Origin of the sequence: Streptomyces sp. NPDC096323 (assembly GCF_040302845.1) — a bacterium.
Lineage (GTDB): Bacteria > Actinomycetota > Actinomycetes > Streptomycetales > Streptomycetaceae > Streptomyces.
The window spans coordinates 56,161-165,015 of the sequence record NZ_JBEOSI010000011.1 but is presented as its reverse complement, the minus strand read 5'-3'; the positions used below and the strand labels follow the sequence as shown (position 1 = coordinate 165,015).

118 protein-coding genes and 1 tRNA gene (2 of these 119 cut by a window edge) are annotated in these 108,855 nt (G+C 71.2%); 52 read left to right on the top strand and 67 right to left on the bottom strand.

What is annotated here, in order from left to right:
* Positions 1-453, top strand: the 3' portion of a protein-coding gene (locus tag ABTX18_RS28995) for an ABC-2 transporter permease family protein (protein WP_352125729.1). The gene continues 375 nt to the left of window position 1, outside the view; the window shows 453 of its 828 coding nt (coding positions 376-828); its start codon lies beyond the left edge, outside the window; its stop codon occupies positions 451-453.
* A gap of 131 nt (positions 454-584) precedes the next feature.
* Here ABTX18_RS28995 and ABTX18_RS28990 read toward each other — a convergent pair whose 3' ends face one another.
* The 8 genes from ABTX18_RS28990 to ABTX18_RS28955 form a co-directional block, all read right to left on the bottom strand.
* Positions 585-815 (bottom strand): hypothetical protein, encoded by a 231-nt coding sequence (locus tag ABTX18_RS28990; protein WP_352125728.1) that lies wholly within the window; start codon positions 813-815, stop codon positions 585-587.
* 200 nt (positions 816-1,015) lie between these two features.
* On the bottom strand, positions 1,016-2,095 hold the full coding sequence (trpD, locus tag ABTX18_RS28985; protein ID WP_352125727.1) for an anthranilate phosphoribosyltransferase: 1,080 nt from the start codon (positions 2,093-2,095) through the stop codon (positions 1,016-1,018).
* Positions 2,096-2,136: 41 nt separating this feature from the next.
* Entirely contained in the window at positions 2,137-2,331 is a 195-nt protein-coding gene (locus tag ABTX18_RS28980; protein WP_352125726.1) for a hypothetical protein, read from the bottom strand.
* A 146-nt stretch (positions 2,332-2,477) separates the two neighbouring features.
* Positions 2,478-5,522, bottom strand: coding sequence for an AfsR/SARP family transcriptional regulator (locus ABTX18_RS28975; protein ID WP_352125725.1), 3,045 nt, complete (start codon positions 5,520-5,522; stop codon positions 2,478-2,480).
* A gap of 62 nt (positions 5,523-5,584) precedes the next feature.
* Positions 5,585-6,349: a 4'-phosphopantetheinyl transferase family protein gene (locus tag ABTX18_RS28970; protein ID WP_352125724.1), complete on the bottom strand. Its 765-nt coding sequence runs from the start codon at positions 6,347-6,349 to the stop codon at positions 5,585-5,587.
* 98 nt (positions 6,350-6,447) lie between these two features.
* Entirely contained in the window at positions 6,448-7,461 is a 1,014-nt protein-coding gene (locus tag ABTX18_RS28965; RefSeq protein WP_352125723.1) for a trypsin-like serine peptidase, read from the bottom strand.
* A 162-nt stretch (positions 7,462-7,623) separates the two neighbouring features.
* The gene (locus ABTX18_RS28960; protein WP_352125722.1) at positions 7,624-7,893 is read right to left on the bottom strand and encodes a DUF3263 domain-containing protein; all 270 of its coding nucleotides are present in this window, start codon (positions 7,891-7,893) and stop codon (positions 7,624-7,626) included.
* 75 nt (positions 7,894-7,968) lie between these two features.
* Positions 7,969-9,213: an extracellular solute-binding protein gene (locus ABTX18_RS28955; protein ID WP_352125721.1), complete on the bottom strand. Its 1,245-nt coding sequence runs from the start codon at positions 9,211-9,213 to the stop codon at positions 7,969-7,971.
* Between the two features lie 367 nt (positions 9,214-9,580).
* On the opposite strand from ABTX18_RS28955, the gene ABTX18_RS28950 reads away from it, so the two are divergent.
* From ABTX18_RS28950 to ABTX18_RS28935, 4 genes are all read left to right on the top strand, one after another.
* Entirely contained in the window at positions 9,581-10,513 is a 933-nt protein-coding gene (locus ABTX18_RS28950; protein ID WP_352125720.1) for an ROK family protein, read from the top strand.
* Positions 10,513-11,670 (top strand): N-acetylglucosamine-6-phosphate deacetylase, encoded by a 1,158-nt coding sequence (nagA, locus tag ABTX18_RS28945; RefSeq protein WP_352125719.1) that lies wholly within the window; start codon positions 10,513-10,515, stop codon positions 11,668-11,670. The genes ABTX18_RS28950 and nagA overlap by 1 nt, the downstream gene beginning before the upstream one ends.
* A 182-nt stretch (positions 11,671-11,852) precedes the next feature.
* Positions 11,853-12,794, top strand: a complete 942-nt coding sequence (locus ABTX18_RS28940) for a 1-phosphofructokinase family hexose kinase (protein ID WP_352125718.1) — start codon at positions 11,853-11,855, stop codon at positions 12,792-12,794.
* A gap of 56 nt (positions 12,795-12,850) precedes the next feature.
* On the top strand, positions 12,851-13,702 hold the full coding sequence (locus ABTX18_RS28935; protein ID WP_352125717.1) for a class II fructose-bisphosphate aldolase: 852 nt from the start codon (positions 12,851-12,853) through the stop codon (positions 13,700-13,702).
* Between the two features lie 110 nt (positions 13,703-13,812).
* Here the strand turns inward: ABTX18_RS28935 and ABTX18_RS28930 are convergent, their stop codons facing one another.
* Both ABTX18_RS28930 and cdgB read right to left on the bottom strand, forming a co-directional pair.
* Positions 13,813-14,799 (bottom strand): carbohydrate-binding protein, encoded by a 987-nt coding sequence (locus tag ABTX18_RS28930; protein WP_352125716.1) that lies wholly within the window; start codon positions 14,797-14,799, stop codon positions 13,813-13,815.
* Between the two features lie 153 nt (positions 14,800-14,952).
* Positions 14,953-16,602 carry a diguanylate cyclase CdgB gene (gene cdgB / locus ABTX18_RS28925; RefSeq protein ID WP_352125715.1) on the bottom strand — a complete coding sequence of 550 codons (1,650 nt, stop codon included), beginning with the start codon at positions 16,600-16,602 and terminating at the stop codon, positions 14,953-14,955.
* 316 nt (positions 16,603-16,918) lie between these two features.
* Here cdgB and ABTX18_RS28920 point away from each other — a divergent pair, with 316 nt between their 5' ends.
* A complete protein-coding gene (locus ABTX18_RS28920) occupies positions 16,919-17,497 on the top strand; it encodes a flavin reductase family protein (protein ID WP_352125714.1) in 579 nt (192 codons plus the stop codon).
* 51 nt (positions 17,498-17,548) lie between these two features.
* On the opposite strand, the gene arfB is transcribed toward ABTX18_RS28920, so the two are convergent.
* Complete coding sequence (arfB, locus tag ABTX18_RS28915) at positions 17,549-17,983, bottom strand: alternative ribosome rescue aminoacyl-tRNA hydrolase ArfB (protein WP_136329760.1); 435 nt, start codon at positions 17,981-17,983, stop codon at positions 17,549-17,551.
* A gap of 193 nt (positions 17,984-18,176) precedes the next feature.
* Between arfB and ABTX18_RS28910 the strand changes: the two genes are divergently transcribed.
* Entirely contained in the window at positions 18,177-18,752 is a 576-nt protein-coding gene (locus ABTX18_RS28910; RefSeq protein ID WP_350994479.1) for a TerD family protein, read from the top strand.
* A 314-nt stretch (positions 18,753-19,066) separates the two neighbouring features.
* Positions 19,067-20,578, top strand: a complete 1,512-nt coding sequence (locus ABTX18_RS28905) for a M4 family metallopeptidase (protein WP_352125862.1) — start codon at positions 19,067-19,069, stop codon at positions 20,576-20,578.
* 136 nt (positions 20,579-20,714) lie between these two features.
* On the opposite strand, the gene ABTX18_RS28900 is transcribed toward ABTX18_RS28905, so the two are convergent.
* Together ABTX18_RS28900 and ABTX18_RS28895 are read right to left on the bottom strand one after the other, a co-directional pair.
* Positions 20,715-22,181 carry a M1 family metallopeptidase gene (locus tag ABTX18_RS28900; protein WP_503061226.1) on the bottom strand — a complete coding sequence of 489 codons (1,467 nt, stop codon included), beginning with the start codon at positions 22,179-22,181 and terminating at the stop codon, positions 20,715-20,717.
* Positions 22,182-22,270: 89 nt separating this feature from the next.
* Positions 22,271-22,828 (bottom strand): GlcG/HbpS family heme-binding protein, encoded by a 558-nt coding sequence (locus ABTX18_RS28895; RefSeq protein WP_352125713.1) that lies wholly within the window; start codon positions 22,826-22,828, stop codon positions 22,271-22,273.
* 247 nt (positions 22,829-23,075) lie between these two features.
* Here ABTX18_RS28895 and ABTX18_RS28890 point away from each other — a divergent pair, with 247 nt between their 5' ends.
* From ABTX18_RS28890 to ABTX18_RS28880, 3 genes are all read left to right on the top strand, one after another.
* Positions 23,076-24,410 carry a sensor histidine kinase gene (locus ABTX18_RS28890; RefSeq protein ID WP_503061225.1) on the top strand — a complete coding sequence of 445 codons (1,335 nt, stop codon included), beginning with the start codon at positions 23,076-23,078 and terminating at the stop codon, positions 24,408-24,410.
* Complete coding sequence (locus tag ABTX18_RS28885) at positions 24,407-25,045, top strand: response regulator (RefSeq protein WP_352125712.1); 639 nt, start codon at positions 24,407-24,409, stop codon at positions 25,043-25,045. The genes ABTX18_RS28890 and ABTX18_RS28885 overlap by 4 nt, the downstream gene beginning before the upstream one ends.
* Positions 25,046-25,145: 100 nt before the next feature.
* Positions 25,146-25,643 carry a hypothetical protein gene (locus ABTX18_RS28880; protein ID WP_352125711.1) on the top strand — a complete coding sequence of 166 codons (498 nt, stop codon included), beginning with the start codon at positions 25,146-25,148 and terminating at the stop codon, positions 25,641-25,643.
* 112 nt (positions 25,644-25,755) lie between these two features.
* On the opposite strand, the gene ABTX18_RS28875 is transcribed toward ABTX18_RS28880, so the two are convergent.
* The 4 genes from ABTX18_RS28875 to ABTX18_RS28860 all read right to left on the bottom strand — a co-directional run bounded on the left by ABTX18_RS28875 (position 25,756) and on the right by ABTX18_RS28860 (position 28,519).
* On the bottom strand, positions 25,756-26,457 hold the full coding sequence (locus tag ABTX18_RS28875; RefSeq protein ID WP_352125710.1) for a pentapeptide repeat-containing protein: 702 nt from the start codon (positions 26,455-26,457) through the stop codon (positions 25,756-25,758).
* Between the two features lie 64 nt (positions 26,458-26,521).
* Positions 26,522-26,875, bottom strand: a complete 354-nt coding sequence (locus ABTX18_RS28870; RefSeq protein WP_352125709.1) for a hypothetical protein — start codon at positions 26,873-26,875, stop codon at positions 26,522-26,524.
* A gap of 178 nt (positions 26,876-27,053) precedes the next feature.
* On the bottom strand, positions 27,054-27,524 hold the full coding sequence (locus ABTX18_RS28865) for a GNAT family N-acetyltransferase (RefSeq protein WP_352125708.1): 471 nt from the start codon (positions 27,522-27,524) through the stop codon (positions 27,054-27,056).
* Positions 27,525-27,556: 32 nt separating this feature from the next.
* Positions 27,557-28,519, bottom strand: a complete 963-nt coding sequence (locus ABTX18_RS28860; RefSeq protein ID WP_352125707.1) for an aminoglycoside phosphotransferase family protein — start codon at positions 28,517-28,519, stop codon at positions 27,557-27,559.
* Between ABTX18_RS28860 and ABTX18_RS28855 the strand changes: the two genes are divergently transcribed.
* Positions 28,505-29,179, top strand: coding sequence for a rhomboid-like protein (locus ABTX18_RS28855; RefSeq protein WP_352125859.1), 675 nt, complete (start codon positions 28,505-28,507; stop codon positions 29,177-29,179). The two genes, ABTX18_RS28860 and ABTX18_RS28855, sit on opposite strands and share 15 nt — an antisense overlap.
* Positions 29,180-29,226: 47 nt before the next feature.
* Positions 29,227-30,627, top strand: coding sequence for an NAD(P)/FAD-dependent oxidoreductase (locus ABTX18_RS28850; protein WP_352125706.1), 1,401 nt, complete (start codon positions 29,227-29,229; stop codon positions 30,625-30,627).
* Between the two features lie 54 nt (positions 30,628-30,681).
* On the opposite strand, the gene ABTX18_RS28845 is transcribed toward ABTX18_RS28850, so the two are convergent.
* Positions 30,682-30,754: transfer RNA gene (locus ABTX18_RS28845), tRNA-Thr, on the bottom strand.
* A 115-nt stretch (positions 30,755-30,869) separates the two neighbouring features.
* Here ABTX18_RS28845 and ABTX18_RS28840 point away from each other — a divergent pair.
* The 4 genes from ABTX18_RS28840 to ABTX18_RS28825 all read left to right on the top strand — a co-directional run bounded on the left by ABTX18_RS28840 (position 30,870) and on the right by ABTX18_RS28825 (position 33,906).
* A complete protein-coding gene (locus ABTX18_RS28840) occupies positions 30,870-31,019 on the top strand; it encodes a hypothetical protein (protein WP_352125705.1) in 150 nt (49 codons plus the stop codon).
* A gap of 384 nt (positions 31,020-31,403) precedes the next feature.
* The gene (locus ABTX18_RS28835; protein ID WP_352125704.1) at positions 31,404-32,540 is read left to right on the top strand and encodes an ABC transporter ATP-binding protein; all 1,137 of its coding nucleotides are present in this window, start codon (positions 31,404-31,406) and stop codon (positions 32,538-32,540) included.
* Positions 32,541-32,747: 207 nt separating this feature from the next.
* Positions 32,748-33,161 carry a hypothetical protein gene (locus tag ABTX18_RS28830; RefSeq protein ID WP_352125703.1) on the top strand — a complete coding sequence of 138 codons (414 nt, stop codon included), beginning with the start codon at positions 32,748-32,750 and terminating at the stop codon, positions 33,159-33,161.
* Between the two features lie 34 nt (positions 33,162-33,195).
* Positions 33,196-33,906: a nucleotidyltransferase family protein gene (locus tag ABTX18_RS28825; RefSeq protein ID WP_352125702.1), complete on the top strand. Its 711-nt coding sequence runs from the start codon at positions 33,196-33,198 to the stop codon at positions 33,904-33,906.
* An 81-nt stretch (positions 33,907-33,987) separates the two neighbouring features.
* On the opposite strand, the gene ABTX18_RS28820 is transcribed toward ABTX18_RS28825, so the two are convergent.
* From ABTX18_RS28820 to ABTX18_RS28790, 7 genes are all read right to left on the bottom strand, one after another.
* Positions 33,988-35,628, bottom strand: coding sequence for a DoxX family membrane protein (locus ABTX18_RS28820; RefSeq protein ID WP_352125701.1), 1,641 nt, complete (start codon positions 35,626-35,628; stop codon positions 33,988-33,990).
* A gap of 195 nt (positions 35,629-35,823) precedes the next feature.
* Entirely contained in the window at positions 35,824-36,780 is a 957-nt protein-coding gene (gene rlmB, locus ABTX18_RS28815) for a 23S rRNA (guanosine(2251)-2'-O)-methyltransferase RlmB (protein ID WP_352125700.1), read from the bottom strand.
* An 83-nt stretch (positions 36,781-36,863) separates the two neighbouring features.
* The gene (gene cysS / locus ABTX18_RS28810; protein WP_352125699.1) at positions 36,864-38,267 is read right to left on the bottom strand and encodes a cysteine--tRNA ligase; all 1,404 of its coding nucleotides are present in this window, start codon (positions 38,265-38,267) and stop codon (positions 36,864-36,866) included.
* 103 nt (positions 38,268-38,370) lie between these two features.
* On the bottom strand, positions 38,371-38,775 hold the full coding sequence (locus tag ABTX18_RS28805) for a PPOX class F420-dependent oxidoreductase (RefSeq protein ID WP_352125698.1): 405 nt from the start codon (positions 38,773-38,775) through the stop codon (positions 38,371-38,373).
* Positions 38,776-38,926: 151 nt separating this feature from the next.
* A complete protein-coding gene (ispF, locus tag ABTX18_RS28800) occupies positions 38,927-39,451 on the bottom strand; it encodes a 2-C-methyl-D-erythritol 2,4-cyclodiphosphate synthase (RefSeq protein ID WP_352125697.1) in 525 nt (174 codons plus the stop codon).
* Positions 39,441-40,187 carry a 2-C-methyl-D-erythritol 4-phosphate cytidylyltransferase gene (gene ispD, locus ABTX18_RS28795; protein ID WP_352125696.1) on the bottom strand — a complete coding sequence of 249 codons (747 nt, stop codon included), beginning with the start codon at positions 40,185-40,187 and terminating at the stop codon, positions 39,441-39,443. Before ispD ends, ispF begins: the two co-directional genes overlap by 11 nt.
* A gap of 415 nt (positions 40,188-40,602) precedes the next feature.
* Entirely contained in the window at positions 40,603-41,085 is a 483-nt protein-coding gene (locus ABTX18_RS28790) for a CarD family transcriptional regulator (RefSeq protein ID WP_006380568.1), read from the bottom strand.
* Between the two features lie 713 nt (positions 41,086-41,798).
* Between ABTX18_RS28790 and ABTX18_RS28785 the strand changes: the two genes are divergently transcribed.
* Positions 41,799-42,482 carry a DUF461 domain-containing protein gene (locus ABTX18_RS28785; RefSeq protein ID WP_352125695.1) on the top strand — a complete coding sequence of 228 codons (684 nt, stop codon included), beginning with the start codon at positions 41,799-41,801 and terminating at the stop codon, positions 42,480-42,482.
* A 95-nt stretch (positions 42,483-42,577) separates the two neighbouring features.
* Here ABTX18_RS28785 and phoP read toward each other — a convergent pair whose 3' ends face one another.
* Both phoP and phoR read right to left on the bottom strand, forming a co-directional pair.
* The gene (gene phoP / locus ABTX18_RS28780; protein ID WP_469544019.1) at positions 42,578-43,249 is read right to left on the bottom strand and encodes a two-component system response regulator PhoP; all 672 of its coding nucleotides are present in this window, start codon (positions 43,247-43,249) and stop codon (positions 42,578-42,580) included.
* A 5-nt stretch (positions 43,250-43,254) separates the two neighbouring features.
* Positions 43,255-44,529, bottom strand: a complete 1,275-nt coding sequence (phoR, locus tag ABTX18_RS28775) for a two-component system sensor histidine kinase PhoR (protein WP_352125694.1) — start codon at positions 44,527-44,529, stop codon at positions 43,255-43,257.
* A gap of 198 nt (positions 44,530-44,727) precedes the next feature.
* Between phoR and phoU the strand changes: the two genes are divergently transcribed.
* The gene (gene phoU / locus ABTX18_RS28770; protein WP_352125693.1) at positions 44,728-45,405 is read left to right on the top strand and encodes a phosphate signaling complex protein PhoU; all 678 of its coding nucleotides are present in this window, start codon (positions 44,728-44,730) and stop codon (positions 45,403-45,405) included.
* 188 nt (positions 45,406-45,593) lie between these two features.
* Positions 45,594-45,743 (top strand): hypothetical protein, encoded by a 150-nt coding sequence (locus tag ABTX18_RS28765; protein ID WP_351003609.1) that lies wholly within the window; start codon positions 45,594-45,596, stop codon positions 45,741-45,743.
* A gap of 54 nt (positions 45,744-45,797) precedes the next feature.
* Here ABTX18_RS28765 and ABTX18_RS28760 read toward each other — a convergent pair whose 3' ends face one another.
* Positions 45,798-47,090, bottom strand: coding sequence for an MDR family MFS transporter (locus tag ABTX18_RS28760; protein WP_352125692.1), 1,293 nt, complete (start codon positions 47,088-47,090; stop codon positions 45,798-45,800).
* A gap of 212 nt (positions 47,091-47,302) precedes the next feature.
* Here ABTX18_RS28760 and ABTX18_RS28755 point away from each other — a divergent pair, with 212 nt between their 5' ends.
* Entirely contained in the window at positions 47,303-48,064 is a 762-nt protein-coding gene (locus ABTX18_RS28755) for a phosphoglyceromutase (RefSeq protein WP_352125691.1), read from the top strand.
* A gap of 89 nt (positions 48,065-48,153) precedes the next feature.
* On the opposite strand, the gene ABTX18_RS28750 is transcribed toward ABTX18_RS28755, so the two are convergent.
* Entirely contained in the window at positions 48,154-48,840 is a 687-nt protein-coding gene (locus ABTX18_RS28750) for a hypothetical protein (protein WP_352125690.1), read from the bottom strand.
* Positions 48,841-48,955: 115 nt separating this feature from the next.
* Positions 48,956-49,567: a TetR/AcrR family transcriptional regulator gene (locus ABTX18_RS28745; RefSeq protein WP_352125689.1), complete on the bottom strand. Its 612-nt coding sequence runs from the start codon at positions 49,565-49,567 to the stop codon at positions 48,956-48,958.
* Between the two features lie 225 nt (positions 49,568-49,792).
* On the opposite strand from ABTX18_RS28745, the gene ABTX18_RS28740 reads away from it, so the two are divergent.
* The 3 genes from ABTX18_RS28740 to ABTX18_RS28730 all read left to right on the top strand — a co-directional run bounded on the left by ABTX18_RS28740 (position 49,793) and on the right by ABTX18_RS28730 (position 51,536).
* A complete protein-coding gene (locus tag ABTX18_RS28740) occupies positions 49,793-50,920 on the top strand; it encodes an FAD-dependent oxidoreductase (protein WP_352125688.1) in 1,128 nt (375 codons plus the stop codon).
* Positions 50,921-51,048: 128 nt separating this feature from the next.
* Positions 51,049-51,297, top strand: a complete 249-nt coding sequence (locus tag ABTX18_RS28735; RefSeq protein ID WP_352125687.1) for a hypothetical protein — start codon at positions 51,049-51,051, stop codon at positions 51,295-51,297.
* Entirely contained in the window at positions 51,294-51,536 is a 243-nt protein-coding gene (locus ABTX18_RS28730) for a hypothetical protein (protein WP_352125686.1), read from the top strand. Before ABTX18_RS28735 ends, ABTX18_RS28730 begins: the two co-directional genes overlap by 4 nt.
* Positions 51,537-51,620: 84 nt before the next feature.
* Here ABTX18_RS28730 and ABTX18_RS28725 read toward each other — a convergent pair whose 3' ends face one another.
* On the bottom strand, positions 51,621-52,418 hold the full coding sequence (locus ABTX18_RS28725) for a hypothetical protein (RefSeq protein ID WP_352125685.1): 798 nt from the start codon (positions 52,416-52,418) through the stop codon (positions 51,621-51,623).
* A gap of 244 nt (positions 52,419-52,662) precedes the next feature.
* Between ABTX18_RS28725 and ABTX18_RS28720 the strand changes: the two genes are divergently transcribed.
* Positions 52,663-53,676, top strand: a complete 1,014-nt coding sequence (locus ABTX18_RS28720; protein WP_352125684.1) for a phosphotransferase family protein — start codon at positions 52,663-52,665, stop codon at positions 53,674-53,676.
* Positions 53,677-53,775: 99 nt separating this feature from the next.
* Here the strand turns inward: ABTX18_RS28720 and ABTX18_RS28715 are convergent, their stop codons facing one another.
* The gene (locus ABTX18_RS28715) at positions 53,776-54,303 is read right to left on the bottom strand and encodes a type III secretion system chaperone family protein (protein ID WP_352125683.1); all 528 of its coding nucleotides are present in this window, start codon (positions 54,301-54,303) and stop codon (positions 53,776-53,778) included.
* A 47-nt stretch (positions 54,304-54,350) separates the two neighbouring features.
* Entirely contained in the window at positions 54,351-55,715 is a 1,365-nt protein-coding gene (gene mshA, locus ABTX18_RS28710; RefSeq protein WP_352125682.1) for a D-inositol-3-phosphate glycosyltransferase, read from the bottom strand.
* Positions 55,716-55,922: 207 nt separating this feature from the next.
* Between mshA and ABTX18_RS28705 the strand changes: the two genes are divergently transcribed.
* From ABTX18_RS28705 to ABTX18_RS28695, 3 genes are all read left to right on the top strand, one after another.
* Positions 55,923-56,723 (top strand): class I SAM-dependent methyltransferase, encoded by an 801-nt coding sequence (locus ABTX18_RS28705; protein ID WP_352125681.1) that lies wholly within the window; start codon positions 55,923-55,925, stop codon positions 56,721-56,723.
* A 283-nt stretch (positions 56,724-57,006) separates the two neighbouring features.
* Positions 57,007-58,074: a C40 family peptidase gene (locus ABTX18_RS28700; protein ID WP_352125680.1), complete on the top strand. Its 1,068-nt coding sequence runs from the start codon at positions 57,007-57,009 to the stop codon at positions 58,072-58,074.
* Positions 58,075-58,460: 386 nt separating this feature from the next.
* Positions 58,461-59,819, top strand: a complete 1,359-nt coding sequence (locus ABTX18_RS28695; protein ID WP_352125679.1) for a PP2C family protein-serine/threonine phosphatase — start codon at positions 58,461-58,463, stop codon at positions 59,817-59,819.
* On the opposite strand, the gene ABTX18_RS28690 is transcribed toward ABTX18_RS28695, so the two are convergent.
* The 3 genes from ABTX18_RS28690 to ABTX18_RS28680 all read right to left on the bottom strand — a co-directional run bounded on the left by ABTX18_RS28690 (position 59,801) and on the right by ABTX18_RS28680 (position 61,388).
* Positions 59,801-60,136 (bottom strand): DUF2516 family protein, encoded by a 336-nt coding sequence (locus tag ABTX18_RS28690; RefSeq protein ID WP_352125678.1) that lies wholly within the window; start codon positions 60,134-60,136, stop codon positions 59,801-59,803. The two genes, ABTX18_RS28695 and ABTX18_RS28690, sit on opposite strands and share 19 nt — an antisense overlap.
* A gap of 118 nt (positions 60,137-60,254) precedes the next feature.
* Positions 60,255-60,884 carry a hypothetical protein gene (locus ABTX18_RS28685; protein WP_352125677.1) on the bottom strand — a complete coding sequence of 210 codons (630 nt, stop codon included), beginning with the start codon at positions 60,882-60,884 and terminating at the stop codon, positions 60,255-60,257.
* A 27-nt stretch (positions 60,885-60,911) separates the two neighbouring features.
* Entirely contained in the window at positions 60,912-61,388 is a 477-nt protein-coding gene (locus ABTX18_RS28680) for a helix-turn-helix domain-containing protein (protein ID WP_352125676.1), read from the bottom strand.
* Between the two features lie 153 nt (positions 61,389-61,541).
* On the opposite strand from ABTX18_RS28680, the gene ABTX18_RS28675 reads away from it, so the two are divergent.
* From ABTX18_RS28675 to ABTX18_RS28665, 3 genes are all read left to right on the top strand, one after another.
* Positions 61,542-62,042 carry an NUDIX domain-containing protein gene (locus ABTX18_RS28675; protein WP_352125675.1) on the top strand — a complete coding sequence of 167 codons (501 nt, stop codon included), beginning with the start codon at positions 61,542-61,544 and terminating at the stop codon, positions 62,040-62,042.
* Positions 62,043-62,114: 72 nt separating this feature from the next.
* On the top strand, positions 62,115-62,960 hold the full coding sequence (locus tag ABTX18_RS28670) for a DUF1963 domain-containing protein (protein ID WP_352125674.1): 846 nt from the start codon (positions 62,115-62,117) through the stop codon (positions 62,958-62,960).
* Between the two features lie 286 nt (positions 62,961-63,246).
* Positions 63,247-64,155, top strand: a complete 909-nt coding sequence (locus tag ABTX18_RS28665) for an aminoglycoside phosphotransferase family protein (RefSeq protein WP_352125858.1) — start codon at positions 63,247-63,249, stop codon at positions 64,153-64,155.
* 23 nt (positions 64,156-64,178) lie between these two features.
* Here the strand turns inward: ABTX18_RS28665 and ABTX18_RS28660 are convergent, their stop codons facing one another.
* Complete coding sequence (locus ABTX18_RS28660) at positions 64,179-64,619, bottom strand: VOC family protein (RefSeq protein ID WP_352125673.1); 441 nt, start codon at positions 64,617-64,619, stop codon at positions 64,179-64,181.
* A gap of 328 nt (positions 64,620-64,947) precedes the next feature.
* Complete coding sequence (locus ABTX18_RS28655; protein WP_352125672.1) at positions 64,948-65,895, bottom strand: GlxA family transcriptional regulator; 948 nt, start codon at positions 65,893-65,895, stop codon at positions 64,948-64,950.
* Positions 65,896-66,016: 121 nt separating this feature from the next.
* Between ABTX18_RS28655 and ABTX18_RS28650 the strand changes: the two genes are divergently transcribed.
* Both ABTX18_RS28650 and ABTX18_RS28645 read left to right on the top strand, forming a co-directional pair.
* Entirely contained in the window at positions 66,017-67,051 is a 1,035-nt protein-coding gene (locus ABTX18_RS28650) for a saccharopine dehydrogenase family protein (RefSeq protein WP_352125671.1), read from the top strand.
* A 54-nt stretch (positions 67,052-67,105) separates the two neighbouring features.
* Complete coding sequence (locus ABTX18_RS28645; RefSeq protein WP_352125670.1) at positions 67,106-67,924, top strand: phosphotransferase family protein; 819 nt, start codon at positions 67,106-67,108, stop codon at positions 67,922-67,924.
* Positions 67,925-67,951: 27 nt separating this feature from the next.
* On the opposite strand, the gene ABTX18_RS28640 is transcribed toward ABTX18_RS28645, so the two are convergent.
* Positions 67,952-68,779, bottom strand: coding sequence for an alpha/beta fold hydrolase (locus ABTX18_RS28640; protein WP_352125857.1), 828 nt, complete (start codon positions 68,777-68,779; stop codon positions 67,952-67,954).
* A 75-nt stretch (positions 68,780-68,854) separates the two neighbouring features.
* On the opposite strand from ABTX18_RS28640, the gene ABTX18_RS28635 reads away from it, so the two are divergent.
* From ABTX18_RS28635 to ABTX18_RS28610, 6 genes are all read left to right on the top strand, one after another.
* Positions 68,855-69,484, top strand: coding sequence for a sigma-70 family RNA polymerase sigma factor (locus ABTX18_RS28635; protein WP_352125669.1), 630 nt, complete (start codon positions 68,855-68,857; stop codon positions 69,482-69,484).
* 39 nt (positions 69,485-69,523) lie between these two features.
* A complete protein-coding gene (locus tag ABTX18_RS28630) occupies positions 69,524-69,856 on the top strand; it encodes a hypothetical protein (RefSeq protein ID WP_352125668.1) in 333 nt (110 codons plus the stop codon).
* 71 nt (positions 69,857-69,927) lie between these two features.
* Entirely contained in the window at positions 69,928-70,410 is a 483-nt protein-coding gene (locus ABTX18_RS28625) for a MarR family winged helix-turn-helix transcriptional regulator (RefSeq protein WP_352125667.1), read from the top strand.
* Positions 70,411-70,872: 462 nt separating this feature from the next.
* Entirely contained in the window at positions 70,873-72,330 is a 1,458-nt protein-coding gene (locus ABTX18_RS28620) for a DHA2 family efflux MFS transporter permease subunit (protein WP_352125666.1), read from the top strand.
* Positions 72,331-72,383: 53 nt separating this feature from the next.
* Entirely contained in the window at positions 72,384-72,890 is a 507-nt protein-coding gene (locus ABTX18_RS28615) for a pyridoxamine 5'-phosphate oxidase family protein (RefSeq protein WP_352125665.1), read from the top strand.
* 123 nt (positions 72,891-73,013) lie between these two features.
* Positions 73,014-73,472 (top strand): DUF2199 domain-containing protein, encoded by a 459-nt coding sequence (locus tag ABTX18_RS28610; protein ID WP_352125856.1) that lies wholly within the window; start codon positions 73,014-73,016, stop codon positions 73,470-73,472.
* A 9-nt stretch (positions 73,473-73,481) separates the two neighbouring features.
* Here ABTX18_RS28610 and ABTX18_RS28605 read toward each other — a convergent pair whose 3' ends face one another.
* The 5 genes from ABTX18_RS28605 to ABTX18_RS28585 form a co-directional block, all read right to left on the bottom strand.
* The gene (locus ABTX18_RS28605; RefSeq protein WP_352125664.1) at positions 73,482-74,165 is read right to left on the bottom strand and encodes a TetR/AcrR family transcriptional regulator; all 684 of its coding nucleotides are present in this window, start codon (positions 74,163-74,165) and stop codon (positions 73,482-73,484) included.
* Positions 74,166-74,201: 36 nt separating this feature from the next.
* Entirely contained in the window at positions 74,202-75,020 is an 819-nt protein-coding gene (locus ABTX18_RS28600; protein WP_352125663.1) for a TetR/AcrR family transcriptional regulator, read from the bottom strand.
* A 138-nt stretch (positions 75,021-75,158) separates the two neighbouring features.
* Positions 75,159-76,316 (bottom strand): phosphotransferase, encoded by a 1,158-nt coding sequence (locus tag ABTX18_RS28595; protein ID WP_352125662.1) that lies wholly within the window; start codon positions 76,314-76,316, stop codon positions 75,159-75,161.
* A gap of 125 nt (positions 76,317-76,441) precedes the next feature.
* Positions 76,442-77,230 (bottom strand): HAD family hydrolase, encoded by a 789-nt coding sequence (locus ABTX18_RS28590; RefSeq protein ID WP_352125661.1) that lies wholly within the window; start codon positions 77,228-77,230, stop codon positions 76,442-76,444.
* Positions 77,231-77,232: 2 nt separating this feature from the next.
* Positions 77,233-78,180 (bottom strand): winged helix-turn-helix domain-containing protein, encoded by a 948-nt coding sequence (locus ABTX18_RS28585; protein WP_352125660.1) that lies wholly within the window; start codon positions 78,178-78,180, stop codon positions 77,233-77,235.
* Positions 78,181-78,439: 259 nt separating this feature from the next.
* On the opposite strand from ABTX18_RS28585, the gene ABTX18_RS28580 reads away from it, so the two are divergent.
* Positions 78,440-78,607 carry a hypothetical protein gene (locus ABTX18_RS28580; protein WP_352125659.1) on the top strand — a complete coding sequence of 56 codons (168 nt, stop codon included), beginning with the start codon at positions 78,440-78,442 and terminating at the stop codon, positions 78,605-78,607.
* Between the two features lie 89 nt (positions 78,608-78,696).
* Here ABTX18_RS28580 and ABTX18_RS28575 read toward each other — a convergent pair whose 3' ends face one another.
* Positions 78,697-79,263, bottom strand: coding sequence for a GNAT family N-acetyltransferase (locus ABTX18_RS28575; protein WP_352125658.1), 567 nt, complete (start codon positions 79,261-79,263; stop codon positions 78,697-78,699).
* Positions 79,264-79,556: 293 nt separating this feature from the next.
* On the opposite strand from ABTX18_RS28575, the gene ABTX18_RS28570 reads away from it, so the two are divergent.
* Together ABTX18_RS28570 and ABTX18_RS28565 are read left to right on the top strand one after the other, a co-directional pair.
* On the top strand, positions 79,557-80,447 hold the full coding sequence (locus tag ABTX18_RS28570; protein ID WP_352125657.1) for an aminoglycoside phosphotransferase family protein: 891 nt from the start codon (positions 79,557-79,559) through the stop codon (positions 80,445-80,447).
* Between the two features lie 207 nt (positions 80,448-80,654).
* Positions 80,655-81,164 carry a DinB family protein gene (locus ABTX18_RS28565; RefSeq protein ID WP_352125656.1) on the top strand — a complete coding sequence of 170 codons (510 nt, stop codon included), beginning with the start codon at positions 80,655-80,657 and terminating at the stop codon, positions 81,162-81,164.
* Between the two features lie 48 nt (positions 81,165-81,212).
* Here ABTX18_RS28565 and ABTX18_RS28560 read toward each other — a convergent pair whose 3' ends face one another.
* The 4 genes from ABTX18_RS28560 to ABTX18_RS28545 form a co-directional block, all read right to left on the bottom strand.
* Positions 81,213-82,994, bottom strand: coding sequence for an FG-GAP repeat domain-containing protein (locus ABTX18_RS28560; protein WP_352125655.1), 1,782 nt, complete (start codon positions 82,992-82,994; stop codon positions 81,213-81,215).
* A 368-nt stretch (positions 82,995-83,362) separates the two neighbouring features.
* On the bottom strand, positions 83,363-84,616 hold the full coding sequence (locus tag ABTX18_RS28555; protein ID WP_352125654.1) for a GNAT family N-acetyltransferase: 1,254 nt from the start codon (positions 84,614-84,616) through the stop codon (positions 83,363-83,365).
* A gap of 79 nt (positions 84,617-84,695) precedes the next feature.
* Positions 84,696-85,679: an asparaginase gene (locus tag ABTX18_RS28550; RefSeq protein ID WP_352125653.1), complete on the bottom strand. Its 984-nt coding sequence runs from the start codon at positions 85,677-85,679 to the stop codon at positions 84,696-84,698.
* A gap of 76 nt (positions 85,680-85,755) precedes the next feature.
* Positions 85,756-86,382 carry an RsiG family protein gene (locus ABTX18_RS28545; protein ID WP_352125652.1) on the bottom strand — a complete coding sequence of 209 codons (627 nt, stop codon included), beginning with the start codon at positions 86,380-86,382 and terminating at the stop codon, positions 85,756-85,758.
* Between the two features lie 116 nt (positions 86,383-86,498).
* Here ABTX18_RS28545 and dtd point away from each other — a divergent pair, with 116 nt between their 5' ends.
* Positions 86,499-86,948 (top strand): D-aminoacyl-tRNA deacylase, encoded by a 450-nt coding sequence (dtd, locus tag ABTX18_RS28540; RefSeq protein WP_352125651.1) that lies wholly within the window; start codon positions 86,499-86,501, stop codon positions 86,946-86,948.
* A 95-nt stretch (positions 86,949-87,043) separates the two neighbouring features.
* Here dtd and ygfZ read toward each other — a convergent pair whose 3' ends face one another.
* From ygfZ to ABTX18_RS28510, 6 genes are all read right to left on the bottom strand, one after another.
* Positions 87,044-88,009: a CAF17-like 4Fe-4S cluster assembly/insertion protein YgfZ gene (gene ygfZ, locus ABTX18_RS28535; RefSeq protein WP_352125650.1), complete on the bottom strand. Its 966-nt coding sequence runs from the start codon at positions 88,007-88,009 to the stop codon at positions 87,044-87,046.
* 27 nt (positions 88,010-88,036) lie between these two features.
* The gene (locus ABTX18_RS28530; RefSeq protein WP_352125649.1) at positions 88,037-88,501 is read right to left on the bottom strand and encodes a Fur family transcriptional regulator; all 465 of its coding nucleotides are present in this window, start codon (positions 88,499-88,501) and stop codon (positions 88,037-88,039) included.
* Positions 88,502-88,581: 80 nt separating this feature from the next.
* On the bottom strand, positions 88,582-89,154 hold the full coding sequence (locus ABTX18_RS28525; protein ID WP_352125648.1) for a heme-binding beta-barrel domain-containing protein: 573 nt from the start codon (positions 89,152-89,154) through the stop codon (positions 88,582-88,584).
* Between the two features lie 278 nt (positions 89,155-89,432).
* Complete coding sequence (locus ABTX18_RS28520) at positions 89,433-90,365, bottom strand: hypothetical protein (protein WP_352125647.1); 933 nt, start codon at positions 90,363-90,365, stop codon at positions 89,433-89,435.
* Positions 90,362-91,234: a hypothetical protein gene (locus tag ABTX18_RS28515; protein WP_352125646.1), complete on the bottom strand. Its 873-nt coding sequence runs from the start codon at positions 91,232-91,234 to the stop codon at positions 90,362-90,364. Before ABTX18_RS28515 ends, ABTX18_RS28520 begins: the two co-directional genes overlap by 4 nt.
* Positions 91,231-92,049 carry a hypothetical protein gene (locus ABTX18_RS28510; RefSeq protein ID WP_352125645.1) on the bottom strand — a complete coding sequence of 273 codons (819 nt, stop codon included), beginning with the start codon at positions 92,047-92,049 and terminating at the stop codon, positions 91,231-91,233. The genes ABTX18_RS28515 and ABTX18_RS28510 overlap by 4 nt, the downstream gene beginning before the upstream one ends.
* 217 nt (positions 92,050-92,266) lie before the next feature.
* Between ABTX18_RS28510 and ABTX18_RS28505 the strand changes: the two genes are divergently transcribed.
* Positions 92,267-92,629 (top strand): DsrE family protein, encoded by a 363-nt coding sequence (locus ABTX18_RS28505; RefSeq protein WP_352125644.1) that lies wholly within the window; start codon positions 92,267-92,269, stop codon positions 92,627-92,629.
* Positions 92,630-92,657: 28 nt separating this feature from the next.
* On the opposite strand, the gene ABTX18_RS28500 is transcribed toward ABTX18_RS28505, so the two are convergent.
* From ABTX18_RS28500 to ABTX18_RS28465, 8 genes are all read right to left on the bottom strand, one after another.
* On the bottom strand, positions 92,658-92,987 hold the full coding sequence (locus ABTX18_RS28500) for a DUF3099 domain-containing protein (protein WP_352125643.1): 330 nt from the start codon (positions 92,985-92,987) through the stop codon (positions 92,658-92,660).
* Positions 92,988-93,304: 317 nt separating this feature from the next.
* Positions 93,305-93,592: a DUF1416 domain-containing protein gene (locus tag ABTX18_RS28495; RefSeq protein ID WP_018490348.1), complete on the bottom strand. Its 288-nt coding sequence runs from the start codon at positions 93,590-93,592 to the stop codon at positions 93,305-93,307.
* A 50-nt stretch (positions 93,593-93,642) separates the two neighbouring features.
* Positions 93,643-94,488: a sulfurtransferase gene (locus ABTX18_RS28490; RefSeq protein WP_352125642.1), complete on the bottom strand. Its 846-nt coding sequence runs from the start codon at positions 94,486-94,488 to the stop codon at positions 93,643-93,645.
* A 157-nt stretch (positions 94,489-94,645) separates the two neighbouring features.
* On the bottom strand, positions 94,646-94,753 hold the full coding sequence (locus ABTX18_RS28485; protein WP_351392369.1) for a putative leader peptide: 108 nt from the start codon (positions 94,751-94,753) through the stop codon (positions 94,646-94,648).
* A gap of 233 nt (positions 94,754-94,986) precedes the next feature.
* The gene (locus ABTX18_RS28480) at positions 94,987-95,679 is read right to left on the bottom strand and encodes an LmeA family phospholipid-binding protein (RefSeq protein WP_352125641.1); all 693 of its coding nucleotides are present in this window, start codon (positions 95,677-95,679) and stop codon (positions 94,987-94,989) included.
* A 146-nt stretch (positions 95,680-95,825) separates the two neighbouring features.
* On the bottom strand, positions 95,826-97,100 hold the full coding sequence (locus tag ABTX18_RS28475) for a hypothetical protein (protein WP_352125640.1): 1,275 nt from the start codon (positions 97,098-97,100) through the stop codon (positions 95,826-95,828).
* A gap of 10 nt (positions 97,101-97,110) precedes the next feature.
* Positions 97,111-97,365 (bottom strand): MoaD/ThiS family protein, encoded by a 255-nt coding sequence (locus ABTX18_RS28470; RefSeq protein WP_352125639.1) that lies wholly within the window; start codon positions 97,363-97,365, stop codon positions 97,111-97,113.
* Between the two features lie 53 nt (positions 97,366-97,418).
* On the bottom strand, positions 97,419-98,294 hold the full coding sequence (locus tag ABTX18_RS28465) for an alpha/beta hydrolase (protein WP_352125638.1): 876 nt from the start codon (positions 98,292-98,294) through the stop codon (positions 97,419-97,421).
* A gap of 302 nt (positions 98,295-98,596) precedes the next feature.
* Between ABTX18_RS28465 and ABTX18_RS28460 the strand changes: the two genes are divergently transcribed.
* The 5 genes from ABTX18_RS28460 (at position 98,597) to ABTX18_RS28440 (ending at position 103,950) form a co-directional block, all read left to right on the top strand.
* Positions 98,597-99,400: a response regulator transcription factor gene (locus ABTX18_RS28460; RefSeq protein ID WP_352125637.1), complete on the top strand. Its 804-nt coding sequence runs from the start codon at positions 98,597-98,599 to the stop codon at positions 99,398-99,400.
* Positions 99,401-99,424: 24 nt separating this feature from the next.
* Positions 99,425-100,477, top strand: coding sequence for a LacI family DNA-binding transcriptional regulator (locus ABTX18_RS28455; protein WP_352125636.1), 1,053 nt, complete (start codon positions 99,425-99,427; stop codon positions 100,475-100,477).
* Between the two features lie 104 nt (positions 100,478-100,581).
* Positions 100,582-101,724: a S1C family serine protease gene (locus tag ABTX18_RS28450; RefSeq protein ID WP_352125635.1), complete on the top strand. Its 1,143-nt coding sequence runs from the start codon at positions 100,582-100,584 to the stop codon at positions 101,722-101,724.
* A gap of 70 nt (positions 101,725-101,794) precedes the next feature.
* On the top strand, positions 101,795-102,526 hold the full coding sequence (locus ABTX18_RS28445) for a response regulator transcription factor (protein ID WP_352125634.1): 732 nt from the start codon (positions 101,795-101,797) through the stop codon (positions 102,524-102,526).
* Positions 102,523-103,950: a sensor histidine kinase gene (locus ABTX18_RS28440; protein ID WP_352125633.1), complete on the top strand. Its 1,428-nt coding sequence runs from the start codon at positions 102,523-102,525 to the stop codon at positions 103,948-103,950. The genes ABTX18_RS28445 and ABTX18_RS28440 overlap by 4 nt, the downstream gene beginning before the upstream one ends.
* Before the next feature lie 7 nt (positions 103,951-103,957).
* Here the strand turns inward: ABTX18_RS28440 and ABTX18_RS28435 are convergent, their stop codons facing one another.
* Entirely contained in the window at positions 103,958-104,533 is a 576-nt protein-coding gene (locus ABTX18_RS28435) for a TetR/AcrR family transcriptional regulator (RefSeq protein ID WP_352125632.1), read from the bottom strand.
* Positions 104,534-104,620: 87 nt separating this feature from the next.
* On the opposite strand from ABTX18_RS28435, the gene ABTX18_RS28430 reads away from it, so the two are divergent.
* Entirely contained in the window at positions 104,621-105,418 is a 798-nt protein-coding gene (locus tag ABTX18_RS28430; RefSeq protein ID WP_352125631.1) for an alpha/beta fold hydrolase, read from the top strand.
* Between the two features lie 82 nt (positions 105,419-105,500).
* On the opposite strand, the gene ABTX18_RS28425 is transcribed toward ABTX18_RS28430, so the two are convergent.
* On the bottom strand, positions 105,501-105,695 hold the full coding sequence (locus ABTX18_RS28425; protein ID WP_352125630.1) for a DUF397 domain-containing protein: 195 nt from the start codon (positions 105,693-105,695) through the stop codon (positions 105,501-105,503).
* Positions 105,696-105,708: 13 nt separating this feature from the next.
* Positions 105,709-106,560 (bottom strand): helix-turn-helix domain-containing protein, encoded by an 852-nt coding sequence (locus tag ABTX18_RS28420; RefSeq protein WP_352125629.1) that lies wholly within the window; start codon positions 106,558-106,560, stop codon positions 105,709-105,711.
* A 200-nt stretch (positions 106,561-106,760) separates the two neighbouring features.
* Between ABTX18_RS28420 and ABTX18_RS28415 the strand changes: the two genes are divergently transcribed.
* Together ABTX18_RS28415 and ABTX18_RS28410 are read left to right on the top strand one after the other, a co-directional pair.
* Positions 106,761-107,234 carry an ATP-binding protein gene (locus tag ABTX18_RS28415; protein ID WP_352125628.1) on the top strand — a complete coding sequence of 158 codons (474 nt, stop codon included), beginning with the start codon at positions 106,761-106,763 and terminating at the stop codon, positions 107,232-107,234.
* A 202-nt stretch (positions 107,235-107,436) separates the two neighbouring features.
* Positions 107,437-108,507 (top strand): cell wall protein, encoded by a 1,071-nt coding sequence (locus tag ABTX18_RS28410; RefSeq protein WP_352125627.1) that lies wholly within the window; start codon positions 107,437-107,439, stop codon positions 108,505-108,507.
* A gap of 14 nt (positions 108,508-108,521) precedes the next feature.
* Here ABTX18_RS28410 and ABTX18_RS28405 read toward each other — a convergent pair whose 3' ends face one another.
* A protein-coding gene (locus ABTX18_RS28405; protein ID WP_352125626.1) for a phosphatidylinositol-specific phospholipase C crosses the window boundary here: on the bottom strand, positions 108,522-108,855 show its 3' portion. Its footprint extends 560 nt past the window's final position; only the last 334 of its 894 coding nucleotides appear in the window; its start codon lies beyond the right edge, outside the window; its stop codon occupies positions 108,522-108,524.

Below are 108,855 nucleotides of genomic sequence, written 5' to 3'. Positions count from 1 at the left end.
AAGGCGGTCGTCTTCGCGGCGCTGACCCTGGTGGTCGGCGAGATCGCCTCGTTCGCCTCCTTCTTCGCGGGCGCCGCGCTGCTGCAGTCGCACGCTCCGGTCTCGCTGGAGGACCCTGGAGTGCTGCGGGCCGTCGCCGGCACGGGGCTCTTCCTCGCCGCGATGAGCCTGGTCGCGCTCGGGGCGGGGGCACTCATCCGTCACACGGCGGGGGCGATCGCCGGCGTCATCGGCTTCGTGCTGGTGCTCTCGCCGCTCGCCTCCAGCCTGCCCGGGACGGCCGGCGAGCACATCTCCGCATACCTGCCGACCAACGCGGGCCAGCTGATCGTGTTCGCCCACCCGGACCCGGAGGCACTGCTCACCCCGTGGCAGGGCCTGGCGGTGTGCGCCCTGTGGGGCGTGGCGCTGCTCGCCGTCGCCTCCGTACGGCTGAAGCGGCGCGACGTCTGAGCCGGCCGCGGAAGGACGAGGAAAGCCCGGACCTCGGTCCGGGCTTTCCTCTGCGCCGCGCGTCCGCACGCACAGCGGGCGGGAGCGGCGCTGTGCGGGCGGGAGCGGCGCTGTGCGGGCGGACCGCTCCCTCAGGACGTCTCGTCCACGGCATCCTCCAGGAGCCGCTGAATGGCCACCACCCGCGCGGAGACCTCGGCCAGTTCGGCCCGCAGCCCGTCCCGCTCGGCCGCGGCCGCCCTGGCCGCCGCACCCCGGTCCCTGGCACGTTCCGTCGCGAACCAGAAGAGTCCGGCGAGTACCAGGATCGTGCTGCTCAGCATGATCGAGCTCGCAATGACGGCACTCGCGGCGGAATTCACGGTCTCGCCTCCTTGCGGGCACAGGGCCCAATTGTTGGCACGTTGTGGATGTGTTGTCGATGCTATCCATCGGGCCGGAGGCCGAACAGGTAGGAAATCCCTACACTTTCGGACAGGCAAATGGAACGGAAATGCAACTGAGCCGCCCTGCGAACAGGGCGGCTCGAATGACGAAAAGGAGGGGCGGGCAGGAAATCCGGTCAGGCGGCGGGTTCCGTCGCGTACCGGGCCGACGCCTCGACCCAGCGGTCCAGCGTGCCGGCCGCGGCCCCGGAGTCGATGGAATCGGCGGCCCGGACCACCGCGGGAGCGAGCCGCTGCGTCACGGTGCGGCCGCTGGCCGGTTCGGCCGCCGCCAGAGCCGCAGCGGCGGAGAGCAGCACCGCATCACGCACGGGACCCGGCTCCCCCGCCAGCACTCTGCGCGCGACCGCGGCGTTGAACCGCGCGTCCGCGCCACGCAGTGCCTGAACGGGGGCGTACGGAATGCCCACGCCGCGGGGGTCGAAGGTCTCCCGCCGGACGGTGCCCTCCTCGACGCTCAGCACGGTCGACGTGGTGGTGACGGTCAGTTCGTCGAGTCCGTCGTCGCCGCGGAAGACCAGCGCCGTGCAACCGCGCCGGGCCAGCACCCCGGCGATCAGGGGCAGCAGCCGGGCATCGGCGACACCCACGGCCTGGGCCGTCGGGGAGGCCGGGTTGGTCAGCGGGCCGAGGGCGTTGAAGACCGTGGGGATACCGAGTTCGCGGCGCGGACCGGCCGCGTGCCGCATCGCCGGATGAAAGTCCGGGGCGAAGCAGAACGTGATGCCGACCTCCGCGGCGAGTGCGGCCACCCGCTCCGGAGCGAGCCGCAGGGTCACTCCCAGCCGCTCCAGCACATCGGCGGAACCGCACGCGGAACTCGAGGCGCGGTTCCCGTGCTTGACCACGCGTACCCCGGCCCCTGCCACGACGAGCGCGGACATGGTCGAGATGTTGACGGTCCGGGCCCCGTCGCCGCCGGTGCCGACGACGTCGACACACCGCCCCGGCACCTCGATGCGCACCGCGTGGGCGAGCATGCCGCTGACGAGCCCTTCCAGCTCGTTGACGGTCTCCCCCTTGGCGCGCAGGGCGACCAGAAGGCCGGCGATCTGAACAGCGGATGCCTCGCCCCGCATGACTCGGTCCATCATCCAGGACGCGTCGTCGCCCGACAGGTCACGCCCGTTCATGGTGGCGTGGAGCAACTGCGGCCAGGTGGGGCGTCGGCTGGGCCGAGGGGTAGCGACGATCACCGTTTCTCCCTGTGGAATATCGGCGGGCCGGGCGCTGCGGGTCAGTTCCAGTCCTCGTTGCCCGGCGCGGAGGTCAGCGGGGTCGCGGGGGCCGGCTCCGTCGTCGCACCGGCGACCGAGGTCCTCGCGGAGCTGTCGGCCACATCCGTGCCGAGCTGTACGGCGGTCAGCAGGGCGGCCGCCCCGATGAGTGAGGCGGCGGTGCGCTTGATGCGGGAACCCCAGATGCGCTGCATGTCGTTTCCTCTCCCGTGAACTCCGCTGAGCTGCGGCTTTCTTCGACGGGATGAACGTTATGAAGGCACAGCTTCGGCTCGGTATTGTCCCGGCTTCGATGCCCGGGCCGGACGATAACCCCTATGTCAGACGGATGACCGCCCGCTCAGGGAGACTCCACCCGCCCCGCGTCGCCCTGGTCGAGGCGCTCCAGACTCCGGTGCGCGCGCTCCTGCCAGCGCGGCGCACCGACCTGACTGAACAACGCCTCGGCGGCCCTCAGACAGTCCCGGGCCTCCTGGGACCGGCCACCGCGCCGGGCCGCCTCGCCGAGAGCGAGACCGATCATGCCCTCCACGAGGGGGCTGTCGACGCGCTGGGCGATGTCCAGCGCGTCGAGCAGGGTGATCTCCGCGAGCTGGGACGAGCCGGCACCGAACCTGGTCTCGCCGAGGCCGAGCAGGGCGTAGGCCAGGCCGACCATGTCGGACTTCTCCTTGACGATCAGCACCACCCGCCCGAACGCCTCCTCCGCGGGGCCCCACTGCTCCAGAGCCAGATGCGCACGGGCCACCCGGTAGGTGGACTGGGCGAGGTTGCGCTCTCCGCCCTCTCCGATGCTCTCGGACACCCGTACCGCTTCCAGCCCCAGCTCCAGGGCGACGTCCGGCCGGTCGCGTTCGAGTTCCAACTGCGCCATGCCGCTGAAGCCGTACGCCTCCGACGAGAGGTCGCCGTGCGTCCGGAAGACGGGCAGTGCCTGCTCGAGGCGCTCCATGGCGGCTGTGACGTCACCGCGGATGCGGTCGATGACCGCCAGGCTCTGCAGCACCAGGGCCCGGCCGAGCTGCTGCCCCACCGCCGCGTACAGATCCAGTGCGGCCAGGAGGTGTTTCTCGGCGTCGTCCAGCTTGCGCAGCCGCAGTTCGGCCGCACCCAGGCTGTGGGACATGGTCGCCCGGCCCCGCACGTCTCCGGCGGTGCGGGCGGCTTCGAGGGCCTGCTCGGCACAGGTCCGCCAGTCGTCGATGTAGTTGCGCGTCTCGAAGAGCACCGTCATGGAGAGCGTCAGGTCCCAGGCCAGGTCCGTCATGCCCATCCGCGCCGCCTGGCCGATCGCCGCGACCAGTGGGAGGCGCTCGGCCTCGTACCACTCCAGGGGCAACGAGAGCAGCGACTCCAGCAGCGCCGGGTCGGTGGGTCTGCGCGGGACGTCGCTGTGCACGATGCTGAAGTGGCCGCCGTACTCCCGCCGGTGGGCCTCCTCGGCGATGGTGAGGCAGGTGCGGAAGACCCGCTCGCAGGCGGCCACCCGGTCAGCCTCCCGCTCCTCGTCCTGAGCACGCTCCCGTGCGTACAGGCGCAGCAGGCTCTGGAAGCGGTAGCGGAGCTGTCCGGTGGCATCGATGCCGATGACTTCGAGGAACTGGGCGTCGACGAGCTGCTCTATCAGCCGTTCCGCCTCCAGCACGTCGATGTCCAACAGCGCCGCGCCCACCCAGGCGGTGAAGTCCGGCGCGTCCAGCAGCCCGATCCTCCGGTACAGCCTGGCCGCCTCCGGGGACAGATACCGGTAGCTGAGGGCGAACCCGGCCCGCACCTGGGACTCCCCCTGACTCAGTTCGTCGAGTCGCCGGCGCTCGTCACTGAGCCGCGCCACCAGATGGCGGACGGTCCAGTGCGGCTTGGACGCGAGGCGTGCGGCGGCGATCCGCAGGGCGAGCGGCAGCCGGTCGCAGAGCTCGGTGAGACGTACGGCGTCGGTGTGCATCGCGGCGACCTTGCCGGTGCCCACGACATGACCGAGGAGCTGAAGCGCCTCCGCCTCGGACAGCGCTCCGAGATGCACCCGCGCCTGTTGCCGCGAGGTCACCAGCTGCTCCAGCTGCTCCCGGCTGGTGATGAGCACGCAGCACTTGCCGCTCCCGGGCAGCAGCGGCCGGATCTGCGCCAGTGTGCGTACGTTGTCGAGCACGATCAGGACGCTGCGGCTCGCCAGCACGCTGCGGTAGAGCGAGACCCGTTCCTCCAGGCCCGCCGGGACCTGCTGGCTGGGCACGCCCAGTGAGCGAAGGAGCCTGCCGAGCACTTCGGTCGCCGCGGTGGCTTCGTAGTGTTCGTCGTAGGCGCGCAGGTCGGCGAAGAGCCGGCCGTCGGGGAACCGGTCGGCGACCCGATGGGCCCAGCGCATCGCCAGACCTGTCTTGCCGACTCCGGCGACCCCGGTGATCAGTCCGACCGGGGTGACGTTCTCCTCCCCGGTGCCGGTCATCAATGTGTCCAGCGCCTGCAGTTCGGCCACACGGCCCGCGAACCCGGGGACGTCCGGGGGCAGTTCCGACGGGGTGATGACCACGTCCTCCGGCTCGGCCGGCCGCTCCCGCGGCAGAACGGACGGCTCGGCGGCCACGGCCGCCAGGGACGGGTCGTCGGCCAGGATCGCGTCGTGCAGCTCCTGGAGGTCGGGCCCGGGTTCGAGGCCGAGCTCGTCGATGAAGTGCCGCCGGGCGTCGCGGAAGGTCTCCAGCGCCTCCGCACGACGTCCCGAGCGGTACCGCGCGAGCATCAGGTGGTGCCGGGTCCGTTCACGCAAGGGGTGTTCGCGTACGACGGCGGCCAGTTCCGGAACCAGTTCCTGATGGCGTCCGAGCTCCAGCTGCACCAGCGTGCTGTCGTCGAAGACGTTGAGCCGGAGCTCCTCCAGACGGCCGGCCTCGTCCTCGACGAGCTGGCCCGTCACCCCGGTGAGCGCGGGCCCGCGCCACAGTCCGAGCGCCTTCGCGTAGGCGTGCGCGGAGTCGGCGGTCCGCCCTTCTCCGGCGGCCCGTTCGGCCTCCTGTACAAGGCGGCCGAATTCCACCGCGTCGATGTCGTGTCCGGTGGTGTTCAGCTGGTAGCCGGGGTGCGCGGTGGCGATGATCTCCTCGTCGACGCCCTGGCCCCTGAACGTCTTGCGCAGCGCCGCGATACAGATCGCGATCTGCGTGCGCGCGGTCGCCGGTGGTCTGCCGTGCCAGACCACGTCCACCATCGTGTCGACGGATACGACGCGGTCCGGACTGAGAAGTAACAGCGCGAGAATGGTGCGCTGACGTGCTCCGCCGACCGGAACCCTGCTCCCCCCGTCCGTGACCGCCAGTGGCCCCAGGATCCCGAAATGCAGCCGTTCCCCCACAATTCCCCCTGCCGTATGTCCCGCCCCCGAGGACATGCGGAGATCACGTTACCCAACCAGGCGTTCGATGGGGGAGTGGGAAAGGCCTCGGACGGCTTTCACAGGATCGCGCCGGGCCTCTCCGGGCCACTGCTCGCGGGCACGCGGCGTACCACCACCACCTCGGCGGTGTGTCCGGGGGGAACGGCCACCTGGTCCACGGTCCGGGCCCCGGTGACCCCCGGGCCCGCCGCGCACCCGCCGCGGATCAGCGCGCGTCCGGCCGCCGTCCTGCGCGCCGTCCTGAGGGCGGCCGCCCTCGCGGCCCGGTCACCGTCCCCGGCGAGCGGGGCGGCACCCACGCCCACCGTCGTCGCGGACAGCGCGTAGACGACGAGATCGCCGGAACGGTCCCAGGAGAACCGAACCGGCCCGGCACCCTCACCCGCCGCCACGCAGTCGTGCGGACGCGCGCACAGCGGACAGGCGCCGTCCAGGACGGCGATCCCGCCCGGCCGGCAGCCCAGGTGGGCGGCGGCGAGCAACCGCAGCCCACCGCGGACGACGGCGAACCGGCGTCGTGCCGCGCCCGGTCCGAGCCCCCGGTACACCCCGTATTCCGCCGCTGCGAGCGCCGCGGCACCGGCGGCCTCGGCCGCCGGGCCCTGTTCCGAAAGCAGCAAGGTCCACACCCGCACCCCCTCGGCCGGGCGGCGGACGCACCCGGGGGGCGCGGCGAGGTCGAGCACGGACGCGGGAAGCCGGCCGTCGGCCCCCTCCCCTTCGGGCCATGGCGGCCTCATCGGGAGGGGCGACGGCCGGCTCGCCCTCATCCGCTCCGGCGTCCAGCGGTACGGAGGTCCGTCGGCGGGCTCGTCACCCATGGCCCGGTCCGTCCCGCATCGGTCTCCCTCCGTCCTTCCCCACCGTACGACTCCCCCTTCCCCATCCGGGCCTTCAGGGCTTCAGCGACGCCAGGACTTCAGGGCCGCGCCGCGGCTATCTGCTCCACCAGGTTCGCGAAGCCGGCGGTACGGTCGTCGAACTGCGGGGAGATCGCCGTACCGCCCGCGATGCCCTGACTGGTCAGCCCCGCGATGTATCCGGAGCCGGTGGCCGGGTCGTAGTCGAGCATCCACGGACCGCCGCTCGCTCCGCCCGTGATGTTCGGGCAGTCGGTGTGCCACAGGTTCTCGGGCGGTGGTACGGGCAGGATGAGGTCCTCGCAGAGCTCCTGGTGCTGCCCGTCGAAGGGCGTACCGGAGTATCCGATGAGGGTGATGGGCTCACCGGTGCGGACGTCGTCCTTGGTGACCAGGGTCTGGCCGCCGACCGCCGCTCCGAGCCGCTGGCCCCTGCTGTTGTTCTCGGTGATCACCATGCCGTAGTCGTGCTCGGGGTCGGACTCGGACCCGCTGGACCACAGGGAGTCGGTGGCGACGTTCCACGCCTCGAAGAGTCCGTAGCCCGCCGGGCCGTTGTGGTAGGCGGGCACGAAGACGACGTTCTTCATCCAGCCGCCGCCCGGGCCCTCGTGCAGACAGTGCGCCGCGGTCAGGACCAGTGTCTGCGACGCCGTGTCGACGGCCGTGCCGGTGCAGTGGGAGGGCGTCCCGTCCGGGTGGTTGAACAGCAGATAGCCGACGGTCTCGGACAGTGCCTCCTCCGCCACGGCCCGCGCCGCCGGCGTCTTCGCCGCGGTACGGGCCGCTGCCACGCCCCCGGGCTCGTTCCCGATCGCCTCCCGCATCCGCTCGGGCGTCCAGTAGGCCCGGAGGGCTGCCCGCTGCGCATCCCTGCCCGGGCCGGCTCCGGGGACGTCGATCCGCGCCCGGGTGAGCGCCATCAGGCCGTCGTCGGCTGCCTGTGCCTGCGGGACCGCCAGCAGGGAGGCGAGCACCGCGCCCAGGGCGACGAGCAGTCCCCCTCTCCTGCGTCGGTTCCTGGCCGGGTGCCTTCTCTCCTCGTGCGGCCCGTTACTGCTCCGTTCGGACATGGAAGAGTCCTTTTCCCTAGTAGGCCTGGCGCACGCAGAGCGCTGCGTGCGTCAAGCGACGCTAGGGAAGCGCGACTTCGGACTCCTATCGTCCGGGCTTCGGTCCGCGTCACGGCGATGACGGCGTCCGGGCCCGTCGGCGGCGCGGGCGGGAACTGGAAGTCACCGGCGCCCGCGCCTGGCCTCCCGCACCCGGCGCAGGCGGTTCACCGTCACCGGGTCCGCCTCCAGGGCGCGCCGGTCGTCCAGCAGGGCGTTCAGCAGCTGGTAGTAGCGGGTCGGGGAGATGCCGAGCTGCTCCCGGATCGCCCGCTCCTTCGCTCCCGGCCCCGCCCACGACTGCCGCTCGACCGCCAGGACCGCGCGGTCCCGGTCGGAGAGACCGGCGGGAGGGGCGGGCTCGTCGGGGCCGTTCGGGGGGAGGGCGGTCATATCAGCCAATATATTGCGCCGCCCACGCCCCGTGGGCCCCTGCTCGACGGTCCGCGGACCGCCGGCCGCAGGCCGCTACTCCGCGGTCTCCGCCGCCGTGGCCTCCTGCGCGATGTGCTGGAGCACGCTCTCCGGGTTGGCGCCCGGCTCGACCGCCTTGCCGATGTTCTCCTTGATCGACTCGCTGGCCTGGGCCCAGGACGTCTTGCCGACCGGGTAGAACTCCGCGCTGGACAGCGTTGCCAGGAACTTCCGCAGCGGCTTGAACTGCGGGTCGCTCTCCATCGACGCCGAGGCGGAGTCGGTGACCGGCAGAAGGTCGTACTTGTCGGCGAACTCGATCACGTTCTTGTCGCTGAACATGAAGTCGAAGAACTTGCCCATCTCGATCCGGTGGCCGTTCTGCTTGAACCCCATGATCCAGTCGGCGACGCCCATCGACCCCTCGGTGGGGCCCTCGGCGCCGGGCAGCGGCACCATGCCGACGTCCACGCCCTGCTTCTGGGCCTCCTCCATCAGGGTCGGGTGGCCGTTGAGCATGCCGACGTCACCCTTGGTGAACGCCTCGAAGGCCTTGGCCCGGTTGAGCTTGCCGGGGGCGACGGGTCCGACGAGCCCCTTGTCGACGAGATTCGACTTCAGCCAGTCGAAGGTGTGGACGTTGTCGACCGAGTCGATGTCGTACGAGCCGACGTCGTCGGTGTAGCCACCGCCGCCGCTGAGCAGCCACATCAGGGTCTCGGCCTGGGACTCCTCCTGGCCGAGCGGCAGTGCGAACGGGTACTTCACCCCGCGCTGCTTGAGCGCCGAGGCGTCGGAGGCTATGTCGTCCCAGGTCTTCGGGGCCTTGAGCCCGGCCCCGGAGAAGAGGTCCTTGTTGTAGAAGAGCAGCCGGGTGCTGGCCACGAACGGCAGCCCGTACTGGATGCGGCTGACCCGTCCGGCGTCCGCGAGCTTCGGCAGGAAGTTGGCCTGGGTCGGGATGCTGAGCATCTGGTCGGCGGAGTAGAGCTTGCCGGCCTTGGCGTAGTCCGCGTACGCGCCGATCTGCGCGATGTCCGGGGCGTTCCCGGCCTTCACCATCTCGGCGACCTTGCGGTCGACGTCCGTCCACGGGTAGACGGTCACGTCCACCTTGATCCCGGGGTGGGACGCCTCGAAGCTCCGGGCGACCTCGTCCCAGTACGTCTGGGACTTGTTGGCCTCGCCGGTGCCGTAATCGGCCGCGACCAGTTTGAGCGTGACGTCGCCCGAGCCGCCGGCACCGCCGCCGCAGCCCGCCAGTGTGGCCGTCATTCCCAGTGCGGCGACAGCCGCCATCAGTCCCAAGTAACGCCGCTGCACAGCTCAGTCCGTCCTCGTTGATTACGTCACCCGTGGCACCCATGTCCGCATGGGCCCTCCGGGTGAGCTGCGATTTTGCACCACTCGCGACAGGAGGTCTACACCACCCGCAGCACCGCAGCATCGCACGCGGCCCGGAGCGGCTGCCAAGGAGGTCTCGGCCAGGCAGGACTTGGCCCCTCCCCCATTGGTCCATACCTCCGTCTCCGCCCAGCCGGGCACGTCCGCACGCACCCCGGTGTCCCGTGTGCGGGCCGCGACCGGCTCCCGCTTTTGTATGGATGCGCAACAAACCGCGATAGTGGACTAGACCTTTTGCGTTCGCCGGGCGAAACTGTTTCCCGTGAAACACGTCATCGCCCTCGATGTGGGCGGCACCGGAATGAAGGCCGCACTGGTCGGGGCCGACGGCACCCTGCTGTACGAGGCGCGGCGCGCGACCGGCAGAGAGCGGGGCCCCGACGCCGTCGTGGAGTCGGTCCTCGACTTCGCGGCGGACCTGCGCGCGTACGGCCAGGAGCACTTCGGCGCGAGCGCCCTCGCGGCCGGCGTCGCGGTGCCCGGCATCGTCGACGCAGGGAACGGGATCGCCGTCTACGCGGCGAACCTGGGCTGGCGCGACGTACCGATGCGCCGACTGCTCGGCGAACGGCTCGGCGGCGTCCCCGTGGCCCTAGGCCACGACGTCAGAACCGGCGGGCTCGCCGAGGGCAGGATCGGCGCGGGCAAGGGCGCCGACCGCTTCCTCTTCGTACCGCTGGGCACCGGGATCGCCGGAGCCATCGGCATCGCCGGAGCCATCGAGGCGGGCGCCCACGGCTACGCGGGCGAGATCGGCCACATCGTGATCCGGCCGGACGGCCCGGACTGCCCCTGCGGCCAGCGCGGCTGCCTGGAGACGCTGGCCTCCGCGGGCGCCGTCGGCCGGGCGTGGGCCGCCGCCTCCGGCGACCCGAAGGCCGATGCCGCAGACTGCGCCAAGGCCGTCGAATCGGGCGACCCCCGGGCCGTCGAGGTCTGGCGCGACGCCGTCGACGCGCTCGCCGCGGGACTCGTCACCGCACTCACCCTGCTCGACCCCCGCACCCTCATCATCGGTGGCGGTCTCGCCGAGGCCGGGGAAACCTTGTTCACACCACTCCGTGCGGCCGTCGAGGAACGCGTCACGTTCCAGAAGCTGCCCCACATCGCCCCGGCGGCCCTCGGGGACACCGCCGGATGCCTGGGCGCAGGGCTGCTCGCCTGGGATCTTCTCTCCACGGAGGTATCCGCCTGATGGCCGGACGCGCAGACAGCACCGTTCTCTCAGGGGCCCGGGTGGTACTCCCCACCGGCACCGTCGAGAACGGCCGGGTGATCGTCGAAGGCACCCGCATCGCCGGAAGTACGGCGGAGGGCGCCCCGGCCATCGACCTGTCCGGCCACTGGATCGTTCCCGGCTTCGTGGACATGCACAACCACGGCGGCGGCGGCGCGTCCTTCACCTCCGGCACCGTGGACGAGGTCCTCACCGGCGTCCGCACGCACCGCGAGCACGGCACCACCACCCTGGTCGCCTCCACCGTCACCGGCGAGATGCACTTCCTCGCCGAACGCGCCGGCATCCTCTCCGAACTGGTCGAACAGGGCGACCTGGCCGGCATTCACTTCGAGGGCCCCTTCATCTCCCCCTGCCGCAAGGGCGCCCACAGCGAGGACCTGCTGCGCCATCCGGACCCGGCCGAGGTCCGCAAGCTGATGGACGCGGCGCGCGGCACCGCGAAGATGTTCACGCTCGCCACCGAACTGCCCGGCGGCATCGACTCCGTACGGCTGCTCGCCGAGCACGGCGTCATCGCCGCGATCGGGCACACGGACGCCACGTACGAGCAGACCGTCGAGGCGATCGACGCCGGCGCCACCGTCGCCACGCACCTGTACAACGCGATGCCGGCGCTCGGCCACCGCGCACCCGGCCCCATCGCCGCCCTCCTGGAGGACGAGCGGATCACCGTCGAGCTCATCAACGACGGCACACATCTGCACCCGGCCGCCCTGGAGCTCGCCTATCACCACGCGGGCGCGCACCGCGTCGCGCTGATCACCGACGCCATGGACGCGGCCGGTTTCGGCGACGGCCGCTACCAGCTCGGCCCGCTCGCCGTCGACGTCGAGGACGGTGTCGCCCGGCTCGTCGAGGGCGGCTCCATCGCGGGCTCCACCCTCACCCTGGACACCGCGTTCCACCGCGCCGTCACCATCGACCGGATCCCGGTCGGCGACGTGGTGCAGTCCATCTCCGCCAACCCGGCCCGGCTCCTCGGCGTGTACGACCGGGTCGGATCGCTGGAGCCCGGCAAGGACGCCGACCTCGTCGTCCTGGACGAGGACTTCCGGCTCACGGGCGTCATGCGCAAGGGCGAGTGGATCGTCCGGCCGCCGCAGACCCGCTGACATCCCTATGTCCCTCGCTCTCCGCTGTGCGCTCCGCCTCGCCCTCCGCGTAACGAAGAGACGGCGGTTGATCCCGACGTCTGGGCCGACCGCCGTCTCTTTGGCATGATCGCGAAGGAAACCAGCAGGGAAAGCGCGTTCTGAACAGAGATCCGCGCTCGACGGACCGGGAGGAGCCGAGGGTGATCCTCACGGTCACGCTGAACACGGCACTCGACCTGACGTACGACGTGCCGGCGCTCGTCCCGCACACCAGCCACCGCGTCACCGACCTTTCCGAGCGCCCCGGCGGCAAGGGCGTCAACGTCGCCCGGGTCCTCGCCGCCCTCGGCCACGACGCCGTCGTCACCGGCTTCGCCGGAGGCACCACCGGCGCCGTCCTGCGCGAACGGCTCGCCGCGCTGCCCTCCGGCCCCGCGACCGTCACCGACGCACTCGTCCCCGTGGCCGGCGAGACCCGCCGCACCCTGGCCGTCGTCGACCGCGCCACCGGGGACACCACCCAGTTCAACGAACCCGGACCCCACGTCACCGCCGACGAGTGGGCCGCCTTCCTCGGCTCGTACGGGGAACTGCTCGGCGCCGCCGACGCCGTCGCCCTGTGCGGCAGCCTGCCACCCGGCATCCACGTCGGCGCGTACGCCGAACTGGTCCGCCTCGCCCGCACCGCCGGCGTCCCCGCCCTCCTGGACACCAGCGGCGAACCGCTGCGCCGGGGCATCGCCGCCCGCCCCGACCTGATCAAGCCGAACGCCGACGAGCTCGCCCGGCTCACCGGCGCCCGCGAACCCCTGCGCGGCGCCCGGGACGCCCGCCGCCGCGGGGCCCACGGGGTCATCGCCTCGCTGGGGCCCGACGGCATGCTGGCGGTCACCCCCGAGGGCACCTGGCAGGCGTCCCCGCCCGCGCCCGTGAAGGGAAATCCGACCGGGGCCGGCGACTCCGCGGTGGCCGGGCTGCTGTCCGGACTCGTGGAGGGCCTGGACTGGCCGGACCGGCTGCGACGGGCGGTGGCCCTGTCGACGGCGACCGTGCTCTCGCCGACGGCCGGTGACTTCGACCGTGCGGCGTACGAGGAGCTGCTGCCGCGCGTCGCCATCGAGGAACACACAGACGCGGCCTGAACGCCGCGCCCCACCGCGGCCCGTGCGCCGGGCCCGAGGAAGCCACAGAGGTACGCATGCCGCTCGTCAGCACCGGTGAACTCGTTACCGCCGCCCAGGCCCGTGGACGCGGGATCGCTGCCTTCAACGTCATCACGCTGGAGCACGCCGAGGCGATCGCCGCCGGCGCCGAGCGCGCCGGGGCCCCCGCCATCCTCCAGATCTCCGAGAACGCCGTGAAGTTCCACGGCGGCCGGCTCGCCCCCGTCGCCGCCGCGGCGGCAGCCGTGGCCCGCACCTCCGGCGCCCCGCTCGCCCTGCACCTCGACCATGTCGAGTCCGTGGAACTGCTCCACCAGGCCCACGACGAGGGCTTCGGCTCGGTGATGTTCGACGCCTCGAAACTGGGTTACGAGGAGAACGTGCGGGCCACCGCAGCGGCGGTCGTCTGGGGGCACGAGCGCGGCATCTGGATCGAGGCCGAGCTCGGCAAGGTCGGCGGCAAGGAGGGCGAGGCACCCCTCGACGCCCACGCCCCCGGCGTCCGCACCGACCCGGCCGAGGCCGCCGCGTACGTCCGCGCCACCGGCGTCGACGCCCTGGCCGTCGCCGTCGGCTCCTCGCACGCCATGACCGAGCGCACCGCCGCCCTGGACCACGAGCTGATCGGCCGGCTGCGCGACGCCGTCCCCGTCCCGCTGGTGCTGCACGGCTCCAGCGGCGTCCCCGACGAGGAGATCCGCCGGGCCGTCGCGGCCTCCGGAATGGTCAAGATCAACGTCGGTACGGCGCTGAACACCGCGTTCACCGGAGCCGTGCGCGCGCACCTGACCGCGCACGCCACGGGGGTGGACCCGCGCAAGTACATCGCGCCCGGCCGCGAGGCGATGGCCGCGACGGTGGCCGGCTTCCTGAGCCTGATGGGCTGACGCCTGAGAGCTGACGGCCCGATGACTGACGTCCTGATGGCCTGATAAACGGATCGGCCCCCTCGCCACAAGAAGGGCGAAGGGGCCGGAACGCGTACGGGCGGGGCGGATCAGCGCCCCTGGTGACCGGCCTTCAGCGACAGCTGGTCCAGATTGGCGTCACACTGGTCGCCCTCGTTGCAGGAGATCATCAGGGTGTTCGGCCCCTTGGTGAGGTTGACGTAGGCGTACGTCGTCGTCCACCCCTTCTCCAGATCGCCCTCGGGGGCGTGGGCGAAGTTCGTCATGTTGATGGAGCGCGGGGCCTCGGCGTTCACCGTGAGGGACGTCTTGGCGTCCTTGCCGGGCACGCCGTACGTCACGAACAGCGTGTACTCGCCGGCCTCCGGCACCTCGACGGACCAGGTCGCGGACCTGCCCACGGCGTTGAGGTTGATGTACTGCCCGTTGTTGCTCTTGGCGCCCTTGACGGTGTTGTCGAGGCCCGCGTCGCCGCCGAGCTTCAGCGACGCCGCGTCCTGCTTCGGCAGCTCCACGGGGGGCTCGGAGCTCGCCGACTGCTCCGGCGTCGGCGACTGCTCGACCTGACCGGCCGGGCCGGAGGAGGACGTGGCCTCGGCCTTCTTCTTGTCCTTGTCGTCGTCGTCCGTCATCAGCGCGACACCGATGCCGATGAGCACGACCGCGACCACCGCGACCGCCGCGATCAGCAGGCCCTTGGTGTTCGGACCGCCCCGGCCGGGGTCGCCGCCGCTGCCGCGGCCGCCCTGGTGCGGCACCTGCGCGGTGGGTCCACCGGGGTACGTCTCCGGGGCCGCGTACTGCGCGTTCGGCTGGCCGTACGGCGCGCGCTGCTGACCGTAGGGCGCCTGGGGCTGCCCGTACGCCTGCTGCGGCGGCACCTGGCCGTACTGGCGCTCACCGACGGTCCGCACCTGGTTGTACGAGGTCCGGGGCACGCCGGGCTGCGCAGCGGGACCCGGGTAGCCGTAGCCGCCCTGTCCCGGCGGCTGCGCGCCGGCTGCCTGCCCGTCCTCGTAGAGGTAGCCGAACGGATCGTCGTCCTCGGGTGTGCTCGCGCCGTTGTTCCCGGCCATCCCTGGGTCACTCCTCACCATGTCGCCAGCCGTCGCCGAATATCGCCAGCCGTCGCCGACCGGCCGAGCCTACCCCGAACGGAGCACGCCAAGAATTGCCGGAAGCGAGGACGCTCCGCGCCGCGCGCCCCCGGAACCACGGAGCGGCGAACGTCAGCCGGCTCGGCGGTGAACCTTGGACCGGGACCGCTTCTCGACGTACATCCGCTGGTCGGCGGAGCGCAGCACCTCTTCGGCGGTCATTCCGCAGGCGGCCCAGCCGATGCCGAAACTCGCCCCGACCCGCACCGCCCTGCCGTCGACCCGAATGGGCGGAATAATGGCGTTACGCAGGCGTACGGCCAGGTCCGCGGCGTCCGCGGCCCCCAGACCGTCCGCGAGAACGACGAATTCGTCACCCCCGAGCCGGGCGACGGTGTCCCCGTCCCGGACGCATGTGGTGAGCCGCCGGGCGACCTCGATGAGAACCGCGTCACCCGTGTGGTGGCCGAAGCGGTCGTTGATCGACTTGAAGCCGTCCAGGTCGCAGAAGAGGACCGCGAGCCCCTTCGAGCCGTCGTCCTTCACCGTGTCCGGTGCGACGGAATGCACATGGTGGTCGTACGGCCCGACGCCCCGGCCGGCGTCGAAGCCCTCGGCGGGGTAGCCGTGCATCCGGGCCTCGTCCACATCGCCGTACGCCGCGTCCAGCGCCTGCACGTCGGTGGACGCCACCGCGTGCGGGCGCTCGCACAGCCGGGCACTGAGCCGGGCCCGCAGCTCCGCGCTGTTGGGCAGCCCGGTCAGGGCGTCGTGCGAGGCGCGGTGCGCGAGGTTCAGCTCGTGTCGCTTGCGCTCCTCTATGTCCTCGACGTGCGTAAGGAGGAAGCGCGGCCCGTCCGCGGTGTCCGCGACAACGGAGTTGCGCAGCGAGACCCACAGATAGGTGCCGTCCCGGCGGCCCAGCCTCAGCTCGGCCCGGCCGCCCTCGGCGGAGGTGCGCAGCAGGGTGCCGATGTCCTCGGGGTGGACCAGATCGGCGAAGGAGTAGCGGCGCAGGACCGAGGCGGGACGGCCCAGGAGCCGGCACAGGGCGTCGTTGGTGCGCAGCAGCCTGCCGTGCTGGTCGCCGCCCATTTCGGCGATGGCCATGCCACTGGGGGCGTACTCGAAGGCCTGGCGGAAGGATTCCTCGCTGGCCCGCAGCGCCTGCTGTTCCCGCTCCAGGCGGACCAGGGCGCGCTGCATGTTTGCTCGGAGTCTGGCGTTGCTGATCGCAATGGCCGACTGGGAGGCGTACATCTGGAGCGCCTCACGGCCCCAGGCGCCTGGCCGGCGGCCGTTGCGGGGGCGGTCGACGGATATGACGCCGAGGAGGTCGCTGCCGCCGCCCGAGGCGTACATCGGGGCGTAGAGCCGGTCCTGCGGGTGCCACTCGTCCTCGAAGCGGGGCTCGGGTCCCTCGGTGTGCCACTGCGGGACGTCGTCGTCGAGGAGGACCCAGCCGTCGGTGTGGGGTATGAAGCGGAGCTCGTCCCATATCTCGCCCATGGCCAGCCGGCGCTCCCAGGAGTTGCGGGAGCCGACGCGGCCGGTGATGAGGGCCTCGGCGGCGCTGTTGCCGGCGAAGGCGGCGACGACGAGATCACCGTCGGGGCGGACGAGGTTGACGCAGGCAAGCTCGTAGCCGAGACCGGCGACTATCCCGTCGGCGACGGTCTGCAGGGTGTCGGCCAGGCTCCGCGCCGTGTTGAGATCGGCCACGGCCTGGTGCAGCTGCCGCATCGTCGCAAGACGGACGTACGGCTCCGACTCGGCCTCCATCGCTCGCACTCCCCGAGACCTCGACAGCACTCCAGATTTCATATCGACGTACTTGACGTACTGACTGCAGTGTCACGGCCACTGAATCACAGTGAGCTGTGCACCCGGTACACAGGGTCAACAAATACTGCACTCTGTGACTCAAGTCACAACAGGTGATGAAGGGTCAGAAGCGCAAACCTTGAGCGGTCCGTCCTTTTCTTGAACGCAAAACGCAAATCCCCGCCGCCACCGGCCACCGGGCCGGCGGTCCTAGGACCCGGCTGGTCCCTTGGCCCGATGCGGGGGATCACCGTACGCGGCTAGCGTTCCGGGTGTGTTGCAGACGAAGCCCCCCACCCCGCGTACCGAAGCCGTCCCCCATGCCGCCGTCCCTCATGCTGAGGGGGTGAGCAATGACGAGTTCCGCGGCGCCCTCGCCCGGCTGGCAGCCGGAGTGGTCCTGATCACCGCGCAGGAGCCCCCGCTCGACGAGCACGGACGCGGCGAGGACGTGGGGATGACGGCGACCGCCTTCATGTCGGTCTCGCTCGACCCGCCGCTGGTCATGGTGAGCCTGCGCAACGACTCCCGGATGGACGACCTGCTGGCGGAGCAGCCGCTGTGGGCCGTCTCCGTACTGTCGGAGAGCCAGCGCCACATCGCGGGACGGTTCGCCATGAAGGGCCGGATCAGCGACCGCCTGCTCTTCGAGGACATCCCGTACGTACGGGGAGAGGTCACCGGCGCGCCCCTGGTCGGCGGGGCGCTGGCGTCGCTGGAGTGCCGCACGGAGCAGCGGATCACGGCGGGTGACCACACGCTGGTGATCGGCCGGGTGCTCGGCGCGCAGCTCCCGAGCGGGGACGCCGGCCCGCTGACGTACTTCCGCGGGCGCTACCGGCAGCTGGGCTGAGTACAGCTCGCTCGACGGCGGTACGGGGGCGGCGAGCGAGTGACTACGCGCCTACCAGTCGCGGCCGGAGCGGCCGCGCTTGGTGTCGCCGCGCTGCTTCTTCTCCCGCAGCCTGCGTTCGTTGATCCCGCGCGGGATCTTGCGCTTCACGCGCGCCTTGGGCGGCGGCGCCGTGGCCTCGGCCAGCAGGGCCGTGAGCCGCACGGCGGCCGTCTCCCGGTTGCGCCACTGCGAGCGGTGCTCCGAGGAGCGGACCGACACCACGCCGTTGACCAGCCGGTTCGCCAGCCGTTCCAGCGCGCGCTCCTTCCACACCTCGGGCAGCGACTCGGTCGCCGCGAGGTCGAAGCGCAGCTCCACCTGGGAGTCGCTGGTGTTGACGTGCTGCCCGCCGGGCCCGGAGGACCGCGAGAAACGCCACATGAGCTCGGCCTCCGGCAGGGAGACCGCACCGCGGATGACATAGGGCCCGGACATGACACCCATGTTCCCCGGCCCACGGGGGGTTCGTCACCTCCTTTTGGCGTCCGCCTTCCTCCGTCTGCCCGCAGCCCGTCATCAGTTCGGTAAAGAAAGTAAAGGCGGAAGGAACCTCGCGGGGCCCTGCCTGCGTTATGCACTGTGACGGTAGCTTCGTGATGGCACGAAGCCCGCACATGACTGACGAAAGGGACTTCCCATGGCAGTAAGCCTGTCCAAGGGCGGCAACGTCTCCCTCACCAAGGAGGCCCCCGGCCTCACCGCCGTCACGGTCGGCCTGGGCTGGGACGTCCGTACCACCACCGGTACCGACTTCGACCTCGACGCCTCGGCGATCGCGGTCAACACGGCGGGGAAGGTCTTCTCCGACGCGCACTTCGTCTTCTTCAACAACAAGGCGACGCCGGACCAGACCATCGTGCACACCGGTGACAACGTCACGGGTGAGGGCGAGGGCGACGACGAGCAGATCAACGTCAACCTGGCGGGCCTGCCGGCCGACATCGACAAGATCGTCTTCCCGGTGTCGATCTACGACGCCGAGACCCGCAGCCAGAACTTCGGCCAGGTGCGCAACGCCTACATCCGCATCCTCAACCAGGCCGGCGGCGCCGAGATCGCGCGCTACGACCTGAGCGAGGACGCCGCCACCGAGACCGCCATGGTCTTCGGCGAGCTGTACCGCAACGGTGCGGAGTGGAAGTTCCGCGCCGTGGGCCAGGGTTACGCCTCCGGCCTGCGCGGCATCGCGCAGGACTTCGGCGTCAACCTCTGACGCTCGACACATCCGCCTCACGGGAGCCCCCGGCCGAACGTCCTGCGGCCGGGGGCTCCCGCGTGCCCGCGTGCCGACTCGAGGCTGTCGCCTCGCGGCGCGGATGAACACCGCGCCCCGGTACGGATGACCGCATAGCGAACATCGAGCCACTCCCTCAGGACAAGATCCGGTCAAGACTTTGACGGATCACTGTCAAGTTGGAGCCGGCCGGTGCCATTCTCTCCGGAACCTCGCTCACCTCGTGTGCGCCAAGTGAAGGAGACCGCGTGAGAATCGCTCTGCGTACCGCTGCCATCGCCGCGTCCGCCGCCATGGTCGTCGTCGGAGTACAGACCGGTTCGGCAGGTGCGGCACCGGACCGTGCGGCGGGCGCCACCGCCCTGCCGCTCAGCGCCTCCCAGCGCGCGACGGCCATCAAGGAGGCCCAGGCCGGGGCCGCTTCCGTCGCCGCCGAGATCAAGCTGGGCGGCAAGGAGAAGCTCGTCGTCCGCGATGTGGTCAAGGACGCCGACGGAACGGTCCACACCCGCTACGAACGCACCTACGACGGACTGCCCGTCCTCGGCGGCGACCTGGTCACCCACGCCGCGAAGAACGGATCCCTCAAGGGGGTCACCCGGGCCACGGAAGCGAAGATATCCGTCGCGACCACGACGCCCGCGACAGCCGCACCGAGCGCGGGATCCGGGGCCCGGAAGGTCATCTGGGCCGGCACCGGCAAGCCCGCCCTCGCGTACGAGACGGTCGTCACCGGCACCCAGCACGACGGAACCCCGAGCGAACGCCACGTCATCACCGATGCCGGCAACGGCAAGGAGCTCTACTCCTACGAGGCCATCGACACCGGATCGGGCACCAGCCAGTACAGCGGCACCGTCACGCTCGGCACGTCCGGATCCGGGTCCTCCTACAGCCTGACCGACGCCGCCCGCGGCGGGCACAACACGTACGACCTGAACGGCGGCTCCAACGGCACCGGCACGCTCTTCACCGACGCCGACGACCTCTGGGGCAACGGCCTCGCGACCAACCGTCAGACCGCCGCCGTGGACGCCCACTACGGCGCCGCCATGACCTGGGACTTCTACAAGAACGAGCTGGGCCGCAACGGCATCGCCGGCGACGGCAAGGCCGCCTACTCCCGGGTCCACTACGGGAACGCGTACGTCAACGCGTTCTGGTCGGACAGCTGCTTCTGCATGACGTACGGCGACGGCTCCGGCAACCTCAAGCCCCTCACCTCGCTGGACGTCGCCGGTCACGAGATGAGCCACGGACTGACCGCGTCCACCGCCGGCCTGAAGTACAGCCGGGAATCGGGCGGCCTGAACGAGGCGACCAGCGACATGTTCGGCACCGCGGTCGAGTTCTACGCCGCGAACAGCAGCGACACCGGTGACTACCTCATCGGCGAGAAGATCGACATCAACGGCAACGGCACCCCGCTGCGCTACATGGACAAGCCCAGCAAGGACGGCAACTCGGCCGACTCCTGGTCGAAGACCGTCGGCCGCCTCGACGTCCACTACTCGTCCGGGCCCGCCAACCACTTCTTCTACCTGCTGTCCGAGGGCAGCGGTACGAGGACCATCAACGGCGTCACGTACAACTCGCCCACGTCCAACGGTTCCACCGTCACGGGGATCGGCCGGGACAAGGCAGTCCAGATCTGGTACAAGGCGCTCACCACATACATGACCTCGTCCACCGACTACGCCGCGGCACGCACCGCGACCCTCCAGGCGGCCGCCGACCTGTACGGGGCGACCAGTACCGAGCGCACGGCCGTCGCCGCCGCCTGGTCCGGGATCAACGTCAACTAGGACCTTCGGTCCGCGGGCGCCGCACACCCTCCGCGCCACGGAGTGGTGTGCGGCGCCCCGGCGCCGTCACAGGCGGGCCGGTCGCTTCCGCCTCTGCCCGCTGACACAGGGGCGGGCCGGTCGCTTCCACGCCCGGTCAGTCGTCCGCGGCCGGTCGGCCGCTGCCGTGCAGCCAGTCCTTCCACAGCTCCGACAGGTCCTCCCCCGTCTCCTCCTCCACGTACGCGGTGAAGTCCGCCGTCGAGGCATTGCCGTGCCGGTGGGCCTTCGTCCAGCCCGCGAGGAGCGCGAAGAACGCCTCGTCGTCGTCGACCACCTCACGGATCTTGTGGATGACCATGGCACCGCGCCCGTACACGGGCGACTCCGAGATGTCCGCGGCGGTCGGCGGATCGGCCGGCGGGAACGCCCAGTTGTCCTCGTCCTCGTACGCCTCGTCGAACGACTCCTGTGCCGGGGTGTCCTCCTTCTCCTCCGCCCACAGCCACTCCGCGTACGTGGCCATGCCCTCGTTGAGCCACATGTCGCGCCAGGTCGCGGGCGTCACCGAGTCGCCGAACCACTGGTGCGCCATCTCGTGGACCAGCAGGTCCACGCTCGGCGGCCCGGGGAAGAACGGCCGGTTCTGCGTCTCCAGCGCGTACCCGGCGTCGCCCTTGCGGTCGATGATCGCGCCCGTCGCGGAGAACGGGTACGGACCGAAGTGCTCCGCCTCCCACGCCACCACCTCGGGGACCCGGGCCAGCGTCCGCGCGCTCGCCTTCGCCGACTCCGGATCCACGGCGGTGAACACCGTGATGCCGCCCGCCATCGTCGAGGTCTTCGTCGTGAACCGGCCGACGGCCAGCGTCGCGAGGTAGCTCGCCATCGGCTCGGCGGTGTGCCAGCGGTAGGTGGTGCGCTCCCCCGCCGTCGTCGGCGGTCCGGCCGGCACCCCGTTCGAGACCGCCGTCAGCCCCTTGGGGACGGTCACCTCCAGGTCGTACGCGGCCTTGTCACGCGGGTGGTGATTGCCCGGGAACCAGGCCATCGAGCCGGTCGGCTCACCGAGAGCGAGCGCGCCGTCGTCGGTGGGCAGCCAGCCCTCCTCGGACTCGTCGGCATCGGTGAGGGTCTTCGGGGATCCCGAGTAGCGCACGACGGTACGGAACGTCTCGCCCTTGTGGAGCCGGTCCTCGACCTTCGCGTCCGTACGCAGCGTCAGCTCGTTGCCCGCCCGGTTGACGGCGGCCGGGCGCCCCTCCACGGTCGCCGAGTCCACGGTCATACCGGCGAGGTCGAGGTTGAACGAACTCAGGTCCTGGGTGGCCCGCGCGGTGATCACCGCGGTCCCGCGCAGCGTCTGCTCGTCCGGGTCGACGTCGAGCGTGAGGTCGTAGTGCGTCACGTCGTAGCCGCCGTTGCCGAGCTTGGGAAAGTACGGATCGCGGACCCCGGAGGCCCCCGGAGTGCCCTCCACCGCGCCCGTCCCCGCGGTGCAGGCCGGCGCGAGGACGGCGAGGGCCAGCAGCAGCGCGGCGGCCCCGGCCGTCCTGCGGGGGGCGCGTGCGGTGCCGGGGGCCGCGCCGCGTGCCGTGTCGTGTACCGGGGCTCGATGATCCACACAGGTGATCCTATGTGCGGAATGTCGGAGTCCGGGGGACTCCCGGGGCAGGGTCCGGTGCCCAGTGAGGTGGCGACTGTGCGGGACGGCTACTTGGCGAGTGCGGCGACGCCGGCCCGGGCGAACTTCTCGTCGAGGTCGCCGCTGGGTGCGCCGGCCACGCCGATGCCCGCCACCGGAGCGCCCTTGACCTGCACCGGGGCGCCGCCCGCGAGGAACAGGGTGCCGGGGATGTCCTTCAGGTTCGGGGCCTGGGCGAGCCGCCCGGCCAGCTCGGAGGTCGGGGCGTTCCAGGACACGGCGGTGTACGCCTTCTTCTCGGCCGACTCGTACGCCTGCGGGCCCGAGCCGTCGCCGCGCAGCGTCAGGATGGTGTTGCCGTTGCGGTCGACGACCGAGACGGCGACGCGCTGGTTCTCCTTCTCCGCCGCGTCGAGGGCGGCCTGCGCGGCCTTCGTGGCGGCGTCCACGGTCAGGTGCGTGGACTGCTGGAGGTTGCCGTTCGCGGTGTCCGCCCTGACGGTGGTGGAGGGCGCGGCGGCCGGGGCGGAGGCGCTCGCCGACATGGCGCCGAAGGTACCGGCCCCGAGGGCGGCAGCGGCGACGGCACCGGTCAGGACTCGGGTGCGCAGCGACATCTTCTTCATGGTGGGCTCCTCAGCGAGGTGATGGGTGGCTTCTGCGTTCTGTGTTCCATCCTTGGGCCGGTTCCGGGGCCGCACGGTCGTCGTACCGGCTCGACGCCGCCCGCCGGACGGCTGACGGGCCCATCGACCGATCGGTGGATGCGGTGGCGACCGTTCGGGGCGACGATGGAGTGTCCGCGCAGGTCAGCAGCGGTCGGTCCCGGTTCCGTAGGGCGGGGCACGGTCGGTCGGGAGGAGGGGGTACGAGGTGGAACTGCGAAGCCCGTCGGTGCGCGGTGCCGGGCAGGCCGGCGACGCCGGCACCCGTGGCCTGGCGCTGCTCATGCACGCGGCGTTCTTCCTGCTGCTGGGCGCCTCACTGACCCGGTTCCTGCTGCGGCACCCGGGCGAGACGCGCACCCCGTGGATCATCGGCCTGTCCGTCGCCCTGGCCGCGCTGTATCTGCTCGGGCCCGTTCTCGGCTCCCGGCCGACACCGCGGAGCCTGGCATGGCTGGGGGTGCTGGTCGCCGTGTGGATGGTGCTGGTCGTCCTCGCGCCGAGCTTCGCCTGGTGCGCGGTCCCGCTCTTCTACACCGGGCTGCGCATCCTGCCGCCGCGGGCCGCGCTCGCGCTCGTCGCCCTGCTGACACTGTTCGTCGTCGCCGCGCAACTGCGGCTGGCCGACGGCTTCGACCCGAACCTGGTCCTCGCCCCGCCCGCCGTCGCCGCCGTCGCGACCGCCGTCTTCGTCCATATGCAGCGCCAGGCCGCCACCCAGGGCGAACTCATCGACGACCTGCTGCGCACCCGCCGCGAGCTGGCAGCGACCGAACGGCGCGAAGGAACCCTCGCCGAACGCCAGCGGCTGTCCATGGAGATCCACGACACCCTCGCCCAGGGCCTGTCCAGCCAGCAGATGCTGCTTCAGGCCGCCGACCGCACCTGGGACACCGATCCGGCGACGGCCCGCCGCCACGTCCGCACCGCCACCGGCATCGCGGAGCACAATCTCACCGAGGCCCGCCGCTTCGTCCACGACCTGGCCCCCGCCGACCTCGCGGAAGGCGGCGGCCTGGAAGCGGCGCTGCACACCCTCGCCGCCCGCGAGACCGCGCAGGCGCAAGGCAGGCTCACCGTCCGCTGCCATGTCGAGGGCACACCGCACGAGGCCCTGCCCGACCGCGTGCAGTCCGCCCTGCTGCGGATCGCCCAGGGCGCCCTGGCCAACGTCTCCGAGCACGCGGGCGCCACCGAGGCCGCCCTGACCCTCACCCACCTCGACGACCGGACCGTCCTCGACATCGCGGACAACGGCCACGGCTTCACCCCCGCCACCGGCACCGCGCCTCCGGCCGGAGTGCGCGGACACGGGCTGCCCGCGATGCGCGCCCGGCTCCAGCAGCTCGGCGGCACCCTGGCCATCGAGTCCGCACCCGGCGAGGGCACCGTGGTGACCGCCGCCGTCCCCCTCACCGCCGCCCCCGCTGCCCCCGGTACCCCCGCCGTCCCACTCACCGACATACCGGCCCGCCCCGGCACCCCGTTCACCGACGCACCCGCCGACCCCGGCACCCCCCTCACCCCAGAGGACCCCGCATGACCACTGCGCCTCCGCCCGTCCGGATCCTGCTCTGCGACGACCACGCGGTCGTCCGTGCCGGGCTCCTCGCCCTCCTCGGCAGCGAGCCCGACATCGAGGTCGTCGGCGAGGCCGGCAGCGGCGAGGAGGCCGTCGCCCTGGCCGCCAAACTGACCCCCGACGTCGTCCTGATGGACCTCCAGCTGGGCGAGGGCATCGACGGCGTCGAGACGACCCGCCGCATCGTGGCCGGCACCGACGGCGTCCACGTCCTCGTCCTGACCACGTACGACACCGACGCCGACATCACCCGTGCCATCGAGGCGGGCGCCACCGGCTACCTGCTGAAGGCGGAGCGCCCCGAGGAACTCTTCGCCGCGATCCGCTCCGCCGCCCAGGGCCGCACCACCCTGTCCCCGCCCGTCGCCAGCCGCGTCATGGCCCGCATACGCACACCCCGGCCTTCCCTCACCGACCGCGAACGCGACATCCTGGGCCAGCTCTCCCAGGGCCTCGGCAACCGCGACATCGCCCGCGCCCTCTTCATCAGCGAGGCCACCGTCAAGACCCACCTGGGCCGCATCTACGACAAGCTCGGCGTCGACACCCGCGCCGGTGCGGTCTCCGTGGCCAAGGAACAGCGCCTGCTGCCCTGACCACGGGGCGCGCCCCGCCCGCACGCCCCCGCAGGCCCCCACCCCCGCATCCACATCCACTGCGGCGGGAGCGGTCCGCCGGGCATGACACCATCGAACTGTGCTCGACATCGGCTACTCCCTCTCCCGACGCTTCCCCGATCCCCCGCAGACCGACTACCGCCGAGCGGACGTCCACGCGCTGCGCCACGATCTGTTCTCCGGGGACGTCTACCTCGCGGACACCAAGGAGGACCGCGAAGTATCCACAGCCTGGGGATGGGTGCCGGTGCTGGACTTCGCCTGGGCGCTGTGCGACATCGTCGAAAAGATCGACCAGGACCCCCGGGGCAACCGCTCGCACCGCCGCCAGTTCGCCGAACTCGACTTCACCGAGTCCTCCGACCGCATGCTCTTCGAGCGCCGGTTCGGCTGGGTCGACGTCGAAGCCGACTGGATGCCCGCCGAAGAGGCGCCGCTCACCTTCAGCCACTCCGTGCTGCGCCGCGAGGCCCGCGACTTCCTGCACGACCTGATCGCCGATCTGGCCGACATGCACGAAGGCCTCGCCGACAACCCCACGATCTGGGACCTCCAGTCCCGCTTCCCCCGCCTCTGACGGGGCACGCCCCTCGGAGCGCCGGGCCCGCCCCAGGCCTGGGCGTCCCCCGCCTCTGACCGGCTCGGGCCCGCCCCCAGACCCTGGGCACTCGCCGGGGCGCACCCGCCCCTCACGCCTCCACCCGCACCCCGATCTGCGCCGCGAACGCCGGAGCCAGCTCCATCAGCTGCGACGGGCTGATCACCGCACCCGCCAGCCGCTCCACACCCCGCGCGATGTCCAGCTCGGCAACCGTCCGCAGATCCACCGCCTCCATCCGCACCGCACTGAAATCGGCCCGCTTCAGCACACAGTCCCGGAACTCCACCCGGGTCAGCTGCGCGCCCCCGAAATCCGGCTCCGACAGCACGCAGCCCTCGAACACCACGTCCTTCAGCCGGGCCTTGCGCAGATTCAGGTAGTCGATCTTCCCGCCCCTGACCAGAACCCGCTCCAGCACCGCCCCGTGCATCTGCACCCCGCCGAGCCGCGCGTCCACGATCTCCACATCGCGCAACGACACCCCCGCGAGATCAGTGCCCACCCCCCGTACCCCCGTCAGCACCGAGTCGATGAACCGGGCCCTGACCAGATCCGTACGGTCCAGGGCACAGCCGTCGAGAGCGCAGTCCATGAACCGGGCACCCGGACCGGCCTCGTCCGCCAGGTCCACCGCGTCGAACCGCACGCTGTCGTAGTCCCCGTCCGGCTCCAGCCCGCCGCCCTCGTACGCCACCAGCGCCGGCAACCGCACCTCCGGCCGCCGCGCCTCTGCGACACCGCCCTTGCCGCCCCTGCCCGTACCGCCACCACTACCGCCGCTGCGCACCATGCCCCCATCGTGACGCACACCACTGACAGCGCCCGAAGCGGACGCGGAGCGCAGGCCGGCGCGGTCAGCGGAACTCGTGCACCACCTGGATCTCGCCGACGATGTGAGCGTTGAAATCGTCGAGCTGCTCGGCGGGGACCCACAGCTCGAGGATCGTCCGGCCGCCGGCCTGCTGGACGGGGTAGCGGGCCAGGAATGCGGTCTCGACCTCGAAACGAGTGACGAAGCCCGCACCATCGTGCTTGACGTTCCAGTCCCTGGCGATCCTGATCGCGTAGTCCTCGTTGAGCACCGGGTAGAAGATCGGCTGCTCGGGGAGGCGCGGCGGCCAGGCACGCCGGCCGAGCTGCTCCACCAGCTCCAGTTCCTTCGGCCCCGTCGGACGCCACAGAGTCGTTGTCGCAGGCCGACTGGTCATGATCGCCACTCTCTGGTCGCAGGCCCTGCAGGAGCGACGGGGCCGGGAAAGCGGACGGTACCGCCCCGGGAAACGGCCGAGCGAGGCAATATCCGCGGGCTGGGCAAGGGCGGCCGCCCAGGGAAGCCGAAGCAGGCAGGACGGCGGGCTCACCGGCAGCAGAGCCCCCCGAAAAAAATCAGCCGCCGAGCTCCGCCAGCGCCCCGTCCGTCAGCCGGTACACCGTCCACTCGTCCTGCGGCCGCGCACCCAGCGACTCGTAGAAGGCGATGGACGGGGCGTTCCAGTCCAGCACCGACCACTCCAGGCGCTCGTAACCGCGCTCCACACAGATCCGCGCCAGCTCCGTGAGCAACGCCTTCCCGTGCCCGCCGCCACGGCGCTCCGGACGCACGTACAGGTCCTCCAGATAGATCCCGTGCACCCCGCGCCACGTCGAGAAGTTCAGGAACCACAGGGCGAAACCCGCGATCTCGCCATCGTCCGTCTCGGCAATGTGCGCATACGCGGCAGGACGCTCACCGAACAGCGCCTCGTGCAGCTGCGCCTCAGTGGCGTTCGCCTCGTCCAAGGCCTTCTCGTAGTCGGCCAGTTCACGGACCATCCCGTGGATGGCGGGGATATCAGCAGCGGTAGCGTGACGAATCATGGAGGCAGCGTAAACAGCGCAGCTGGGGACCCCTAATCCCGCCCCAGCAACCGCCGAGCCACCTCCGCCTGCTCCGGCGCCAGCCGCCGCTCACCGCACTCCGCGCCCCAGCACGCGTTCTGCAGCACCCGCCCCAGCGTCCACGCCCGCGCCCGCCCCCGGTCCAGCCCCAGCGCCTCCGTCAGCAGACCGAACCGCCGCCCCACCCCGGCCGCATCGAACCGGTCGACGAGCGCCGGCAACAACTCGAACCCCGGATCACCGGCCAGCGGCTTCGGATCGATCGCCACCCACCGCCCGCCCCGGCCCGACAGCACATTGCCGAAATGCAGATCCCAGTGCAGCAACCGGTCCCCCGGCTCACCCGCCACCTCCCGCACCGCCGCCGCGCAGTCCCGCACCAGCCTCCGCTCCGCCTCGTCCGCCAGCGCCCCCGCCACCCCGGGCGCCGCCCCCACCACCCGTGCCGCGATGTCCCCCAGCTGCCGCAGACCGCACCCCTGCGGAGCCCGCACCGCGGTCAGACCCGCCAGCAGCTCGGCGACCACCCGCACGGCCTCCCACACATCCGCCACCCCGGACAGCGCACGATGCCCGTCGAGCCGTTCCAGCAGCATCGTCCCCGTCGCCGCGTCGTGCTCCAGCAACTCCACCGCACCCGCCGACGCCTCACCCCACACCCGCAGCGCGACCGGCTCCCCGACCGTCTCGACATCCACCGGCTGCAACTTCAGCACCGCCCGGCGCCCGTCCGCCTCCCGCACCACCGGAAGAACCAGCGCACACACCCCGTACAGAGCATCGCCGTCACGGACCAGCCCCCACCGCTCCAGGAACTCCGCCGCCATCCCCGGCAACGCGGCAACGAACGCCCGCCCGGCCTCACCGTTGTACCTGAGCTGTGTGGCGATCAGCGCATCCGGAATGTCAATCGGAATGTCAATCACGCCACCGATCCTAGGAGCGTGCGTCAATCGGCTATGACCCCGAGCCATCCCGCCCCGCCCACACGGCCCCGCCCCGCGCCCGCCGCGTGGATCCGCGGCGCCGGCTCATGGATCCGCAGCGCCCCCGGCACGTACCTCTGGCTGACCGCCCTCTTCGTCACCACGGTCATCGTCCACCAGATGTCACCCGCGTTCGAGGAGGAGTTCCTCCGCCAGCGCTCCACCAACATCCACGAGCTCTCCCAGAACCCCGTCCGCGTCCTCATCAGCAGCGCCTTCTGGATCGACAGCGGGCAATGGCTCCCCTACGCCGTCCTCTACACCGTCTTCCACGCCCCCGCCGAACGCCGCCTCGGCACCCTGCGCTGGTTCACCGTCGTCGCCGCCGCACACGTCCTCGCCACCCTCGTCAGCGAAGGCGTCCTCGCCTGGGCCATCCAGCACGGCCACGCCCATCAGACCGCCGTCAACACCCTCGATGTAGGCGTCAGTTACTCACTCGCCGGTGTCGTCGCCGTCCTCACCTACTACATCGCGCACCCCTGGCGGCACGTCTACCTCTTCGCCGTCCTCGTCATCTACGCCGTCCCCCTCGTCACCGGCGCCACGTTCACCGACATCGGCCACTTCACCGCCGTACTCATCGGCCTCGCCTGCTACCCACTGACCCGCACCCGCCCCAAGACGAAACCCACCCCCGCCCAGTAACCTCCCGCCACAACAGCCACAGCGCCACACGGACAAGCAGGGGCAACATGAGCACCGTCAGCACCGTCAACGGCGGCATATCCTTCTGGTACGCGAACCAGGGCACGCCCATCCCCCGCGAACCCCTGCCCGGCGACACCACCGCCGACGTCTGCATCATCGGCGGCGGATACACCGGACTCTGGACGGCGTACTACCTCAAGAAGGCCGTCCCCTTCCTCAACATCACCGTCCTGGAAGCCAAGTTCTGCGGCTACGGCGCCTCCGGACGCAACGGCGGCTGGCTCTACAACGGCATCGCCGGCCGCGACCGCTACGCGAAACTCCACGGCCACGACGCCGCCGTCCGCCTCCAGCAGGCGATGAACGACACCGTCGACGAGGTCGTCCGCGTCGCCGCCGAGGAGAAGATCGACGCCGACATCCACCGGGGCGGCGTCCTCGAAGTGGCCCGCACCCCCGCCCAACTCGCCCGCCTCAAGGACTTCCACACCGTCGAGATCGCCTTCGGCGAGACGGACCGCACCCTGCACGGCGCCCGCGAAACCGCCGAGCGCATCCGCGTCAACGGCGCCGTCGGCTCCACCTGGACCCCGCACGGCGCCCGGCTCCACCCCGCCAAACTCGTCACCGGGCTCGCCGACACCGTAGAAGCACTCGGCGTCACGATCCACGAGTCGACCCCCGTCACCGAGATCAGGCCCAAACACGCCGTCACCCCCTACGGCACCGTCCGCGCCCCCTACATCCTGCGCTGCACCGAGGGCTTCACCGCCGGCCTCAAGGGCCAGAAGCGCACCTGGCTCCCCATGAACTCCTCCATGATCGCCACCGAACCCCTCCCCGCCTCCGTCTGGGAGACCATCGGCTGGGACGGCCGCGAAACCCTCGGCGACATGGCCCACGCCTACATGTACGCCCAGCGCACCGCCGACGACCGCATCGCCCTCGGCGGCCGCGGCGTCCCGTACCGCTACGGCTCCGCCACCGACAACGACGGCCGCACCCGGCCCGCCACCATCGAGGCCCTGCGCGAACTCCTCATCCGCCTCTTCCCCACCACCGCCGGCGCCCGCATCGACCACGCCTGGTCCGGCGTCCTCGGCGTCCCCCGCGACTGGTGCGCCACCGTCACCCTCGACCGCTCCACCGGCCTCGGCTGGGCCGGCGGCTACGTCGGCTCCGGCGTCGCCACCACCAACCTCGCCGCCCGCACCCTGCGCGACCTCATCCAGCAGGACTCCGGCCAGTCAGGCCCCACGGAACTCACCACCCTCCCCTGGGTCAACCACCGCGTCCGCCGCTGGGAACCCGAACCCCTGCGCTGGCTCGGCGTCCACGGCATGTACGCCGCCTACCGAGCCGCCGACCGCCGGGAACGCACCTCGCCACGCGTCGCCACGGACGGCATCGCGAAGATCGCGGACCGGCTGTCGGGGCGGGGCTGAGCGGGCGGGGGCAAAAAAATCCCAGGTCAGCAGGGCTGCTGACCTGGGGTTTTGAGCCGCCTGTCGGAATCGAACCGACGACCTTCAGCTTACAAGGCGGGCGCTCTACCAACTGAGCTAAGGCGGCAACGCGCACACCAAAACGCGCGCTGCCCTCACTCTACACAGCGCCCCTCACACCGATCCATGAAGTTCCGCCCTCCCCGTAACCACCCGAGCACCCGTGCGTTAAGAACACTGACGTGCTGATCCGGGATGTGAACGCGGCGCGGAACCTCCGGGAGGAGGGCATGCGGCTGTACTGGCTGGTGGCCTCCGCGCTCCCGCCGGGGCGGATGCCGCCGTCCGTGATCAAGGCATCGGAGCTGGCGGACGTACTGCTGGCTGCGTGAAGAAGTGAAGGACTGCGGTACGAACCGACGGGCCGTCGGCCGTAAGGCCTGTGGAGCCCATGTAGGACCGGCTGGATACGCCCCCCAGGGGTGCGTCGGGGCGGCAGGGGCGTTGAAGCAGGAAGTGTCACAGCCGTGGCAGGGTCAAAAATCAATTGCTCTGCACGAACAAGGCGCGAGGTCAAAAGGGTTCCGCTCTGCCCCAGCATGCGGGCAGCGGCAGATCGCTCCCCACCCCGGTCGGGGGATATTCCTCCCCGGAGAACTACTGACAGATCCGAAATCGCCAGGTAGCGTCGCTGAAGGTTCACTCAGTTGGACCAGACCACTCCCTTTACAACGGATCGTCCGGCACGTTCCTGCCGGTTGAGGAGAAGATTCAGCATGGCCAGTGTCACGTTCGACAAGGCGTCCCGCGTCTACCCCGGCTCCACGAAGCCGGCCGTCGACCAGCTCGAGATCGACATCGCGGACGGTGAGTTCCTCGTCCTCGTCGGTCCCTCCGGTTGTGGCAAGTCGACCTCCCTGCGCATGCTCGCGGGTCTCGAGGACGTCAACGGTGGCGCCATCCGCATCGGTGACCGCGATGTCACGCACCTGCCGCCGAAGGACCGGGACATCGCCATGGTGTTCCAGAACTACGCGCTCTACCCGCACATGTCCGTCGCGGACAACATGGGCTTCGCGCTGAAGATCGCCGGTATCAACAAGACCGAGATCCGCGCGAAGGTCGAAGAGGCCGCCAAGATGCTGGACCTCACCGACTACCTGGACCGCAAGCCGAAGGCGCTCTCCGGTGGTCAGCGTCAGCGTGTGGCGATGGGCCGCGCCATCGTGCGTGAGCCGCAGGTGTTCCTCATGGACGAGCCGCTGTCGAACCTCGACGCCAAGCTCCGTGTCTCCACCCGTACGCAGATCGCCTCGCTCCAGCGCCGTCTGGGCATCACGACCGTGTACGTCACCCACGACCAGGTCGAGGCCCTCACCATGGGCGACCGTGTCGCGGTCCTCAAGGACGGTCTCCTCCAGCAGGTCGACTCGCCGCGCAACATGTACGACCGCCCGGCGAACCTCTTCGTGGCCGGCTTCATCGGCTCCCCGGCCATGAACCTGGTCGAGGTCCCGATCACCGACGGTGGCGTGAAGTTCGGCAACAGCGTCGTCCCGGTCTCCCGCGAGGCGCTCAGCGCCGCCGCGGACCGCGGTGACCGCACCGTCACGGTCGGCATCCGTCCCGAGCACTTCGACATCGTCGAGCACGGCGGTGCCGCGGCGACCGGCCTGTCCAAGGCGTCGTCCGACGCCCCCGCCGGCCTGGCCGTCTCGGTCAACGTCGTCGAGGAGCTCGGCGCCGACGGCTTCGTCTACGGCGCCGCCGAGGTCGGTGGCGAGCACAAGGACCTGGTCGTCCGCGTCGGCGGCCGCGCCGTCCCGGAGAAGGGCACCAAGCTCCACGTCGTGCCCCGCCCGGACGAGCTGCACGTCTTCGCCACGTCGACCGGTGAGCGTCTCACCGGCTGATCCCGCACCAGCTGTACGGTGGCCCCGCACGTTCGGCGTGCGGGGCCGCCGCGCGTTCGGGGGTTTGGGCCGACCAGGCCGGATTCCCCGGCACAACGGGCATTTCACTCCCCGGCGTCAACACGGGATTCGAAAAGCACACTCGAACCATCCCCCGCGAGAGTGACGTAATGTCGCCAAATCATCACCGGCCGCTACGCTCGCTGCGTGACCCACACCGCGCGCCGTATCGGCCGAACTCTCGCTTTCGTACTGCCTGTCGTCATGGTCCTGTCCGGGACCCTCGCGGTCACCGCCGTGCCGTGGGCAGCTGACAACTCCGAGTCGACGATCCTCACCGCGTCGGCCCAGACCGTCTCCAAGCGCGCCAAGCCGCGCGCCCCGCAGGACATTCTGCGCGACAAGCTTCTGCTGGAGCTCCAGGAGAAGGACCCCGGCGTCGCGTTGACGGATCTTCAGCGTGCCGTGGAAGGGCGCCCGTCGCTCGCGCGGCACTGCATGTCGATCGCGAAGGCGCTGGGCAAGGCGGCGGTCGAGCAGTACGGTCCGACGCGCGCACACCGTTTCTCCCGGCCGGTCTGCGACACGTCGTTCGCCTCGGGTGTCGCGCAGTTCAGCTGACCGACCCGGCCGGGCACGGCATATCGTGCCTGGCATGCATACGTTTCCGACGCAGGCCGTGATCCTGGCGGGTGGCCAGGGATCACGGCTGCGCCCGTACACCGATGACCGCCCCAAGCCGATGGTCGAGATCCCGGGGACCGGGACGCCGATCATCGGCCATCAGCTTGCCTGGCTGGCCGCCGAGGGCGTCACCGATGCCGTGATCTCGTGCGGGCATCTCGCCGAGGTGCTGCAGGAGTGGCTGGACGCCGCGGTGCTGCCGCTGCGGGTGACGACGGTGGTGGAGTCCGAGCCGCTGGGCCGTGGCGGCGGGCTGAAGTACGCGGCGGCCCGGCTGCCCGATCCGGAGGAGCCGTGGTACGCGACCAACGGCGATATCTGGTCCCGGTTCTCGTTGCGTGAGATGGCCGCGTTCCACGCGGAGCGCGATGCGACCGCGACGCTGGCGCTGGCCCGACCGCGCATTCCGTGGGGTGCGGTGGAGACGGACGCGTTCGGGCACATCACGGACTTCATCGAGTCCCCGCCGTCGCCGTATCTGATCAACGCGGGTGTGTACGTGTTCTCTCCGGCGTTCACGACGATGCTGCCGGACCGGGGTGACCATGAGCGGACGACGTTCCCGAGGCTGGCGCGCGAGCGCAAGCTGGCCGGGTACCCGCTGCCGCACGGGGCGTACTGGCGGGCCATCGACACGGCGAAGGATCTGACGGAGGCGGCGAAGGAGCTGGACGGGCACTGAGGCGACGAGGGAGGGGCGGGTCCGGAGACTTCTCCGGACCCGCCCCTCCCTCGTGACGTGTGACGCGTGGCGTGCTCGGTGTCAGCCGAGGAGGCCGCCGATGGGGTTGCGGCCACCGCCGCCACCGTCGCCACCACCGTCGCCGGTGCCGCCCGTGGAGCCGGTGCCGGGCTCCGTGCCCCCGGTGGTGGAGCCGCCGGTGGGGCCGGAGGAGCTGGGGCCCGAGCTGCTGCTGGTGGGGGGCTGTTGGGGGGTGGTCCGGCTCGGGGTGCTCTGGCCGGTGCCCTGGGTCTGGCTGGGCTGTCCGGCGCCGGTGGCGTGGCCCGTCTCGCGGACGCTCTCCGTGGCCGGGGTGGAGGCCTTGGCGGACGGGGTCCGGGGAGCGGTGGTGCGGGAGGGGGCGGGGCGCTGTCCGGTGGGGGTGTGGTGGGAGGCCTTGCCGCTGCGGGACTCTTCGGGGAGCGGGGAGCCGGGGAGCTGGTTGGTGGGGATGCCGTTCGGGCCCGGGACGGTGACGACTTCCGTGGAGCGGACGGCGCCGCCGAGTACGGAGCCGATGAGCAGGGTCGTGCCGACGACGACGGTGGCGACGACGGCGCCGCGGCGCAGAACGCGGCGGCGGAGGTCCCAGATCTCGGAGCGGGGGCCGAGCTTCCGCCAGGCCTCGCCGGCGAGGCGTCCGTCGACGGAGTAGACGGGGGCGCCCGCGATGATCAGGGGGCTCCAGGCGGCGAGGTAGATGATGTCGGGCGCGTCGTAGACGGCGACGGTGCGCCAGCTGACGGTGACCAGGAGGGCGGCGGACAGGAGGGCGCCGATGGAGGCGGCGACGCGCTGCCAGAGGCCGAGGACGGTGAGGACGCCGACGACGACCTGGAGGAAGGCGATGGTGAGGCCGGCGCCGACGGGGTGGGAGAGGGCGAACTCGCGCAGGGGTTCCGCGAGCGCCCAGGGGTGGAGCGAGGTCAGCCACTTGACCATGGAGCCGCGCTCGCCGCCGTCGAAGTAGACGGGGTCGCAGAGTTTGCCCATGCCGGCGTAGATGGAGATGAAGCCGAGGAACACGCGCATCGGCAGGAGGACGACGCCGAGGTTCATGCGGCGGCCGGGGTAGTACGCGTGCCGGACGCTGTCGCCGGAGCGTCGCTCCCGGGTGTCGGTGATGTCGTCGCCGTCGTACTCGTCGCCGTCGTACGCGTCGGAGTCGTAGCGGCCGGGCTCGACGGGGTCGTAGGCGCCGACGGCCTGGCGCATGGGGGGCAGCAGAGGTGCGCCGGGGCGGCGCGGGGGCGGCGCGGTGATGACGGGGTTGGGCTGGGTCTCTTCGAGGCGCGGCGCGACCTGGGTGCTGGCGCCGCCGTTCCCGCTGTCGAACTCGTAGGAGGCGTACGGCTCGTAGGGGTCGTACGCGGTGTCTGGCCGGCCCGCGGTGGAGTTCCGTACGGCCTGGAGGAGTCCGCCGGCGCCGGGGTCGCCGGGGGCGGACTTGCCGCTCCACACGACGGGGGCGCGTCGGCCGCGCCCGGCTCCGGCGCCGCCCATGGCGGGGATCCTGGGTGCTCCGGCGGGTGCCACACCGCGCAGCCGGGTGCGCTGGCCGGGGGCGAGCTGCACCCGGAAGCTGGCGTGGTTGACGATGACCTGCGCGGGGTCGCAGTCCACCTTGGCCATGCTCAGGGCGGGTTGTTCGTCGAACCGAGGCGTTCTGGTGTCCACACTCATCTAACCGAGTGATGTGTGTTTAGGACACTGCCTTGACGGTGTCGAAGTGTCCGAGGCCCGTCAACAGGTGGTGGCGGGGTGCGCCGGGGCGCGCGCGTGCCCGGGTCGCGCCCCCGGGCAGAGGCGCCCCGGAGGCGGGGCGGGGGCCCTTGCGGGGCCGAACGGCCGGAGCGCGGGCCCCGCCCCTGAACCGGATCAGGCGCGCCGGCGCGCGACCTCGTACATCACGATGCCGGCGGCGACACCGGCGTTGAGGGATTCCGCGCCGCCCGGCATGGAGATGCGCACGCGGTAGTCGCAGGTCTCGCCGACGAGGCGGCCGAGGCCCTTGCCCTCGCTGCCGATGACGATGACGACGGGGCCGCCGAGGGCTTCGAGGTCCTCGACGGTGTGCTCGCCGTCGGCAGCGAGGCCGACGATCGCGATGCCTTCCTTCTTGTACGCCTCGAGCGCGCGGGTCAGGTTGGTGACCCGGGAGACGGGCGTGCGGGCCGCGGTGCCGGCGGAGGACTTCCACGCTCCGGCGGTCATGCCGGCGGCGCGGCGCTCGGGCACGACGACGCCGTGGCCGCCGAAGGCGGAGACGGAGCGGACGATGGCGCCGAGGTTGCGGGGGTCGGTGACGCCGTCGAGGGCGACGATGAGGGGGTCCTCGCCGTTGTCGTAGGCGGCGGCGGTGAGGTCTTGCGGGTCCGCGTACTCGTAGGGCGGGACCTGGAGGACGAGGCCCTGGTGGTTGAGGCCGTTCGTCATGCGGTCGAGCTCGGGGCGCGGGGCTTCCATCAGGTTGATGTTGCCGCGTTCGCCGGCGAGCTGGAGGGCTTCGCGGACGCGCTCGTCGTTGTCGATGTACTGCTGGACGTACAGGGTGGTGGCGGGCACGCCGTCGCGCAGGGCCTCGAAGACGGGGTTGCGGCCGACGACCATTTCGGAGGTGCCCTTGACGCCGCCGCGGCGGGGCGCGGGGCGGCGGTTGGCGGCCTGCTTGGCCTTGGCGGTGGCGATGCGGTTCTTCTTGTGCTTCTTGCGGGCCTCGGCGGGCGGCGTCGGCCCCCGGCCTTCGAGAGCACGGCGTCGGTTACCGCCGCTGCCGACCTGCATGCCCTTCTTGTTGGACGTGCGGCGGTTCCTGCGCTGGCTGTTCCCGGCCATGACCTACCTGTTTCGTTGCTTCAGACGTGCGTACGTATAAGTGAAAGTGTGCCGCCCGGGGAGCCGGGCGGCACGTGGGAGGACTACTGGCGCGGGCCGAGTGTCCACCGTGGTCCGGTGGGGCTGTCCTCGATGACGAGCCCGGACTGGTTGAGCTGGTCGCGGATGGCGTCGGCGGCGGTCCAGTCCTTGCGGTCGCGGGCCGACTGCCGCTGGTCGAGGACGAGGCGTACGAGGGTGTCGACGACTCCGTGGAGGTCGTCGCCGCGGTCGTTCTCGGCCGCCCAGTGTGCGTCGAGCGGGTCGAGGCCGAGGACGCCGAGCATGGCACGGACCTCGGCGAGGCGTGCGACGGCGGCTTCCTTGTCGTCGGCTGCGAGGGCGGAGTTGCCCTGGCGGACGGTGGTGTGGACGATCGCGAGGGCCTGCGGGACGCCCAGGTCGTCGTCCATGGCCTCGGCGAAGGCGGGCGGCACCTCGGCGGCGGGGGCGACGGTCTCGCCGGCCTTCTCGGTGACGCGCTGGACGAAGCCCTCGATGCGGGCGAACGCGGATTCGGCCTCGCGCAGGGCTTCCTCGCTGTACTCGATCATGGACCGGTAGTGCGGGGTGCCGAGGTAGTAGCGGAGCACGATGGGGCGCCAGGCCTTGACCATGTCGGCGACGAGGACGGAGTTGCCGAGCGACTTCGACATCTTCTCGCCGGCCATGGTGACCCAGCCGTTGTGCACCCAGTACTTCGCGAAGTCGTCGCCGAAGGCCTTGGCCTGGGCGATCTCGTTCTCGTGGTGGGGGAAGATCAGGTCGATGCCGCCGCCGTGGATGTCGAAGGCGGTGCCGAGGTACTTGTGCGCCATGGCGGAGCATTCGAGGTGCCAGCCGGGGCGGCCGCGGCCCCAGGGGGTCTCCCAGCTGGGCTCGCCGGGCTTGGTGGCCTTCCACATGGCGAAGTCGCGCTTGTCGCGCTTGCCGGTCTCGTTGTCGCCGGAGGGCTGGCGCAGGTCGTCGAGGTCCTGGTTGGAGAGTTCCAGGTAGCCGGGGAACGAGCGGACGTCGAAGTAGACGTTGCCGTCGGCCTCGTAGGCGTGTCCGCGCTCGATGAGGCCGCGCATCATCTCGGTCATCTCGGTGATGTGGCCGGTGGCGCGGGGCTCGTAGGTGGGCGGGAGGCAGCCGAGTGCGTCGTAGCCGTCGTTGAAGGCACGCTCGTTCTCGTAGCCGATGGCCCACCAGGGGCGGCCCTGTTCGGCCGACTTCTTGATGATCTTGTCGTCGATGTCGGTGACGTTCCGGACGAACGTCACGTCGTAGCCGCGGTAGGCGAACCAGCGGCGCATGATGTCGAAGTTCAGTCCGGACCTGATGTGCCCGATGTGGGGGGCGGCCTGGACGGTAGCGCCACAGAGGTAGATCGAGACGCAGCCCGCTGTGAGCGGGACGAAGTCACGGATCTGCCGGGCGCTGGTGTCGTACAGGCGAATAGTCACGTCTCAAGGGTAGTGGGCGCGCACCAGTGCCCAGCGACCCCTTGGGCTATTGCGTGACAGTTGTTACGGCTCCGGGCGGGCCGCCCCCGTGTGCCGGTCGGTCTCAGACGCGTCCGACGACCTTGCGGGGGGTGATCCGGACGACGACACGGGGGTCGTCGTCGCCGGAGGCGGGGTTGAAGTCGGCGTACGGCTTGCCGGTGTACTTCAGGGAGAGCTCGTCGATGAGTTCTTGGCCGCCCTCGGTGGTGAGGGCGGCGGTGCCGCGGATCTCGGCGTAGGTGTACGGGGCGTCGAAGGGCTGGACGACGACGGAGACGCGGGGGTCGCGGGCGAGGTTCTTTTCCTTGCGGCGGCCGGCGGTGGTCGAGATGAGGACGTCGTCACCGTCCCGCTTCACCCAGACCGGGGACACCTGGGGGCTGCCGTCGGGCTGGATGGTGGCGACGGTGACGAAGACCGGGGTGTCGAGCAGTGCCTTGAGTTCCGGGGAGAGTGCGGCGGTCATGGCGTACGTCCTCCTGAGCGGTTCGGTGTTGCTGTGACGCCTACCCGCTCTCCGCTTCCCTCTCCCCCTTTCGCGTCCGTGCCCACCGGAAGGGTCAGTGCCGGGGCGGGCGCTCGGCGGCGGGGACGGCCTTCCTACGGGCCCGGGCGGCTCAGCCGGTGCGGTAGACCAGGGCCGTCGCGATGCCGGCGATGCCCTCGCCGCGGCCGGTGAAGCCGAGCCCGTCGGAGGTGGCGGCGGAGAGCGAGACGGGCGCGCCCACGGCGGCGGAGAGGACCTTCTGCGCCTCGTCACGCCGCTTGCCGATCTTCGGCCGTACGCCGACGACCTGGACGGCCACGTTGCCGATCTCGAACCCCTCGGACCGGACGATCCTGGCCGCCTCCGTCAGCAGCGTGACACCTGCGGCGCCCGACCACTCGGGGCGCCCCGTGCCGAAGTGCTGCCCGAGGTCGCCGAGGCCGGCGGCCGAGAAGAGCGCGTTGCACGCGGCGTGTGCGACGACGTCGGCGTCGGAGTGGCCGGCGAGGCCGGGGCCCTCGCCCTCCCAGAGCAGGCCCGCGCACCACAGCTCGCGGCCCTCCTCGAAGGCGTGGATGTCGGTGCCGATCCCGACGAGCGGGATCACGGGTGCGTGGCCGGGGGTCTCAGAAGGCCCGGATGTCTCAGAAGCCATCGTTCGCCCTCCTGCGTGCGAGTACCGCCTCGGCCAGGACCAGGTCAAGCGGCCGGGTCACCTTGAACGCCTCCTCGTGGCCGGGAACGACCACGACGGGCGCGCCCAGCTGCTCGACCATGCCCGCGTCGTCGGTCGCGCCCTCGCCGCTGACGGCGGCCTGCTCATGGGCGCGCACCAGCGTGGCGCGGTCGAAGCCCTGCGGGGTCTGCACCGCGCGCAGCCGGGCCCGTACCGGAGTGGAGAGCACCGGCTCGGGCTCCCCCGGCGCGCCGGGCTCGACCTCCTTGACGGTGTCGGCGAGCGGCAGCGCGGGGACGACGGCGGGCGCTCCGTCCCGTACGGCCTCGATCACGGCGTCCACCGTGTCGACGGGTACGAGGGGGCGGGCCGCGTCATGGACGAGGACGGCGGAGACATCGGCGGGCAGTGCGTCGAGTCCGAGCTTCACCGATTCCTGCCGGGTTTCGCCGCCGGGCACGACAACGAACTCGGTGCGCTCGGGCAGGGCGTGCTCGTCGAGCAGGAGCCTCACCTCGGGCGCTCCGTCGGGCGGTGCGACGACCACGACCAGGGAGACGTGGCGGGAGGCCGCCATGGCTCGTACGGCGTGGACGAGCATGGGCGTCCCGCCCAGCGCGCGGAGCGCTTTGGGGGCGCCCGGGCCGAGCCGTACGCCGCGGCCGGCCGCGGGAATCACGGCGGCGGTGCGGTAAGGACGCGATTGATCAGACATCGGTTGCACTCCGAAGCATCGGCATGTTTGTCTCCACGGCGGACGTGGGTATGGCCACAAGCGAGCCGGGCGCTACGCCATGACTCGACCGGGACCCTTTCCGTGACCCCGGGCGAGACGGGTGTCGCCCGGGCCGCTCGGGATCGGCCTGACACGTCGACTTCACAAGATCGCGAGCAAAGTACCGGGGGATCGTCGATGAGGCCAACGCATCGGCGCATCGGGGAGAACATCCGGATTCGATTCGTCGGGCCGTGCCGGGCGCAGGCGTCCGTCGGCACCGGCTCCGGGTTTCACCCACTGCGGGCGGTCGCACAGGTCGAAGCCGGACATGCCGCAGCGCCCGACGACACACCGTGTAAACGGCTGGTCAGCGGGCACCGCGGCACATTATTTACGACCGGTGCGATCCGGTTCAGGACGCGAGAACCTCGTCGAGAAGAGCCTCGGCCTTGTCCTCGTTCGTGTTCTCCGCGAGAGCGAGCTCGCTCACCAGGATCTGGCGAGCCTTGGCGAGCATGCGCTTCTCACCTGCGGAGAGTCCACGCTCGCGCTCACGACGCCACAGGTCGCGAACCACTTCCGCGACCTTGATGACATCGCCGGATGCGAGCTTCTCGAGATTTGCCTTGTAGCGTCGGGACCAGTTCGTCGGCTCCTCGGCATACGGTGCGCGCAGCACCTCGAAGACCCGGTCCAGCCCTTCTTGCCCGACCACGTCACGCACACCTACGAACTCCGCATTGTCCGCCGGTACACGCACCGTCAAGTCGCCCTGAGCGACCTTGAGCACCAAGTAGGTCTTGTCCACGCCTTTGATCTGGCGAGTTTCGATAGCCTCGATCAGCGCGGCCCCGTGATGGGGATAGACCACGGTGTCGCCAACCTTGAACGTCATGTGACAGGTACCCCTTCCGTGGCTATCAAGAGTAACACGAGAACTGCTTCTCCTGAATGGCGTTTTCGCAGGTCAGGGCATATCTCGGGGCTTGACAACTGCAACACGGACGTGCTGCGGAAGGTCGGCGGAGGACGGTATTCGCAGGTCGGAGCGGCTGTGCGGGCGAGGAGAAACGCGGACGTTACACCCACCGGAACCCGCTCGGAAGTGGCGAGACGTCCCGTTTTGCCGGGTTCCACGGGATGAACATTCTGCACGCCGTTCGGCGATCGATCATCCGTACGGCGGCAAGAGCGTCCGGCAATTGGGTGGGCGGGCCCTCTCGGGGGCCCGTGGCCAATGAAATTGATCAACGCCGGACGCCGTGAGGATTATGTGGCAATGAATGCCCCGCGCACCCCTGAACAGGGACGCGAAGCGCGAGGCGAACCCGCGATGGAATTGATCAACCGCGTTATGTGAACGGCGTGCGAAATGATCTCGCGGACGCCGGCCCGCCGATCCAGGGACCGCCACCGCGCGGATCCCGGACCCTCACACCGCCGATCCCGGGACCGTCACTCCGCCGATCCCCCGGTCGTCAGGGGCGGGTCGGGTGCGGGGCGGGGACGGGGGCTCGGTAACCTGGCCGCTGACACACCCTTAGGGCGGCTTTACACCGCTCGCCCGACCCGTCCGCACGTCCGCTCGTTCAAGGAGTTGCCGCCGCCGTGAGCCGCAGCCTTCGACACGGCGCCCTCGCCGCCACTGCCCTCGTGTTCTCCGTCGCCGCGCTTTCCGCATGCGGAGCCGGCAAGGATGCGCAGACGCTCGAAGTCAGGCCTGACAACGCCGCCACGTCGTCCGGCGACATCAAGATCCAGAACGTCAACGTGATCACCCAGCCGGAGCGCGACGCCAAGGGTCCGGCCGTCGTCGCCGCCACGCTGTTCAACAGCGGCACCAAGGCCGAGACGCTCGACGCCGTCACCCTGACGGGCGGCAGCGGCTCCGTGACGCTGCACCCCGCGAAGGGTTCGGGACCGCTCGTCGTACCGGCCGGCGGCACGGTGATCCTCGGCGGCCGGGGCAATGCCGCCGCCGTGATCGAGAACGGCAGCGAGGCCACGCTGAACGGCAACGTGCAGACGCTGGTCTTCAAGTTCAGCCGGACCGGCGACATCGCGCTCGGCGCGACCGTCGTTCCCGCCGCCGGTTACTTCAAGGACTTCGGCCCCAGCGCGCAGCCGGAGCCCCCGAAGAACCCGGAGAACCCGGAGAAGTCGAAGAAGTCTCCCGAGGCGACGCCGTCCGGTTCCGCGTCCGAGACAGCGGGCGCCACGACCGGCTCGGGGGCTGAGGGCGACACGACCACCCCGAGCGACGCGGCGTCCGACTCGCAGCAGCCGGGCTGAGCGCGCCCCGCATGACACGTACGTACGGCTGAGGCCGCCTCCCGGACCGGGAGGCGGCCTCAGCCGTTTCTTCTGTCCTGTGACCCCGGGCCGGTTTACGGCTCGAACTTGTACCCGAGGCCCCGCACGGTCACGAGGAACCGCGGGGCGCCCGGGTCCGGCTCGATCTTGGCGCGCAGGCGCTTCACGTGGACGTCGAGCGTCTTGGTGTCGCCCACGTAGTCCGCCCCCCAGACCCGGTCGATCAGCTGCATCCGGGTCAGCACCCGGCCGGCGTTGCGCAGCAGCATCTCCAGCAGGTCGAATTCCTTCAGCGGCAGGTCGACCTTGCCTCCGGAGACGGTGACGACGTGACGGTCGACATCCATCCGCACCGGTCCGGCCTCCAGCGCGGCCGGGGTGACCTCCTCCGGCTCCCCGCGGCGGCGCAGCACCGCGCGGATGCGGGCGACGAGCTCGCGGGAGGAGAAGGGCTTGGTCACATAGTCGTCAGCCCCTATCTCCAGGCCGACGACCTTGTCGATCTCGCTGTCCTTGGCGGTGACCATGATCACCGGGACGTTGGACTTGCTGCGCAGCTGCCGGCAGACCTCGGTGCCGGGCAGGCCGGGCAGCATCAGGTCGAGGAGCACGAGGTCGGCGCCGTTGCGCTCGAACTCGTCCAGGCCGTCGGGTCCGGTGGCCGCGATGGCGACCTCGAAGCCTTCCTTGCGGAGCATGTAGGACAGGACGTCGCTGAAGGATTCCTCATCCTCGACGACAAGCACTCGGGTCACGGAAGAGCCTCCGGGGCAGGGAATGAATCAAAGGTGTCGGGTGCGGCGCCCGGGTGGGACGCCTGGTCGCCGTTGACGATGAGGGGGCCGCCGGCGGTGCGGTCCCGTTCCCGTACGGAGCCCGCTTCGGGCAGCCGCAGGGTGAAGGTGGAGCCCTGTCCCTCCGAGCTCCAGACGGTGACCTCCCCGCCGTGCGAGGCGGCCACGTGCTTGACGATGGCGAGGCCGAGGCCCGTGCCACCGGTGGCACGGGAGCGGGCGGGGTCGACGCGGTAGAAGCGTTCGAAGACCCGCTCGCGGTCCTTCTCCGAGATGCCGATGCCCTGGTCGGTCACGGCGATCTCGATCTCGTCGCCGCCGGGCACGACCACCCGGCGGGCGGCGATGCCGACGCGGGTGTGGGCGGGGCTGTAGTTGACGGCGTTCTCGACGAGGTTGCCGAGGGCCGCGGCGAGCTGGCCTCGGTTGCCCCATATGCGGAGCTCGGCGGTGCCGCCGGCGGCCATGGTGATCTGCTTGGAGCCGGCCTGCTGCCGGCAGCGGTCGATGGCCTCGGCGACCAGTTCGTCGACCCGGACCGGTTCGGCGTCCTCCAGCGGGTCGTCGTTCTGCACCCGGGAGAGGTCGATGAGTTCCTGTACGAGGTTGGTGAGCCGGGTCGCCTCGATCTGCATCCGTCCGGCGAACCGCTCCACCGCCTCCGGATCGTCGGAGGCGTCCATGACGGCCTCCGAGAGCAGGGACAGGGCGCCGGTCGGGGTCTTGAGCTCATGGCTGACGTTGGCGACGAAGTCGCGCCGGACCGCTTCGATGCGGCGGGCCTCGGTGAGGTCCTCGACCAGCAGCAGCACCAGCCGGGAGCCCAGCGGGGCGACCCGGGCGGAGACCGCGAGGGCCTCGCCCCGGCCCGTGCCGCGCCGGGGCAGGTCCAGCTCGACCTGCCGTATCTCCCCGTCGCGGCGGGTGTCCCTGGCCATGTTCAGCATCGGCTCGACGGACAGGCGACCTCCCCTGACCAGTCCCAGCGCGTACGCGGCGGAGCTGGCCTTGACGACGCTGTCGCTCTCGTCGAGCACGACCGCGGAGGAGCTGAGCACGGACAGGACCGTGTCGACGCCGGGGGGAAGGGGGGCACCGCTGTCGGGCCGCAGGGACGTACGCGTGGGTTTCTTCTGGTCGCGCTCGCTCCAGCGGAACGCCAGCATGGCGATCACACCGGTGCAGACCCCGGCGATCGCTGCAGCTGCGGCGACCGCCGCGTTCACGTCCATGTGCTCCAGGTTATGCGGCCCGACGGACACTCTCCCAGCCGTCCGGGTGCCTGTCCGAACACTCGTCGCCCAGAGTTCACCGAGGGGCAAGGGCCGGTTCACTTGTGCGGCCGGAACCCGACGCGTACGCCCGTCACGGTGGCACGGTGGGGTGCAGAGCGGCCCCGGACTCGGTTCAGGACTGGAGAGGGACTTCCCATGCGTGACGCGTACCACGAGGAACTCGACTCGATCGGCGAGGGCCTGGTCGAGATGGCCCGGCTCGTCGGTTCGGCGATCGGCCGGGCGACGACGTCCATGCTCGACGCCGATCTCAAGCTCGCGGAGACCGTGATCGCCGCGGACCAGAAGGTCGACGACCTCCAGCACGACCTGGAGGCCAGGGCCATCGCGCTGCTGGCCCGCCAGCAGCCGGTGGCGACCGACCTCAGGATCGTGGTCACCTCGCTGCGGATGAGCGCCGACCTGGAACGCTCGGGCGACCTCGCCCAGCACGTCGCCAAGCTGGCCCGGCTGCGCTTCCCGCAGAAGGCGGTCCCGGACGACCTGCACGCCACCATCCTGGAGATGGGCCAGCTCGCGCAGCGCCTGATGGCCAAGGCCGCCGAGGTGATCATCACCAAGGACGTCGATCTGGCGCTCCAGCTGGAGCAGGACGACGACGAGATGGACCTGCTGCACCGCACGCTGTTCCAGCACCTGATGGACGACCGCTGGAAGCACGGCATCGAGACGGCCGTCGACGTGACGCTGCTCGGCCGCTACTACGAGCGGTTCGCCGACCACGCGGTGTCGGTGGCCAAGCGTGTCGTCTACCTGGTGACGGGCGAGCACGCGGACGACATCCAGCAGCCGACGCCGGTCGAGGGCGCGTAGGCGGTACGGGCACGGGGCACGGGGCGCGACCAGGGAGGGAATCCGCACACGTATTCCTGCGCGTGTGCGCCGTTGATGCGCCCGCCCGGGTGGGCATGCAATGGGGTGGGGCGGCACGACCTTTCCGTACGCCCCGGTCGTGGGCCCGGGGCGGGCGTACGGCCTGTCGTACACCTTGAGGAGGAACCATGGCCGATTCCCCCACGACCGAACCCCAGCAGGAGACACCCGCCGACGTGGCGCACCGGGGCGTCCTCGGCGCCTGCGGCTGCGGCTCGGGCTGCGGGTGCGGCTGCCAGTCCGGCGCGCCGTGCCAGTGCGGCGGCTGCTCCGGCTGACGGGCGCGCGCAGCGACGACACCGGGGCGGCCCCGCGCGGGGCCGTCCCTGGACTCAGGCCGCCGTCTCCACGGCGGCTTCGGTTCCGGCGCCGGCCGGAGTGCCTCCCGAGACCGCGGGGGCCGTCGTCACGTCGTCGCGCGGCAGGTTGCGCATCAGCAGCCAGTATCCGAACGCCGCGACGGTGCCGAGGAGCGCGCACGTCCCCCAGAGCCACCCGGCCCCGAAGCGGTCGATCACCACTCCGGACATCAGTGGGGCGACGAGCGCCGCCGCCGACCAGGACAGGGCGTACATGCCCTGGTAGCGGCCCCGGCCGTGCACCGGTGAGAGCTGGACGACCAGACCGTTCTGCACGGGCGCGTTGACGATCTCGGCGATGGTCCAGACGCAGATGGTCAGCGCGTAGACCCCGACCGAGCCGGCGAAGGCCGTCAGCCCGAACCCGTACCCGGCGAGCAGGGACGACACGATGAGCAGCCGGCGCGGGTCGCGGCTCTGGATGAACCGGGTGACGGGGATCTGCAGGACCACGATGAGAACGCCGTTGACGGCGACCGCCGTACCGAAGTCGGAGCTGCTGAACCCGTCGGCCCCCATGGCCACCGGCAGTCCCACGTACCCCTGCTGGAAGATCAGGGCGATCACGAAGGACAGCCCGACGACCCCCATGAACCGTCCGTCGCGCAGTACCGTGCCGAGCCGCACGCCGTCGGCCGCGGCGGCGTTCGGGACCGTGGAGACGGCCTCGCTCGGCCGGGACTCGGGCACCTTCGTGAAGACGACGACCGCGCAGATCAGGGTCATCACCGCCTCGCCGACGAAGCCGACGAGGTAGCTGTACTCGGCGACGAACCCGGCGCCGGCGGACGAGACCGCGAACCCCAGGTTGATCGCCCAGTAGTTGATCGAGAAGGCCCGCACCCGGTCCTTCGCCGGGACGATGTCGGCGATCATCGCCTGGACCGCGGGGCGGGACGCGCTGCTCGCCATGCCGACGACGAAGGCGACGGCGGCGATCGCCGCCGGGTGGACCATGAAGCCGAGCACGGCCACCGAGACGGCGGTCGAGAGCTGCGCGACGAGCATCGTCGGCCGCCGGCCGAAACGGTCCGTCATCACCCCGGCCACCAGCGAGGCGACGACCCCGCCGAGCCCGTGCAGCGCCACGACCAGGCCTGCGTACGAGGCGGAGTAGCCCCGGTCCAGGGTCAGATACAGGGCCATGAAGGTGGCGACGAACGCCCCGAGACGGTTGACCAGGGTGCTGGTCCACAGCCACCAGAACTCCCTGGGGAAACCGGAGACGGCTTCATGGGCGGCCCGCCTGAGACCGGCGACTGACATGCGGTTTCCCCCCGGGGGTGTAGCGATGCGACCTGCGGGCGGTAAGTGGTCCGCCACCGGTCCGTACATTACGAATCCGAGGCCCGGCCCTGCCACTCAATTGACGCCGCCCGTCAATCGGGCACCACCCCCGCCACCGGCGACAAGCCCCCGCCTGTCCGCCCTGTGGCCGGGCGCGCGCGGCTCGTACGGGTTCGATTACGCTCGGACCCATGGCCGACGCACCGTACAAGCTGATCCTCCTCCGCCACGGCGAGAGCGAATGGAACGCGAAGAACCTGTTCACCGGTTGGGTGGACGTAGACCTCACCGACAAGGGCGAGAAGGAGGCGGTCCGCGGCGGTGAGCTGCTCAAGGACGCCGGCCTGCTCCCCGACGTCGTGCACACCTCCCTCCAGAAGCGCGCCATCCGCACCGCCCAGCTCGGGCTGGAGGCCGCGGACCGCCACTGGATCCCCGTCCACCGCTCCTGGCGCCTGAACGAGCGCCACTACGGCGCCCTGCAGGGCAAGGACAAGGCGCAGACGCTCGCGGAGTTCGGCGAGGAGCAGTTCATGCTCTGGCGCCGCTCGTACGACACCCCGCCGCCCGCCCTCGAGGACGGCACCGAGTTCTCGCAGAGCGACGACGCGCGCTACGCGACGATCCCCCCGGAGCTGCGCCCGCGCACGGAGTGCCTCAAGGACGTCGTCGTCCGCATGATGCCGTACTGGTACGACGGCATCGTCCCGGACCTGCTGACCGGCCGCACGGTCCTGGTCGCCGCCCACGGCAACAGCCTCCGGGCCCTGGTCAAGCACCTCGACGGCATCTCGGACGCCGACATCGCGGGCCTGAACATCCCGACGGGCATCCCGCTCGCGTACGAACTGGACGAGAACTTCCGCCCGTTGAACCCGGGCGGCACGTACCTCGACCCGGACGCGGCGAAGGCGGCCATCGAGGCCGTGAAGAACCAGGGCAAGAAGAAGTAGGCAGGACTGAGGAAGCCCCCTGCCTGCGGGTTCTCCCGTAGGCAGGGGGCTCTTTGCTGCGCCGGGGTCCGGTGGGGCCCTGTGCACGCTCAGTACTGCATGTAGCCGGGGACCGTGGCCGGGCCGAAGAGGACTGCGCTCGTTTCGTCGTGCTGGCGGCGGTGGCGGCCGTTTCTGCCCACGTCGGTGATGGGCATGGCGAGGGTGAGCATGCCGTCGTCGGCGAGTGCCTGCACCCGGATCAGCAGCGCCCGTACGCTCACGTTCAGTTCGCTCGCCACCGTCTGCAGGTCGACGCCGGACTCCCAGCTCCACAGCAGGACGGAGTCCATGCTCGGCGTCCAGGCGGCGCTCTCCACCGGGGCCTGGGGGATGGACGGCGGCATCTGGGGTGGCGCCGGGGTCTGGTGGGGCGGGTCGGCGGCGGGGAGGGGCAGTTCCTCCCTGGGGTGCGGCAGGCCGTCCGTTGCCGGGGGTGGGCCGCCGGCGGGTTCCGGTTGTGGCTGTGGAGGGTTGCTGAGGAGGGATTCCGCGACGGATCGCGCGTCGTTGCGCCCCACGGTGCGGCGCGCCAGGCGCACCTCGCGCTCGTTCAGGCCCAGCAGTTCGGCGATGGCCCCGTCGTCGCCGACCGTGACGGCGAACGCGGCGAGGGTCCTGCATCGCGCCGCCTGTGCCTCGTCGAGTACTTCCTGCGCCTGGCGCATCTCCTCGTCGTTGGCGAGGAAGGCTTGCGCCAGGACGGTGTTCCGCTCCCAGAATTCACGTGGTTCCACGCCTGTCACAACGCCTCGACGCGTGCGGGGAACGGATACCGGGGACAAAAGGGTCCATGCGGCCTAATCGGCGACTCTGCAGATCTGACGATCATCCGCCTTCCGGTCGGCGAGGTCAGCCCTCTCCGGCCGCGTCCTGCGAGCCCGGCCGGGACGGCCGCCATCCGTGGGTCAGCAGGTCGAAGACCGCCTCCACGGCCGCGCGCGGGTCCTGCCGGCCCGTGGCCAGGGCCGGGACGTCCAGAACGAAGCGGGCGAGCGCGGCGCAGGCGATGTCATCGGGTTCCCGGCCGAGTTCCTCCGCGATCGCGGTGCCGAGGGCGCCCGCGTGCCGCACCCACATGCGCTCCCCGTACTCACGCAGCGCCGGACTTCCGTCCACCAGCGCGGTGAACGGGCCCAGTCGGGGATCCGATGCGAGCCGCCCCCAGGACGTCAGCGCGTGAGCGCGGAGCGCTTCGGCCACATCCTGTCCGGCCGGCCGGTCCCTGACGGCCGCGATCAGCTCGGCCTCGACCTCCGCCTCGCGGTCGAATACCAGGGCCTCTTTGCTCGGGAAGTGCGCGAAGAGGGTCGTCGTCGACACATCGGCCTTCTCGGCGATGTCCCGGACGCTCACTCGTTCGAAGCCGTGCTCCAGGAAGAGCTCCAGGGCGGCGTCGGCGATGGCCTGCCTGGTCGCGGCCTTCTTGCGCTCGCGGCGGCCAACGGCCGGGGTGTCGGGCATGCCCTCACCGTACCCCACCACTGGAACGAGACAGAAAGTGGCACGGAACCGAACCTGGCCCGAGGCCAAAACTGACCCAAGACGGAAACTGGAACAGTTGCAGTTTCTTAGTCGTTTCTGCTTTGGTGGTCCCGATACGGGGCTGCCGCCCTTCGCGGCGCGGCACCGGCCGCATCGCCGCGCTGCGGCGGCCGTCGGCACCCCGGCCCTCGAAAGGAATCCACCGTGAACTCTCCGACACCCTCCAGCGCCCGCATCAGCATCATCGGAGCCGGCCCGGGAGGCCTGACCTGCGCGCGCATCCTTCAGCAGCACGGCATCGCGGTGACCGTGTACGACCGCGACCCGGACGCCCACTCCCGTAACCAGGGAGGCTCGCTCGACCTGCACGACGACGACGGCCAGCTCGCGCTGCGCGAAGCCGGCCTGCTGGAGGAGTTCTTCGCCCTCGCCAGGTTCGAAGGTCAGGAAATGCGCCACCTCGACCCGGCGGGGAACGTCCTCGCCCACCATCTGCCGAACGAGGGCGAAACGGCCAGTCCCGAGATCGACCGGGGACAACTGCGCGAGCTCCTGCTGCGCTCGCTCACCGAGGGAACGGTCCGGTGGGGCCGCACGCTCGAGTCGGTGAGCGGACCTGACGACGGGCCGCGCACGCTGATATTCGCCGACGGAACGACCGTCGAGACCGATCTCGTGATCGGGGCGGACGGCGCCTTCTCCCGCGTACGCCCCGCGGTGTCGTCCGCGACACCGGTCTACACCGGCGTCAGCTTCCTCGAAGCGTGGTTCGACGACATGGAGAGCGCGCACCCCGGACTGTCCGAACTGGTCGGGAAGGGCAGCGCCCACGCGGCCGACGGAAAGCGTGGCCTCTTCGCGCAGCGCAACAGTGGCGGCCACATGCGCGTCTACCTCATGCAGTGCGTCCCCGCCAACTGGATCGCGGCGAACGGGCTCCGCCCCGAGGACACCGAGGGCATCCGCGCCCACCTGCTGAGGGAGTACGCGGACTGGTCACCGCGGACGCTTCGGCTGATCACCGACAACGACGGCGCCTACGTCGACCGCCCGCTCCTCGCCCTGCCGGTGCCGCACACCTGGGAGCACTCTCCCGGCGTGACGCTCCTCGGAGACGCCGCCCACCTCATGCCGCCGCTGGGTGTGGGCGTCAACCTCGCCATGCTCGACGCCGGCGAACTCGCGCTCGCACTCGTGCACTCCGCCACCGTCGACGACGCCGTCCGCCGTTACGAGAGCACGATGCTGCCGCGTTCGGCCGAGATCGCCCGGATGCTCGAAGGCGGTGCCCAGTCGATGCTGGACCTCTTCGAGTCCGACGAGCGGCGCTGACCCCTGCATTCCGGGTCGCGGCAACTGCCGTGACAGCCCGCGCCGATGCGGACGGCATGGCCGGGAGTGACGCCCCTCACTCCGCGTCGTACTCTGTGGCGCATGCGGGGAGAACGGGGAGAGCAGCCATGAGTGAGCCCCTGAAGACCTTTGTCGGCGGCGCCGAGGTCGAGGTGCCCAACAGCATTCCGGCCATCCGCGACGCCCTGCCCGAGGCGCTGCGCGAGGAGTTCGACAGCGCCATCAACGAGGCCGGGGTGAACGAGATCCAGGCCGTGATGCGGCACTGGATGCTGGAGGCCGTACCCGATCCCGAGGCCGAACGGATCCTGGACCGGCTGGCGCGCGACGAGGCCGAGAGGCGGAGCCTCGCTTGAGCTTCCGGATCTCCTACGCGCCGCCCGCCGACGACACCCTGGCCAAGATGCGGGACGGCGACACCTTCCGGGACGAGATGGCACGCACGCTGGGCCACGCCCCGTACGGGCACGGCTCGACCGCCGTCAAGGAGGAGCACGATCGCCGCGAGGCGACGGTCGCCGGGGCGATCGTGCTCTATTACGTCTCCGGGTCGGTCCTGACGGTCACCGTGGTGCGGCTGGTGCCGTTGCCCTGAACGGCCGTCGCCGTGGTGCGGCGGTCCCGTTCGCGGGCCTGGACCTCACCGCCGTGCTGCGCGCCCCACTGTCCTGACCAGCGGTCAGGCGAGCTTGGCCGCCTGGGCGTCGATGACGGCGGTCGGCATGTCGAAGTCGCCGCCCGCGCCGGACGCGCCCAGGTTGAGCGCTGTCAGCGAGGCGAGCGTGGTGCCCTTGCGGATCTCGATGAGCTTCATCGCGCTCTTCTCGCCCTCCGCCTCGACCGTCACCGTCCAGGCGACGGCTTCCTCGCCGCCCTTGACCGGCACCTCCGCGATCTCGGTGACCTTCTGCTTCGATCCGGCGGCGGTGAAGGTGAAGCCGGAGGCGCATCGGGTCGCGGCGGTCCGCAGGCCGGCCAGCGCATCCCCGGCGCCCTTGCCGTCGTACGAGGACAGCGTGGCGAGCGTCGTCGTGATGTCGAAGGCCGCCTTGAACGCCTCGGCCGGGTCGTCGCTCTCCTTGTCGCCGCCCTTCTTCGGCTCGTTGGCGATCCTGCGCTGCGTGGACGCCGCGGGCGTACCGGACTTGGCGCCCATCAGCGCGTCGGCGAAGACGTCGCAGTCGGCCTTGTCGGTGTTGACGGCGTCGCCGGCGATCGAGTCGGCGGGGCCGGCCTTGACGATCTTGTGGCCCTTGACGTCGCCCTGGGCGAGCGAGGCCTTCTCCAGCTCGGCAGCGGTCAGCGCCTTCGCGGACGACGTGTCGGCGCCCTTGTCCGCGGGCTTCGCGGAGGCGCCCGCCTTGCCGTTGTCCTTGCCTGCGCCGTCCCCGGAGTCCGACCCGCAGGCCGCGGTGAGCAGCGCCAGGGACATCACGGTGGCGGCAACGGCGGTACGGCGTATGGCAGTGGGTCGCATGGCCCGTCTTTCTGTCTCAAGGTGTCTCGTCCGCGCGAGAGCAGCCGTCGCCGGGTTCGGCGCGGCGGTGTGAAGTCGTGAGGTTTGCCAACTCTATGAGCGTGCTGTGGTTTGGCAATCCGTCAAAGCGGGCATCGCCCGAGATCGTGACGACGTCGTGATCACCTCTTGAAGGCTCTGCACTGGGCATTTGCCACAGATGGCAGCAACACGTCAGGGGTGGCTGCTCTCGAAGGGGTCTCTGGTGCCGATAGGTTCCGTCCTGTCCACGGTGCTCCGTTCCGTGGGTGTGTCCCCGGAGCTGGTCGCCTCGTGCGACGCGCTGACCGGCGGCACGTACAACTCCGTCACCCGTGTCGCACTCACCGACGGTCGGCGGTGGGTGGTGAAGACGCCGCCGCCGGACGGGGACCATCTCCGGTACGAGCGCGACCTGCTGGTGAACGAGGTCGCGTTCTACACCGCCGCGGCCGCACTCGCCGAGGAGACCACCGTCCCCGCCGTCGTGCACCACGGGCTCGGCCCGGCCACCCCCGGGGGCCCGTACGTGATCATGACGGAGCGTCCCGGGCGGCCCTGGCACGACATCGCCGGCGTCCTGACCGGCGTCGACGAGCGCCGGCTTCGCGCGGAGCTGGGGCAGATCGTCGGCCGGCTGCACACCGTGCCGGGGCCGGGCGGTTTCGGCTACCCGTCCGCCGCGCTCGGCCCGTTGGCCGCCACGTGGCACGAAGCGTTCACCGCGATGACCGATGCCGTGCTGGATGATGCGCGGACATACGGGGCGCGGCTGCCGCGTACGCCCGCGGACATCCGCCGCCGGCTCGGCGCCGCTTCGTACGTACTGGACGACGTCTCCCGGCCCGCCCTGGTCCACTTCGATCTGTGGCGGGGCAACGTCCTGGTCGCCGGGGAGCCGGGTGCGCGGCGGATCGGCGGGATCATCGACGGGGAGCGGATGTTCTGGGGCGACCCGGCCGCCGACTTCGTCTCGCTCGCCCTGTTCGGGGACATGGAGCAGGACGAGGACTTCCTGAGCGGGTACGGGTCGGCGGCGCCGGGCGGACCCGTGGAGTTCGACGGTTCGCTTCGGCTGCGGCTCGCGCTGTACCGGGCCTACCTCTACCTGATCATGCTGGTGGAGACGGTGCCCCGGAGGACGTCCGGCGAGCAGCTGGAGTGGACGTGGAACGAGGTGGCGCCGCGGCTCGAAGCGGCGCTCGACGACGTGGAGTCGGCGCTGCGGGCCCGGGGGTGACCGTGACCCGCGCCACGAGCCCGGTTCACGGCGAAAGAGTCGTGCACCGGGTAAATCCTCAGCGAAACACGCCAGGTGGCGTGGGCCTGTTGACGCCCGTCAGCGCGCGGGGCGCTGGGTCAGATGGGTGAACGCTTCGAGGTTCCGCGTGGACTCGCCGCGCGACACCCGCCACGCGTACTCCTTGCGGATCGCGCTCGCGAAACCGAGCTCGAGAAGGGGATTGAAGGCGCCGTCGGCCGCCTCCAGGACGACGCCGAGCAGCCGGTCCAGCTCCGCGGGCGTCACCACGGAGAGCGGCAGTTTGCCGACGAGGTAGACGTCGCCGAGCGAGTCGATCGCGTAACTCACGCCGAAGAGCCGGAGGTTGTGCTCCAGAAGCCAGCGGTGCACCGCCGCGTCGTTCTCGTCGGGGTGGCGGATGACGAAGGCGTTGAGGGACAGCGAGTGCGTCCCGACGATGAGCGAGCAGGTGGTGGCGAGCTTGCGGGTGCCGGGCAGCTGAACGACGTAACTGCCGGGCCCGGGGCTCTCCCAGCCGAGTCCGGCATCCTTCAGCGTCGCCTCGATGACCTGCGCGACCCGTGTGACCTGCGGCGTGGCCGCTTCCTCTGGTACGTCAGCCATGAGGCGAGCGTACGTCAGCGGTGCGGCAGGCGGCGCGGCCCGCGTCCTCACCCGTGGTGCGTGCGTACCCGGCGCCGGTGGTCCTGCACGGCCGCGGTGTACACGTCCGCGGTCGCCGCGGCCGCCGTGTCCCAGCCGAAGCGCTGCGCGTGTGCGGCGGCCGCGCCGCCCATCCGCTCGACGAGCTCCGGCGCGTCCGCGAAGCGCGCCAGCGCCTCCGCGTACGCCTCCGGGTCGTGCCCGGGGATCAGAAAGCCGCTGACCCCGTCCCGTACGGCCACCGGCAGACCGCCCACGGCCGCCGCGACGACGGGGGTGCCGGCCGCCTGCGCCTCTATGGCGACCAGGCCGAAGGACTCGCTGTACGAGGGCATGACCAGCACCGACGCGGCGCGGAACCAGTCGGCGAGCTGGTCCTGCCCGACCGGCGGGTGGAACCGCACCACGTCGGCGATGCCCAGGCGGGCGGCCAGCTTCTGCAGCCCCTCCGGCTTGGCGAGCCCACTGCCGCTGGGACCGCCGACGACCGGCACGACGATCCGGGACCGCAGCGAGGGGTCCCGGTCGAGCAGGGCGGCGACGGCGCGCAGCAGCACGTCCGGGGCCTTCAGCGGCTGGATGCGGCCGGCGAAGAGCGGGATCAGGGCGTCCTGCGGCAGCCCGAGACGCGCGCGGGCCGCGGCGCGGCCGTCGGCGGGGCGGAAGCGGTCCAGGTTGACGCCGGGGTGGACGACGTCGACGGCGCCCGGGTCCGCCTCGTAGAAGCGGACCAGCTCGCCGGCCTCCTCCGCGGTGTTCGCGATCAGCCGGTCGGAGGCGTGCACGATCTGGGTCTCGCCGATGACGCGCGCGGCGGGCTCGGGGGTGTCGCCCCCGGCGAGCGCGGCGTTCTTGACCTTGGCCATGGTGTGCATGGCGTGGACGAGGGGGACGCCCCAGCGCTGCGCGGCGAGCCAGCCGACCTGGCCGGAGAGCCAGTAGTGGGAGTGCACCAGGTCGTAGTAGCCGGGGCGCTGGCCGGCCCACGCCTGCATCACGCCGTGCGTGAAGGCGCAGAGCTGGGCGGGCAGCTCCTCCTTGGCCAGACCCTCGTACGGACCCGCGTCGACGTGGCGGACCAGGACCCCAGGCGCCATCTCGACGGCCGGCGGCAGCGCGCCGGTGGTGGAGCGGGTGAAGATCTCGACCTCGATGTTGATGGCGGCCAGGCGCTTGGCGAGCTCCACGATGTACACGTTCATGCCGCCCGCGTCGCCCGTTCCCGGCTGGTGCAGCGGGGAGGTGTGGACGGAGAGCATCGCGATACGGCGCGGCTTGCGGTGGGCGCCGGGGAAGGAGCCGGTGAAACCTGCGGGGAACCTGAGGCGCGGCGCGACACGGCTGCTGCCGAGCCGGGAGACGTACTGGCTCACGTCGTCCGCTCCTCCTCGCTCAGGGCCCTCGTACCGGCTTCGTTCACCTTCGTGCAGGCATGGAGCCGGAGGGGCGCGCGGTCCCTTTCGGAAAGCTGGAACAGCGGAATCCCTTCTTTCATTTCCGTTTTGCCAAATCATTACGTACGGCCCCAGCGCGTCGAGGGGGGCGGCCGCCGCCTCCGCCAAGTCGTTACGCTCTGTGTCATGCGCCCGATCGGCACCGCGACCCGCGGGACCACCAACCCGAACCGGCTGCGCCGCATGGACCGCTGGATCGCCGCCACGCACGGCCCCGCCCTGCGTCGCGCCGACGCCCCCGTGGCGGTCGACCTCGGGTACGGCGCCGCCCCGTGGACCGCCGTCGAGCTGCTGGAGCGACTGCGCACCGTCGAGCCCCGCACGTCCGTGGCCGGCATCGAGATCTCGCCGGAGCGCGTCGAGGCGGCCCGGCCGTACGAGCGCGAGGGCCTCACCTTCCTCCACGGCGGCTTCGAGATCCCGCTGCCCGGACGGCCCGATCTGATCCGGGCGGCGAATGTGCTGCGCCAGTACGACGAGGACGAGGTCGACGTGGTCTGGCGGCGGCTGTGCGCCCGGCTCGCGCCGGGCGGCCTGCTGGTGGAGGGCACCTGCGACGAGATCGGGCGCCGTCATGTGTGGGTGGCGCTGGGCCCGGAGGGTCCTCGCACGGTCACCTTCGCGACCCGGCTCGGCTCCCTCGGCCGCCCGTCCGACCTCGCCGAGCGGCTGCCCAAGGCTCTGATCCACCGCAATGTGCCGGGCGAGCCGGTCCACGCCTTCCTGCGCGACTTCGACCGGGCCTGGGCGGCGGCGGCTCCGTACGCCTCGCTGGGCGCCCGGCAGCGCTGGATCACGGCCGTACGGGCCCTGTCGGGCGAGTGGCCGCTGACCGACGGCGTACGCCGGTGGCGCCAGGGCGAGGTGACGGTGGAATGGGCGGCGCTGCGACCTGAATGGAGACCCAACACGCGGAGAACAGGGTGAACTCCGCCGGCATCGGGAACACCGGCTCGGCATCGTTCGTCCCAGAACAGGGGGCCTGAACCAGGGGCCGGTCCCGGGGCCCTTCCAGGGGGTGGGCCCGGGAGCCGGGACGCGGGGGGCGGCCGGGCCCGGGAGCGCTGCGGCGGTCCGGGGGCCCGCGGAGATGTGTCTGCCTCTGTTGCTTTTCGGTAGGGCATGGCACGATCTCGTCGGCGCCATAAGTTACTGACGGTAAATCAGATTCTGTTCAGGTCCGCAGGGATCCGTCCGGAGGGGGAGCTTCGTGTACCGACGCCACTGTGCCGCTGCCGCGATCACTCTGGTCTGCGCCATGGCCGTCCTGGCCTCACCGGTCCAGGCCCTCGCCGCACCCGCACCCCCGTCGCCCGCCTCACCCGTCACGGACCGGCCGGCGAAGAAGAGCCTCGAAGAGGTCCGCCAGGAGATCGACGGCCTCTACCGCGCCGCCGGGTCGGCCACGGACGCGTACAACCTCGCCGAGGAGAAGGCAAAGGAGCAGTCCGGCGAGATCGTCAAGCTGGCCCAGGCCATAGTGGAGGGCCAGGCGAAGATCGCCGAGCTCAAGAACCGGGCAGGCGCCCAGGCCCGCGAGGAGTACCGCAACGCCGGACTGCCGCCGGGCGCCCGGCTGATGCTCAGCGGTGACCCGGAGCTCTTCCTGGACGGGGTCAGCCGGGCCCGCCAGGGCCAGAAGGCCGCCAAGGGGCTCCTGGGGGAACTGAACAGGACCCAGGAGGACTTGGAGACGTACACGCAGGACGCGAGCACCAACTGGACCAAGCTCGAAGCCAATCGCGTCAAGCAGGCCAAGGCCAAGAAGAAGATCAACGGACAGATCGCGGCGGCGAAGAAGCTGGAGTCCCAGCTGGAGAAGAAGGAGCGGGAACGGCTCCTCCAGCTGGAGCAGGAAGCGGAGTACACGTCGCAGACCGCCTGGCTGGGTTCCGGCGCGCTCAAGGAGATCAACCGCGAGGCCAGCGCGACCGGCAGGAAGGCGGTGGCTTTCGCCACCTCCAAGATCGGCCTGCCGTACGTGTGGGGGGCCGTGGGCCCCAAGTCGTACGACTGCTCCGGCCTGACCTCCCGGGCCTGGGCGTCGGCCGGGCGGCCGATCCCGCGCACCTCGCAGGAGCAGTGGCGGCTGCTGCCGCACATCGCGATCAAGGACATGCGCCCCGGCGACCTGATCATCTACCACCGCGACGCCAGCCACGTCGGGATGTACATCGGCGACGGCGCGATCGTCCACGCCCCACGCCCGGGCCGGAACGTGACGCTCGCCGGGGCGGGCTCGATGGAGATCCTCGGGGTCGTCCGCCCGGACCGGTAGGGCGGTCGCCGGCCGCTCGCGGGGACGGCAGGCCCAGCCCGTAGCCGCGACTGCTCCCCCGGCCCGCCGGGCCGCCCGGCAGACCCCCGCGGCCCGCCCGGGCACGCATCGCGATGGCCCACGACACTCCCCGCGACCGCCGGCGTGAGCGGTGCCACTCCGCCGCGGGCGGCGGGCGTGACCTTTGTCATGCCGTCCCGCACGCCTCCGGAGGCCACATCGCGCCGGATCCGTGTCCTGACGCGGCATATGGCGCTGCATATGACGGAGGCCGAGTGCCGTGCACCATTCCGTTCCCGCATCCCGTACCGCTATCGTCCCCGTCTGGCGGGTCGTCGATCGTCCTCCCGCCGCGCCCTCGGGGGGAGGGAAGGAAACCCGAACCGATGCCCGTACCCGTACCGCAGCAGCAGAGTGCCGCTCCCGCTGCGGAGGCCAGCAACGGCGCCGACCTCACCCTCCTGGTGATCGAGGACGACCCGGCGCGCACCTTCAGCGCCCCGGAGCTCTCCGCCGCGGCCGGTGCCCGGGTCCGTATCCGCGCCGCCCGCAACCTGACCGAGGCGGGCCGGCTCCTCACCGCCGACGTCGACTGCATCCTGCTGGACCTGGCGCTGCCGTCCGGCGCCGAGACGCGCGGCGGGCCGGACACGGAACCCGACGAGCTCGCCACGCTCAAGTACGTGCTGCGGATCGCGCCCCGGCACGCCGTGCTCGCCCTCACGGCCGAGGACGACGCCGAGCTGGCCGCCGAGGCGGTACGCGTGGGAGCGCAGGACTACCTCTTCCGCGGCGAGCTCGACGGCAGGCTCCTCAGCCGCGCCATCCGCTACGCCGTCGAACGCAAACGCGCCGACGTCGCCCAGCACCAGCTCACCGAGTCCCGGCTGCGCGCCCAGGAGAACGCCCGCCTGGAGCGCGGACTGCTGCCCACCCCGCTGCTCGACGGCTCCGATCTGCGCTTCGCGGCCCGCTACCGCCCCGGCCGCAGCCGCGCGCTGCTCGGCGGCGACTTCTACGACACGGTCCGCACCCCCGACGGCACCGTGCACGCGATGATCGGCGACGTCTGCGGCCACGGCCCGGACGAGGCGGCCCTCGGCGTCGAACTGCGCATCGCGTGGCGGGCCCTGACGCTGGCCGGACTCTGCGGCGACGAACTGCTCTCCACGCTCCAGCAGGTCCTGGAGCACGAACGGCAGAGCGAGGAGATCTTCGCGACGCTCTGCACGGTCGACATCGCCCCGGACGGCCGCCGCGCGGGCCTGTGCCTGGCGGGCCATCCCGCACCGCTGATCACCCGCCAGGGCCGGGCCGCGCACCTGCTTCCGTACGACGACGGCGGCCCGGCACTGGGCCTGCTGCCGCGCGCCCGCTGGCCGCGCCGGCAGGTGGAACTGGGCGGCTCGTGGAGCCTGATGATGTACACCGACGGGCTGATCGAGGGCCGCGTCGGCAACGGCACGCAGCGCCTCGGTCAGGACGGCATGGTCGCGATGATCAACCGACAGCTGGCCGAGGGCCTGACCGGCGAGGACCTCCTGGAGGCTGCGGTCACGCACGTCCGCGAGCTGAACGGCGGCGAACTGACCGACGATGTCGCGGTCCTGCTGCTGGACCGCGACCAGGACACCGCCCGCGACAGAGCCCGCAACCGGACGCGGAACGACGACCGGGGCCGGAGCATCCCGCGCCCCCGCCCCGGACAGGTGTCACCCGCAGGCGCTCAGCGCCCGCCGTTGTAGGGCCCGTACGGCCCGTCGCTGCTGGAACCGCCCCGTCGGCGGCCGCCGCCCGACACGGCCCTGAGCGCGGGCCGTACGTCCACGAAGAACACGATGGACGCGATCAGCCCGGCGATCTGCAGGAAGAGCATCGGAACCCAGAGGTTCACCACCACCGCGATGCCGAGAATGATCAGCCAGAACGACTTCTTCTGCTTGTCCGCGGCGCGGTAGGCGTCCTCACGGGCGATCGCGGCCATGACGAAGGCCACCACGGCGAGAACGGTCATGGCCGTGTAGATCAGCCCGAGAAACGACTGGAAGCCTTCGAGCAACATGTGATGCACCGCCTAGTGAGTGGATGAGCGCCTCGCGGCCAAGGTACCGGGACAACGACCGGAACACCCCGAAAGGTGCCCGCCCGCTACCCCGGCACACCTGCCGGGCATCGGCCCGCTACTTGGCGGTGGGAGGCGTGGTCTTCTTCGCGGCGGGCTTGCGCACGGGCGCCTTCTTGGCGGCCGCGGGCGACTGCTTGTCCTCGGCCTTGACGGCCCTGGGCGCGGGCTTGGGCGCCACCGGCTTGGCGGCGGGCTTCGGCTCGGCCTTCCCCGTCTCCGGCTTCGACTCCTTGCGCGGCTCGACGACGACGGCGATCTCGACGATCTCCTCGGCCGTCTCGCCACGCCACGTCCGCACGCTCTGCTCGCCGCGCTCGGCGACCTTCTCGTACGTCTCGCGGGCCTTGACCGCGTACTCCGCGGCCACGCCGACGCCTCGCAGCGCCAGGTCCTGGGCGCTCTCGCCCAGCTTCTTCAGGTCGGTGTCGAACGCCCCGATCACCTCGCTGACCTTGGCCTGAAGGCTGGCCTGCGCCTCCTTGGCCTGCTCGGCCACCTTCTCCTGCACGGCCTTGGGGTCGGTGTTGCGCACCGCCTCGATTCGCTCCGGCGCCTCGGCCCGCAGCTGCTCGATCAGGGCCGGAACCTTCCGGGCCTGCTGCACGGCGAGGTCGGCCGTACCGGCGGCGAAGTAGAGGGGGGTCGGGTCGGTGAGGGTCTTGCGCAGGTCATCGGTGATGGCCATGACTGTGGTCCTCCCGGATCATCAGAATCAGTGTGAGGGTTTTGAAGGCTTTGAGCCTGTATCTGTACCTGTATCGGCAGCACCGCCATCGGCACTGAGGGGCGCATCCGCACCGGAAACGCGCCCCTCCTCGTCCGCAGCGTCCCGGGGCTCGTCCTCGAACCCGTTCTCCTTGCGGAAGGAGGCGTAGATCTGCAGCAGTACGCTCTTCTGCCGCTCGTTGATCGACGGATCGGCCAGAATCACCGCCCGCGTCTCCAGCTCCTCCCGCTCCCGCTCATCCAGGATTCCGGCCCGTACGTACAGGGTCTCGGCAGAGATCCGCAGCGCCTTGGCGACCTGCTGAAGGACCTCGGCGCTGGGCTTGCGCAGCCCGCGCTCGATCTGGCTGAGATAGGGATTGGACACCCCGGCGGCCTCGGCGAGCTGCCGCAGCGACAGCTGCGCGGTACGGCGCTGCTCGCGCAGGTACTCGCCGAGATTGCCGACGTTGAGTGAGGCCATGTACCCGATGGTGGACCTGGTTGCTAACTTTTGCAAGCACCCGCTTGCAAAAGTGTTCGGCGCCACTCGGACGGGTGAGTGTGCCTGAGCACAAGGCCCTCCACGAATCGCCGGGAGGCGGCGTTGTCAGTGGGCCCTGCCAGGGTCTGCGTCGTGGATGAACTGGTGGAGCGGGTGGACGGTCGAGATCGCGTGCTGGGGGTGGTCAGCCGTCGGGAGGCCGTCCTGGAGGGCTGGCTGCACCGGGTCGCCGTGACGGCGTGCCGTGATGATCGTGGCCGGATCCTCGTTCACCGGCGGTCGGAGCAGCTGTCGCGCTTCCCCGGGCTCTACGAGGTCGTGGTCGGGGGCGCCGTAGGTATCGGCGAGTCCTATGAACAGGCCGCCGCGCGGGAGCTGGCCGAAGAGCTGGGCATGCGTGCGCTGCCGCGCCTGCTGTTCACGTTCATCAACCGCAGCGGTCTGAGCCCTCACTGGCTCGGCGTGCACGAAGCCGTGGTGCCGGACGCGGTCGTCCACGATCCTGATGAGGTCGCCTGGCACGGCTGGCTGACCGAGCCCGACCTGCGGTCGGCGCTGCTGGAGTGGCACTTCACCCCGGACAGCCACGAAACCTTCAGCCGGTATCTCCGGTTCCGGAGCGCGCGGTCCTGAGTTTGTCCCGCGTGACGTGGTTCGCCTGCCGGGGCCGCAAGGTTGTCGGTGGCCGGAATTACAGTCGTCGCTGTGACGGATGACGAACTTCGAGAAGCGCTGATCCCCTTTCGAACGCGGGCGGTTGAGGAGGGATACCCCTGGGAGGACATAGATCCGCTACCCGTCGAAGAGGTGGACCGGTGGATCGGCCACGTCCGGCCGTGTGCGGTCCTCACCCGTGGCGGGGCCGGGCCGGTCGCGGGCAGGTTCGGCGGGCCGCTGCTGCTGCCCGCCGGCGTCCCGGACCCTGGGCACCCGTACCTGGCGTCCGTCGACTTCGCCGCGCTGCCGAAGGATGCGACGGACCTCCCCCTGCCGCCCGACGGACGCCTGCTGCTCTTCGCCTCACTCGACGAAACGGACGGCGACGGCAACTGCGGCGAGGCCTTCTACGTCCCGGCCGGCACACCGGTGGAGGCGCGCGACAAGAACGCCTGGAAGGGCTACCCCGGTGATGACGACTACCAGGAGATCGTCGGCTCCTACCCGCAGGGCGAGTTGAGGGCCCGGACCGAACCGGACCTGCCGTACCACCCGCTCCCCGGGTTTCCGCACGCCGACGAGCTGGCCACTGTCTGGTGCGACGCCTCCGACAGAACAGGGCATCTTCAGATCGGCGGATACGCGGACCAGGAGGACTCCGACCGGAACCCGCTGGAAACCGTCGCGAGCCGCGCCGCCCGCCAGGCGAAGCGGGGGCGTTGGGGCGGTGATGAGCCGGTGTCGGACGCCGTCGAGGACTGGGTTCTGCTGGCCCACTGGAACCCGGACATCAGCGGCCGGGAAGGCGCGGACGTGCAGTGGGGAATCCGGCGCGCGGACCTGGAGGCCCGTCGCTTCGACCGCACCTTCAGCACCGTCTACTGGAATCCCTGACCCGGCCGACGGAGGGCGTCACTCCAAGCGGTCAGATACAGGGCGTGCACAGGGGCCGCTCGGACCTCGCTCTCTGCCCGGCAGGGGGCGCGCCCCGGCAGGAGCCTCGGTGAGAGCAGCCAACGACGGCAACGAGACCGTGCCGACCGTCGTCGTGGCCGGCCGGCCACACACCAACGCCGACCCCGAGTGGGTGCGCGAACAACTCTCCCTCCGCGTGGCGCGGGCTCCGGGGCCGGCGGAAAGTCACTCGCTTCCCGTCCCGCCCAGCGGTGAGACTCCCCCCATGACGTTGCACGAGAACGAGATCCCGGTCGACGAGACACTGGTCCGGGCGCTGCTGAAAGCGCAGCGACCGGAGTGGGCCGCCCTGCCGTTGTCGCCCGCGGGTGAGGGCACCGACAACACGATGTACCGGCTGGGTGACGACCTGCTCGTGCGGCTTCCGCGAACCGCCGACAACGGTCACTCCGTGCGGAAGGAACAGCAATGGCTTCCTCGACTGGCGCCCCTGCTTTCCTGTCCGATTCCCGAGCCCGTCCACGCCGGAACGCCCACCGAGGTCTTCCCGCTGGTCTGGTCGGTCCATCGCTGGATCGACGGTGACGAGGCCGGCCCCGACACCGTTCGGGACTGGGCCGCCTTCGGCGTTGACCTGGCGGCGGTCGTGGGGGAACTGCACCGCGCCGACCTGATGGGGGCGACGCGCGCAGATGGCCTCAGCTGGTATCGCGGAGGGGGCCTGGGGCCGTGCGACGAGTGGATCAGCAAGTGTCTCGACGATTGCCGAGCCACCGTGGGGGCGGAGCTCGACGTCGACACTCTGGAGCGGTTGTGGCGCCCCGCGCTCGCGCTGCCCGAGCCGGCCGGACCTCATGTGTGGCTCCACGGCGACCTCAAGCCGACCAACCTCTTGGTCCGGGAAGGCAAGCTGCACGCGGTCATCGACTTCGGAGGACTGTCGGTCGGTTTTCCCGACGCCGAGCACTCCACGGTCTGGGACCTTCCGCCCCAGGCGCGACAGGCGTACTGGAACGCCTTGAACCTCGACGACGCGACCTGGAACCGCGCCCGCGCCTGGGCGATCGCGGTGGGCGTCAGTGGAATCTCGTACTACTGGCGCACCTTCCCCGCCTTCGTCGCCGAATGCCGGGCACGGCTTGAGGCGATCCTCGCTGACGCCGCCGCACGCTGAGTGCCCTCCTCGATGCCGCCTTCTCAGCGCAGCGCCTCCGCCAGTCCGACGATGATGCCCTCCGGGCCGCGGACGTAACAGAGCAGGTAGATGTCCTCGAACCGAGCGATCTCGCCGATGACTTCGCCGCCGTGAGGGCGCAGGCGGGCCACGGTGTCCTTGATGTCGTCGACGGCGAACATCACGCGGTGCGTGCCCAGGATGTTGTGCGGCCGGTTGCGCGGGCCGTCGCTGGTCGCCGCGGGGGTGCGGTACTTCGACAGCTCGAGCCGGCTGTGACCGTCCGGGGTCCGGAGCATCGCGATGTCGCAGTGGACGCCTTCGAGCCCGGTGCACTGGTCGGCGACGGGGCCCTTGACCTCCGTCCTGCCCTCGAGCTCCATACCGAGTTCCACGAAGTACGCGACGGCCGCGTCCATGTTCTCGACGACGATGCCGACGTTGTCCATTCGCTGAATCGCCATGCTGATTCTCTCCCTGTTCCTCGCGCGGCCGGCGGCCGCTTGCCGCTGACGCCCCTGGGACGGAGCCGGTGGCCCGTTCTCGACATCCTCGGACCACCGAACTCCGAAAATCTCGACCGCGGCCCTCAGCCCCGCCGCACCAGCATGCTTCCTCGGCGATTCGCAGTAGGCGCGCTTGGGCCTGGCGCTACCCCGATTGGCTTACTCGTGTGACGCTGGAGAAGCCGTTGGGCGTCCGCCGCGCGAGAGGCCGGGTCACGCGAAATGCCGCGGGCCCGAAACCGTCTGATCGCGCGTCCGGACCGGAGCGCGGGCGGCCATCCCGCCGTCAGGCGGGGCGGGCGCTGCGGAAGGCGCGGCGGTAGGTGTCCGGCGGGACGCCGACGATCCGCTTGAACTGGCGCCGCAGCGTCGTGGCGGTCCCCATGCCGGTGGCGGCCGCGACCGCCTCGATGCTCTCGTCGGTGGCCTCCAGCAGCTCCTGGGCGCGGCGCACGCGCTGGACCAAAAGCCACTGGATCGGCGTCTGCCCGATCACCGAGTGGAACTGCCGCCCGAGGTGCCGCGGGCTCGTGTTCGCCTTCCGCGCCATGTCGGTCACGGACAGCGGCTGGTCCAGCCGCTGCTGCACCCAGGCGAGCAGCTGGGCGAGCGCGTGGTCGCCCGACGCCTGCACGGGGGTGGACGCGAACTGGGCCTGGCCGCCCGGCCGGTGCGGCTGCATGACGAGGCGGCGGGCGACCGAGTTGGCGACGGCCGCGCCGTGGTCCAGGTGGATCAGGTGCAGGCAGAGGTCCACGGCGGCGGCCTTGCCCGCGGAGGTGAGCACGCTGCCGTTGTCCGTGTACAGGACGTCCGGGTCGACCTCCGCCAGGGGATGGCGCGCGCTCAGCTCGGCGGCGTGGGCCCAGTGGGTCGTGGCCCGCCGGCCGTCCAGCAGGCCCACGGCGCCGAGCACGAACGCGCCGGTGCACAGCGAAGCGACCCGCGCGCCCGCCGCGTGCGCCGCGCGCACGGCCTCGACCAGTTCGGCCGGCGGGGGTACGTCGATGTCGACGCACGCCGGCACGATCACGGTGTCGGCGGCCGCCGCCCGGTCCAGCCCGTGGTCGGGCTCGATGGTGAACGGTCCGACCTTCACCGGACCCGGGCCGCAGAGCAGGACGTCGTACCAGCCCCCCGTCGCCTCGCGCGGCGGGTTGCCGAAGATCTCGTATGCCACCGCCAGTTCGAAGTGCAGCAGGTCACCGGCGGCCAGCAGCGCGACAGTTGGCATGTCCGAAAGTGTACGCATGCTGTCGGTCCGGACCATCACGCTCGACCCCCGTCCTCGCCGAGACTCAAGTCCTCACCACAGCAGGGCATCACGTCACGCCACGACTTCGAAAGCGGGAACCATGAGTACAGCGGCTGCGGTAGTGGTCTACGGGGCGACCGGGCACACCGGGCGGTTCGTCGTCGCCGAGCTGCGGCGGCGCGGGTTCGCCCCGGTCGCCTCCGGCCGGAACGCCGCCCGGCTGAAGGCACTGGCGGCCGAATGGGGGGACGTGGAGGTACGGCCGGCCGGCGCCGACGACCCGGCCGCGCTTGACCGGGCACTCGCCGGCGCGGTGGCGGTCGTCAACTGCGCCGGGCCGTTCGCGGTGACCGCCGGTCCGGTCGTCGAGGCGGCCCTGCGGGCGGGGATTCCGTACGTCGACGTCGCGGCGGAGATCGAGGCGAACGTAGCGATGTTCGCCGGCCACACGGAGGCGGCCCTGGCGGCCGGCACTCCGGTCGTGCCGGCGATGGCCTTCTACGGCGGACTGGGCGACCTGCTGGTCACCGCGGCGATGGGTGAGTGGCCGTCAGCCGACTCGGTGGACGTCGCATACGGGCTGAGCAGTTGGCGTCCGACGGCGGGCACCCGGGAAGCGGGGCGGGTGTCCCACGACCGCCGCGCGGGAAAGCGGGTGCGGTTCACGGACGGTGAGCTGCGCTACCACGAGGACGAGGTGGCGCGGGAAGAGTGGGTCTTCCCCGAGCCGCTGGGCCGGCGTGCGGTGATCACGGAGTTCACGATGGCCGATGTCGTGACCGTGCCCAGCCACCTGAAGGTTCCCGAGGTGCGCACCCACATGTCCGTCGAGGCCGCGGGCGACCTGGCGGGCACGGACACGCCGGCACCGGAGGCGGTCGACGCGCTGGGGCGCTCGGACCAGACGTTCGTCGTCGACGTCCTGGTCCGCGCGGGCGGCGTCGAGCGCCGCGCCACGGCGCACGGCCAGGACATCTACGCGGTCACCGCGCCCCTGGCGGTGGAGGCCGTCGAACGCATCCTGACCGGCCGCACCAGGACCACGGGGGTGGCCTCCGCCGGGGCGATGTTCGACGCGGCGGACTTCCTCCGCGCGCTGGCCCCGTATGTGACGGTCGAGCTTCCGGCCGTCTGACGTAACGCGGACAGGTACTCCCACCCGGCGCCTCGCCTGGCAGGATCCCTTCCCATGACTGCCGCCTCCTGGAGCACGCACGCCCTCGACGTCGGGCCCGAGACGGTGACCAAGAGGTTCCGCCCCGGCTCACACGCGCAATCCGAGCGCGAATGGCGGGCGCTCTCCCTCCTCGGCGTCCACGCGCCCGGGCTCGCTCCCGCCCCCCGGCGGGCGAACCTTGGGGCCGACGAGCCGACCGTGGTGATGTCCCGGCTGCCGGGCGGGCCGCTCCGTGGACAGCGGCTCGGTGACCGGCAGCTCGACGCCCTGGCGTCGGCGGTGGGCGAGGTGTACGCGGCGGTGCCCGCGCACGTGCTGGCCGAGGTACCCGTAAGGCCGGGGCACCGGCGGTACCTCGCGGGCCGGATACGGGAGTGGACACCACGAGCCCGCCCGCGCGTGGGCCCCGAGGTGGGCCGGGCCATGGACCGCGGCCTGGAGTGGCTGGCGGGCACCGGCCTGGTGGAGTTCAGGCCCCTGGACGTCCGCCCGGTGTTCGGTCCGGGCGACGGCAATCTGGCCAACTACCTCTGGGACGGCACCCGGGTACGGATCGTCGACTTCGAGGAGTCCGGCCGCAGCGACCGCCCCTTCGAGCTGGCGGAGATCACCGAGCACGTGGCCGCCTGGGTCGACGAGCCCCTCGACGCGGAGGCCTTCCTGGGCCGGTTCGACCTGGATGCCTCCGAGCGGCCCCTGCTGGCCGAAGCGCGCAGGCTTCTGGCGCTCGTGTGGCTGTTCCTGCTCTCCTTCGACGATCCCGACCACCCGCGCAACCCGCCGGGAACCGCCGAACGCCAGGCCGCGCGCCTGTCCCGGCTACTCGCCTGACGCGCCCCGCCGTGGCCCTGCGCCCGCTCACCCCAGGAACGCCGACACCTCCGCCGTGAAGCGCTCGGCGTCGTCGACCCACGGGTAGTGCCCCGCCCCCTCCTGCACGACGAGCGTCGCGTCGCGGAAGAGCCCGGCGAAGGCGGCCGTCGAGCGGGGCGGGCTGTTCAGGTCGAACTGTCCGGCCAGCAGCAGGACCGGTGCCGCGAAGGCGGCCAGCGACGCGCGGGTGGCCGCCGGGTCGAAGGCGCCCTCGGCGCCGAAGTGCGCGACGGCTTCCGGGTTCTCGGGCCGGCTCGCCGCGTGGTGGTCCCGTGCCGCCCGGTCCCACCGGCCGTAGAAGAACGGGTCGACGGCCGCCCAGTCGGCCTCCTCTCCCCGGGTGATCGCCTCCAGCGCGGCGAACGCCTCCGGGAACCACGGCTCGCCGCTCCGTAGCCGTGCGAGCGCGCGGCGCTCCTCACCGGTGATGTCGATGCCGACGGCCCGCGTGCCGGGGGCGATCAGGGCGAGCCCGCCGACGCGTTCGGGGTGGCGGGCCGCGTACTGCACCGCGATGTTCGCGCCCGCCGAGTGACCGAGCAGGTCCGTACGGGCAAGGCCGAGATGGTGGCGCAGCGCCTCGACGTCGTCGACGAGGCGGTCGCAGCGGTAGGTGGCGGGGTCCTCGGGGACCGCCGAGCGGCCGGTGCCGCGCAGGTCGGGGACGATCAGGCGGCGGTGGGCGGACAGGCCGCCGAGGTCCCCCAGGTAGCGGGAGTCCGCAGGGCCCCCGGGGATGCAGAGCACCGGTTCACCCTCTCCGTACGTGCGATAGGCGAGCCGGGTTCCGTCGGATGCGCTGAAGGTGGCCATGCGGGCGATCCTGTCATCCATAACCAGGTTATACAACCTGGTTATGGATGCCCCTCTCCGGTATATAACTGAGGTGTGGCAGCCGGAGACGACACGACCCAGCGCAACCAGGCATCATCACCGCCCCCCGCGGCACTGACCGAGGAGCAGGCCGAGCGGATGCTCGCGGGGATGAACGACGTCATCCGGGCCGGCGAGGAGATGCGGAAGCTCCGCGCCGAGATGATCAAGGTGTTCATCGGCTTCGGCTGGACCCAGGACCGCATCGCCCGGCTCACGGACATGAGCCAGCCCGCCGTGTCCAAGCAGGTGACGAAATACCGGGACGCCGATCCGGCGCCTCCGATGGACCTCTCCCTCGGCCAGTGCGACGCGCCGTGGCTCGAGGGACGCCTGTGGGGTCTCGCCGAGGACCTCTCGGAGACGTACGGCGACACCGCCCGCTGCACCCGGTGTGTCGGCGCGCTGGCCCGGGGGAAGAAGCCCTTCACGCCCGAGAACGTCGACGAGCTGCGCCGGCTCGTCGAGGAGGACCTGCGCGCGCACGCCGCCGAACTGCCCGGCGCGCACCGGAGGGCGTACGACGAGATCAGCCGCGGGCTCGACGTGCCGTCCCGGCAGGCCGCCGCCCCGGCGGGGAAGGCTTCCCTGCGCCGCGTCCTCGCCCACCGGATCCAGCGCGACCTGCTGAGGGACGCGACCTGAGGGCGGTTACCGGTCCGCTCTCCCCGTACCCTCGGCGGCATGGATGAGCTGCTGCCGTTCCTGGTGTTCGCCGGCACCCTGGCCGCGGTCCTGGGCTGCTTCGCCTGGCTGGCCGTACGCGTCCGCAGGCGCGGCCTCGCCGGGTCGGCGATGCGCGCCGCGATGGCGTCCTACGACGAGGCGTTCCGGGTGACGGCGCACGACTCGTACCAGGAGATGCGGGCGCAGGTGGAGCGACAGGCGCCGATGGCCTTCCCCGACGACCCTTGGCGTCCGGCACGCGACCGGACAGCGGGCCGCCCCGGACCGGGAACGCGCGCGACCCGGCGCCCGCTGCACGGCCTTCGCCGGTGGTGGGCACGGGCACGCTGAGCCGGCCCCCGCGAAGAGACAAGTCCGTTTGCGGACGATCCGCCACAGACCGAATTGTTACGCTGGCAGACATGACCGCCATGGCACCCACCCGCATCGCACCGGACCTCTCGTATCTCCTGGACCACACCAGTCACGTTCTGCGGACCCAGATGGCGGCAGCCCTCGCCGAGATCGGGCTGACCGCACGTATGCACTGCGTGCTCGTCCACGCCCTGGAGGAGGAGCGCACACAGATCCAGCTCGCCGAGATCGGCGACATGGACAAGACCACGATGGTGGTGACGGTCGACGCCCTGGAGAGCGCGGGCCTCGCCGAGCGCCGGCCCTCCAGCCGGGACCGGCGGGCGCGGATCATCGCCGTCACCGAACGGGGCGCCGCGCTCGCCGCCCAGAGCCAGGAGATCGTCGACCGGGTACACGAGGAAGCGCTGAGCAGCCTCGCCCGTACCGACCGGGAGACCCTCCTGCGCGCCCTGAACCAGCTGGCGGGCGAGCACCTGGCCACCCCTGCCGAGAACCCGCGCCCGGTCCGGCGCGCGCGCCAGAAGTAACAGCGCCCACGCCCGCACACCGGCCCAGCGACTGCCGCAGACGCGAGACGGCCGGGCCCGGGGGCGTGCAGGGGAGTCCCCGCAGGACGACGAACACCGACCCGGGTCCCTCGCGTACCCGCCGAACGCTCGTCGTCCGAGGAGACGCCCCTAGAGGGACCCCGGACCCCCACCCACGGACCGAGGGCGCACCCGCAGAGGACCCGCACACTCCAAGCCCGTCCGGCACCTGAGGACGGAACCGGCCCGCCGGAGCACCCGGACCCCGCCGGAGCACCCGCACACTCCAAGCCCGTCCGGCACCTGAGGACAAGGCCCGCGCCCCGGACCCGGGCAACCCACAAGCGCACCGCCCCCGCAGGGGCCCCGCACCATCCGCAGAAATTAGAACCGAAAGAAATAGTCCGCAACAAAACCATCTGCTAAGTTCTCTCTTGTCGAACCAACCGACAGGAGACCCCGATGTCTGCCCCCGCACCCACCGCCCCCGCCCACCCCCCGACCGCCACCCGCTCGCGCAACCTCGCCCTCGGCGTGATCGCCACCGGCCTGCTGATGACCGTGCTCGACGGCTCGATCGTGACGGTGGCCATGCCCGCCATCCAGAACGACCTCGGGTTCACGCCCGCCGGCCTCAGCTGGGTCGTCAACGCCTACCTGATCGCCTTCGGCGGTCTGCTGCTGCTCGCAGGGCGCCTCGGCGACCTCCTCGGACGCCGGCGGATGTTCCTGGCCGGCACCGCGGTCTTCACCGCCGCCTCCGTACTGGCCGGGGCGGCCGGCTCCCCCGCACTCCTCATCGCCGCCCGCTTCCTCCAGGGAGCCGGCAGCGCCATGGCCTCCGCGGTCGGCCTGGGCATCCTCGTGACCCTCTTCACCGAGAGCCGCGAACGGGCCCGCGCCATCGCCGTGTTCAGCTTCACCGGCGCGGCGGGCGCCTCGATCGGCCAGGTGCTCGGCGGGATCCTCACCGACGCCCTCGGCTGGCACTGGATCTTCTTCATCAACCTGCCGATCGGCTTCGCGGTACTGCTCGTCGCGGTACGCGTCCTGCCCGCCGACCGCGGGCCCGGCCTCGCGGCCGGGGCCGACGCCATAGGGGCGCTCCTGGTCACCGCAGGCGTGATGCTGGGCATCTACTCCGTCGTCGAGGTCGAGTCGTACGGCTGGCTGTCGGCGCACACGATCGGCCTCGGGGCCCTCGCGCTGGCCCTGCTCGCCCTGTTCGTCGTCCGGCAGGCCACCGCCGCCGCCCCGCTCCTGCCGCTGCGGATCCTCCGGTCGCGCAGTGTCGCGGGCGCCAACCTGGTCCAGATCCTCATGGTGGCCGCGCTGTTCTCGTTCCAGATCCTGGTCGCGCTGTATCTCCAGCGGGTCCTCGGTTACGGCGCCACCGCCACCGGTCTCGCGATGCTTCCCGCCGCCGCGGTCATCGGCGCGGTGTCGCTCGGGATCTCGGCCCGGCTGAGCGCACGGTTCGGCGACCGTAACGTGCTGATCCTCGGGCTGTCCCTGCTCGTCGCCATGCTCGGCCTCCTCACCCGCCTCCCGGTCCACGCGAACTACGCCGTCGATCTGCTGCCGGTGATGTTCCTCGCCGCCGGATTCGGCCTCGCCCTCCCGGCGTTGACCGCGCTCGGCATGTCAGGGGCGGGCGAGGAGGACGCCGGTCTGGCCTCCGGACTGTTCAACACCACCCAGCAGATCGGCATGGCCCTGGGCGTCGCCGTCCTGTCCACGCTGGCGGCCTCCCGCACGGACACGCTGCTCGCCGCGGGCGACGGCCCGGCCTCGGCGCTGACCGGCGGCTACCACCTGGCGTTCGCCGTAGGCGTCGGCCTGCTCGCCGCCGCCCTCCTCATCGCCATCACGGTTCTCAGGCGGCCGTCCCGCGCGACCACCGCCACCCCGTCCGCCTGAACCCGCCCCACCCCGCCCCGCCCCGCCCCGCCCCGCAACCGAAGGACGACCCCATGACCACGCAGCCCGCCACTCCCGCCCACAACGAGCCCCAGACCGGTGCCGGCCCCGCCCCTCGCACGCTCACCGAAGACGAACTCTCCCGGCTGCTCGAGAACCAGCAGTTCGGAGTCCTCGCGAGCGTGCGAGGCACCGGCCATCCCCACCTGACGACGGTGCTGTACTCCTGGGACGCGGAAGAGCGCGTGGTACGGGTCTCCAGCACCGCCGACCGCCTCAAGCCGCGGCAGCTGCGTACCGATCCGCACGCGGCACTGCACGTCCAGGGCCCGGACGCGTTCTCGTTCGCTGTGGCCGAGGGCGAGGCGGAGGTGTCCGTGCCGGCTGCGGTACCGGGGGACGCGGTCAGCCGCGAACTCCTCTCCCTGACACCCGGCTTCGAGGACCCGGACGCGGAAGGCGCCTTCCTGGCACAGGTGGTCGCCGACCGGCGCGTGGTGATCCGGATCCGGGTCTCACGCCTGTACGGAACGGCGCTGGACGTCCCCGCCGCGGACTGAGCGCAGGCGGCGGGGGCACACCGGGCCCATGTGCGCGACAAGCGGAGGCTTTAGGATCCGGCCATGGCTACCGACCCGGGCTACACCTGCTCCCGCTGCGGCGAACACCACACGGAACTCCCGATGGGGTACTCCACCATGGCGCCAGACGTCTGGGACGCGAGCCTGGAGAGCGACCCCGACAGCATGCTGTCGACGGATCAGTGCATCGTCAGGCACGAGCACTACTTCATCAAGGGCCTGATCGAAATACCCGTGATCGGCAGCCCGGAACCGTTCTCCTGGGGCGTCTGGGTGTCCCTGAGCCGGGAGAACTTCGGCCGCGCCCTCGATGTGTGGGAGACCCCGGGCCGGGAGTCCGAGAAGCCGTACTTCGGCTGGCTCACCACGGAGCTGGGGCTCTACACCCCCCGTACGACCAACCTCAAGACCAACGCCCACACGCGCCCGATCGGCCGGCGCCCGCTCATCGAACTGGAGCCCACCGATCATCCGCTGGCCGTGGAACAGCGCACCGGCATCACCCTCGACCGGGTCCGCGAGATAGCCGAGGCGGTGCAGCACGCGGAGGAGGGCAGGTAGGCCCAGGAGTCAGCGCCCCAGCCCCGACCGCAGCTGTACGAAGCCCTGCTCGGCGGCCTCGACCGCGTCCCCGTACACCTGGTCCGCGCTCCGGCCCTCGCTGATCCGCTGCCAGTTCTGCAGGGACAGGATGCGCAGGACCGCGATGATCTGGCCCGCGGCCAGCCGGTCCGTCAGCTTGTCGCCCAGGGCGCGGGCAAGAGCGGCCTCGGAGCGGCTCTGGTACGCGTAGAGCCGGGCGACCAGGGACGGCGTCCCGTACAACAGCCGGTGGAACGCCAGCACTTGCGGCACGTCGCACAGCCCCGTGACCGGGTCGTGCCGCTCCAGGCCGTCCAGGTAGTGGCGCCGCAGCGCGTCCAGCGGGGACTCCCCCTCCGCGCGGCCGGCGACGACCCGGGCGGGCTCGTCCTCGTGGTCGGCGAACCGGTGGAGGACCAGGTCCTCCTTGGCCGGGAAGTAGCGGAACAGCGTCGGCTTGGAGATGTCCGCGGCGGCCGCGATCTCCGCCACCGAGACCTTGTCGAAGCCGCGCTCCAGGAACAACGTGATCGCGGCCTCGGAGACCGCCTCGTACGTCAGCCGCTTCTTCCGCTCCCGCAGACTCATCGGCGCGCCCGCGTCCCCGCCCGCTGCCGTGTCCGCCGCGTCGGCTGCCGTCCGGGGGCCGGGCTTCTCTCCGCTCATGACCATGGAGCGTAACGCCTCCGGCCCCAATCGATCTTGACGTCAGCTGCCGCCCGGACCCGTACCGGAGGCTTCCGTTGCGCCCTTTTGCGCGCGGGAGGCGATCAGTACGCCGACCCCGTCCAGCACCCGTTCGAGACCGAACGTGAACGCGCGACCGGCATCGTCCGCCGTCCACACCACCTCGGCATGCTTCAGCCGCGAGAGCGCGGGATGACGTACGGGATCGACCAGCCGGTCCAGCGTCCGGGCACGGCCCGCCACGACCTCCGCCACCGGCACACCCCTGGACGCGGCCGCGGCATCCAGATCACCCGCCAGCAGCGCCTCGTTCCGCACGAAACCACTGACCAGAAGGATGACGGAGACCTCCTCGTCAGCCTCCAGCCCGGTGCCGGCGAGCGCCTGAAGGCCCTGCTCCCACCACACGACGGAATTCGGGCTCGCGGGCGGCCCCGCGAGGGGAATACGGAGCATCCAGGGGCTGGCGCGGAGGATCCGGCTCTGCGCCCGGGCCCACTGCGAGAGCGCCTCCCGCCAGCCGCCCTTCTCCTCCAGCGCGGGCAGCGGTGGCGGAGCCCCCAGGGCCGCCTCTTGCATGAGCACGTACAACTCGTCCTTGGCGGCCACGTACCGGTAGAGCGACATCGTGGAGACCCCGAGGTCCTTGGCGACCCGTCCCATGGACACCCCGCCGAGCCCCTCGGCCGCCGCCACCGCCACCGCGGCAGCCACGATCCGCTCCAGGCTCAGCCCGGGCTTGGGCCCCTTCACGGGCCGCGCCCGCAATCCCCAGGCGGCCTCGATGCTGGTCGGCAGGCCCGTACCGCCCGGCGAACCGTTCCCGTTCTGCCGCGTCATCTGGACCCGCCTTCCGTTGACGCCCATCCTAGTTATGCGTAATCCATACACAGCAACGCGTACGCCATACGCGCCAGGGGCGGCGCCTTGGTCCGGGGCTGCTGCTGATCACGATCGGGCTGTCGGGGGTGGTGCTGTTCAGGGTGCGGGCGCGGTGAGGGTGGGAGCGGCGTCTTTGAACCATCGGGCGTACGCGGCGGCCACGCTGTCGGCGGAGGGCTCGCGCGTCAGCCCCAAGGTCCGGCGCGCGGCCGCCAGCGCCCCCTCGATCCGCCGGACGGGCCGGGCGAGCTGCCGCAGCCGCTGCTCCGCCGTGAGTTCACCGAGGGCCAGCGCCGTCCGAATCACGTCCGTGTAGACGGACTGCGCCCGTTTGTAGGCCCGGAGCACCGGGAGATCGGCCTCCCACCCCTCGGAACTCCCGGGCCTGGCGCCCTCGACCGCACGGCGCCAGATGCCGGTGATCCGGGACTCCTGATCGGCCGGATAACCCATCAGGTGGAGGTGGGTGGCCAGGTCGTAGAGCGGATCACCGACGACGGCCAGTTCCCAGTCGATCGTCCACAGGTCGTCGCGGCCGTCGACGATGAAGTTCTCCCGGTGCAGATCTCCGTGGAGCAGCGCGGAGGGCCGGGGCACGAGCGCCCTTGTCGCCTCGCGGAGGCCGTCGAGGGCACCGCCGGGTATGCCGAGGTCCCGGAAGAGTGCGTGGTAGCGCGGCAGATGCCGCTGGTAGATGTGCACGTCGGTGAAGTCGATCAGCTGGGCGAGGAAGGCGGCGGAGTCGTCCTTCCATCCGGCCGGATGCCCCCCCGCCACCCAGCCGGCCGACGCGAGCACCGATTCGGGCCGAACGGAGACGAGTTCACCGAACAGGACGCCGAGCTGGCCGGAGTGACGCGCTGACAGCGGCTGTCCCGGAGGGCAGACCTCGCCGAGCGTCCGCCCCTCGACGAAGGTGTAGAGGGAGACCTCCTCCCGCTCGATCACCGCGGGGATGCGGGTGATGCTGCCCTGCAGGGCCCGTACGAGCTCCCGCTCCGAAGCGAACGCGCGCAGATCGAACCAGAGCAGACCGGCGCGTGGATCCCGGCACTTCCACCAGGTCTGCCGCCCGGAGCCGTCGCCGGCCGGGAGAGGAAAGGCATACGTCTCGTGGTGGTAGCCCTTGAGCGGGCCCACCAGGAGCCGTTCGTCGGACACGAGCGCGGCCGCACGTCGCCGGGCCGCCGACGCCCGCGCGTCCATCCGCCCGGCGGGCAGCCCCGGAGCGCCCGGCAGGCACTCCCGCGTCACCTTCGCCCCCGGCCCGGAGTGTCCGGCGCTGTGGGTGAATGCGCCGGCCGTCGGCCGCGGACCGTCGGGGTACGGTGTCCCCCCGCGTTGGGATCCATACAGGGACGGTACAACTTCCCGCCGGGTCAGTGCACTTGCGCCGACAGCGCCTCGGCCTCATCGGCCAGTACGGTCATGGAGTCGACGACGGTACGAGCACCGGCCGCAGCCAGGACGTCCCGTCCGGCCTTCTCCCGGTGATAGCCGATGAACGGCATGCCGATCGCGACGGCGGCCCCCAGATCGGCGAGGGAGTCGCCGATCAGCAGGTGCCCGTCGACACCGAGGCCCGTCGAGGCGACGACCTCGTTCAGCACCCAGGGGTCGGGCTTCATCCGTCGGGTGTCGGTATCGCATCGCCCGAAGACCGAGGTGCCGCTGAAGCAGCGGTCCAGCGAGGCGCGTTCCAGGTAGCGCCACACCGCGTCCGCGTGGTTGTTGGACGCGACGGCGAGCCCGCGACCGAGCCCGTGCCAGGCCCTGACGAGGCGGTCCGCCCCGAGGGTCGCGGTGGCGTGCTCGGCGGCCTTGCGCTCGTGGGCGGTGAGCGCCTGGCGCAGCAGATCGACGGTCGCTCGCACCTGCTCGGGTGCGCCCGGTTCGCGCGCCGACCGGTCATACCACCGGAAGACAGCGTGCGGGTCGGGATTGCCCCGCACCTCGTCCGGTACGCAACCGTGCTGCGCGGCGATGCCGATGAGCTCGTCGGCGATGAGGTGCGCCTCGCTGGCCCCGCTCCCGTGCTCGCTGACGAAGAGCTGGACCATGGGCCCGTCGAAGTCCCAGACGAGGCACTGGGCACGGGCGAGCAGGTGCCGCGCACGCCGCCGGGCCGGAGCCGCGTCACGTACGGGGACAGCAACTGGGGACGGCACGATCAGAGATCCACCCTCGTGGCCTGGTGATTCCAGTACGAATCGAAGAACGCCTGGCACTCCTGCACGATGTCGCGCTGTCCGCTCCCGGAGGCCTTCGCCGCCGTCGCCACACGGTACGGAAAGAGGGTGGCTCCCGTGCCGTACGCGTCGTATATCTCGACTTCCTCACGTCCCGGAGGGAGCGGGATGCTGCCCACATCCACGACGTAGAAGCCCTGCAGCGCCAGGCTGCGGTTCAGAATGTACAACTTCATCTGGGGCGCGAAGGGCACCACTCGCACCTCGACGTCGACTTCCGGTGCGGGGTCGCAGCGCTGGAGCTCGAACAGCGCCTCCTGGAACATCGTCGCGTGGCTCTGCAGGATCGCCTTCAGCCGCTGCCGAACGCGGGGGTCGTCCTGGCCGTCGACCCTGCGAGGGATCGCCAGGCTCGGGGAGTCGCAGTCCGGAAGCATCAACCGGGCCTTGATGCTGCGGGGCGGCGGGATGTTCTCCTGGATGAACCGGTCCTTCAGGTCCGAGACCCGCTTGGCGAGCGACTCCGTGGTCATGGAGAAGACATCAAGCGTCACTTCGGACGCTTCGAACGCCTCCGCCAGGTATGGCCCGAGCATCACGGGCTTGACGCCCTCGGCCATCACGGCCCAGGGGCCACCCGGGGCCTGAGCGGCGCGGCCTCCCTGTGGCGCGACGCGCCCCTCGCCCTGCCGCCCGCCCCTCACGAAGGTCCCGCTGCCCTGCCGGGTGACGATCAGACCCTCCCCACGCAAACGCTTCAGGGCCTCGTTGATCGTGGCGGGTGAGACCTCGAATCGTTCGGCCAGCTGGGCCCGCGTGGGCAGGCGCTCGCCGGGCCCCCACTCCTCGCTGCTGATGCCATGACGCAACTCGTCGGCGACGCGCTGATAGATGAAGTCATCCCCAGCTCCGTCATTCTCACGATTCATCACATCCCAACCATACAACTGGTCGCCAGCCAGGGCGCTTCCAGGAGTGCAACCATGAAAATCATCCGATCACCATGACACTCAACCAATCCAGGCAACCATACAAGTTTACGACTACTCATTCGTAGGGAAACCTACAGTCAAGCCAACCAGTCAAATCTAAGAGGTTGATCGGTTGTTCTAAGTACACAGGCCGCGTCCACTCGGCACAACGGAGTGCGAGCACCGACGCCCCTTCACCGCCGGAGGAGTGATCGTCATGCCATTCGTCACGCTGGGGATCGAGCAGATCGTGCAGTGGAAGTACGGACTGATGGGAACGGTGGGCTTCGCGCTGCTGTCGTTCGGCCTCAAGGCGGGAAGCCCCAACTGCGCCTGTGCGGGGGCCCTGATACTGGCCCTGCTCCTGGTCCCCACCGACAACTGACGCCTTGACCTGCAGGCGCGGCGCCGGCCAGACGGCCGGATGCGCCGGATGCGTGGTTTGCGGATCCAAAGGCGGTCAGGTCCCGGGTCCTAGCGGCCGGCCGTCTGTGTCGGTTGCCACTCGCGGCGGAGCAGGCCGAAGACCCAGGAGTCGGATACGTCGCCGTTGACGACGCAGTCCTCGCGGAGGGTGCCTTCACGGGCGAAGCCGAGCTTCTCCAGGACCCGGGCGGACGCCACGTTGCGCGTGTCGGTCTCGGCCTGGACGCGATTCAGGTCCAGGGTGTCGAACGCCCACCGGAGGACGGCGTGCGCGGTCTCGGTGGCGTAGCCGTGGCCCCAGACGGCGGCGCCGAAGACGTAACCCAGGGACGCACTGCGGAAGTCCGGGTTCCAGTTGGTCAGGCCGCACCAGCCGATGAACGCGCCGTCGGAGACGCGGTCGACGGCTACCCGCGCTCCCGTGCCTTCCTCCTCGATCGTCCGGCAGGTCGCGATGAAGCGCTGGGCGCGGCCCGGTTCGGTCCACGGCGGGGAGTCCCAGTAACGCAGCACGTGGGCGCTGCTGTGCAGCGCGTAGAGCGGTGCCGCGTCGGCGTCGGTGAACGGCCGCAGTCGCAGGCGGGCGGTGCGCAGCTCGGGGGCGGGCAAGGTCATGCGGAGCATCCTGCCGCGTCACGCTCGCCACTGGCCATCCGCTTTCCCACCGCACCCCAGCGGCAACCTTGTCCTTGCCCGGCCAGTGCTGCTGTCGACCCGATCGACGAAATCGTGCCGTCCGGGACGAACCTCGCATGGTTGTCCGCCTCAAGTGATCTTGACCGGAGTGACGGCTGAGGCCTGGGGCAGCCAGAACGGCTGAGACACCTCGGTGGTCGAGAATCTCTGTTGATCCGGTCTGCCTTCGGCGTTTCGAATGGGGCCGGTGGAAGAACCTGCGAGAGGCGGCCATGCACGATGACCAAGTAGACCTGACCACCGAGACCGTCGCGGTCTTGATCCAGGAACAGTTCCCTCAGTGGAGCGGCAAACCGGTCCGGCTTCTGCCGTCGACCGGGACGGTCAACGCCATCTTTCGTATCGGGGACGACCTCTCGGCGCGCTTCCCCCTGCGTCTGGCCGACGCAGCCGAGGCACTGGCGGTTCTGGAGCAGGAGGCCCGGGCGGGCGCCGAGCTGGCGCAGGTGTCCCGGTTCCCCGTTCCGGAACCGGTCGCCCTGGGCAGGCCCGGAGTGGGGTACCCCATGCCGTGGTCGGTCCAGACATGGCTGCCGGGCACGGTCGCCTTCGATGCCGACCCGAGCGGGTCGGTCCCTTTTGCCGAGGACCTTGCGGCCTTCATCGCAGCCCTCCGTAAGGCCGATACACGAGGGCGGCTCTTCAGCGGCGAGGGCCGTGGCGGCGTTCTCGCTCACCACGACGACTGGATGGCGCAGTGCTTCGAGGAGAGCAAGGAGCTGCTCGACGCGCCGCGGCTGCGGCAAGTCTGGTGCGGGTTCCGCGAGTTGCCGCGCGCGGGCGCCGACGTGATGAGCCACGGAGACTTGATCCCGGGCAACGTACTCGTCGCGGGAGACCGGCTCAGCGGCGTACTCGACACCGGCGGCTTCGGCCCGGCCGACCCCGCGCTGGACCTGGTCAGTGCCTGGCACCTGTTGCAGCCGGGCCCGCGCGAAGTGCTCCGGCGGACACTGTCCTGTGACGATCTGGAGTGGGAGCGCGGCAAGGCATGGGCGTTCCAGCAGGCGATGGGCGTTGTCTGGTACTACGTCGAGAGCAATCCGACGATGAGCGGAATGGGGCGCCGGACACTCGACCGCATTCTGGAGTCGATGGAGTGATGTCGTCCGGGTCGTCGTTTCACCGCTTCGGCAGTCACCAGGTCTGCGGTTGTTCGGATCTCTGCCGAGGTGCGTCGTCCGCTGCCCCGGCGCAGCATTCGACCGCTACGGGATGGCAGCCAACTCCGTTCGGCGGCCCTCGCATTGGAACAGCCGACGGGCGTAGATACTGGCCCGGAGAGCAGGCACGGATGAGGAGCACAGCCAGTGACCAGCGACAACCGCATAGGACCGCCCAGCTTCGGCAGCGAACGCGACATGCTGCGGGCCTTCCTCGACTACCACCGCGCGACCCTAGCCATGAAGTGCGAAGGGCTCAGTGACGAGGAACTGCGGCAGCAGTCGATGCCACCGTCCACGCTTTCGCTGCTCGGTCTGGTGCGGCACATGGCGGAGGTGGAGCGCGCCTGGTTCCGCCGTGTGTTCCAGGACCACGATGCGCCCATGGTCTGGTCCGACAAGATCGACTTCCAGGCGGCGTACGACGCGAGCGCATCGACCAGGGACGAGGCGTTCGCAGCCTGGGAGGCCGAGGTGGAGAACTCGCGCCGAGTCGAGCGAGAGGCCGAATCCCTGGACCAGGCCGGGTACCAGCCACGGTGGAGTGAGGAGGTGTCGCTCCGGATGGTGATGGTCCACGTGCTTCTGGAGTACGGCCGCCACAACGGGCACGCGGACTTTCTGCGTGAAGGTGTCGACGGGAGCGTGGGCGCCTGAGTCAGCCGGAGTCACCGATCTCGCCGCCCGCCGCCGCCCGCCGCCGGCTCACTGCAGCCAGGTGTACGTGTTCCAGCCGCCGTTGCCGATCCTCACCGCCGCCTTGAAGGTGGCCCCCGCCCGCCCGGTGGCGCTGTAGCGGTAGAGCTCTCCGGCGGTATTGACGGCGACGAGATCCGCCTTGCCGTCACCGTCGAGATCACCGGGGGCGGCGAGCTTCTTGTACGTGTTCCAGCCGTGGCCGATCACAGCCTTGGCCTTGAAGGGGGCGGAGGCGGTACCGGTGCCCTGGTAGAGGTACAGGGTGCCGCTGCTGTCGCGGGTGACGACATCGGCGTATCCGTCGCCGGAGACGTCGCCGGCGCCGGCGAGCTGGTTGAACTGACTCCAGCCGCCGCCCACCTTCGCCCGGGCCTTGAACGTGCCGTCGCCCTTGCCCGGGTACAGCCACAGCACCCCGGCACTGTCGCGGGCGAGCAGGTCGCTGCGTCCGTCGCCGCTCAGGTCGCCGGGGCCGAGCACCAGGTTGTAGTCGCCGAACCCGGTGGCCAGCGCGTTGGCGCCGCCGGCCACGGAGTCGTCGTAGAGGGTTCCGTTGTAGATCTCCATCACCACCGGATCGCCCGAGTCCTCGAGGGAGACGGAGTTGACGATCTTGGCGCCCTTCAAGCCGCTTCCGATCAAGCCGCGGTCGGACACGGTGCCGTCGTCGTTCGAGAAGTAGACGTACAGATCGCCGGCGGAGGTCAGCCCCAGGAGATTTTCCTTGCCCCAGGCCGGGTTGCCGCCCATGCCCGCCACCAGGTAGTGCTTGAGCCAGTAGCCGGGAGGCAGGTCCGTGCCGGTGGTGTCCTGGCGGGCGGTGAGCTGGGTGAGGCCGGACCCCTTGGGGTCACCCTCGTAGTAGTACGCGCCACCGGCCGTGGTCCGGGCGAGGAGGCCTCCGTGTGCGCCCGGGTGGGCGCCGGGGAAGCCGATGATCTGGCTGTAGGCGTTCCAGCCCGTGCCGATCTGGACCCGCCTGGCCACCGGCGTGGCGGCGTTGCCGTCGAGCGCGTAGTACCAGAGCCTGCCGTCGAGGTCGCGGGCGACGAGCGAGCCGTGGCCCGTGCCGGTGATGTCGCCGGCGCCGGTCATCTGGTCGAAGATCTGGAAGCCCGTGCCGACCTTGACGCGGGCGGTGAAGGGAGCGGTGGGGCTGCCGGTGCCCTGGTAGAAGTACAGGTCACCGGTGTGCGTACGGGCGAGCAGGTCGCCCAGGCCGTCGCCGGTGACGTCACCCACGGCGACGACCTTGTTGTACGTCTGCCAGCCGCTGCCGCTCCAGAGCGGACTGCCTTCCGGGAACGACTCGTTGCCCCAGAGCGACAGCCGGCCCGAGGCCGTGAGGGACAGCACCTCGGGGCCGGAGGCGGAGGTGTTCTCCTCGCCGGGGGTGAGGACATCGAGGTACTCGGTGGAGCCGTCGTTGCCCGACGCGCTGCCGAAGCCGCTGAACCACTCCATGATCCGCCCGGTCGAGCTCTGCATGAGGAGATCGGCGGCGCCGTCGCCGTCGACGTCGTAGAGCGGTGCGCCGGGGCCCGCCGCCGCGGCGGCCCTCGCGGCGCCGGAGAGCTTCCCGGCGGCGGGCTTCCCGGTGGGGTGCGGTGGCGTGGGCACCGAGGGCTGCTCGGGCTCGAGCTGCTGGATGGAGAGGTTGCGGTGAGGTGCGCCGCTGTCGGCCTGCGCCACGGCGGCAGGGCCGAGGACGAACGCGCTCGCGGACAGAGCGGCGAAGGTGCAGACCGTCAGCAGACGGGTGCGACGGCGTGTGTGCGTGCTCTTCAAGGTGGAAGAGATGACGACCCCCCATGGGTGCGACTGCCGCGATGGGACGCGGCGACCGGGTGCCGAGCCGACGGCGGTGGCAACGGGGCCGGGCGGCCTGTCTGTACAGGTGCGCCCGGCTGGACCGGATCGAACCGCGCAGGTCCGACGCCCGAGTCGCTCGTACGTCCGATTCGAACGCCGCGAGTCTAACTGCCTTCCCCATGAACGGAATCGCGGGGGCACACCGGGTGCGAAGGTTCTGCCCTTCCTGCTCGGTCAGCCCGCGCACCTGACCGCTCACGCCATGTCCGCCCTCCCATGCCGGCCGACGTCGTCACATCCGACCAGCACAAGGAGCAACCCGGGAAACCTTCCCGGTGACCGCACTAGAACACATCCGGGCACCAAGCCCGCCGCCCCGCCCGCAGCATCCCGTCCGCCCGGGCCGCCGCGCCCGGAGTCAGCTCGTCGATACGGCCCAGGGCCGCCAGGCGCAGGGGCGACTCGTCGCCCAGGTACAGCGTGCTCAACTCGCGTACGTCCATGGCGAGGTCGGCCGAACGGGTCGTCGGGGCGCAGGTGGCGCCGGCCGGTGAGGCGTCCAGGTGGAAGCGGCCCGCGGTGAGCCCCGTGGCGTCGTGGATGTCCAGGACCAGCGAACCGGGTACCGCGTAGGTGCGGGCCTCCAGTGCGCGGGCGATGTCCAGGACGCGGACCCACAGGAAGTCCGCGTGCGTCACCACCCGGGCCGCGCGCGGGTCCGGGAGGAGGAGGGGGAGGAGGTCGTCGGGGGCGCGGTGGCCGGTGCGGATCGTGGCGATCCAGTCGACCGAGCAGAGGAAGTGCCACAGCGCCCGCTCCGCCGCCGGGGTCACGGCGATCAGGCTGCGTACCGTCGCCCGGTTCAGCGGCTGCTTGGCATCGCCCCAGTTGTCGTCGGCGCGGTAGATCAGCAGACCGTCGACGCTGCCGTCGGGCCCGCGGTAGACGGCGTGGAACGGCTCGGTCCAGTGGTCGTGCGGGAAGACCACCTCGCCGGTGTTGAGGTCCCACCAGCGTGCGCCCCGGCTCACCGCGCCGTGCTGCCGGGCCCGCAGCCGGTCGTGCAGGGCCGGGCCCAGCTTGCGTACCTCCGCGCCGTCCACCAGGTCGATCCGCCCGCCGTCCTCGGTCGACGGGACCCTGCCGTGCGGGTCGAGGCCCGTCCGGGGGACGTCGACCTCCCACTCGGTCGTCCAGGCCGCCGGGCCGAACCCGTACCGCCCGTAGATCGGGTACTCGGCGGCGATCAGCGTGGCCGCCACGTCGCCGCGCTCCTTCGCCGCCGCCAGGTCCGTGGCCATCATCCGTGAGAGCAGCCCGCGACGCCGGTGCGTGGGCGACACCGTGACGTTGGTGACCGCGTCCGTCGGCACCGTCGCGCCGCCGACGACCGTCAGCTCCTGCGCGAACGAACGGAACGTCGCCACGCACCGGCCCGCGTCGAACACCCCCTGGGTACGCGCCAGGTCCATGTACGGCAGCCTGCCCGTCACCTCCTCGTCCGACGGTGTCGGCGCCCGCAGGAAGCCGGTGTTCACGGCGCGCAGCCAGTCACGGAACTCTGATGGGGCGATGGGGCGGACGTCGAGGCTGGTCATGCGGGCCACGCTAGACACGCGACCCCACGGATGTCGCCATCTTTTTGCGCGGCGGTCGGAAAGGCGCTTCGCACGGAGCTCAGAACGCCGCCCGGATCTCCCCGACCTCCGCGCTGCCGCCCAGCAGCGGCGCCCGGCCGATCCGCGACACCACCGGGGCGTCCACGTTGAGCAGGCCCAGCGCGCGGGCCAGCACCGGGCCGAGCGCCCGGGTCGAACCGTCGTCGATCTTGAAGGCCAGCGCCCGGCCGTCCGCCAGCGCCACCGCCTGGACCGCCTCCGCGCCCATCTTGGACAGCGTCCCCGGCACCTCCCGCATCAGCCAGGTGTCCGGCCGCCGGGTCCCGGCCACGTACTCGGGGTGGGCGCGCATCGCGTCCGCCACCCGGCGCTCGGCGGTGTCCTGCTCCGCCGTGACGAACGTACGGAACGCCCGCGCGAGGCCCACCAGGGACAGCGCCATCAGCGGCGCCCCGCAGCCGTCCGTACCGACCGCGGCGACCGGCTCGCCCGCCGCCTCCTCGACGACCCGGTGGACCAGCTGCTGCAGCGGGTGCGCCGGGTCGAGGTAGGTGCCCGTGTCCCAGCCGTTGTGGAGGCAGGCCGCGAGCATCGCCGCATGCTTGCCGGAGCAGTTCATAGTGAGCCGCTCCCGCACGTGACCGGCGGCGAGATACGTCTCCGCCTCCACCGGGTCCAGCGGCAGATCGGCCGGGGTCTGCAGGTCGTCGGGCGTCAGACCGTGCTCGGTGAGCATCTTGCGTACGAGATCGAGGTGGAAGCCCTCGCCGGAGTGGCTCGCGGCCGCCAGCGCCAGCCGTTCCCCCGACAGGTCGAGACCGGCCCGCAGCACCGCGGCGGCCTGCATCGGCTTGTTGGAGGAGCGCGGGAAGACCGGGGCCGACGGATCACCCAGTGACATCTCCACGCTGCCGTCCGCGGCCAGGACGACCAGGGAGCCACGATGGTGCCCCTCGACGAATCCCGACCGGACGACCTCGGCCAGCACCGGAAGGCCAGGAACAGAGTCGGATATGGAGGACGCGGCTGCGCTGGAGGTCATGGTGGCCTTCCGGGGTCGGGCGGCACCCGCCCCCGCCTTCCGGGGCCGGGCGGGACCCGCCCCCGGAAGGATCGCTTCAGGCGAGCAGGTCGTCTACTTGTGCTTCCCCGTCACGGTACCTGCGGGCGATCTCCGCACTGCAATCGTCGGCGGTCCGCTGGAGCCGGGAGCGGCGCCGGGAGACCTGCTGTTCGTAGCGGACCAGGCGTCCCATCGCGGTGTGCAGCTCTTCGTCCGTCCGGGCGTCGAGGTCGGAGAGCTCGACCTCGGCGAGCGTCTCCGCCGCCAGCTTCCGGTACTCGTCGCTGCGCGGGGTGCTCAGCGTGACGTGCCGCGCGGAGGAGCGGTGCAGGGACGGGGTGTCCGCGAGGATCTCCGACAGCCGGTCCACCACCGGCGACTCCGGGTCCCGCCGCCGCGCCAGCTCGGCCCGCAGGATGTCGATCCGCCCCTGGACGAGCCGCCGCACATAGCTGAGGTCCGCCTCGTCACGCTGCGAGTCCCGCCGCAGCCCGCGCAGCTCCGGCAGTCGCAGTGCGCCCAGTTCGGCCGGCGTCGAGCCCGCGGGGCCGTCCTCGGAGCCGTGCCCGGTCCGCTGCACGGGTGGGCGCATGGTGCTCGCACTCGTACTGGCCTTGCCGTCGACACCGGGGCGCGCGACCGGCACCGTGCCCGGGGATTGCCCGGTTCCATGCATGCTCATGCTGTGTCCATCCCCTCGACCGGTGCGTCGGCACACCGCCTCCCGTGCATCGTGCCACTCCGAGGGGCCCTGTGGAGTTGCTCTGTACCCGTTCAGCCCAAGATAGGTTGGTCTGTATGCGTGCAGTGGTACAGAGGGTGGATGGTGCGAGCGTCACGGTGGCCGACGCCGGGGACGGGGGCGGCGGTCCGGCGGTCGTCGGCGAAATCGTCGGCGAGGGGCTGTGTGTGCTGGTGGGAGTCACCCACGGCGACACCCCGGAGAAGGCGGCCCAGCTCGCCCGCAAGCTCTGGTCGGTGCGCATCCTGGAGGGCGAGAAGTCCTGCTCCGACGTGAATGCACCACTTCTGGTGATTTCCCAGTTCACCCTCTACGGGGACGCCCGCAAGGGCCGCCGCCCCACGTGGAACGCCGCCGCACCCGGCGAGGTCGCCGAACCGCTGGTCGACGAGGTCGTGGCGCAGTTGCGGGCGCTGGGCGCGCACGTGGAGACGGGCCGGTTCGGGGCGGACATGCGCGTCTCGCTCACGAACCACGGCCCGTTCACCATCATCGTCGAGGTCTGAGCGCCGGTACGGGGCTTTCCCGGCTCGGCGGTACGGGGCGGCGGTTTACGGCTCGGCGTACGGGACCGTCCTACGGCTCGGCGTACGGGACCGTCCTACGGCTCGACGACCGTCTCCTGCGCCGCCGCCGTGTCCCCCGCCAGCAGCTCCGCATCCACGGCCACGTTCCGCTTCACCAGGGCCAGGGCGATCGGCCCCAGCTCGTGGTGGCGGGCGGAACTGGTGATGAAGCCGAGCTGACGGCCCTCGGCCCCGTCCGCGGCGAGCCGCACCGGCGTGCCGTGCCCCGGCAGGAGCACCTCGCTGCCGTCCAGGTGCAGGAAGACCAGGCGCCGCGGCGGCTTGCCGAGGTTCTGCACCCGGGCGACCGTCTCCTGGCCCCGGTAGCAGCCCTTCTGGAGGTGGACGGCCGAGCCGATCCAGCCCAGCTCGTGCGGAATGGTGCGGTGGTCGGTCTCGAACCCGAGCCGCGGACGGTGGCCCTCGACGCGCAGCGCCTCGTACGCCAGCACGCCGGCGACCGGGCCGTGCTCCTTCGCGTACGCCTCGAGGCTCTCGCGGGGCAGGAACAGATCGCGTCCGTACGGCGTCTCCCGTACAGCGGCACCTTCCGGGACCTCGGCGATGGAACCGGCCGGCAGGTACACCACCGCGATGTCCTCGGTGCGGTCGGCGACCTCGACGCGGTAGAAGAACTTCATCGACTCCAGATAGGCGATCAACTCGCCCTGGGTGCCCGGCTCGACGTGCATCCACACGGTCTCGCCGTCGTCGACGAGATACAAGGCGTGCTCGATGTGCCCGTTCGCGGTGAGGACCAGGGCCTCGGTGGCCTGGCCGGGGGCGAGGTCGCTGACGTGCTGGGTGAGCAGGAGGTGCAGCCAGGTCAGCCGGTCGCTCCCGGTGACGGTCACGACCCCGCGGTGCGAGAGGTCGACAAGACCGGAACCGTCGGCGAGGGCGCGCTGCTCGCGGAACAGATCGCCGTAGTGCGCGGCGACGCCTTCGTCGCGCCCCTCGGCGGGGACGGCGCCGGGCAGGGACAGCAGGGGGCTCTTCATGCGACCAGCGTACGACCCGGCTCCGCGTTACGAACCGGGCGCCGGCTCCTGGGAGGCTTCGGCGGCACCGGCCGCCTTCGCCGTGCAGTCGGCGCAGCGGCCGAAGATCGCGAAGTGCTTCATGTCCGTCTCGAAGCCGAACGTGCCGCGCAGCTTCTCGGTGAACTCGGCGACGACGTCGACATCGGCCTCGATGACGTTCGTACAGTCCCGGCAGACCAGGTGGATGTGGTGGTGACGGTCGGCCAGGTGGTACGTCGGAGCGCCGTGGCCCAGATGGGCGTGGCTGACCAGCTCGAGCTCCTCCAGGAGCTCGAGCGTCCGGTACACGGTGGAGATGTTCACGCCGGACGCGGTCCGCCGCACCTCGGACAGGATGTCGTCGGGCGTCGCGTGTTCCAGCGTGTCGACGGCCTCCAGGACAAGCTGCCGCTGCGGCGTCAGCCGGTAGCCGCGCTGCCGAAGATCGGTCTTCCAGTCGGTGCTCACCACAGGCCCCAGTGTAGGTCCGGGCGGGCCCGGCGCCCGGCTGTCCGCCGGAAAGAGCCCTGGAGTCCGTGGCCGGGCGGGGACTACTTGAAGAAGGCGATGCCGTCGTCCGGCAGGTCGCCGAGGCTCTTCGCCATCGCGGCGACGTCCTCCGGGGTGACGACCTTCTTCAGGTGCGCCGACATGTACGGCCGCAGCTCGACCTCGGGCGTGGCCTTCTCGCCCACCCACATGAGGTCGCTCTTCACATAGCCGTAGAGCCGCTTGCCACCGTTGTACGGGCCGGAGGCCGCGGTCCGGGCCACCGCGTCGGTGACCAGGTCGATCTGCGGCTTCTTGTCGGCCAGCTCGCCGTACCAGATCTCGATGACGCCCTGGTCGCGGACCATGACGACCTCGACCTTGCGGTCCTTGTCGATGCGCCAGTAGCCGGACTCGGACTCCAGCGGCCTGACCTTGTTGCCCTCGCCGTCGAGGACCCAGGAGTGCGAGACGTACTCCAGGAAGTCCCGGCCGTCGTGGCTGAAGGACACCTCCTGGCCGAAGTTGCACTTCTCGGCACCGGGGAAGTCGGACACACCCGCGCCCGCCCAGTTGCCCAGCAGGAAGGCCAGCGGGACGAGGTCCGGGTGGAGGTCGGACGGGATCTCGATCATGAACGGCTCAATCGATCTGTGAGGCGGAAGGCGGGGGCGGAGGCAGGGGCGCCGGTCCGGAAGGGGCCGGAAGGACTAGCGCTGGCCCTGGTACAGCTTCTTCACGGTCAGCCCGGCGAAGGCGAGAACGCCGACGCAGACCAGGATCAGCAGGGCGGAGAAGAATGCCTCAAGCACGGGGGCTCCTTGAACGAGCGGTATGGCGGCAGTACAGGGCCGGGCCCCAGCCTAATGGGTGGGGGCCCGGCCCGCCGGTCCGGGGCTTGCCCCGGGGCGGCTCAGCCCAACAGCTGGTTCTGCAGGATCACGGTCTGGTGGAAGGGGATGCGGGGCGTCCCCCCGCCGCCCTTGCGGGACTGGACGACGAGGGCGACGGTGTCGCCCGCGACCAGATACGCCTGACGGACCTGCGCCGCGCCGTAGGGCTTCGGCTCGCTGAACACGTACGAGACGGTGTTGTCCACCACCCCGCCACCCTGCCAGGTCTCGTCCAGGTCCATGCTCTCGGCGCCGGGCAGCGGGTCCCCTGCCGTGGAGCCGATGTAACGGGCGTCGCGGAACGCCTCCGCGAAGGCCGTCGAGTTGAACCGGAGCAGGTAGACCCGGCTCGTCGTGCCGTCCGGCATGGTCCAGCCGCGCGCCGCGATGTGCCGGACGGCGGACTCCTTGAGCTGCTGCGCCACGTCGGCGCGCGAGCTCTCCTCGTACACGGAGACGAACTGCTCCGTACTGATCCACCCGCCCGTCAGTTTCTTGTCCGGCGTTGCTCCGGCCGGGGCCGGAAGCAGCAGCTTGCGCAGGTCGGCGTGGTGGACCTCGGCGGTGTTGCCCTCGCTGAAGGGGCGGGGCGCGCCGGACGGGAGGGCGGGCAGGCTCAGCCGGGGATAGTCCCAGCGCCCGTCGCTCTCGGTGGCCAGGCCCGGCACGTCCGTGCGCTCCGCCGAGGTTATGGCGTATGCCGTACCGGCGCCGAACCCGCCGAGCACCAGGACCGCGACGGTCCACCGGGCCACGGCCCGCAGCACCCGGCGCGGCGGCCGGGGCGCGGCGGGCGGCGGGGGCAGGAGCGGCATGGGCGGGAGCGCGGCGGGCGGGGCGGGAGCCGTTACGGCGGTGGCGTCGGCGGGCTCCGGCGCGGGCTCGGCAACCGGTTCGGGCTCGGAGACGGCCGGGACGGGTTCGGCGGCCGGCGCGGCCGTCTGCTCGGTCATACGTACTCTCCCGGGGACTTGATGTGGTCGAGCTGGTCCTTCACCAGTTCGGCGACGGCCGACTTGTCCAAGGGCTTGGTCCCGGACGCCGAGAAGCTGAGCATCACGTCGCCGTCGTACGCCGTGCAGTACATGCTTTCGACCTTCAGCTTGCCCTTGGGGGGCAGGACGCACTTCGCGTTCTTCTTGTGGCCGCCGATCGCCGGCCCGTCGCGGAACACGCCGATGGCGTCGAAGAGCTCCGCCTTGAACCCGTAGAGGTCCCGGACGGCCTTCTTGTCCATCCGCACCAGCTGGGTCTCGACGATCAGGTCGTTCGCGTCCGAGGTGTACGTGCGGATGGCCAGGCCCCGCACCCGCAGCTTGTCGACCCTCTTCTCGAACTCCCGTCGCTGCTTGCCCGCCAGACCGCGGCTGCCGTCCTTCATCTCGGCGGCGGCCACGCGGCCGCTGAGCTCGCTGTCGTTGCCCTGCGCCCCGGAATCCGGGCCGAGCCGGTAGCCGCGGGGCACCGGCAGGAGCAGCTTGCTCAGCTCGGTGGAGGCCCGTCCCCGGGAAACGTCACCGGCCGGGTCCTTGCCCGGCCCCTGCGAGGGGTTGCGCCAGAGGCGGGTCCCGACCGTGCGGTCGGCGCCGTCGACGGTGACCTTCGTGTACGCGGCCGCGCCGGCGACAGCGGCGAGCACCAGGACGACGGGCACCGACGCGAGGATCACCCGGCGGGCCCTGCCCTTCCCGGCACGGACGGGGGCGGGGGCGGGGTCCGGAACGGGCAGGAGGCCCGGGGCAGGCCCGGACGCCGGCGCGGGCGTCGGCTCGGACGGGGGTGCGGGCGGCGGGGCGGGAGCGTTGACTCCGTCGTTGTTCACAGGCGCTCCAACTGTCGCTCGGCCAGCGTCCGGATGTCCTTCTTGCTGATCGGTTCGGTGTCGAACATGTTGATCTCGGCCATGACATCCCCGCGTTCGAACACAGCCCTGGCCCGGTAGAGCGGCAGGTACCCGGCCTCCTCCTGGGCCTTGTACACGTAATAGCGGCCTTCGAGGCTGCCCTTGATCGCGTCGCCCTCGTTGCCCGCACCGTGCTTCTCGTCGGGCATGTACGCGCGCTGGTCGGCGGCGTGATCGGCGGCTCCCGTGGTTGCGCCGGAGCGGAACTGCACGAGCCAGACGTTGGCTGTGCGGTGCGCACCCTTCTTCCAGGCGGCGGCCGCGACCCGGCGGATGTCGTTCTCCAGCAGCCGGCCGAACATGTAGCCCTCGTCCTCGAAGTCCAGGGCGTAGTTCTGCACCCCCATCCAGCCGTCCTGGACGAACAGCTCGTCCTTGTTCTCGCTCCAGCCGGCCGGCTTCGGGATGAGCAGCTTGCGCAGATCGCCGTCCGTACGGACCTGGCGGTCCTGCGAGGCCGGCAGCGGGTCCGGTACCTGGTCGGCGGGCAGCGCCTTCGCCGGGTACCCGAGACCCGGCTGCGAGAGCGCGGTCAGCGGCGTCGGGGCGCGCTCGGCCTGTACGCCGTAGCCGACGGCGGTACCGGCGGCGATGCCCAGGACCGCGGCGGCGGCGATGATCAGCGTCGTACGGCCGCGCGGACGCCGCTTCGCGGGCGCGACGACGACCAGCGGCTGGTCCGGCTGCGACTGCGGCAGCTGCGGCTCCTCGACAGACGCTGCCACCAGAGGCATTACGGGTGCGGGCGCTTCCGGAGAAACTGCTTCCGGAACCACCTGATCCGCTGCCTCGACCTGCACGGGCGGCTCGGCCGGCCCGTCAGGAAGAGTGTCTTTCGGGTTCAAAATGGGTCCCCCCACGAGACCTGAGGCGCAGATTCCGTTATCTGCGCACCCCACTGACCCGCCAGCCACCAACGAGGTTGTGCGGCCGGGGATTACAGTTCGGCATATGCCGAAGAAGCTCGTGATCAAGGTGACCGCAGGCGCCGACTCCGCCGAGCGCTGCTCCCAGGCCTTCACCGTCGCGGCGGTCGCCGTCGCGAGCGGCGTGGAGGTCTCGCTCTGGCTGACCGGGGAGTCCGCGTGGTTCGCGCTGCCGGGGCGCGCCGCCGAGTTCGAACTCCCGCACGCGGCACCGCTGCCGGACCTGATCGAGTCGATTCAGGCGGGCGGGCTGATCACCCTCTGCACCCAGTGCGCGGCGCGCCGCGACATCACCGAGGAGGACGTGATCAAGGGCGTGCGGATCGCCGGTGCGCAGGTCTTCGTCAGCGAGATCATGGTGGACGGCGTCCAGGCCCTCGTCTACTGACCGGAGCCGGGGCGTCGGTCCCCACAGGTCACTGACGGCGCTTCTTGCCGTCGAGTTCGTCCCACCACGCGTCGGACTCCGGATCGCCGGTGGGCGCGGCGGGCCCCTTGGGGCCGCCCTTGCCGGAGCGGGGCGGGGTCCGGGGCCTGGTCGCGGCGGCGGGGTCGTCCCACCAGCGGTCCTCCGGCCCCTTCCGGTTGGCGACCATCGCGGCGACGGGCGGGATCACCATCGCGACCACGCACATCGCGATGGCGGCCGGCATCGACCAGAGCCTCACGAAGGCCCAGGCCGACACGAAGAGGACGAGGCAGGCCCCCATCATCACGAAGTAGGCGCGCCGGCGTCGGCGGTACATGAATCCAGAGTAGGCCCGATCCGCCCACCCGGCCGGTCCTGGACGAGACGGCCCCCACCCGGACGGCACGAAGGGCCGCACCCCGTGACAGGTGGCGTCCAACCGTTCCTAGCCAGCAGGCGCGAGTGTGAGTTGAAGCCACTCGCGTCCTCTGGGCGCATCCCGAACGGTTTCGGGTTCGCTGGGTCGCCGCTTTCGCTTTCCGCTCGGTGACACCTCTCCAGGGGCGTGGTCCGTTGCGAGTGGGCGGGTTCCCTCACACTAAGGAGTTGCCCGACCGTAGACCGGGCAACTCCTCAACAGCTATTCCGCTGTGCTCAGACGGCGATGGCCACCTCGGAGAGGCCGCCCGTCTGCGCCACGACCGTGCGGTCGGCGCTGCCGCCGGGGACCAGGGCGCGCAGCGTCCAGGTGCCCTCGGCCGCGTAGAAGCGGAACTGGCCGGTGGCCGAGGTCGGGACCTCGGCGGTGAACTCACCGGTCGAGTCCAGCAGGCGGACGTAGCCGGTGACGGGCTCGCCGTCGCGGGTCACGCTGCCCTGGATGGTGGTCTCGCCGGGCTTGATCGTCGAAGCGTCGGGGCCGCCGGCCTTTGCTCCACACATGGTGTTCTGTCCTTCTCGTCGGGGGTCGTGCCAGTCCGGGTGGTGCGGAGTTACTTGTTGGCGCCGAGCTCGATCGGCACGCCCACGAGGGAGCCGTACTCGGTCCACGAGCCGTCGTAGTTCTTGACGTTCTCCTGGCCGAGCAGCTGGTGCAGCACGAACCAGGTGAGCGCGGAGCGCTCGCCGATGCGGCAGTAGGCGATGGTGTCCTTCGCCAGGTCGACCTGCTCGGCCTCGTAGAGGGCCTTGAGCTCGTCGTCCGACTTGAAGGTGCCGTCGTCGTTGGCGTTCTTCGACCACGGGATGTTGCGGGCGCTCGGCACGTGGCCGGGGCGCTGCGACTGCTCCTGCGGGAGGTGGGCCGGGGCGAGCAGCTTGCCGCTGAACTCGTCGGGCGACCGCACGTCGACCAGGTTCTGGGTGCCGATGGCCTTCACGACGTCGTCGCGGTAGGCGCGGATCGACTCGTCCTGCGGCTGGGCCTTGTACTGCGTGGCCGGGCGGGACGGGATCTGGTCGCCGTCGACCAGGTCGCGGGAGTCGAGCTCCCACTTCTTGCGGCCGCCGTCGAGCAGGCGGACGTCCTGGTGGCCGTAGAGCTTGAAGTACCAGAACGCGTAGGACGCGAACCAGTTGTTGTTGCCGCCGTACAGGACGACCGTGGTGTCGTTGCCGATGCCCTTCTTCGACAGCAGCTCCTCGAAGCCGGCCTGGTCGATGAAGTCGCGGCGGACCGGGTCCTGGAGGTCCTTGGTCCAGTCGATCCGGATCGCGTTCTTGATGTGGTTCTTCTCGTACGCGGAGGTGTCCTCGTCGACCTCGACGATGGCGACCTTCGGGTCGTCGATGTGGGCCTCGACCCAGTCGGCGTCTACCAGGACGTCACTGCGGCTCATGTTGTTCTCCTCCGGGGCAGTCTGCGGCGAGATGGTGCGAGTAGTGCGTGGTGATCCGGATGGACGCGGCGCGAATTCGGCGCGTGCGCGGTGCCACGCGGGATGGCCCTGACGAAGGTCGAAGGGCCGGGAATGCGGGAAATCCGACGGATCCCGCTCAGACAGTGCGACAGAGCATGGCGGCGACGCGGCACAGGTCCACTGCCCGCCGCTTCGTGAGATCCGCCTGTCCCCGCTGTCGGAGACCGCTAATAGAGCACTGCATGGGACCGATCGTAGGGACGTACGGGCGGGCATGTCACCGTTGTGTCGCATAATGAGACACGATCGTCCGGTACGTGAGACGCGGGCGGGGCCGGGGGCGGCACGGGGCGGCTGTCCCGCCCGCGGAACCGGTCCGGCATCTGCGGAGCGGACCTCACCGTCTCAGTATGTGGCGGCACGGCGCGTCCGAGGGGCATGGCGCGACCCAGGAGGCCCTACCCGGCCGCGGGGGAGTTATCCGGCGAGGCGGACGTCGGTGCCCGTCACGGAGATCTCGAGCCCGGCGGCGGTCGGCTGGATCTTCTCCAGCTTCAGGCCGTTCGGCAGCTTGCCGACCTCGCGCTCGAAGTCGGTCTTCTCGCGTACGAGCCCCTCGAGGCCCGGGATGCCCTCGCCCGGCACCTTGTCCGCGTGAACGCGCACGGTGTGGCCGTCGACGAGGGTCACGGTGGACAGGACGCTGCGCGTAACGCGTCCGAGGAGGGGAACGGTGACCGCACCGGTCACCTTCACCTTGCCGTTGCCGCCGTACGCGACCACGACACCGTCGGAGGCGGCCTTGGTCAGGTCCGCGTACGAGATGACGGCGGTCCCGTCGGCACGGGCGGCGGTCGCGCCGGAGAAGCCATCGGTCAGCCGCACCTGGCGCAGCTCCGCGTCCATGCTGCTGATCCGGAGCGTGCGCCCGCCGGCGGTCGCCTCGATGCCGGTGATCTTCACGTCGACCTCGTCGAATTCCGATCCGGCGAGCTGGGTGAGGAACGGGAATCCCTTGATGGAGACGTCCGTGGAGCCGATCCGCGTCCCGGAGACCACCACCCGGTCCGCCACCTCCGATTCGGCGAAGTACACCGCCGCGCGGTCCACGGCGATGAACACCCCGGCCAGAACCACCACGACGATCAGCAGTATTCGCAGTGCACGCATGCCTGTCCTCCCCCGCACCATCCATCCGGATTCCCACCACAAGCCCCACGATGATCGACGTGCGAAAGCCCCCCAACGGTTCCCCGTGGAGGGCTTCTGCATGCGCCACGCACGCCTTCGGTTTCTGCGCGAGCGCGCACACGCCGTTACGTGAGCGCGCGTCCGATCAGATAGACGGCCGGGGCCGCCGCGGTGAGCGGCAGGGCCACACCCGCGGTCAGGTGCACGAAGCGCGACGGGTAGTCGTAGCTCGCGACCCGCAGCCCGATCAGCGCGCAGCCACCGGCGGCGAGGCCGAGCAGCGCGCCCTTGGCCCCCAGGTCGGTGACCGCGCCCGCGACCGCACCGGCGCCCGCGGCGACGACGAGGGCCGCCACGACCGAGGCCGGTCCGGGCAGCGGCAGCGCCCGGACGAGCACGGCGGCGGCTACGGCGATCCCGCCCACCGTCACGGCGTCCGGGACGGCCGCCAGGTGACCGGCGGCGAGGACCGCGAGGGCGGCCGAGGCGACCGTGGCCATCAGGCCCTGCATCCGCTCGTCGGCACCGGCGCGGCTGCGCAGCTGGAGCACGACGGTGAGCAGCACCCAGACGCCGAGGGTGCCCAGGATCGCGGCCGGACCGTTCTCCCGGCCGGCCGCGAGCAGCGCCACATCGGCGACGAAACCGCCGGCGAAGGCCAGCGCGATGCCCTGCCGGGCGGGCCACATGCCGTTGAGCCGGAACCAGCCCGCCGCGGTCACCGCCTGGAGCAGCACCAGCGGGACGACCAGGGCGTACTGCCCGACGGCCGCGCCGAGCGCGAGCAGCAGCCCGAGCCCCGCGGTGATCGCGGCGGGCTGCATCCCGGGCGCGATGATCGGCGAACGCCCCTCGGCCCGGGCGCGCTGGGCGTCGGTGATGCGGCTGTTGCCCAGCGTGGTCGGCGCGCTGTAACCGTCCTCGCCCTGCGCGGGGGCGGGGGCGGGGGCGGCCACCGGGGCCTCGGGAGGCAGCGGGTACGCGCCGGACGCGCCCACGGGCGCCAGGTACGCGGTCTCTTCAGCGGCGGGCTGCACAGGAGGCGGGGCCTGGAACGGCTCCGCAGGCTGCGCGGCCCGCGCGGGCTGGATCACCGGCTGGTACTGGGTGTCCCACGTCTGGCCCTCCCAGGTCTGGGTGACCCCCTGGTCACCGGCGGGCCACCCGTCCCCGGACTGCGGGTAGGGGGCGGCCTGCTGGGGCTGCGGCTCGTACGCGCCCTGCGCCGCGTACGGTGCCGCCTCGCCGCCGTAGGGCGCCTGCTGTTCGTACGAGGGATCCGCGTAACCCTGGTCCGGATACGCCGGAGCGCCGTACGGCGGTTGCGGCTCCTGCCCGTACGGATACTGCGGCGGCGGCTCTTCCCCGTACGGATACTGCTGCTGATCGCTGCTGCTCATGTTCTGCGGTTCACCCTCCTGCGAACGGCGGGAGCACCTCGACCGTGCCGCCCTCGGCAAGGCGTACGGTCTCATGGCTCCGGGTCCCGACGGGGTCACCGTCGATGAGGAACGAACACCTTTGGAGTACGCGGCTCAGCTCGCCGGGGTGCCGTTCACGCACCGCGTCGAGCGCTTCTTCGAGCGTCGCAGCGGTGTACGGCTCCTCCGCGGTTCCGGCCGCGGCCTTGGCTGCTGCCCAGTAGCGGATCGTTCCGGCAGGCATGGCGTCACTCCTCTCGTCTCGCGTCAGCTCACGCGTCGGCTGTCCATCATGGTTCACCGCGTCATCGCCCAGTCGGCGATGCGGGTGAGCAAGGTCTCGTCGGCCGCGTTCTCCGCGTGGCCCATGCCGGGCTCCAGCCACAGGTCGGCGGCCCCGCCCGCGGCGTGGGCGAGCATCCGCGGGTGGTCGAGCGGGAAGTACGGGTCGCGGTCGCCGTGCACGATCAACAGCGGGCGCGGGGCGATCAGCCCGGCGGCCTCGACGGGGGAGAGCGGGACCGGGTCCCAGTCGTTGCGGTCGATCCGGGTCCGGAAGCCGTACCGGCCGACGAACCGTCCGGCGGGCCGGGTGACCATCCAGTGCAGGCGGCGCATCGGAGCCGTACCCCGGTAGTACCAGCGCGCGGGGGCACTCACGGACACCACCGCGTCCGCGTGCGCCGCCTCGTGCGCTTCCGTGCGCCCCTCGGGCTCCCCGTCCGCTCCGGGGGCCGTATACAGCGCCCCGTGACGAAGCACCACCGAACCGCCCATCGAGAAGCCGGCCGTAACGATCCGCGGGTGTCCCAGCGACCGCGCCCAGGCCACCGCGGCCGCCAGATCCAGCACCTCCCGGTCGCCCACCGTGGACCGTCCGCCGGAGCGCCCGTGCCCCCGGAAGGAGAACGTGATCACGGCCGCACGCTGCGAGAACACCTCTGCTGCTCGGCGCACCGCGGGGCGGTCCACCGAACCGGTGAATCCGTGCGCGACCACGATCGCCGTCCGGGCGCCGCCCGGCTCCGCATCGGCGCCGGCATCCGCCGTACACGGGTCGTACACCGCCTCGATACGGACCCCGTCACCGGCCCGCAATGTGGTCCGCAGCGCACCGCGCGTGATCAAGGGAACAGAAGAACTCGGAAATCGCCCCTCGGACACTGAAGTCATGTGGGCTATTCTGCTGGGAAGAGGATCCGGGCAAAGCAGCCCCCGGGTCCTTTTGTGCTTTCCGCGCGTTGTTACGACGACGTTTCGACAAGCTCAGCGGCCCTGGGCGCGGGGTCGCACCGGTAAGGCCCGTATGACGAGACGTCGTACGACCACGCACGAATAAGCGTACGAAGCAGTGCCGCATACTCCCCCGGGTCCGACCCGGGAGTGCCCCTCTCGCAGGGAACGAGGAGGACCGACGTAATGGGCGAGCCAACCGTGCACGATCATCGACCGACGAACCGGGCAGGTGGACGGCGATGAGTTCACTGCTGCTCCTGACGAATGCCCTCCAGCCGTCGACGGAGGTGCTTCCCGCCCTCGGCCTCCTGCTGCACAACGTGCGGGTGGCTCCCGCCGAAGGACCCGCCCTCGTCGACACCCCCGGTGCCGACGTCATCCTCGTCGACGGACGGCGCGACCTGCCTCAGGTCCGTTCGCTCTGTCAGCTGCTGCGGTCCACCGGACCCGGCTGTCCGCTGATACTCGTCGTCACGGAGGGCGGCCTCGCGGCCGTCACCGCGGACTGGGGCATCGACGACGTACTGCTGGACACGGCGGGCCCCGCCGAGGTCGAGGCGCGGCTGCGGCTGGCCACCGGCCGGCAGCAGATCACCGCCGACGACTCCCCGATGGAGATCCGCAACGGCGACCTGTCGGTGGACGAGGCCACGTACAGCGCGAAGCTCAAGGGCCGGGTCCTGGACCTGACCTTCAAGGAATTCGAACTGCTCAAGTATCTGGCGCAGCACCCGGGCCGGGTCTTCACCCGCGCCCAGCTGCTCCAGGAGGTCTGGGGCTACGACTACTTCGGCGGTACGCGGACGGTCGACGTCCACGTGCGGCGGCTGCGCGCCAAGCTCGGCCCGGAGCACGAGTCGCTCATCGGCACCGTCCGCAACGTGGGCTACCGCTTCGTCGCACCGGAGAAGGTGGAGCGCGCCGCCGCCGAGGAGGCGAAGGCCGCCGCCTCGAAGACGGCCGCGGAAACCCCCACCCGTTCGGAGCAGCCGGAGGTAGCCGAGGTCACGGAAGAAGCCCCGGTCCGGCCTGCCGTGAAGTAGTTCCATCCGCGTAGACTGCCGCGCGTGGCCAAGGTGACGCGGGACGATGTGGCGAGACTGGCGGGGACGTCGACCGCGGTCGTCAGTTACGTCATCAACAACGGACCCAGGCCGGTCGCCCCGGCCACGCGCGAGCGGGTACTCGCCGCGATCAAGGAGCTGGGCTACCGGCCCGACCGGGTCGCCCAGGCGATGGCCTCGCGGCGGACCGATCTCATAGGGATGATCGTGCCGGACGCGCGGCAGCCGTTCTTCGCGGAGATGGCGCACGCGGTCGAACAGGCCGCGGCCGAGCGCGGGAAAATGGTGCTCGTCGGCAACTCCGACTACCGCGACGAGCGCGAGGTCCACTATCTGCGGGCCTTCCTCGGCATGCGCGTCTCCGGCCTGATCCTGGTCAGCCAGGGGCCCAGCGAGCGCGCGGCGGCCGAGGTGGAGGCGTGGGACGCCCGGGTCGTGCTGCTGCACGAGCGGCCCGAGGCGATCGACGACGTCGCGGTCGTGACGGACGACGTCGGCGGCGCCCAGCTCGCCACCCGTCACCTGTTGGAACACGGCAACGCGTACGTGGCGTGCCTCGGCGGCATGGAGTCGACCCCGTCGGTCGGCGACCCGGTCGCCGACCACGTCGAGGGCTGGCGGCGTGCGATGCACGAGTCGGGCCGCTCGACCGAGGGCCGGCTCTTCCAGGCCCCGTACAACCGCTACGACGCCTACCAGGTGGCGCTGGAACTCCTTGCGGGCCCCGACCGCCCGCCGGCGATCTTCTGCACCACGGACGACCAGGCCATCGGGGTGCTGCGGGCCGCGCGCGAGCTGCGGATCGATGTGCCCGGGGAGCTCGCGGTGGCGGGCTTCGACGACGTGAAGGAAGCCGGTCTGACCGATCCGCCGCTGACGACGGTGTTCTCGGACCGCCCGGCGATGGCGCGGGCCGCGGTGGACCTGGTGCTGGACGACTCGCTGCGGGTGTCGGGCTCGCGGCGGGAGCGGCTGAAGCAGTTCCCGTCGGCACTCGTGGTCCGCCGCTCGTGCGGCTGCGGGGAGCCGCCGACGGCCGCCCGGGTGCTGACCTGAGCCTTGTTTGACCGGCCGGCCTTTATATGGGGCATACACGGTTCTGCCGGGCTTCTCAGGGCGTACTCACGCTTCTCTCATGTTCGCTGGACACTCTCGTAGACATGACAGAGAGCCAGCGCCCGAGCGGCGAGTACCCGATGTACCCCTCGTACGGCAACGGCGACGCGGCCTACCCGCCGCCGCCGTCATACGACCCCGCCCAGCCGGTCTCCATGGGCCCCGGCACCACCGTGTGGCCCGCCCCCGGCACCGCCGGGGCGTACGGCGGCGGTGCGGGCCACGGCGGTGACGGCTCCCACGGGCTGCCGCAGGCCGCGCCAGAGCCCGCCCCCTCCCGTCGCCGGGCCCGCCGGCCGGTCGCGCTCCTCGCGGCGGTGGCCATCGCGGCCGCGGTCGTCGGCGGCGGCACCGCGACCGTGATCGGTCAGCTCACCGACGACAGCACCGTCAGCACGGCCGGCAGTGTCGTCCCCGGCACCACCGTCTCGCAGAGCAGCAAGGGCACCGTCTCCGGGGTGGCCGCGGCTCTCTCGCCGACGATCGTGGAGATCGGCGCGACCTCGACGGCGGGCCAGTCCACCGGGTCGGGCGTGGTCATCACGTCGGACGGCGAGATCGTCACCAACAATCACGTCATCGCCGGCGCCACCGCCATCAAGGTCACGATGAGCACCGGCAAGACGTACACCGCCGAGGTCGTCGGCACCGACGCCGACAAGGACCTCGCGCTGATCAAGGTCCAGGGCGCGAGCGGGCTGAAGACGGCCACGCTCGGCGACTCCTCCCAGGTCGCCGTCGGCGACCAGGTCGTCGCGATCGGCTCTCCGGAGGGCCTCACCGGAACGGTCACCAGCGGCATCGTGTCCGCGCTCGACCGCGATGTCACGGTCGCCAAGGACGGCGACAGCGGAAGCGACCAGGGGCAGGGCCAGGGCCAGGGCCAGGGCGGCGGACAGCAGTGGCCGTTCGAGTTCGGCGGACAGCAGTTCAACGGCGACACCGGCGACTCCACGACCACGTACAAGGCCATCCAGACCGACGCCTCGCTGAACCCGGGCAACTCCGGCGGCGCGCTGATCAACATGAACGGCGAGATCATCGGCATCAACTCGGCGATGTACTCGGCGAGTTCCGCCAGCGGCTCGGGAAGCTCCAGCGCGGGCAGCGTCGGCCTCGGCTTCGCCATCCCGGTGAACACCCTCAAGGCCGACCTCGACGGTCTGCGGTCCGGCAACGGCTCCTGAACGTGCGGGCCTGAGAAACTGGGTCCGCCGCGCTCCGGCCCGTACCGAACGAGAAGAGGACGAGACAGCGATGAGCCCCGCCGAAGACGATCCGCAGCGCATCCTGATCGTCGACGACGAGCCCGCCGTGCGCGAGGCCCTGCAGCGCAGCCTCGCGTTCGAGGGGTACGGCACCGAGGTCGCCGTCGACGGGCTCGACGCCCTCACGAAGGCGGAGTCGTACGACCCCGACCTCATCGTCCTCGACATCCAGATGCCGCGGATGGACGGCCTGACCGCCGCCCGCCGCATCCGTGCCACGGGCACCACCACCCCCATCCTGATGCTCACCGCCCGCGACACCGTCGGCGACCGCGTCACCGGGCTCGACGCGGGCGCCGACGACTACCTGGTCAAGCCCTTCGAGCTGGACGAGCTCTTCGCCCGTATCCGCGCCCTGCTGCGCCGCAGCTCGTACGCGGCCACGGCGGGCGGCCCCCTGCCCGACGACAACGTGCTGGCCTTCGCCGACCTGCGCATGGACCTCGCGACCCGCGAGGTCATGCGCGGCACCCGCCACGTGGAGCTGACCCGCACGGAGTTCACCCTCCTGGAGATGTTCCTGGCACACCCGCGCCAGGTGCTGACCCGCGAGCAGATCCTCAAGGCGGTCTGGGGCTTCGACTTCGAGCCGAGCTCCAACTCGCTGGACGTGTACGTGATGTACCTGCGCCGCAAGACCGAGGCGGGCGGCGAACCCCGCCTGGTCCACACGGTCCGGGGTGTGGGGTACGCGCTGCGGGCGGGCGGGGCCGAGGGATGACGGGCCCCCTCCAGCGGATCCGCGCCCTGCCGCTCCGCTCCCGGCTGGCGCTGCTGGTCGCGACCGCGGTGGCGGTGGCGGTGGCGGCGGTGGCGGCGGCCTGCTGGTTCGTGACGCGGGCGCAGTTGGAGCATCAGCAGGACGCGTCGCTGCGCGCGGCGACGGTCGACATCGACTATCTGAACCAGCTCTATCAGTTCTGCGGCGCAACCCGGAAGCTGCCGGTAGCGCCCTACACCGGGCTCACCGTCCAGCTCATCGACGCCCAGGGGACGGTCTGCATCGCCCCCGGCGCGGACGAACTCCCGGTGACCGAGGCAGACCTGGCGGTGGTCAATGGCAAGCAGCGCGGCGCACTGCACACCGAGTCCGATGCCGACGGGGTGAAGATGCGCGTCTTCACCTATCCGGTTACGGCGTCCCGCGGGCCCGGCCTGCCGCGCGCCGACCTCGGCGTCTCCATCGCCCGGCCCCTGAGCGAGATCGACAAACCCCTCTCCACCCTCGCCTGGGTCCTCCTCCTCGTCTCCGGCATCGGCGTCATCGGCGCGGGCGCCGCCGGCCTCTGGATCGCCCGCTCCGGCCTCCGCCCCGTCGACGAGCTCACCGAGGCCGTCGAGCACGTCGCCCGTACCGAGGACCTGACGGTCCGCATCCCGGTCGAGGGCGAGGACGAGATCGCGCGCCTGTCCCGCTCGTTCAACTCGATGACGGCCTCCCTGGCCACGTCCCGCGACCGCCAGGCCCAGCTCATCGCCGACGCCGGCCACGAGCTGCGCACTCCCCTGACTTCCCTCCGCACCAACGTGGAACTCCTCGCCCGCAGCGACGAGACGGGCCGGGCGATCCCGCCGGACGACCGCAAGGCGCTGATGACGTCGGTGAAGGCGCAGATGACGGAGCTGGCCTCGCTCATCGGCGACCTCCAGGAGCTGGCCCGCCCGGACGCGGCGGACCACGACCCGCTCCAGGTGATCGCCCTCCACGACATCACCCGCACCGCTCTTGACCGCGCCCGTCTGCGCGGCCCGGAACTGACCATCACGGCGGACCTGGCCCCCTGGTACGTACGCGCGGAACCGGCCGCTCTGGAGCGGGCGGTCGTCAACGTCCTGGACAACGCGGTGAAGTTCAGCCCGCCCGCCGGCACGATCGACGTGGTCCTGCACCGGGGCGAGCTGACGGTCCGGGACCACGGGCCTGGCATCCCCGCCGACGAACTCCCCCACGTCTTCGAACGCTTCTGGCGCTCCCCGTCCGCCCGCCAGCTCCCCGGATCGGGCCTGGGCCTGTCGATCGTGGCGCGTACGGTCCAGCAGGCCGGCGGCGAGATCGACCTGCGCCCGGCCCCGGGCGGCGGCACGGAGGCGGCGATCCGGCTACCGGGCGCCCCCCAGCCTCCGCCGGAGGCCCCGCGGGGGTGAGCGGGCCCTACGCCCCCTCCAGCCGATCCGCCAGCGCCCGCAGCCCCGCCGCGATCTCGGTGGCGTCCGGAGCCTGCTCCGGGTCGGTCAGCCACTGCATCATCACGCCGCTCGTCAGCGCGAGCTGCACCGACCCGAGCCCGCGCACGTCCGCCTCCGCGACCTCCGCCTCCGGCACCCCGGCCAGCTGGGCCGCGATCCCCCGGCGGCCCTCGCGTTGACCGGCGGCGAGGAGTGCCAGCAGGTCCGGGGAGGTCTGGGCGTGGACGAAGGCCTCCACCGAGGCGATCCAGAGCCAGCGGTCGGTGCGGTACGAGGCGATCTCCCGCGTCCACATGTCCGCGTACCGCTCGGCCGCCGAGCCGGCCCCGTCCCCCACATCCGCGCCGACGCCCTGCCCCCACGCGTCGATGGCCGCGAACAGCGCCTGGTTGAGGAGCGCCTCGCGGGAGCCGAAGTGGTAGCCGATCGCCGCCATCGAGACCCGCGAGGCGGTGGCGATGTCGCGCACGGTGGTGCGGAGATAGCCCTTCTCCTCCAGACAGCGCCTCGCCCCGGCCAGCAGATCCTCACGGTTTCCCATGACCGGGATCGTACGGCGACTGCCTTGGGCAAGCGTTCTATACGAACGTATTGCGCGTCCGATCTATACGGGCGTACAGTTCCTGTCATGACTCAGCAGTCAGCAACCCGCCGCGAACTGACCATCAACGGCCGCCGCCTCTCCTACCTCGATCACGGCCCCGCCACCGGCCGCCCGCTCCTCGCTCTGCACGGCCATCTCTCCGAGGGCGCCTCCTTCGACGATCTGGCCGTCGAACTCGGCACCGAGTGGCGGGTCATCGCCCCCGACCAGCGCGGCCACGGCGACTCCGACCGCGCGGACGACTACACCCGTGAGGGCTACGTCTGCGACCTGACCGCCCTGCTCGACCACCTGGACCTCGGCCCGGTCGTCGCCCTCGGGCACTCGCTGGGCGGCATCAACGCCCTGCACCTCGCCGCCGCCCGGCCCGCCTCGGTCGCCGCACTCGTAAATGTGGAGGGACCGGTGGACCTTCCCCACCAGGACCCCGGCCCGCTGGCGTTCCTGGCCGGCTTCCCGTACACCGCGCCCACCCGGGAAGCACTGATCGCCGCCTGCGGTCCGGTGGGGCCCATGGTGGGGCCCCTGCTGCGCCCCCTGCCGGACGGCACCGGCTGGCGGCTGCCGTTCCACCCGCAGGACACGATGGACTCCGAGCGACAGGTGCACGGCGACCACTGGGCGCAGTGGCTGGCGAGCGACTGCCCCGCGCTCCTGATCAACGGCCGCGCCAGCCAGGTGCTGCCCGCGGAACAGGCCGCCGCGATGGCGTCCCTGCGTCCGGGCACCGCCCTCGTCACCCTGGAGACGGACCACTTCGTGCAACTCCAGGACCCGAAGGGGTTCGCGCAGGCGGTACGGGAGTTCCTGGCGACCTTGTGACCGGCCGGAGGCGGGCGGCCCGCCACCGCAGGTGGCGGGGGCCGTCGACTTGGAACCCGGCCCCAGCATGCGTACAGGCCGATCAGGTCAGATCGTCGAACTCCCCTTCCTTCGCACCGCCGAGAAACGCGCGGAGCTTGGCAGGCGTGGTGCGGACCACCACGTCCGGGCTGTCGCTCTCGCGGAGAAGTATCTCGCCGTTGTGCGCCGCGAGTTCGAGGCAGTCGGAACCCTCGGCGTTCGACGACTTCGAGGACTTGCGCCACTGAATTTCCATGTTCCTCACGCCTTCATTCTCGGTGTGCGATCTCTCGGATGAAGTCCCGCGACCTCACCGGGTCGAGAGACCGCTCCTCGGTTCGGTCCAGCGCGGACCGCCAGTTCGTCAGGCTCGATTCAGCGTCGAGGAACGACGAGCCGGTCGCGGTGTCCACCTGCACGGTGTCGAGCTGCGGCACGGGGCCGTACACGTAGTGTGCAGAACTGCTCGCGTACGGGAAACCGCCCGCAGCGAAGGGGATCACCCGGACGGTGACGTTGTCCCGGTCGGATTCCTTCAGCAGATGGTCGAGCTGACCGCGCGTCACAGCGGCGCTCCCGAACGTCATCCGCAACGCGGCTTCATGAATCAGGAAGACGCACGCAGGGGGATCCTGCCGATCAAGTACATCGCGGCGCTGCAACCGGTGGGACAGCTGGCGACGTTGGCGCGCTGGGTCGGGCGCCGGGACGCTCTCGGCGAAGACGCTGCGGGCGTAGTCCTCCGTCTGGAGCAGGCCGGGCATATACATGACCTGCACCGACCGAATGGCACGAGCGTGGTGCTCCAACTCGGCGAGGTCGAGTGCGTCGTGGGACAGCTCCCCTCGGTAGCGCTCCCACCAACCGCTCTCGCGCTCGGCCGCCATGGCAGCGAGCGCATCCACGTATGCCGCGTCGGGGCACTCGTAGCCATCGGCCCATGCCCGTACCCGCCTCGAACTCACCCCGAACCGGCCTGACTCGGAGTTGCTGACAGTGGTGCGGTCCACCCCCACCCGCTCCGCGGCCTGGGCCAACGTCAGACCTGCGTGCTCCCTGAGTCTGCGCAGCTCGGAGCCCAGGCGGCGCTTCCTCAGCGTGAGCAACTTCCTTGGCGGCATCAAGCCCTCCCCGCATCGAGTCTCAGTGTGAACCGCACCCAAACCACCCGACGGTCGTTAACGAAAATATCCGAGGTCGTACCACTAGTTGTGCATTAGACGTCTTCGCGAGACGCCGGTCCGCCTGCGCACCCGTACGGCCACCACCAACGTCAACGAGCAGCGCGCCGGTTCGGAGCGCACCACGTGGGGAGAACGCCATGACCAGCGTCAACGCCATCGCACCTGCCGCATCGCCGCACCGGCCGGACGGTGAGAGTTACCGGCTCTCCCTGCCCAACACCGCGCGCTCCGCCGGAATCGCCCGGGACTTCGTCACGTCACTGCTCACCAGCAGCCCGCACAGCGGCATCGTCGACGACGCGCGGCTCTGCGTCACCGAGGTGGTGGCCAACGCCCATCGCCACACACGTACTTCACTGATCGGCGTCCATGTGACCGTGGAAGCCGAACACGTGACCTTCGCCGTCTCCGACGACCGGCCCTGGGCCGCACCCGCGCCGGGCAGCAGGCCTGCGGGGACTCTCGGCAGCGCGGAACGGGTGGGCGGCTGGGGGCTGTTGCTTCTGGAGGAGCTCGCCTCTGCCTGGGGAGCCGACGTCTGCGGGTGCTGCGCCCCGCGCCACAAGACGGTGTGGTTCACCCTCGCCGGGGAGGCGGGCCTCACCGCCTGACGGCCCTCCCGTCCGCCCGCCCATACCGGCCCCGCAGGCCCGTCCTCGGCCTGCCCTTCTCCGACGGACCGTGATGCGTCGTACCACCGGCGCGGCCTCGCGCCGCGCTCTTTCGCCATGCCATGAACCCGTTCCCCGCGCCCTTCAGGAGGTCGATTCGACCGCTGCCCGGCGTGCCCGGCCGCACGCGTGGCTGCCCGCCGTGACGTGGCTGATCGACACCCGTCTGCACCCGCGCGCGACCGCGACGACCCTGGCGGTTGCCCGGGACCTCGCGGGCCGGATGGACTACCGGCTGGGGCTCGTGCTGTACGACCTCGAAGGCACGGCCGGCCGGTGCGGAGTGTCGACGGCGACGGTGAAGCGCCACGTCCGGGTACTGCGGGAGCTGGGCGCCCTGGCGTGGCACCGGCACGGTACGAAGAAGAACCTCCGGCTCCCGGGCCGCCCCTACACGGCTACAGCGACGATCTACGCGGCGACGATCCCGCACGCGTACGACGAGGCGAGGGGACACCGACTCGACGGCACCGGGTACCGGGCCCGGGTGACCGGAGTGACCGACGAGGGGCGGGCGCTTGCAGCGAAGACCGCCGCCCACCCGCATCCACAGCCTGTGGATAACGTACGCCGGCGCACGCGTGGTCGTGCGAAGCCTGCACCCCATTCTTACCGGCGGCACCCCCGCGTACGTACAGAAGATCTGGACGGGCGGTTCAACTACACCTCGCGCACGGGCGCGACGCGCGCGAGGGCGGCAGCCTCGTCCTCCCGGAGTCCATGGCAGGTGGCCCATGACATCCACCTCGCGCGGCAGGTACGGCCGCTCGTCGGCTGGACCCAGCCGGAGGGGCTCCGCCGTCTGGCCTTCGCGCTGCGCCCGCTGATCGACCGGGGCCTGGAGGCCCACGACATCGCCGCCGAACTCCTCGGGATGGCTGTCGCGTGGCGCCCCCAGCGGCCGGCCGCGTACATCTCCGCCCGGCTCGCCCGGGATCCGCACCCCGAAACGGGCCGCCCGGCAGGCGACGATCTCACGGCCGACCCCGCCACGCACCCGGAGTGGCAGCGGTGGCTGAACAGCCGCCACTCCGACGACCGCGCGCGCACGGACGACGACCGCCGCCACGCCCGGCTCTACGCGTGGGACCGCTGGTACGAGGTGGCCGCGCACTACGACGACCATCCCGACGACGCGCTGGACCTCTACGGGACCCGGCTGTGCGCCTACGCCGTCAAACGGGCCGCCCGCATCGCCGGGCCCCGGCCCTGACCTCACATACGGCCTCAGGCCGTCGGATTGTGCCGGATCAGCGACTCCACCAGCCCGGTCCGGGTCGCCGGGAAGTCCAGCGGGACGATGCCGAGCCCGGTCCAGCCGGCCGCCTGCGAGGAGTCGAGGAACGAGTGGACCTGGGGGTTGAGCCGGTCCGCGTTCCAGCGGGGCGGCAGCAGGGCGGCGGTGCTCACGTAGTTCATGAACAGCTTGCCCGGCTGCTCGGCCGCCTTGCGGAACTGCGCCTCCACCTTCGGGTACTTGGCGAACGGCTCTGCCATGTAGTCGTCCTGGATGTCGAAGAGCGCAGGGTCGGCGTACCGCACTCCGGGCAGCCCCCCGTTG

Bases quoted from the DNA above. Each gene is read 5' to 3' on its own strand.
- ABTX18_RS28980 (WP_352125726.1), bottom strand. From the start codon at position 2,331: ATGCAGCGCATCTGGGGTTCCCGCATCAAGCGCACCGCCGCCTCACTC.
- ABTX18_RS28975 (WP_352125725.1), bottom strand. From the start codon at position 5,522: ATGTCCTCGGGGGCGGGACATACGGCAGGGGGAATTGTGGGGGAACGG.
- ABTX18_RS28970 (WP_352125724.1), bottom strand. From the start codon at position 6,349: ATGGGTGACGAGCCCGCCGACGGACCTCCGTACCGCTGGACGCCGGAG.
- ABTX18_RS28965 (WP_352125723.1), bottom strand. From the start codon at position 7,461: ATGTCCGAACGGAGCAGTAACGGGCCGCACGAGGAGAGAAGGCACCCG.
- ABTX18_RS28960 (WP_352125722.1), bottom strand. From the start codon at position 7,893: ATGACCGCCCTCCCCCCGAACGGCCCCGACGAGCCCGCCCCTCCCGCC.
- ABTX18_RS28955 (WP_352125721.1), bottom strand. From the start codon at position 9,213: ATGGCGGCTGTCGCCGCACTGGGAATGACGGCCACACTGGCGGGCTGC.
- nagA (WP_352125719.1), top strand. From the start codon at position 10,513: ATGGCCGGACGCGCAGACAGCACCGTTCTCTCAGGGGCCCGGGTGGTA.
- ABTX18_RS28935 (WP_352125717.1), top strand. From the start codon at position 12,851: ATGCCGCTCGTCAGCACCGGTGAACTCGTTACCGCCGCCCAGGCCCGT.
- ABTX18_RS28930 (WP_352125716.1), bottom strand. From the start codon at position 14,799: ATGGCCGGGAACAACGGCGCGAGCACACCCGAGGACGACGATCCGTTC.
- cdgB (WP_352125715.1), bottom strand. From the start codon at position 16,602: ATGGAGGCCGAGTCGGAGCCGTACGTCCGTCTTGCGACGATGCGGCAG.
- arfB (WP_136329760.1), bottom strand. From the start codon at position 17,983: ATGGGTGTCATGTCCGGGCCCTATGTCATCCGCGGTGCGGTCTCCCTG.
- ABTX18_RS28910 (WP_350994479.1), top strand. From the start codon at position 18,177: ATGGCAGTAAGCCTGTCCAAGGGCGGCAACGTCTCCCTCACCAAGGAG.
- ABTX18_RS28905 (WP_352125862.1), top strand. From the start codon at position 19,067: ATGGTCGTCGTCGGAGTACAGACCGGTTCGGCAGGTGCGGCACCGGAC.
- ABTX18_RS28895 (WP_352125713.1), bottom strand. From the start codon at position 22,828: ATGAAGAAGATGTCGCTGCGCACCCGAGTCCTGACCGGTGCCGTCGCC.
- ABTX18_RS28885 (WP_352125712.1), top strand. From the start codon at position 24,407: ATGACCACTGCGCCTCCGCCCGTCCGGATCCTGCTCTGCGACGACCAC.
- ABTX18_RS28875 (WP_352125710.1), bottom strand. From the start codon at position 26,457: ATGGTGCGCAGCGGCGGTAGTGGTGGCGGTACGGGCAGGGGCGGCAAG.
- ABTX18_RS28870 (WP_352125709.1), bottom strand. From the start codon at position 26,875: ATGACCAGTCGGCCTGCGACAACGACTCTGTGGCGTCCGACGGGGCCG.
- ABTX18_RS28865 (WP_352125708.1), bottom strand. From the start codon at position 27,524: ATGATTCGTCACGCTACCGCTGCTGATATCCCCGCCATCCACGGGATG.
- ABTX18_RS28855 (WP_352125859.1), top strand. From the start codon at position 28,505: ATGACCCCGAGCCATCCCGCCCCGCCCACACGGCCCCGCCCCGCGCCC.
- ABTX18_RS28860 (WP_352125707.1), bottom strand. From the start codon at position 28,519: ATGGCTCGGGGTCATAGCCGATTGACGCACGCTCCTAGGATCGGTGGC.
- ABTX18_RS28850 (WP_352125706.1), top strand. From the start codon at position 29,227: ATGAGCACCGTCAGCACCGTCAACGGCGGCATATCCTTCTGGTACGCG.
- ABTX18_RS28835 (WP_352125704.1), top strand. From the start codon at position 31,404: ATGGCCAGTGTCACGTTCGACAAGGCGTCCCGCGTCTACCCCGGCTCC.
- ABTX18_RS28825 (WP_352125702.1), top strand. From the start codon at position 33,196: ATGCATACGTTTCCGACGCAGGCCGTGATCCTGGCGGGTGGCCAGGGA.
- ABTX18_RS28820 (WP_352125701.1), bottom strand. From the start codon at position 35,628: ATGAGTGTGGACACCAGAACGCCTCGGTTCGACGAACAACCCGCCCTG.
- rlmB (WP_352125700.1), bottom strand. From the start codon at position 36,780: ATGGCCGGGAACAGCCAGCGCAGGAACCGCCGCACGTCCAACAAGAAG.
- ABTX18_RS28805 (WP_352125698.1), bottom strand. From the start codon at position 38,775: ATGACCGCCGCACTCTCCCCGGAACTCAAGGCACTGCTCGACACCCCG.
- ispF (WP_352125697.1), bottom strand. From the start codon at position 39,451: ATGGCTTCTGAGACATCCGGGCCTTCTGAGACCCCCGGCCACGCACCC.
- ispD (WP_352125696.1), bottom strand. From the start codon at position 40,187: ATGTCTGATCAATCGCGTCCTTACCGCACCGCCGCCGTGATTCCCGCG.
- ABTX18_RS28790 (WP_006380568.1), bottom strand. From the start codon at position 41,085: ATGACGTTCAAGGTTGGCGACACCGTGGTCTATCCCCATCACGGGGCC.
- phoR (WP_352125694.1), bottom strand. From the start codon at position 44,529: ATGGACGTGAACGCGGCGGTCGCCGCAGCTGCAGCGATCGCCGGGGTC.
- phoU (WP_352125693.1), top strand. From the start codon at position 44,728: ATGCGTGACGCGTACCACGAGGAACTCGACTCGATCGGCGAGGGCCTG.
- ABTX18_RS28765 (WP_351003609.1), top strand. From the start codon at position 45,594: ATGGCCGATTCCCCCACGACCGAACCCCAGCAGGAGACACCCGCCGAC.
- ABTX18_RS28760 (WP_352125692.1), bottom strand. From the start codon at position 47,090: ATGTCAGTCGCCGGTCTCAGGCGGGCCGCCCATGAAGCCGTCTCCGGT.
- ABTX18_RS28755 (WP_352125691.1), top strand. From the start codon at position 47,303: ATGGCCGACGCACCGTACAAGCTGATCCTCCTCCGCCACGGCGAGAGC.
- ABTX18_RS28745 (WP_352125689.1), bottom strand. From the start codon at position 49,567: ATGCCCGACACCCCGGCCGTTGGCCGCCGCGAGCGCAAGAAGGCCGCG.
- ABTX18_RS28735 (WP_352125687.1), top strand. From the start codon at position 51,049: ATGAGTGAGCCCCTGAAGACCTTTGTCGGCGGCGCCGAGGTCGAGGTG.
- ABTX18_RS28725 (WP_352125685.1), bottom strand. From the start codon at position 52,418: ATGCGACCCACTGCCATACGCCGTACCGCCGTTGCCGCCACCGTGATG.
- ABTX18_RS28715 (WP_352125683.1), bottom strand. From the start codon at position 54,303: ATGGCTGACGTACCAGAGGAAGCGGCCACGCCGCAGGTCACACGGGTC.
- ABTX18_RS28705 (WP_352125681.1), top strand. From the start codon at position 55,923: ATGCGCCCGATCGGCACCGCGACCCGCGGGACCACCAACCCGAACCGG.
- ABTX18_RS28695 (WP_352125679.1), top strand. From the start codon at position 58,461: ATGCCCGTACCCGTACCGCAGCAGCAGAGTGCCGCTCCCGCTGCGGAG.
- ABTX18_RS28690 (WP_352125678.1), bottom strand. From the start codon at position 60,136: ATGTTGCTCGAAGGCTTCCAGTCGTTTCTCGGGCTGATCTACACGGCC.
- ABTX18_RS28685 (WP_352125677.1), bottom strand. From the start codon at position 60,884: ATGGCCATCACCGATGACCTGCGCAAGACCCTCACCGACCCGACCCCC.
- ABTX18_RS28680 (WP_352125676.1), bottom strand. From the start codon at position 61,388: ATGGCCTCACTCAACGTCGGCAATCTCGGCGAGTACCTGCGCGAGCAG.
- ABTX18_RS28665 (WP_352125858.1), top strand. From the start codon at position 63,247: ATGACGTTGCACGAGAACGAGATCCCGGTCGACGAGACACTGGTCCGG.
- ABTX18_RS28660 (WP_352125673.1), bottom strand. From the start codon at position 64,619: ATGGCGATTCAGCGAATGGACAACGTCGGCATCGTCGTCGAGAACATG.
- ABTX18_RS28655 (WP_352125672.1), bottom strand. From the start codon at position 65,895: ATGCCAACTGTCGCGCTGCTGGCCGCCGGTGACCTGCTGCACTTCGAA.
- ABTX18_RS28650 (WP_352125671.1), top strand. From the start codon at position 66,017: ATGAGTACAGCGGCTGCGGTAGTGGTCTACGGGGCGACCGGGCACACC.
- ABTX18_RS28645 (WP_352125670.1), top strand. From the start codon at position 67,106: ATGACTGCCGCCTCCTGGAGCACGCACGCCCTCGACGTCGGGCCCGAG.
- ABTX18_RS28640 (WP_352125857.1), bottom strand. From the start codon at position 68,779: ATGGCCACCTTCAGCGCATCCGACGGAACCCGGCTCGCCTATCGCACG.
- ABTX18_RS28630 (WP_352125668.1), top strand. From the start codon at position 69,524: ATGGATGAGCTGCTGCCGTTCCTGGTGTTCGCCGGCACCCTGGCCGCG.
- ABTX18_RS28625 (WP_352125667.1), top strand. From the start codon at position 69,928: ATGACCGCCATGGCACCCACCCGCATCGCACCGGACCTCTCGTATCTC.
- ABTX18_RS28620 (WP_352125666.1), top strand. From the start codon at position 70,873: ATGTCTGCCCCCGCACCCACCGCCCCCGCCCACCCCCCGACCGCCACC.
- ABTX18_RS28615 (WP_352125665.1), top strand. From the start codon at position 72,384: ATGACCACGCAGCCCGCCACTCCCGCCCACAACGAGCCCCAGACCGGT.
- ABTX18_RS28610 (WP_352125856.1), top strand. From the start codon at position 73,014: ATGGGGTACTCCACCATGGCGCCAGACGTCTGGGACGCGAGCCTGGAG.
- ABTX18_RS28605 (WP_352125664.1), bottom strand. From the start codon at position 74,165: ATGGTCATGAGCGGAGAGAAGCCCGGCCCCCGGACGGCAGCCGACGCG.
- ABTX18_RS28600 (WP_352125663.1), bottom strand. From the start codon at position 75,020: ATGACGCGGCAGAACGGGAACGGTTCGCCGGGCGGTACGGGCCTGCCG.
- ABTX18_RS28585 (WP_352125660.1), bottom strand. From the start codon at position 78,180: ATGAATCGTGAGAATGACGGAGCTGGGGATGACTTCATCTATCAGCGC.
- ABTX18_RS28580 (WP_352125659.1), top strand. From the start codon at position 78,440: ATGCCATTCGTCACGCTGGGGATCGAGCAGATCGTGCAGTGGAAGTAC.
- ABTX18_RS28575 (WP_352125658.1), bottom strand. From the start codon at position 79,263: ATGACCTTGCCCGCCCCCGAGCTGCGCACCGCCCGCCTGCGACTGCGG.
- ABTX18_RS28570 (WP_352125657.1), top strand. From the start codon at position 79,557: ATGCACGATGACCAAGTAGACCTGACCACCGAGACCGTCGCGGTCTTG.
- ABTX18_RS28555 (WP_352125654.1), bottom strand. From the start codon at position 84,616: ATGACCAGCCTCGACGTCCGCCCCATCGCCCCATCAGAGTTCCGTGAC.
- ABTX18_RS28550 (WP_352125653.1), bottom strand. From the start codon at position 85,679: ATGACCTCCAGCGCAGCCGCGTCCTCCATATCCGACTCTGTTCCTGGC.
- ABTX18_RS28545 (WP_352125652.1), bottom strand. From the start codon at position 86,382: ATGAGCATGCATGGAACCGGGCAATCCCCGGGCACGGTGCCGGTCGCG.
- dtd (WP_352125651.1), top strand. From the start codon at position 86,499: ATGCGTGCAGTGGTACAGAGGGTGGATGGTGCGAGCGTCACGGTGGCC.
- ygfZ (WP_352125650.1), bottom strand. From the start codon at position 88,009: ATGAAGAGCCCCCTGCTGTCCCTGCCCGGCGCCGTCCCCGCCGAGGGG.
- ABTX18_RS28525 (WP_352125648.1), bottom strand. From the start codon at position 89,154: ATGATCGAGATCCCGTCCGACCTCCACCCGGACCTCGTCCCGCTGGCC.
- ABTX18_RS28520 (WP_352125647.1), bottom strand. From the start codon at position 90,365: ATGACCGAGCAGACGGCCGCGCCGGCCGCCGAACCCGTCCCGGCCGTC.
- ABTX18_RS28510 (WP_352125645.1), bottom strand. From the start codon at position 92,049: ATGCCTCTGGTGGCAGCGTCTGTCGAGGAGCCGCAGCTGCCGCAGTCG.
- ABTX18_RS28505 (WP_352125644.1), top strand. From the start codon at position 92,267: ATGCCGAAGAAGCTCGTGATCAAGGTGACCGCAGGCGCCGACTCCGCC.
- ABTX18_RS28500 (WP_352125643.1), bottom strand. From the start codon at position 92,987: ATGTACCGCCGACGCCGGCGCGCCTACTTCGTGATGATGGGGGCCTGC.
- ABTX18_RS28495 (WP_018490348.1), bottom strand. From the start codon at position 93,592: ATGTGTGGAGCAAAGGCCGGCGGCCCCGACGCTTCGACGATCAAGCCC.
- ABTX18_RS28490 (WP_352125642.1), bottom strand. From the start codon at position 94,488: ATGAGCCGCAGTGACGTCCTGGTAGACGCCGACTGGGTCGAGGCCCAC.
- ABTX18_RS28485 (WP_351392369.1), bottom strand. From the start codon at position 94,753: ATGCAGTGCTCTATTAGCGGTCTCCGACAGCGGGGACAGGCGGATCTC.
- ABTX18_RS28480 (WP_352125641.1), bottom strand. From the start codon at position 95,679: ATGCGTGCACTGCGAATACTGCTGATCGTCGTGGTGGTTCTGGCCGGG.
- ABTX18_RS28475 (WP_352125640.1), bottom strand. From the start codon at position 97,100: ATGAGCAGCAGCGATCAGCAGCAGTATCCGTACGGGGAAGAGCCGCCG.
- ABTX18_RS28470 (WP_352125639.1), bottom strand. From the start codon at position 97,365: ATGCCTGCCGGAACGATCCGCTACTGGGCAGCAGCCAAGGCCGCGGCC.
- ABTX18_RS28465 (WP_352125638.1), bottom strand. From the start codon at position 98,294: ATGACTTCAGTGTCCGAGGGGCGATTTCCGAGTTCTTCTGTTCCCTTG.
- ABTX18_RS28460 (WP_352125637.1), top strand. From the start codon at position 98,597: ATGAGTTCACTGCTGCTCCTGACGAATGCCCTCCAGCCGTCGACGGAG.
- ABTX18_RS28450 (WP_352125635.1), top strand. From the start codon at position 100,582: ATGACAGAGAGCCAGCGCCCGAGCGGCGAGTACCCGATGTACCCCTCG.
- ABTX18_RS28445 (WP_352125634.1), top strand. From the start codon at position 101,795: ATGAGCCCCGCCGAAGACGATCCGCAGCGCATCCTGATCGTCGACGAC.
- ABTX18_RS28440 (WP_352125633.1), top strand. From the start codon at position 102,523: ATGACGGGCCCCCTCCAGCGGATCCGCGCCCTGCCGCTCCGCTCCCGG.
- ABTX18_RS28435 (WP_352125632.1), bottom strand. From the start codon at position 104,533: ATGGGAAACCGTGAGGATCTGCTGGCCGGGGCGAGGCGCTGTCTGGAG.
- ABTX18_RS28430 (WP_352125631.1), top strand. From the start codon at position 104,621: ATGACTCAGCAGTCAGCAACCCGCCGCGAACTGACCATCAACGGCCGC.
- ABTX18_RS28425 (WP_352125630.1), bottom strand. From the start codon at position 105,695: ATGGAAATTCAGTGGCGCAAGTCCTCGAAGTCGTCGAACGCCGAGGGT.
- ABTX18_RS28420 (WP_352125629.1), bottom strand. From the start codon at position 106,560: ATGCCGCCAAGGAAGTTGCTCACGCTGAGGAAGCGCCGCCTGGGCTCC.
- ABTX18_RS28415 (WP_352125628.1), top strand. From the start codon at position 106,761: ATGACCAGCGTCAACGCCATCGCACCTGCCGCATCGCCGCACCGGCCG.